This window comes from Candidatus Avelusimicrobium sp. (assembly GCF_056976295.1).
In genome coordinates this window covers 1-115,343 of sequence record NZ_DBMCTG010000001.1, presented here as the reverse complement: position 1 = coordinate 115,343, position 115,343 = coordinate 1, and the positions used below count along the sequence as shown (strand labels likewise).

Below are 115,343 nucleotides of genomic sequence, written 5' to 3'. Positions count from 1 at the left end.
TATGCGGGCGTGGTTCAATGGTAGAACGCGACCTTGCCAAGGTTGAGACGAGAGTTCGATTCTCTTCGCCCGCTCCATTTAAAAGCCCCGGTTTAATCCGGGGCTTTTGGTTTTTATATTCACCTGCCGCAGGGCCTATAAAAAAGATAGGTCCAAAATACCTGAAAAATGGGTCCAAAGACCCTCGTAAATTTCCACTTAAAAATAGATACTTAAATAAGAAGGATGTATAAGGGGATAAAATATGAAAAACTTTCTTTTTATTTTAGCGGCTTGTTTGATGGTTTCGCTGGTTAATGCGGCTCCTGCAGCCCAGCCTCGTCCGCAGTTGAACAAAAAATTGCAGGCTGCCGTGCAAGCGGCTGCCCAAAGGCATCAAGGTTCCGTAGATTTGGACAAAGAAGATGATTTCGGCAATACGCCCGTTTTCGCGGCGGCCCAAAAAGGAGATGCCAAGGCTATTGCTTCCTATATCAAATCCGCCAAGAGCGGCAATTTCTTGCTTAAAACGGGCAAAAACGGCAATAACGTGTTCCACGTTGCCCGCAACAAAGACTCTTTTTTGGCTTTGGCTTATGGTATCCGCCATTTTTATCCGCGTGAATATCAAAAGCATTTACACCTTTTAATGAATCAGCGCAATGCGGCTGGGGAACTCCCGGTACAAACGCAAATTAATTACGGGCGTGCGGATATGTTTTTTGCGGAAATTCCCTATACCGATTTGTACAAGAGCATTATGAATATTAAGAGCAAACTTTCCGCCGGCGGAATTGTGGCGGATGTAGCGCAGACTGAGGCCGCCGAAGTGGTAAAAATGAGCAAGGATAACAGCGGCCGCACGATTGCACAAGCCGCGCGCGATAATGCTTCTGTCCCGGGTATGGATAAAGTGGTTGCTTTCTTTAACGAAAACGCTTCCTACCTGTAAAAACTTTTTATCCCCTGCACCTCCGGTTCCCCCACCGGGGGTGTTCCTTTTTATATCATAAAAAACGCCCGGCGGGAACCGGGCGCTTTTCCTGAAATTTCGCAAATACTTAACTAAAAAACTTAATGGAGTTAGGCAAAATAACGTCCTCCATTACGCTTAATGCAAATGAATCGGTCATTCCGGCAATATAGTCGGCGATAATTGTATCAATTTGCGCGGGGTTTTCTTTATATATGTTTGTCATAGAACGCATATACTTGGCAAAATTCTTAGCGGTGGTTTTGCCTTCTTGTTCGTATGCCTCGTAGTCAAAGCCGTATCGCTTAAAAATCGTGCGGAAATAATCAAACAAATCGCGGATACATTTGTCTATGGTTTCCTTGCGCTGGCGCATTTGCTCGTTGTGGTAAATGCGGGTATAGTTAAATTCGCGCAACTGGGAAATCAGCCCAAATTTATCAGCCGAAAAGCCAATGCAATCTTGGTCCTTGGAGTGGTTAATTAGGTCCAGGGTCAGCGTGTTGATAATTTCCCCGTTAGACGTTCCTATTTCTTCGCGTACATCTTTGGGAATATCGTTGGTGGTGATGAGGTCTGCCTTTACGGCGTCCTCAATATCCCGCCCTAAATAGGCAATTTTATCGGACAGGCGCACAATGCACCCCTCATAAGTAGATGGCATATGGTCGCGCCCGGTGATTTTTTCCAAATCGTTCGGCACCGCAGCGGGGCGGAGTTGGTTATTGGTGAAATCTTCGCCGCAATGGCAGATGATTCCGTCCTTTACGGCAAAGGTTAAATTTAATCCTTCCCCATAATTGGCTAAATGTTCCACCACGCGGTAACTGTTCAGTTCGTGTAAAAAGCGTTTGGGGCGGATGCAAGCGTCTATGGCGCGTTCGCCCTCGTGCCCGAAAGGGGCGTGTCCGATATCGTGGCCCAAGCCGATAGCATAGGCCATATCTTCGCTTAATTGCCAGTTGCCGCTTTTGTTGAGCCCCCGGCAAATAGTAGCGGCTATGGTCGCTACGTGCAGTACGTGTTCTATGCGGGTGCAAATGTGGTCATTGTTTGGGGCAAAGAATACTTGGGTTTTATGTTTCAGGCGGCGAAACGGCAGAGAGTGGATAATTTTTGTCTGGTCGCGGAAATATTCATCCCGCAAATCAGGATGATGCGGATGTGTACGCTGTAAATAAATTTGATCACTAAACGGATTTTTTATCATAAAATTATGATACCATAATATAGAACTTATATAGAAGTGTTAAGGAGCCTTTTATGACTATTGCGGCCGTTTATGCAGGCACATTTGATCCCGTTACGCTGGGGCACGCGGATATTGCGCGCCGTGCGGCACGTGCGTTCGGGGCACTTGTGGTGTTGGTAATTCCCAACGGAAACAAACAACCGTTGTTTAGTCCGGCGGAACGGGTGGCTTTGTTAAAGGAAACTTTTAAGGACGAACCGTTAATCCGCGTGGAACAGGCGGAAGGATTATTGGCGGATTACCTCAAAAAAAACAATTTGCATATTTTGGTGCGCGGGGTACGCGGCGCGGCGGATATGGAACACGAACTGACAAACGCTTATTATAATAAGTTGTTTTGTCCCGGGGCCGAAACGGTTTTCTTTCCGGCCCGTCCCGAATACGCTTTTTTAAGTTCGTCTGCGGTGCGCGAAGCCGCCGGCTATGGGGGGGATATTTCTTCCTTGGTGCCGCCGTGTGTGGCACGTGCATTAAAAGACAAGTTGGACAAATAGACATAATCCAAAAGACTTATATAAAAAATGGGTCTTTTGCTCCGTTGTGCAAGTTGGCAAAGTTTACTAAAATATAGGTGGAGACGGATAAAAGGAGTTTTAGATGTACTGCGCCAAAGACCAACAATTTGTGTGTCAGTGCTCGCCCCTGCAATTTTTAGCAATAAAAGAGGGGGGCGTGTCCGCTTTCCCTAATTCCTTAAAAATTTCCCGTATTCAATCAGCCATACCCCCGGAAATATGCCTGCCCAAGTGGCAGGGCCTATTTTTATATAGGGCTAAAAAACCTAGGACTTCTAGGTCTTTTGGCCCTATTTTTTTTGCGAACTTTTTCCAATAATTAAGGGAGAGGAGAACCTTATTATGAAAACAACCCTGTCGCTTTTACTCAGTTTTTGTATTCTATTTAGCAGCGTTTCCCCATCGCTGGCGCAATCTTTACCTGCTAAGGCCGGTAAAGGACTTGCCAAGCAAAGCCGGACCGTTGGCCAGGTGGTGAAAAGAGTCGCCGTCGTTCCCAACGTAAAATTGCCGTCCAATGTACAGGGGTATTCTGCCGGAGCGCGCGTGGGCCAAATGGTTCCCAATATCCTTCCCGGTGCGGTGGTGGCCCCTAATGCGGGTTCTGTGCAGGTTCCTTCCGATTTAATCCACTCTAAACTTGCGGCGTTAACCTCTCCTCACGCTTTGGCTGGTGGTGAACTGACTGATGGTTTGCCCGGTCCTATTTTTGCTCAAACCTCTCCAAAGGTTCGCGCGGCGGCTCTGCGCTCCCAGTTTGTTACGTTTTACTTGCACGGTAGCGCCAACTTGGTCCAGCAGACCGAAGCCGTTAAATTTTACCGCACGGAATTGGAAGTCTTGTCCGCCGCCTTTGCCAAACTTCCCAAAGGGGACGAACACTCCGTTTTATTGATTGCCTCCAATAAGCAACACGCTAACTATAAGGATGTTTTAAATTGCCACCACGCGTTGTCCGATGCGGCGGCTTTGGGCTTAGTGGGCACAAAAGCCGATGCCCCGGCCTTGATTAATTTTTATAAGCAAGCCGTAAACTCTCCCTTTGAAAAAACCGCGGAAGTAATTGCTGCCCGCGGTTTGTTGCGTCAAGGCGCTTATACCCAGTTACAGGAACTTGCCACCCTTACGGGGGCCAAAGGTCCGTTCTGGCAGAATTTAACCGCTGTGGCGCAAGAAAAAGGTTTGCCCGTTCAAATTACCGCTGTAACCGGTGAAGCCGCTCCTGCGTCCTCCGATATGGCCCGCTTCTTGAAATTGGGCTGCCCGCAAAACGTTTTAAATGCTGATATTTCCCGCCAGGCCACCCGCGATTGGTTGGAATTAGGCACCGTTCCGGCCGCCGAGCCTGTTGCCCCGGCGACGAAAGCGCAGCCTGCTGCTTCTCCCAAAGTGGAAATGCCGAAAGTGCAGTTGCCGGGAGCGGATTTGGCCTTATCTCCCACGGCTGTACCGACCGCCGGCGAAGCAGTAGCCGAGACCGCCGCGGTACCCGCTGAAACGAAGAGCACGGTGGAATTTTTGGGACGCTCCGAAAATGATAATTCTGGTGTAATGTACAGCGGTGTGCCCGTTTTTGCTATTGGAAAACTCTTTAAGAAAGGTGCGGCTTGGCTCAAAAACCGTTTTAGCAAAAAGGCTCCGGAACCCATTTATCACGAGCCGGGCTTGCACGACGCCACGCAAATTAGCGAGGTTTATTCCAATCTCCGCTCGCCCGAAGCCCCGGCCTCTGCTGATGAATTAATGGGAGCCGGCGAAGAAGGCCCGGTCCCGGTGTCGGAAAAAGGCTTTAAATTAACCCGCGTGGACGAAAACGGCATTGAACGCATTTTGCCCGTCAATTTGGAAATCAGCAACCGTTTCCGCGTAAAGGGTTATAACCGCGTGGCTTTTGCCTTAACCCCCAACTTTAAACACGGCTATGTGGCTGAACTGCGCAACCAAACCCAGCCGCCCTTGCGTATGGCGCACTTCTATATGCGCTTACAAGCGGACCAAGTGGGCTCTTTGGTTGATTTGGTGCGTGCCGCCGGGATGACCAAATTTAGTTTGAAACTGGAAAACCGCCCGGATGTGGTGTACAAAGCCGCTACCCAACAGGTAACTGATGCTGCCACAGGTGCTCTTTTGCCCTTGGAAGTAACTCTGCCGGAAAAAAGCGTAGCCCACGGCGAAAAAGTTGTGTTGTTGCCGGAAGGCAACTTGGCTTTGCAAGGCACGGATGGAAAAATTCACCACTTGTCCCGCTTTTATGTGCGCTTACCTAAAAACCAAATCGGCAAGTTTGTGGAAATTTTACGCCACAGCCCGACCAAATTTAATGTGTCTGTACATCCTACCCAAAACCGTGCGGACTTAATCGTGCGTGATGCTTCCTTGACGAACGTCAGTTTGGGTAAAACGATGGGTCCGGTGGTAAACGGTGCGCTTGGTATTGACGTAAGTGCCGCCAACGGTATGATGTTCGGTATCAACTATGTATTGCCCGGGTTGGCCTCTTTGTTGACCCCTGTACTTAAAAAATATGGCGAAAAGAACTTAATGGTTGTTTCTTTGGCTATGTCCACTGCTGCCGGCGCCTTGGCTACGGCGGGCGGATTCTACGGATTTGTAGAGGGTATGGCATTAAGCCCGGTACAGAAAGGTTTGTTCATTACCGCCTTATTCTTAATGAGCGGTTCCAGTATTTTGAAACAGTTGGTTTCCAACTTGCTTATCCGTGCGAACCGTGGGGAAGTAATTTTGAACGCGGCTAAGGATGCTTTAAAAACCGCCGAAACGGAAATGTCCGTTGCGGAAAAACAAGGTTTTGCAAAACTGGGCGAACGCGTAAAGGAATTTTTTACCAAAAAGTCCGAGGTCAGTTTGAAAGATATCGTACTGTACAATTTAAGTTTCGTGTACAAAAATGTAGGTACGCTTGCTTTCTTGGCCTCTCCGTATTTGATTAATCACGGTATCCAACTGGCGACCGGGGTAGATTTGGGTCTGGACTATTCTATCAGTTTCCCGATATATGCCGGTTACAGCGGTTGGGTGGCCTGGAAAGTCTGGCGTGCTAAACTGCGCGATGCGTATTCCGCCAAAAACTTGGAACAGAGCCAAAAAATGTTGCAAGGTACGCTGGATGCGGGGGCCAAAGTATTGGCCGAAGCAAAAGGAGAAGTGCCGTCCTTGGTTATTGACGAAGTGGCACGCGGATTTAAAGATTCGTTAGATGCGTGGGTGTTTGCCAACGTGAAAATGGATTCTTCCAAGAAAGCCAGCGATTTGTATAAAGGTGCTAAGGCGGAATTGTTCGCCGGATTGGAAAAACAATTAGCCGAACAATATAATGTTCCGGCTGACCGCCTGAACGACTTGGTACATAAGGTTAAACACTCTGTGGCGGTGCAGGAAAACACGCTTGGTAATATGGGCAAAATGTTAAAAGCCCCGGGTGTGGCGGCGTTGGCCTCGGCAATGACGTTGGCTACGATTCACGAGTTCGTCATTTCCAGTTCGTTTGCTACTTCTATGAAATCGCTTATCAGCCAAGGCGAATTTGCAAACTTCCTGATTGCCTGCTCGCTCTACTTGCCGTTTATCGTAGGCCGCTTGGGCGGTAACGTAGTAAGCCGCCGTATTAGCCCCGATACAATGTACATCCTTTGCTCTTCCTTGTCTGCCTTGGGTACAGGTATGATGGCTACCGCGGGCGACAGTGTGACGCAAACGATTGCGGGCGCGGCCGTAGCCAGTTTGGGCGTGGGTAACTTCTTTACCCAAATGTACGACTATATTATGAACCGCTACCCCAAACAGAACCGCGAACTGTCCTCTATCTTGGCTTTAACAATGGCAGTAGGCGGTTTGGGGGCTATCCCGGCGGGGTACTTAGCTTCTATGAGCGGTGCCGGTGTTCCGATGGATTTGTTGTATGCGGGTACGATGTTAGGAGCCAGTTTGCTTTTAACACCCGGTATGATGAGTAACTCCTCGTTGGTAAAGGGCGTGAAATACGAAGCCGGCCGCTTGTGGAAGAAGGTAAAAGGCGTATTTAAACGCGATAAAGGGGCCACTCCTACGAATTTGGATAATGCGGCTCCTGCCAACTAATAAGGTAAATTTTAGAACAACGCCCCGGGTATTTTTAGTGCCCGGGGCTTTTAATTTTATATCTATACTAAATTATCACCCTTGTCCTTGTGTTGTTATCCCGGAAGGTTTTTATCCGACTGTTGTCGTTGCCTTTGTGTTAATTTGCAACATTAAAAAGAGTGTTGTCCAATTAATCAACTGGGCGCGGAAAGCCTGCCGCCCGCAAGATGTTGCTCTTTGGGCAAGAAAAGAGCGACCCTGCAAACAGAGTCGCCCGATTATTCAGTAGAGTGCGGAAAATCTGCCGCCCGCAAGATGTTGTGCTTTGGGCAAGAAAAGAGCGACCCTGCAAACAGCGTCGCTCAATTATTCAATAGAGTGCGGAAAATCTGCCGCCCGCAGGGCTATTCCAGGAAATGCTGGCGTCCGCTGACAATAGACTCGGCACGCATTAGGGAAATATCAATATTTTTGCAAATATGGTCTTTGCCTAATCGTTTGATGAACCCGTATTTCTCCAAGGTTTTTAACACAGGTTTTTGGACGTGCGAGAGAATCAGTTGCACGCCATCTTTTTGGCAACTGTTAAAGATGCTTTCTAACGCGTGAAAACCGGTGGCATCCATAGCGGGTACGCTGCGCATACGCAAGATAAGAACCTTGCACTCTTTGTGATTTTCTAAGGAATCTACAAATACATTTGCCGCCCCGAAGAAGAACGGACCGTTGATTTCGTACACGCTTACATTGTGTGTAATAATTTTGGTATCAATATCGTCCTTTTGGTGCACTTCATCAAAAATATCATCATCCATATTCTTGATTTGATATACGTCGCTCATCCGCTTCATAAAGAGTACCGCCGCCAAAACGAGGCCGAACTCAATGGCTACCACCAAATCGGCCGCCACAGTCAAACCGAAGGTAACGAGCAAGATAGCCACATCGCTTGCCGGGGCCTTGAATAAAGCGCGGAAGGCCCGCCAACCGCTCATACGGTAGGCCACCATAAACAAAATGGCGGCTAAGGATGTCATCGGAATCAGGCCAATATATTGCATTAAGCACAGCATCATAATCAGCAGGAAAATAGCGTGTGCCATACCGGCAATAGGCGTACGTCCGCCGTTTTCAATGTTAGTGGCTGTTCGGGCAATCGCACCCGTGGCAGGTAAGCCGCCGAATAAAGCCGCCGCCACATTGGCGGCACCCGTGGCAATCAGTTCCATATTGGAGCGGTGCTTTTTGCCAATCATACCATCCGCCACGACGGCAGAAAGCAAACTTTCAATCCCGGCCAAAAAAGCAATTGTTAAAGAGGCGGGCAGTAATTTTTTAATGGTTGCCAGCGTAATTTCGCCCGGCATATGGGGCCAAACCAAGGTGCTGTCCACCGCGCCGAAAGTGGAGGTAATCGTCGCCACGTCTAAATGTGCAAACTTCACCACCAAAGTAGTAATGATAAGGGCTACCAGAGAGCCGGGCAACGCCTTCCATTTTTTAGGCCAAAAAATGATAATAGCCAAGGTTAAAAGGCCAACAGCCAAGGTTTCCCAATTTACCGCGGATAAATGGTGAAAATACAGATTCCATTTGGCAAAAAAGTCGCTGGGGATATTGGTCAAATTCAGTCCCAAAAAATCATTAATTTGCGTGGAAAAAAGCACCACGGCAATACCGCTGGTAAACCCGGTGGTTACGGGGTAAGGAATAAACTTGATGAACGCACCGAATTTAAAAAGGCCCATTAACATCAAAAAAATGCCCGCCATTAGCGTAGCGGTTAAAAGACCGGAAAGCCCAAACTCTTGGATGATACCATAGACAATAACCACAAAGGCGCCCGTCGGCCCGCCGATTTGCACGCGGGAGCCGCCCAGGAGGGAGATTAAAAACCCGGCTACGATAGCGGTTAAGAGGCCTTTTTCGGGAGTAACGCCGGAGGCGATAGCCAAGGCAATAGACAGAGGCAGGGCCACGCAAGCCACTACCAGCCCGGACGTAATATCTTTGCACATACGTTTGGGGGTAAATTCTTCGGGGTGGTTGCGCCAAAGCGTAACCAATTTAGGGAGTAAGTTCATAATAGTTTAACGGTTAAATAATCTGCGGAGCAGTTTGTCGTAATGCGGTTGCGGAATTTGCATACCGGGGGTGGTAATGCGGCCGGCGCGCGGGCCGTGGTAATCGGATCCGGCAGTAGCCAAAAGGCCGTATTTGCGGGTAATAGCCAGCAGGTCTTGTTTCATTGTAAAGGTGTGGGCCGGATAAAATACCTCTACGCCTTCCAAGCCGGCTTCGGTCCAAGCCGGGAAATTCCAATGCTCAGACACAATACCCGGATGAGCAATCACAGGCATACCTCCTGCGCGCTTGATGTGTTGTATAGCCTCAATGGCAGTTACCCCGGCAGACGGCACATAGCCGGGTTGTCCGGGCACTAAATAGCGGCGGAAGCCCTCTTGTCGGTTGGGAACAATGCCCTTGGCTTTTAGTGCATCGGCCACGTGTGCGCGGGAAACGGTGTTAGGGGCGCGGGAAAAAACTTCTTCTTCCGTAATGTCCACCCCGGCAGTAATTAATTGTTGGATGATTTTGCGGATACGTTCCCGGCGGTTTTGGCGGTTCTGTGCCAAAAAGGCTTGAAATTCCGCATTTTCCAAATCAATATTATATCCGGTAAAGTGTAAGTGGTCGTGTTCCCGGGTGCTGATTTCAACCCCCGGGGTAAAGAAGATGCGGTGTTCTTCGCACACTTTTTGTGCGCGGAGCACTCCGTCGGTTGTGTCGTGGTCGGTCAGCGCATAAACGGAAACCCCGGCTTTTAAAGCAGCGTGAACCACTTCTTCCGGGGTACAAGTTCCGTCCGAAAAATCGGAGTGTGTATGCAAATCTATCTTCGGCATTAAACGCGTTCCACCGCGGTTACTCCGGGGACGATTTCTTTAATTTTGCGTTCCACAACGGCTTGCAGCGTCATTTGGGCGTGCGGGCAACTGCCGCAACGGCCGTGTAAGCCTACGGTAACAATACCGGTTTTTTCATCTACACTAATCAGTTGGATATCGCCTCCGTCGGCTTGCAAAATGGGGCGGATATCGTCAATTACTTGTTGGACTTGTTCTTTCATAATATTCTCCAAAGGTTTATTTATCTTCTTTATTATATCTTTTTTGGAGGCTGCCCCGGTAAGAAAAAACTTGCAAAGTTTCGGGCAGTATTGCTATACTCTTTGTGTAGAGATTTTTTAGTTCGCCCTTTATAGGAGAAAGAAGAAATATGAAAAAAATTATTGCTTTGGCTATGCTCGTGCTTTTTGTGAGCGCTCCTGTTTTCGCCCAAAAGTATGCCAGCATCAATGCTAAAAGAGCCAACATCCGCACCTGCGCGGGTACGAAATGCGCTTTGAAATGGCACGCGTGGAGATACACCCCTGTCATTATGGTAAAAACCAACGAAGATAAAAGTTGGGTTCTTATTAAGGATTTTGAAGGTTACAGCGGTTGGATCAGAGCCGATTTGTTAAGCCCGAAAGGCGGTATGTCCGCTAAGGTGGATTTAAACGTCCGCAAGGACCCCTCCGCCTCGGCCGATATCGTTTGCACGGTAGCCAAAGGTTATCCTTTTAAATACTTGGCTAAAAAAGGCAAATGGATTCAAGTGTCCGATGAACCCGAAAATGCCAAAGACGGCGTTTGCAAAGGTTGGGTATATAATGCTAACCTGTGGGGTTTCTTTAAACAATAAGTTGAATTTGCCTGCACATAAGAAAAGGTCCTTTTGATAAGGGCCTTTTCTTATTCGGCGGGGAAAACACCCCTTGTCAAAAGGCAAAGTAAAGGGTAAAATATAAGTATGAAAAAGATTTTTATTACGGCTGCGGCCGCCAGTTTGGTTGCTTGCGCTTTCTGCCTGGCGCGAACCGTCAGCGAAGGGCGTTTTAATATCTCGGGTACGGTTACCGTGCCGGAGCGCTTGGCGTCTATGGCGCAGGCGGATAACAATTCCTGCGCGATTATCGTTAAGAACGAGGCAGATGTGCCCGTAGCCATTAAACGCGTAGTAAACCCGAAGTTCCCGCTTGCGTTTACTATGGGAGAAGAAGATTTATTAGCCGCTAATTTGGACGGCAATTTAAAGTTGGAAGTCCAAATCAACAACCACGGGCAGTTGGGTGTGGTAAAACAAGGGGATATTTTTGGCTCGGCAGACGGTGCCATTAAGCCCAATGCAAAAAATGTAACGGTTGCGGCAGATAAAACCTTGGGACGCGTCCAGTTGGCCCGCAATGTAAAGGGAAATTTTTTCCGTACGGCAGCCCGCTAACTTTAAAAACTAATATCAACCCGGGGCCAAAACCGTCCCGGGTTTATTTTTTCTTTTTCGGCGGAAAAGGGCTTGACTATGCGCCCTATATATAGCAAAATACAAGTAGTACTGTTTTAGGGGGAAAAATGAGACGCAGTTTATTTCTTTTAGCCACGCTTGCTATGTCGTCTGCGCTGTATGCGCAGCAGGATGCCAACGGCTACAACCGCGAAAAAGTATTGGATATTTTTGCCCAATATAATCCTGTTGTATTGGAAAATGCCAAAAATAATGCAGATTACAATGCCGTGTTGGAAAATCTGGCCGTTTCTTACCAGGCACCCGATACGGAGGAAGCCCGCTTTGAATTGATTTCCGTAGCGCGTAATTTTGATAATTCTATCCGTTTGCATATGCTTTCCGAACAATATGAGGAAACTTTGTTCCTCTCGGCTGTAAACGGGGTAGATTCCGCCGCAACGGATAAATATTTTACCCGCCAAGTGTCGGATGTGTTGGCCCGCGTGTGGGCGGTTACGGTCAACCTGCGCGAGGAACAGGCCAAAGAATATAAGCGTCAGTTGTCCCAAGTAAAAAAGGATAAAACCCTTTCTCCCGCGGACCGCTCGGCTAAAATTGCGGCTTTAAAGGCCAAAATTAAGGCAGTAAAGGCCGAAATCAAATCGCTTAAAAAGGACATCGGCGAACAAATTTCCGCTTCCGCCCAAGCGTATATACAGCAGGCGCAAGTCCGCGTGCAAACAAGGCTGGCCGCACTATCGGTTTCGGCAGAAGAAACCTCTTCTTTACAGACGGAACAAGCCTCCAATCTGCAAGTAAAAACCAACCATAAAAAGCCTGTCGCCAAATAACAGTTTCCGTACCTGCTCCTTTGCGGGATAATGTTGTCTTGCTATACTATTTTTAAAGAAAGGAAACTTGTAATATGATTAGAACTGTAATTGATAAAATTTTTGGAACCAAAAGCGAACGCGACCTTAAAAAAATTCAACACTATGTAGATGATGCTAACAAATTCACTGCTGAATTTGAACATTTAACCGACGAACAATTAAAAGCCAAAACCCAAGAGTTTAAGGACCGCTTGGCCCAGGGCGAAACTTTGGACCAACTGTTGCCCGAGGCTTTTGCCGTGGTGCGCTTGGCTGCGCAAAGAGTAATCGGACTGCGTCCGTATGATGTGCAAATGTTGGGCGGTATTGTATTGCACCAAGGCAAAATTGCCGAAATGGGCACCGGGGAAGGTAAAACCTTGGTAGCCGTGTTGCCCTCTTATTTAAACGCACTTACCGGAAAAGGGGTGCACGTGGTAACGGTAAACGACTATTTGGCCCGCCGCGACCGCCAATGGATGGGGCCTATTCACGAATTTTTGGGTCTTACCGTGGGCTATATCAACCACGATATGGATAATGCCAGCCGCCGCGAAATGTACGCCAAGGACATTACTTATGTAACCAATAACGAATTGGGGTTTGATTATCTGCGTGACAATATGGTAATCAGCCGGGAGGACCGTGTCCTGCGCCCGCTGAACTATTGTATTGTGGACGAGGTGGACTCCATTTTGATTGACGAAGCCCGCACCCCGCTTATCATTTCCGGCCCGTCCGAACAAAGTACCGATAAATATTATATCGTCAACCGCTTAATTCCGTCCTTAAAAATCCGTATGATTACGGAAAAGGACGAAGTTAAAGCCAAGTATGAGGGCATTAACTTGGACGAAGGCGTGGATGCTATTATTGACGAAAAGGCCCACACCGCTACGTTGACCGATACGGGTATCGCCAAAGCAGAAAAATTTTTAAATGTCTCCAACCTGTATAACGATGTGGAGTCTGAGTGGGTTCACCACATTAACCAAGCCCTGCGTGCGCACCACTTGTACGAACGCGACGTAGATTATGTGGTCAAAGACGGCGAGGTTATTATTGTAGATGAATTTACGGGCCGCTTAATGCCGGGCCGCCGGTGGAGCGACGGCTTGCACCAAGCGGTAGAAGCCAAAGAAGGTTTGCAAATTAAAGAAGAAAACCAGACCTTGGCTACCATTACGTTCCAGAATTTCTTTAAACTCTACAAAAAACTTTCCGGTATGACGGGTACCGCAATGACGGAAGCCAACGAGTTCTGGCAGATTTACAAGTTGGACGTGGTGGAAATCCGCCCGAACCGTCCCTCTAAACGCATTGACTACCCCGATTTGGTGTATTTGACGGAGCGCGAAAAGTTTAATGCCATTGTGGACGAGGTGGAAGATTTGTGGAAGAAGGGCGCCCCGGTGCTGGTGGGTACACGCTCTATTGAAAAATCCGAAAAGTTGAGCCATATGCTCCGCGCCAAAGGGATTCCGCACCAAGTATTAAATGCCAAATATCACGAAATGGAAGCCCAAATCATCAGCCAGGCCGGGCGCAAAGGGGCGGTAACGATTGCTACCAATATGGCGGGCCGCGGTACGGATATTGTTTTGGGCGGGAACCCGGCCAGTAAGCAGGAACAAGACGAAGTGGTGGCATTGGGCGGCTTGCACGTTATCGGCAGTGAACGCCACGAATCGCGCCGCATTGATAACCAGTTGCGCGGCCGCTGTGCCCGCCAGGGGGACCCGGGTTGCTCCCGCTTTTATATTTCGCTTGATGACGAATTGATGCGCTTATTCGCCAACACCACCAAAATTGCTTCCGTACTCAGCACAATGGGTATGAAAGAGGGCGAAGCCATTGAATCGCGCCTGATGACGCGTCAAATTGAAGGGGCGCAGCGTATGGTGGAAGGCCGCAACTTTGATATCCGCAAACAACTGTTGGATTACGATAAAGTAATGAACCAACAGCGCACCGCCATTTACGGTTTAAGAAACGCTATTTTAGACGGCGCGGATATGACCGATAAAACAATGCAGATGATGGAAGAAATTGTAGATGAATTGGTTGAACAATATTACAATTATTCCCACCCGCAGCGCTGTGATTTTGAAGCGTTAAACGTCGGTTTGCGCAATTTCTTCCCTGGCGAGTTCCACTTTACTGCGGAAAATGTCGGGCGAAAATCGCACGACCAGTTGGTGGATGAGATTATGGCACAGGTGAAGGATTTGTATCACGCCCGCGTGCTGTACTTTGCCGAACAAGGCGTTAACTTTGCGGAAATTGAACGGATGCTTTTACTGCAAATTATTGATAACGCTTGGAAGCAAAACCTGTACGAATTGGACCAGTTGCAAAACAGCGTTAGTTTGCGCGGATACGCCCAAAAGGACCCGCTGATTGAATATCAAAAGGAATCCTATAAATTGTATTCCGCTATGTTAAACCGCGTGCGCGACTTAATGGTCAGTTATATCTTCCGCTTGCAACTGCCTCCCCGCCGGACCCCGGCCCAACAGGCGCAGGCTTCTGCCGCCGCCAATCAGACGGAGCAAACGCCCAAACATATCGGGCGTAACGACCCGTGCCCGTGCGGAAGTGGTAAAAAATACAAAAAATGCTGTGGAGCCAATTTATGAAATATAAGATAAAAGAATTGCTTTTGCTTTGCTGTGCCGTAGGAGTGCTTGCACTCTTGCCGTTATTATACAGCAAGGACCAACCCATAGAGGTTAATGTCCCGGCGCTTAATTCTAAGGAAATGGATGCTAAGGCCGAGGAACAGCACAAGGAAGCCGCCGCTGCCGCCGTCAAGGCGCAGGTGCGCCGGATGTACCGCTGCCAAACCGACGAGGATTGTATTATTGTAGATAAGGACCCGTGCGGCTGTTTGGTGGGGCCTTCGGGCGTAACGGCTATTAACGCCGAGTACACCTTGGACTTTAATAAAATGCAATCCAATCTGGTGGCTAAGGCCTGTCCGGACAGAGCCCCCTCCACAGAGAGAGAGTGCAGCCCGAATGCACAAGCCGTATGTGTGGAAAATGTGTGTAAGATACGGTTTTAAGGAATATGCGGGAGTTTAGGGAAACTATTTCACAACAAGACGCCCAGGCGGAGAAATCTTCCGCCTGGGTGCGTGTTAAAACGGTGTTCTGTGGCGCGGCTCGGTTCGTGTTTTTGCTCGCCTGTTTGTTGGGTACGGCTTGGCTGATGTACCAAAGTTATCCCAACAAATCTCAGCATTTCCTGGCTTGGTTTGCTTTGGCACCGTTTATTTGGGGAGTGGCTAAAATTAAGGGATTTTGGTCCTCCTTTTTTTATGGTTGGCTGACAGCCCTTTTGTTTAACGCGGGGATTTTGTATTGGATTTATTACACCTGTTTGCACGGGGGCGGACTTTCTCAGGGGTTATCTGTGGCGGCTTGGTTGGGGTTAAGCGGCCTTTTGGCGGTGCAATTTGGTATTTTGGGCGGAGCCTGTTACTTTTTAAAACGCACCGGGGGCTTTTTTCCGGTACTAGTGGCCTGCGGGGTAGTGGCTTTGGAGTGGCTACATCAGACGGTGGCCTTTTACTTTTTAGGTTTTCCGTGGATTATGTTGGGTTATACCCAATGGAACGCGCCGGAAATTCTGCAAATTGCTTCTTTTACGGGCGTATATGGTGTTAGTTTTGTGGTGTCCTTTGCGGGAGCCTCTATCGGGTGGGCGTTTGCCGAGCCTGGCGTAAAAAAGGGTGTACTGCATATGTTGGCGGCGGCCTTGGTGTTTGCCTGTGTGTATGGTTACGGGCATAAGGCGTTGCCCGCTAAACCGCTTGGCGAAATGCGCCAGCCGCTTTTAAGTTTAAATACCGCTCTTATTCAACCCAATATAGACCAGTACAAAAAATGGAGTCCGCAGTACGAGGCTGAAATCACCGATACCCTGGAACAGTTGGGGAAAAACTTGGAAGGCAAAAATTTAATGCTCGCCGTCTGGCCGGAAAGTGCCGTGCCCGGTGCGCTGGCTGAGGAAAAATATACCCGCTTGTTTGAAGATATTGCCGCCCGCTCCGGGGCGTACCAGTTTATCGGCTCTAATATAGAGCACGAAACAAATCAATATGTGGGGGCTTATTTGCTCCCACCCAATGCGGCAGAGTGGCAGAATTACCGCAAAATAAAACTCGTGCCGTTTGGGGAATATATCCCGCTGGAAAACCTTGTCCGTTCGGCTTTTAAAAATGTGGAAGTGTTGGGGGAACTGGGGGCGTTTACGCCTGGCCCGCGCGAACAAAAGCCGTTAGATGTTGCCGGGGTGTCCGTGGGGGAAACGATTTGCTACGAAAGCATTTTCCCGCAGTTGTGGCTTGCCCAAAACCGCCAAGGGGCAAAATTTTTTGTGAACATAACAAATGATGCCTGGTTTTTTAAAACAGCCGCGCCGTATCAGCATTTAGCCGTAAATGTGCTGCGCGCGGTGGAAACAGGCCGCCCGGTGCTCCGCGCCGCCAACACGGGTTTTTCGGCTTATATTGACCCGTTTGGCCGCATTGAAAAACAGTCGGGTTTGTTTACGCAGGAAATTTTAACGGCCTCCGTACCGCTTGCGGTAGGGGACAGCCAAAACTTTTATACGCAGTTTGGCGACTGGTTTGCCTGGCTGTGCGCGGCGCTGTTCTTTACGCTGCTGATTTCAACAATGGTTTTCGCTTATGAATAATATTGAATTTAAAGATGTGGAACAAATATTGGACAATCTTTCCGCCCGGGTGGACAAGATAGAATCCATAGATGATATCCCCGGCAAAAAACAGGAACTGGCCGCCTTGCAGGCGCAGTCGGCGGACCCGGCCTTTTGGAACGATACCAAAAAGGCCAAGGACGTTAGCCGCCAAATTGATTTATTAAAAACCTCTATTGACACCTTTTACGCACTCCATAAAAAAATGGAGGACGGCAAAACCTGGTTTGACCTGTGTAAAGAAATGCAGGACCAAAACGAACTGGCCGCTTTGGCGGTTTCGTTGCAGGAAACTGAAAAACAGGTGGCTAAAAAAGAGGGCGAAATCCGCCTGTCTGACCCAAACGATAAACTAAATGCCATTTTGACAATTCACGCCGGGGCAGGTGGTACGGAATCGTGCGATTGGGCGCAAATGTTGGTGCGTATGTACACGCGCTGGGCCGAACAACACGGCTTTAAATTTTCCGTTTTGGATGCGCAACCCGGCGACGAAGCCGGCATCAAAACACTTTCCGCTATGGTGGAAGGCCCCTTCGCGTACGGTTATTTAAAAGGAGAAAACGGCGTACACCGCTTGGTGCGCGTGTCTCCCTTTGACGCTAATGCTCGCCGTCATACTTCTTTTGCTTCGTGTGATGTCTTGCCGGATATTGACGAGGATATTAATATTGAAATTCCGGAAAAGGATATCCAGTTGGAAACTTCCCGCGCGGGCGGCCACGGCGGACAAAACGTAAACAAGGTGGAGTCTGCGGTGCGCCTTTTGCATATTCCTACCGGCATTGTAGTTTCCTGCCGTATTGAGCGCAGCCAGTTGCAAAACCGCCAAACGGCTATGAAAATGCTCAAAGCCAAACTCTACGAAATGGAAATGGATAAAAAACGCGGCGAAGCCGAAAAACGCTACGGACAAAAAGGCGAAATTGCTTGGGGCCACCAAATCCGTTCGTATGTGTTTATGCCATATCAGTTGGTAAAGGACTTGCGCAGCGGGTATGAAACCTCCCAAATCAACGCAGTAATGGACGGCGATTTGGACCCGTTTATTTTTGCCTTTTTAAACCACGAAGCCGAAAATAAAAAATAATGACGACCGGCCTTTACATACATATCCCGTTCTGCAAACAAAAATGCAATTATTGCGATTTTGCCTCCTTTGCCGGACGGGAAAATTTAGTTTCTGCTTATTTGGAAGCCTTGGATAAATCTGCCTCCGTATCTCCCGCGCGAAAATACACTACGTTGTATGTCGGCGGGGGAACACCCAGTTTGCTCTCTGCCGGCCAGTTGGAAGAGTTGTGCGGTCTGATTGCCCGCCACTTTGGCCCGGTTTCCCATTTTGAAGAAAGCACCATAGAGGCCAACCCGGAAAGTTTAACCGCGGAAAAGTTGTCTGTTTTAAAGCGTGCGGGGTTTAGCCGTATCAGTATGGGGCTTCAAAGTTTTAGCGATATGGAACTGAAAACCTTGGGGCGCGTGCATACAGTACAAACTTTTTTGTCGGCTTATCAGGCCGTGCGCCAGGCCGGATTTGATAATATTAACGTAGATTTGATAGCCGGTGTGCCGGGGCAAAAATTGCAAAGTTTTTTGGACGGGTTAAAAAAATTAACCGCCTTGCGCCCGGAGCATTTATCCGTTTACGGTTTGCAAATAGAAGAGGGCACCCCTTTTTTTGAACGCGGAATCGTGTGCGACCAAATGTTAATGCGCCGTATGCTGGAAGCGACGCACACCTATTTGCAAGAAGCGGGATATCATCATTACGAAATTTCCAACTTTGCCTTGCCCGGTCGGGAAGCCAAGCATAACACCTCTTATTGGCATAACTGCGAATACTTGGGGCTAGGCAGCGGCGCCGCCAGTTATTTGGGCGGGGTGCGCAGCCAAAATACGGACGATATTACCGAATTTATTGCCCGAATAAACGCAGGCCAAAGCCCGGTGGTATATCGTGAAAAATTGGAAGGGAAGGAACACGAAGGCGAAAATTTGATGCTGGGTCTGCGGCTGCTGGACGGGATAGAATTGACACCGTTGCAGGAGCAACTTTTTGGCAAAGAAATTGAAAAACATATTCAAAACGGACTTTTGGAGCGGGCAGAAAAAAAGGTAAAATTAACAATAGAGGGGTTATTTTTAGCCAATGAAGTTTTTTATAGTTTTGTGGCCCCGTTTGACGAATGAAGATTACTCCCGTACAAACCGATATTTTTAAAGAATCTGCAGATTTGCCTGCTTTTATTGTGCATCATATTCCGTCCGTGGCGGACAAAACGGTGCTGACCGTTTCGTCTAAACTCGTTTGTTTGTGGAAGGGCCTTTGTGTGCCGTACGAAAGCCGAGACCAGAAAGAAAAATTAATCCGGCAGGAAAGTGATGCGGCTCTAAAAACGCCGCTTGCGTGGCTGACCTTAAAGAGCGGTATGATTATGACCAATGCCGGGATTGATGAGTCCAACGCAGACGGAAAACTGTTGCTTTTGCCGCGTGATTTGTATGCTTGTGCGGACGAACTGCGCGCAGCATTAAAAAAAGCGTGGAACGTGCAGCATTTGGGCGTGATTATTACAGACAGTATGATTTTGCCCTTGCGGGCGGGGGTTATCGGCGCGGCCGTATCGTACAGCGGGTTTAAGGGTGTAAAAGATTTACGCGGAAAGCCCGATATTTTTGGTAAAAAGTTAGACGTTACACTGGTAAATATGGCTGATTCCTTGGCGGCGGCTTGTGCGCTGACAATGGGCGAGGCCGACGAGCGGCGTCCCTTGTGCGTGGTGGAGCAGGCTCCTGTGGAATTTGTGGACCAAACAGCCCCGCAGGAAATAAAATACCCGATAGAAAACGATTTGTTTACACCGCTTTTTAAAGCGGCGAAACTAATAAAATAAGGAGAAACAATGATTAAGAATATGCTAGGCGAATTTAAAAAATTCGTAATGCGCGGCAACGTGATTGATATGGCTGTCGGTATCATCATTGGCGGTGCGTTTACCAAAATTGTCAACTCTATGGTGGCTGATGTAATGATGCCGCCTTTGGGGCTTTTAATGGGCAAGGTAGATTTTTCCAACTGGTTTATCGTCATTAAAGACGGTTCCCAAGTGCCTGCTCCGTATGCTTCTTTGTCTGCGGCCCAAGCCGCCGGTGCGACCACGCTTAATGTGGGCAACTTTTTAAACGCGGTAATCAGTTTCTTGATTGTGGCCTTTTGTATTTTCCTGCTGATTAAACTGATTAACAAATTGGATAATTTGAAAAAGACGGAAGAACCGGTTGCCGCTCCCACCACTAAAAAGTGTCCGTTCTGCTGCTCGGAAATTCCGCTGGAAGCCACCCGCTGCCCGCATTGTACTTCCGAAATCAAATAGCATTTGTTTGACTCTTTATTTTTACCGCCCCGGTTTTCGCCGGGGCTTTTTGTTGTTATTAAAATGGAGAACAGGCTAAACTGCCGCCCGCAGGGTGCCGCCTGGTTGGCAAGAGCGGAAATTCAGGGTGACGGAAAAAAATGTGGTTTCGCGGTTTACTGTCCAAGGGTTGTGTTTGTTTTTTCTTTTTGTTAAAATTTAGATATTGAAGAACGGATACACTCCGTATGTACCTTCCGTAAAAAAATACATATAAATGGCTATTTTAAGCATTTAAAAGAGGGTTAAAAATGAAAAAAATCACACTTATCTCCGCCTGTATGCTGTTATTTACAGCCGTCAATGCGGAGCAGATGCAGTTTGTAACCACAATGTCCGCCCCGGTGGGTAACTTTGCCCGCTTGGACGCGGCAGATCCTACACACGTTACGCGTGTGGGCAAAGACGGGGATAGTAGCAGTGGGTATCTTAACTTTTGTAATACGCGCTCTGGCGTAGGGGATATTATCATCAAAGGGGCGGGTGCGTATTTAAAAACAAATAGATATCCAAAACGGAACAACGTTGGGTAGCACCAATACACCCGAATACCGTTTAGGAGAAAACCTGAGCATTGAAAACGGCGGGACGGTAACGGCTGGGCGCATTATGGCGAATGATGTTACGTTTAAAGATACGAATTTCCATAAGAGTAACGTAACAAACGCCATTTACGGAAACGACGTAGCCGTAATGGGTGGAAAAGCCGATAATATGGAGATTTCCGGCACCGCCAAGATAAACAAAAGCGCGCAGAACGCGGCAAACTTGGGGCAGGAACTTTGGTGGGATAACCGCTATCAAAACGACTATGATTCGGCGGGCAGTAAAAAGGAAAATGGCAAAACCTATACCTCATTTTTGCTTAAAAGCAAAACGCCCGGGTGTGATAATTCCGGCGAGTCCGCTTGCGTGAATAGCAAAGGTTCTTGGGATAGTTCTTCCTGTGAGTGTACTTGTCCCAGCAAGATGGTTCTCCAAAACGGGGTTTGTTTAGGTACGTTTAAACCCGAAGTAATTAATGTCGGAGTGTTAGTAGATTGCCATTATTGTCCGGGCGATTTCGACGGAAGAAAAAAGTGCGGTACGGCTGGGGCAGACCCAAATCATTGCTATCATGGGTGGGATTTTAATGGCTCGCAAGGATGTGACCGGGCTTGTTCTGGTGTGGCAGTAAATTTTTATACTTTTTATAAAGGGGGATATTTGGAACTGTCGCCTAAAACTGGCACGTCGTCTGCACGGTATTTGTGGTGGAAGGGCGGTACGGTAATTGGTGGGCAAATGTATAGATATTCTGGCGGTTCTATGCCTAATTGTTACAGTTCTGATTATCAATCCCTTTGTGATAAAAATTGTACTCTTGGGTCTGGCTCCTGCTCCTATAAATGTTTGATTTCCAAAACAGATAATGGGTGCGCTAATGGCTATTATACATATAGTGGTGGGTGTGGAAAATCTTCCAATAATGCCTCCGGCACAGGCAAAGTGCTTACTTGCGTAGCCAATAATTAAAAGTTAAGTGTAATTTTTAGCCCCTCCGCTAAAAACGGAGGGGGCTTTTCTATCGCTTGCATAAAATCCCCGTATTTTTTACACTACAAGTATGATTTATTTTGCACATCGCGGCGCGTCACAAGAGCGCGTTCAAAATACTTTATCCGCTTTTTCCCGTGCGCGGGAACTCGGCGCCACCCGCTACGAGTTGGACGTGCATTTGTCAAAAGACGGCGCTTTGCTCGTTCACCACGATTATTCTTTACTTTCCACCGCGGGAGAGGATGCCTTGTTGGGAGCATTGACCGTGGCAGACCTTAAAAAATATCCGCTGATAAACCGGCTAACCAAAGAAAGTGTTTTTGTACCGCAGTTGCAAGAGGTTTTGCCTGTGGTGCGCCCGCAACTCTCGTGCCTAAACATTGAACTTAAAAACGATAATAACCGCTACCCCGGGTTGGAAACCGCTGTACTATCGTGTCTGCACCAAGCGGCCCCGGATATTTTGCCAAAAACGCTGTTTTCCAGTTTTGATTATGACACCCTTGTACGGTTGCGCAAATTGGATAAAAACGCGCGTATCGGCCTGTTGACGCGGTTTTTTGACGTTTCCAAGGCCCTTGCGCTGGGGGCGGAAAGCGTGCATATGAATTATACGCGCTTTACCCCGCAAATTGCCCACGCGTGCCACGAAAACGGCCTGAAAGTTTACTTATATACGGTAAACGACCCGCTGCTTGCCACCCGTTTGGCGGAGGCGGGCGCAGACGGCATTTTTACCGATTGCATTGGGGCGTTTGTAAAGTAACAAGCAAGAGTCCTCTCAATATAAGCAGGCTGTTGGCTTTTTTCTGCCTTAAAAAACCGCTCCGTTTTTTCGGGGCGGTTTTTGCATAAGCCTAATTTTAATAATCGTAGCCGTAGGAGTTGCTCGTGTCCTCGGTGGAGGTTTCCGCCGAGCCTTGCATACCGTAATACTCTTCGGGCGTGTAGCGTTTGGGTTTGTTCCACAAGCGTTTTTCCTTTTTGTAGTCCGCCGCGCTGGGTTGGCCCGGAACCTTGGGCTGTTGGCGGTCGTCAAAGAAATAAATGGTTTTATCTTGCTCCGGCCCGACATTAAAGATATATTCGGACTCAATGTTCGGGGCGGTTTCGCGGCGTTCCTTGCCCGCTTCCTGGGATAAATCTTCCATATAATCTTCTTCCGTCAAATAAATTTTACGGTTGTATTTTTCCTTCTTTTTTTGGTTGGTGTTGCACGCCGCCATAAGGCCCGCACACAAAACAAAAATCAGACAAATAGAAAGTTTTTTCATATAGTCTCCTTAAATTTTCCTTTCCCCAGATAGTACAATGTTTTCCAGTAAAACTGCAAGCGTTACCGGGCCGACCCCGCCGGGAACCGGCGAGTAGGATACCCCGTGTGCTTCCAACTGCGCCGGGCTGGCATCTCCGCACAAGCGGCCGTCTGCCCAGTTGGTTGAAATGTCAATGACCACCGCCCCGGGGCGTAGCCAATCTGCCTGCAACAGGCCGGGTTTGCCCGCGGCGGAGCAGACCAAATCAGCATCTTTTAGGGCGCGCGGTAAATCGGTTTTGGTGTGGCAAATTTTTACGGTTGCATTTTTGCAAGTGAGCAAATGCGCCAGCGGTCTGCCCACCGTACTGGAACGCCCAATGACAGCCGCTTCGGCCCCCGCCAATGGAATTTGATGATATTCCAGCAAGCGGATAACCGCCATAGCCGTACACGGAGCAAAGCCTTTTAAGGCTAAAATTTCCGGCCACGTTTTGCACAGAAACAAATTGCCAGCGTTGATGTTGGACATTCCGTCAATATCTTTTTGCGGGGCCAATAAATCGGCATAGGGGGTGGCGGCCAAATGCGCGGGAAGCGGACGCGGAATTAAAATCGCATCTACATTTTTATCGGCAGATAAATTTTTGACCAAGGCTAAAAATTCTGCTGCCGGGGTTTGGTTATCCACCTCAAAAACTTTTGTATCTACACCCAATTCTTGGGCGGCGGCGACCTCTTTTTTCAGGTACACATACGCTCCATAATCTTCGGTGGAGCCAATCGCGCGCAGACATATCGGACGGCCTAATTTTTGGCGCGCAACTTCGGCCCTTTGGGGTAAGGGCTGGCGGATTTGAGCGGCTAATGTGCGTCCTTCTAAAATCATATGTATTATTTTAGCAAATTAGGCGGCTTTATTCGTGTGAAGTCCTAATAATGGGCAAAAAAACAGGGCAACACTACAAAAAAGGTGTCGCCCAAGTAATCGTAAGAGCGCGGCTAATTGGCGGCCTGCAAGGTGCGGCCCGTAATACTTTTATAAAAAGGAGCAACACCGCAAAAACAGTATTGCTCCACCAATCAAAAGAGCGCGGAAAATCTCCGCGGCCTGGAAGGCCTATTCTTCGTCAATTTTCAGCATAGCCACAAAGGCTTCTTGCGGAATATTCAAACTGCCGATAGACTTCATACGCTTTTTACCTTCCTTCTGTTTTTCCAACAATTTGCGTTTGCGGGAAATATCGCCGCCGTAACACTTGGCGATAACGTCTTTGCGGAAGGCGGGAATCGTCTCGCGGGCAATCACTTTTCCGTTGATAGCGGCCTGTACGGCAACCTCAAACTGTTGGCGGCCGATAAGTTCCTTTAATTTGGCGCATAAGGCACGGCCCATAGTTGCGGCTTTATCTTTGTGTACCACGACGGAGAGCGCATCTACCGCCGTACCGTGGAGCAGAATTTCCATTAATACCACATCGGAACTGCGGAAGCCGGCAACCTCGTAATCAAAGGAGGCGTAGCCCTTGGAAACGGATTTCAACTTATTGTAAAAGTCTATAACCATTTCACCCATCGGCATTTCGTACTTGATGATTACGCGTTGGTTGGACAAATGGTCCATACTCATAAAGGTACCGCGTTTTTCTTTCAGCAGAGTCATCACTCCGTCCATAAATTCCACCGGGGTAACGATAGTAATGTGGATAACGGGTTCTTTGATATCAATGATATCGCCGTATGGTGGAAAGTTGGCCGGGTTATCAATGATTTTATAGCCCGGATCGTCCGGCGCATCCGGCAGGGCGGAAAGTTCCTGCGGGTGCGATTTGCGCGGGGTAAATTTAACGTGATACACCACGTTGGGGCTGGTGGCAATCAGGGATAAATTAAATTCACGTTCCAACCGCTCCTTTACAATTTCAATGTGCAAAATGCCCATAAAGCCCAAGCGGAACCCAAAACCCAAAGCCTTGGAAGTTTCGCTCTGGTAGTGAAAGGACGAGTCGGAAAGATTTAGTTTTTCAAGTGCCTTACGCAGGAGCGGAAAGTCCGTTGTTTCCACTGGGAAGATGCTGGCAAACACCACAGGCTTGGCGTCGGCATAGCCGGGGAGTGCTTTGTCTGCGGGGCGTTCGGCTAATGTAACGGTATCGCCCACTTTTACCTGGTGTATATCTTTAATGCCGGCTACCAAATAGCCTACTTCTCCTGCGGAAAGTTCTTTGTCTTTATGCAGTTGCTTGGGCGTCATATAGCCCAGTTCTTCAATTTTATAGGTAGTGCCGGAGGACATAAATTTGATAATTTGGCCCGGCTTGACGGTCCCGTCCACAATGCGCACATACATAATTACACCGCGGAACGGGTCGTAATACGAGTCAAAAATAAGTGCGCGCAAGGGATCGTTCGGGTCGCCCTGCGGAGCGGGAATATCGGTAATAATACGGTCCAACAGGTGTTCTATCCCCATACCTGTTTTTGCGCTGACGCGCTCGGCTTCAATCGGCTCTTTTAAAATATCCCATAATTGTTCTTCTGAGGTGTCCGCATCCGATTGGGACAAGTCCACCTTGTTCATTACCGGGATAATTTTCAGCCCCAGGCTTTGCGCCAAATGCGCGTGTGCCACGGTTTGCGCTTCCACGCCTTGCGAAGCATCTACCAACAATAAAACTCCCTCACAGGCGCGCAGGGAGCGGGCCACTTCGTAGGAAAAATCTACGTGGCCGGGGGTGTCAATAAGATTTAAAATATAATCTTTGTATAAAATGCGTACCGCTTTTGCTTTAATGGTAATCCCGCGCTCGCGTTCCAAGTCCATACCGTCTAGCAGTTGGGCTTGCATTTTACGCTTCGGCACGGTGCCGGTATCTTCCAAAATGCGGTCGGATAGGGTTGTTTTGCCGTGGTCAATATGGGCCACGATAGAAAAGTTACGAATCTTCATTTTTGTTATTATCAATTAATTGCCGGATTTCAGCCGAACTGCCCATTAACAGGGCGGCTTGGGCCAAATCGGAACAGTTTTCAAAATTTAAATTGCGTATGTTGTTTTTTACGCGCAGATACATACGCGGCGTGACGGAAAGCGCATCTACCCCCAAGCCCAACAATACAGGCAACATCCGGGAATCGGCGGCGATTTCCCCGCAGATGCAAACCCGTTTGTTACGTTTATGGGCGGTTTGGATAATTTGGTTTATCGTACGCGCCACGGCGGGGTGGCAGGGGTCGTACATATGGGCGACTTCCTGGTTCACGCGGTCCACCGCTATTAGATATTGTATCAAGTCATTAGTGCCAATGGAAATAAAATCCAGTTCCCCAATCATTCCATCCAAGGCGATGGCGGCTGCGGGGACCTCAATCATTGCGCCCAAGGCCACGCGGTTTAAAGGTTTTTTGCCTTTGGATTCCAACTCTTTTAATACCTCGTTAAAGGCTTTGCGGACGTGGCGGACCTCCTCTACCGTAGAGACCATTGGAATCATTATTTTTACTTGCGCCGGCACTTCGCAGGCCGTTCGTACAATAGCGCGCAACTGTGTATAAAGCAACTCCGGGTTCTTTAAAAATAAACGGATTCCGCGGCAGCCCATAAAGGGGTTGGCGTCTTTATCAAATTCATCTAACGGAAAATCGGGCATTTTATCCGCGCCTAGGTCCGCCAGCCGGATAGCCGTAGGGCGCATATCAAAGCGTTTTAAAACCGCCAAATACATACGGTATTGGTCGTCCTCGGTAGGCGGCGTAGGTGTATTCATATACAAAAATTCCGTGCGTAACAGGCCTAAACCGTCGGTAATTAAACGCTTGTTTTCTTTGTTATCGGTGCGCGGGTCGTAATTGACGTAGAGTTTTACCCCGCGTCCGTCCTGCGTGATGACAGGCAGGTGGTTAATGGTTTTTAAAAGCGCATCTGTCTTTTTTATTTCGCGTTGGATTTTGCGGTAATTGGCTAGTGTGTAGCGGTCCGGATTGATAACCAAAAGGCCGTTTTCCCCGTCAATAATCAGGGTGTCACCGTTTTTTACATCTTTGGAAGCGGTTGATAGCCCAACCACGGCGGGTAAATTTAAACTTTGTGCCAAGAGCGCGGTATGGCTCGTCTTCCCGCCGACGTCGGTACAAAAGCCGATCACCTGGTTTTCCTGTAAGTTGATGGTGTCTGACGGGTACAAATTGTGCGCCACGAGCAAGGAGGGCTTATTGATAGAGGCCAAAAATTCTCGTTTTCCGCCCTCTAAATTGTTTACTAAACGCTTACCTACGTCAAAGATATCGTTCCGGCGTTCTTTAAAAAACGGATCCTCTATTTTATCAAAGGCGGAGGCTAACTCTTGCAAAGTAAGAAAAAGCGCAGCCTGGGCGGACAGGTGTTCTGTACGGATTTTTTTAGCAACTGAATCTTTTAACGCCGGATCCTGTAAAATCAGTTTGTGGGTGGACATTAAATTAGCATATTCCGCCCCTAAGGTGGAGAGAACTTTCTTTTCACACGAGTCCAACTCGTCCAATGTTTTTTGCATAGCGTGAAGCATTTTTTGCAGTTCTGTTTTTACTTCGGCAGGTTCAATATACTGCCGCGACACCGCAAAATTATCTCCGGGCAATAATACCGCCGGACCAATAGCCACACCCGGGCTGGCGGCAATGCCTTTTAGCACTAGCATACAGTTTTCTCCTTAAAATTCTTCGTTAAATTTATTGTCAAACAAATTTTTGATGGTATCAAAGGCTTCTTTTTCGTCTGAACCATTTGTCGTTAGCGTTACAAAAGAACCAAACTCCGCCGCCAACATCATTAACCCCATAATGCTTTTTGCGTTGACGTTTACCCCGTCTTTGGAGAGTTGGATATCGCACGCAAAATTGGCCGCCGTCTGCGCCAGCAGTGCGGCCGGGCGCGTGTGCAAACCCAACTGGTTAATGATTTTTATGTCCTGTTGTATCACAAATCCCCCATATTACAAATAACAAACAATGTTAAACACGGCTACCGCCGCTAAATACAAATACATATTCGGGATGCGCAGTTTGCGGGTAATAAAACTGACCATAATAAAAAACAGCACAATCACGGCCCGCGTAACAAAATGCACATCCACTTCGGCAAAGTCTTTTAAATAATAATATACGCCGAACAAAATCATCCCCACCGCCAGGACAATGCCGATGCGTTTTGCGTTGTAGATGGTTTTGTTCCAGTCAAACCGCGTCAGACCAAAACAGGAATTTTCCTTGGCAGTATAACTGATTTTTAAACCTTGCCATTTCACAAACAGGGCTACTGCGTTGAAAGTTACAAAGGCCGCCGCGCCGGTCCCAAAAGCGTAAAAAAGCGGGATTTTAATGCCGTTTTCCAACTCAAAAAAGTTCACCCCTAATGCCAGCCAAATAAAAAGAGCGAGAAGCAGTGTAAGCGGCTTTAATGTGCCCCAAAATAAGCGGTCGCCGATAGAAGCCGTGGTAATGGATAAACTGCGGTGGATGCCGTTCCATTCGTTTATTTTGCTTTTAAAGTCGGATAGCGATTGCGCGTGTGCAATCTGTTCTTCTTGCTTGGCAAGCGCTCCCAGGCAAAAAGAAGCCATTACGGGGTGTGTGTTGAAATTTTCCAAATAGCGCTGCAATACCGAGGGCAGGGCATCTTTATCGTTTTTGTATTCGTTTTTTAAAAACGGCAGCATAGTAAAAGTAAGCCCTAAATTTTGGTATTTCATATAGTTCCAGCCCGCTTGCAAAAAGAAGGAGCGCAGAAATAAACTGAGTTGAATGGAAAATTTCATACGTTACCTCGTTTTTAAGCGGAAAGCGGGCACCAAAGTAGCCAGCCCAATCCACGGAACCGCCATATAGGCAAACCGGCACGCAAAATGCGCTTGTGCCGGGATAAACGGCAGGAGCCATACAAACCCTTTGCCGCACAGCCAAGCAAACAGAAAAATCAAAATAAAGGTGCTTAAAAAAGCATTGGCAATAGCGGACAAAATCGCGTGGTTGATTTGTCCGGGCTGTTGCATTACGCGCCGTTCCCAAAAAATCAGCCATTTAAAACGGTTCTTGCGCATAAATTTTTCAGCCATAGAAAACGCAATCGCACCCACTACACCAAAAAAGAACGCAAAATAAAGTTCAATGCCCATTGCGTGCAACGCCAGTGTAACCGCAGAACACACCACCGCGCTGGGGGGTAAAATGCCGCCTAACGGGTTTACGTCCGAAAATAAGAGTTCGGTAAAAACTCCAACCTGTATGCCTGCCATTAAATCGCCCGTCCAAAGGGAGAGCAACGGCCCCGCAATAATTCCGCGCGAAAGGGTCAACTGAAACGCATAAGTAGTATCCAGTTCCAATAATGCGGCACTTACGCAGAGGGCAAAAATTTCCGGGGTCATTTTAAGACCTCACTTACCGATACGGACGCGGACGAGGGTACGGCGCGCGTTTCTATTTGGATACCCAAATCCCGTATCAGTTTTAAAAATTGTTTATCGTTTGCGTCCAAAAACACATTATCGTCTAATTTTTGCGCGCCGTCCTTAAAGTGCATCCCGCCAATGTTAATAGATTTAATTTGCAGGCCGTCTTTAATCAAATCCGTAAACTCCTTTAAAGAGCCCATTAGCAAAAAGATTCTTCTGTCGGACTGGGCGGCATACCGGGCGCAGGAACGCGTATCCAAAATAGTCAGTTCATATTCGTAGGGCAGACTTAAACGCAGAAGCCCGCGGTTGAGAGAAGAATCCTTGCGGCAAGGAATCAAAATCTCATCCACGTTTAACTCCGGCAGCCAGGCCTGTACAATTTGGCCGTGAATCAGGCGGTCGTCCACCCGTGCGAATATAATCGGCATTATAGCCCCTTAATCAAAAGTTCCGTTGCATTGATAACCGCACGCTTGCCGTCGGCCTCAATTTTTTCTGCCAACTCTTTTGCGTTTAATTTTTTGCGGCTGTTTATTGCGGTCAGGAGCATACTTAAATTTAACCCCGTAATGACATAGCATTGGGGCAAATCTTTGCTGGCAGTAAGCGAGATATTGGTCGCGCTGCCGCCAAAAATATCGGTCAAAATAAGGGCGCCGTCCTCGCACGATTTTAACAGTTCGTGCAGTTTGGCGGCTTCCTTTTCCACCGAGGCAGCCGTCGTAACGGCAAAAGTGGCAAATCCGTCATCAGACGGTTTGCCGATAATTTGTCCGGCCGTTTCTAACATCTGTTGGGCCAAGTGCCCGTGCGTTACTAAAACAATTTTTACCATAATTAAAGTCCTATATCCCTATGAAATTCCGAAGCATTTAACCCTGCTTTGGTTAACCGTTGGGCCAGTTCGTGCGCCATAAAAACGCTGCGGTGTTTGCCGCCCGTACAGCCCATGGCAATCGTTAAATAACTTTTTCCCTCTTTAATATACTTAGGTATCAAATATTTAATTAAGTCTGCAAATTTTTCGGCAAATTCCTTGCTTTCCTTAAAGGACATAATGTACTGTTGCACTTCTTTATCCAAGCCTGTTTTTTCGCGCAATTCGGGAATATAGAACGGATTGGGTAAAAAGCGTACGTCCATTACAATATCGCAATCTTTTAAAATGCCGTTTTTAAAGCCGAACGATACCACGGTAATTTGCATATCGCCTTCGCGCGTAAGCCCCAGCAAGGCGGAAAGTTTTTCTTTGAGTTCACCCAGTTTCAGGTCGGAGGTGTCTATCACTTTGTCGGCCATAGTGCGGATGGGGCTCATTACCTTGCGTTCGTGCGCGATGGCGGCGGCCAGTTTTTTGTGAATCGGGTGGCGGTGCTTGGTTTCCGAAAAACGGCGTATCAGGCACTCTTCCGAAGCATCTAAAAAGATGACCTTTACCACAAAATCATCCTTTACCATTGAGTTTAAAATCTTTGGCATTTCGCGCAGGCGGTCCCCCTCGCGCACGTCAATACCCAAGGCTACGTCGCGGCGTTCGCCGCTTTGTTTTAAATAGTCGGTAAAGTTTTTGAATAAGGCGAGAGGCAGATTGTCCACGCAATAAAAACCAAAGTCGCCAAAGATTTTCAGCGCCTGGGATTTGCCGGCTCCGCTCATACCCGTAATGATAAAAATCCGTCTTTGATTACTTGCCATTGGTCCCCTTCTTCATTTTATCCAAGATTTTTTGGCTAAATTCTTTGGCGGAAAAAATGCCTTGGCTTTTAAGTTGCTGGTTGAGCGCGGCCACTTCAATTAGTACGGCCAGGTTTCGCCCCGGCGTAACGGGCAGCCCCAACGAAGGCACTTCTATCCCCAAAATATTAGTCGTTTTCTGCTCCACTCCCAGCCGGTCAATGGGTTGTTTGCTCGGGGACGTGAGTACCACTTCCATATCAATATTGGTTTCGTCTAACGTAGAGCCTACGCCAAACAAAAGCGGTACGTCCAAAATCCCCAGCCCCCGTACTTCCATATAATGTTTGAGCATTGTCGGGCAGGAGCCGACCAGAAAACGGCCAAACCGTTTTTGCACTTCTACTACATCATCAGCCACTAAAATATGTCCGCGCTTAATCAGTTCCAGCGCGCACTCACTTTTGCCGATACCCGCGTCCCCGCGGATAAGTACGCCGATGCCGCTTACATCTACAAGCACGCCGTGCATATGCGTAACGGGTGATAATTTTTCGTCCAAAAAGCGGGAAAATTCCGCAATAAAAGCGGTGGACTCCATATCCGTTTTAAGCACCGGCACGTCCGAACCCAAGCAGGCCTTTCTTATGGCGGGCAAAGGGTCCAGCCCCGCAGTTGTAATCACGCAAGGCACTTGCCCCTCGCTCAACATTTTGGAAATGTTGGCACGCAGGCGGGTTTTGTTTTCCTTTTGGCAGAAGGCGTGTTCGCTGCGCCCGAACACTTGCACGGAATTGGGGCGGAAACTTTCCAAATGACCGCAAAGCGCCAGCCCCGGGCGGTTGACGTGCCCGAGTGTAATTTCGCGGTGGATATACCGTTTCCCGCAGACCAACTCCAAGTGGAGTCTTTCCACTTGGAGCAGTTCTGCTACGGTGATAGATTTGGTAAATTCCAAAGCCGCCCCCGTGTAGGCTATTTCTTCTTAATCGGTTTAATCAACCCGTAGGTGCCGTCCAGGCGCTTGAAGATTAAGTTGATTTGTTTGGAATCTTCGTCCAGGAACATCCAGAAGGAATACCCCAGGCGTTCCATTTCGTAGGCGGCATCTTCCGGATTCATCGGCGAGACTTCCACCTGCTTAATGACGGAGAATTTTACATCCGTCTGCGGCAAAATAAGGTGTTCGGCAAACGGATTGACATCCGCTTCTTTTACCGACTTTTTGGTTACTTTGCGTGCTTTGGCTTTATTTTTAATTTTTTTGGCCTGTGCTTCGGCTTTTACTGCCGCCGCATCAATGGCTTTGTAGAGGTTGTCTTCCACCGCGCTGGCGTTAATGGTGGTTTTAGCCCCGGTGTGCAGCACAATGTCGGCGCGCTGGTTGATTTTCTTTTCCACCGAAATCAGCACTTGGGCGGAAACAATATTGTCAAAAAAGTTTTCAATCTTGCTTACGCGCGTGTTGATAAATTCTTTGATGGCCGGAGTCAATTTAATGTTTTTGGCCGTAATTTTAATATCCATATTCCCTCCGTTATTCTTTTACGAGTGTATCCCCGTAGAGTTATTAAACCATTAATCAGCCCCGCTGTCAATTACGCGTACGGGGAACATACGCAACTGCACAAAATATGTTAGGGCGATTGGACCGCAAACGGCAGCGGCCGGAAATAAAAACATCTGTTGGTTAGGGCGGGTGTATCCGCAAACGGAAGAATTATTTGATGCGCCTCCGGGAACGTCGGTTAATATTAGTAGTGTAGGCATTTTAGACGGAATTTCAAGCCCCGGCTTGCGTTTGCGGATAAATTTGTTAAGATATAAGTAAGCAAGATTCTTTTGCCCGCCGGGCAGTTCCGGCACAATTTGATGCTGTTTTTGGAAGCCTGTGTGGAACAGGTTGAGCCGTTCAGGCGGCGCACATCACTCCAAAAACAGCCGTATTTTAAACGCAATACGAGCGGCCTAATTACCCGCTTGTATTGCGTTGAATGCTCTTTGCCATATTTTTTATATGGCAAGGGCTACGGCTGTTTGCTTCGGGTTAGTGATGTGGCTCTGGCAACCGGCCGTTTTTGTTTCCTCACGGGCTTAAAAGAAGCCCGCTTCCTGCTTACACTTACCTTGATTGCTTCTTTATTATGTTTATAAGGCGTTTATTTGAAACGCGTGGGAAAAACCTCCGCCAAGAGTTTCCCGCGCGCCGCCCCGCGCGTCTTTTTGGCGCGCGGGGAAAGTTACTAAAAGGAGCAATTATGAAACCCCAAATATCAGTGCTGATTCCCGTATTAAACGCGGAGAAATATTTACCTTTGTGCTTGTCTTGTTTAACCAAACAGACCTTTGCAGATTTTGAAATTATCTGTATAGACTCCGCCTCTACCGACGGGGCCTTGGCTGTTTTGGCCCAAGCAGCCAAAGAGGACCCGCGCCTGCATTATGTTACGCAGTCCAATAAAGGTATTGCGGCTGCACGCAACGAGTTAGTAAAAAAAGCGCAAGGCAAATATTTGGCATTTGTAGATGCTGATGATTTTATTTTTCCCGCTTATTTGGAAAAATTGTATCACGCGGCCGAAACGGAGCAGGCTGAAATCAGCAAATGTTTTTTTCACGAAGTGGAGGAAAACGGTTTTCCGCGGTTGCAGGAGCATTGCCACAGCAGTTTTTACCGGTTGTGCGCGGAGGGCGACGGTGCGCGTTTCCGCGGCGGGTACGAAGATTCTGTGTTGTGGGGAAAATTGTTTTTGCGCGAGTGGTTTGTTAATCACCAATTTGAATTTTGGACGGGGCGGGTAGCCGAAGATTTTTGCGTGGTTATTTTGGCGTATCTGTATGCCAGAAAAATAGCGGTGGTGCCGGAAAAATTATACTGCTACCGCAAAGGCCACTCGGCCGCCATTACAGCCAATTCGTATAATATGGCTGTCGGTGCGTTGCTCAATTTGGCAGACTTAAAAACGGATTTAATCCGCCGTCAAAAGTGGAACCGCCAAACGGCGCAGGAGTGGATGCGCGCCACCGTGTGGGGCATTTGCCGTTTCCGCAAATTCTCGTCGGAAAAAAGATTGGAACAGCAAGAATTGTTGTTGCGTGCGTTTAAGTCGGCGCGCGAAAGTGTGGGGCAGTGCGGCGGGATTTCTTATTTGCGGTGGCGTATATTTTTTGTACTGGTAAAAATTTGCGGGAGAAAGAGCGTTTATTTTTGGAGCAAGATTTTCAGATGACAGCGGAATATCCGGTGGATTTTGTTGTCTTATGGGTGGACGGGAACGACCCGGCTTTTGTGCGCGAACGTAACAGATGGGCAGATTCCCCCGTGGTTCCGGCTCGGTTTGTACAGACGGATGAACTCCGTTATGTGCTGCGCAGTGTGGAAGAATATATGCCGTGGGTAACGCGTGTGGTGTTGGTAACTAACGGGCAAGTTCCTAAATGGCTTAACGTGAATCATCCGCGTTTAAAAATTTTGACGCACGCGGAATTTATGCCTGCTTCCGCGTTGCCCACTTTTAATTCGTGTGCAATAGAGATGTCCATAACCAAATGGGCAGGTTTGAGCGAACATTTTTTACTGGCAAATGATGATACTTTTGCGTTCCGCCCGGTATCCAGGGAGTATTTTTTCCCCAGGCAAAACCGCGTGAATAATTACTATGCTTTTTATCCGTATAAAAAATACGAGGATACGGCTTACGGCAGACAACTGTTGATTATCCGGGAACGGCTGAATAACTTTTTCCCGGGATTGCATTTCCCGTTGGAGCCTACGCATAATATTTCGGCTTATTTAAAAAATTCTCTTGCTTTGGGCTGGACATTGTTTGAAAAGGAGTTGTCCTCTACGGTGCATAGCCGTTTCCGGCAAGACAGCAATATGAACTTCTATCTGTTTGCCTGTATGGCTGCGGTGCAAGGTTTGGGTTGTTGGAAGAAACGGCGGTTGTCTCGCTTGGGCTGTTCGGACGGATGTTGCTGGGAGTTATATCAAAACTTTGAGCGGGAAATAAATAAGTACCGCCCGCGGTTGGCCTGTTTAAACGATTCGGAAAATTGTGGCCCGCAGGACCGGGCTAAATTGGCCACATACTTGCAAAAGGCGTTCCCTTTGGCAAGCCGTTTTGAAAAATCATAAAGGGGCACAAAACGCTGGAGCAATGCGTGATGTCGTACAATGCGAGTTGCGCCCCTTCGCGTCTGGCAGAGCCTCGCGCGAAAAAAGTGTATGTGGTGCGCGAGTGCCTTTGTCTGTGAAACACCCCGCAAAACTGCGGGGTGTTTTAAATTAGTTTATTTTGCGTTTACCATTTTTGCTCTGGAAATATCGCCTTTCTTATCTAAGAAATAGAGATATCCTTTTTCTTTTTTGATACCGCATTTTTCAACTTTTTTCGGTTTACCGCCTTTTTTGCCGCCTCTGGCCATTTGCACGCGGGCAATATCGCCGTCTTTGTCAATGTAGTAGAGGAAGCCGTCTTCGCGGTCCATACCGACTTTAAGTACTTTTTCTGCCATAGTGGATAATCCTCCTTTTAAGGAAAACAGTCTTACGAAAAAAGTCTAATAAAAAAATATACACTTTGCAAGGGGTTTTTTTCGTCGGCACTCTCTCGGCCGGCTGAAAAGGCCGTACGCGTAGGGCTGAATTTCCTCCTAAAATGCCTATATTATATAGGGAAATGGTATAATCAAAGTATATCTGCCAATAGGGGACGTTATGTATTTAAAAGCGATTGAAATCCAAGGTTTTAAATCTTTTGCCGACAAATCCCGCCTGGACTTTGAACCAGGCATTACTTGTGTGGTGGGACCAAACGGGTGCGGAAAATCAAACGTGATTGACTCCGTGCGTTGGGCCATCGGCGAGATGAGTTGGAAGTCCCTCCGCTCTGCTTCTATGGTGGATATTATCTTTAACGGTACGGCCAAGCGTGCGCCTTTAAATATGGCCCAAGTCAGTATGGTGTTTGATAACGCTTCGCGTCAGTTGCCGCTTGATTTTAATGAAATTACCGTTACGCGCAAAATTTTCCGCTCCGGCGAAAGTGAATATTATTTAAACAAAGTCCAATGCCGCCTGCGCGATATCCGGGATTTGTTTTTGGATACGGGCATCGGCGGAGAAGGATATGCCATTATTGACCAGGGCGGCGTAGAAAGCGTCCTGTCCGCCTCGGCCGAACAGCGCCGGGAAATGTTTGAAGAGGTCGCGGGTGTTTCTAAATATAAAGCCAAACGCGAGGAGTGCATTAAACGCTTGGAACGCGTAGATTTAGACCTGGCCCGTTTGGCGGATACGGTTGCGCTGATTGATGAACAAATTAAAAAATTGGACAGCGAAGCCAAAAAGGCCCGTTTGTACCAAAAGTATCGCGAGGAATTAAAGGAAAGCGAAATTGCAATTTCCGTCTGTTCTATTAAAGAGTCCGATGGTTTAATTGCCAAGCACTCCGGCGAATTAGCCCCGGTGGTTAAAAAATTGGAAGATTTGGAAGCCCGTATTTCCGCACAGGAAGGGGCCGCGGCCGCGCTTGATTTGAATCTCACGCACAAGCAAAAAGAAGCCGCCGAATTTAACGAAAAAATTTCTGCCAGCAAATACCAAGTCGGTTTGTTGGAAGGCGCTATTAAAAATTGCGACAACCTGACCAACGAATTGACCGCACAGGTGGCCGCTTCGGGCGCGGAAGCCCAACGCGGGCAAAACCGCTTGCAGGAATTAGTCCCTGCGCTTGCCCAACTCAAAGAGCAGTTAGCGGCTGTTTCGGCAGAATTAACACCCTTGCAGACTCATTACAACGAACAAACAGCCCAAGCACAAAAAATGGAAAACGATTTGCGTGCGGCGGAAGCGCAGTTGCAGCGTTCGTCCGGCGAATTAATGTCGCTGGTACAAAAACAAATGGAGGCCGAAAACCGGATTTCTTTGGAAGAGTCCTCTATGCAGCGCGAAAATGAAGATTTAATTTCTGCCGAAAAAACGAGCCAAGCCCAACAGGCCGGCTTGGCGGGAATCCAAAAAAGTTTACAGGAAATTTCGGCCCGCGTACAAACCAAACAAACCGAAGCCAACCAAGCGCGCGAAGCCATTGTAAGCGGAGAGGAAAACGTACGGAAATTGCAGGGACTCCGTTCTGCCTTAAATGAAAAACTTTCTGTCGTAAAATCCGCGCGTGCCGCTCTTTCCGCCAAATTGGAGATGATTCAAACCCAGGGCAAAAATGATCCATATTGGGTAGGGGCCAAAACGGTGGCCGAAAGCGGTCTCCCCGGCGTAAAAGGTACATTGAGAAAAGCTTTAAAATATCCTGCCGAGTTAGGTGTAGCGGTGGAGGAAGCCTTCGGCAAGTATTTAGATGCCGTTCTGTGCGAGAACGTACAAACGGTGGAACAGGCTTTATCCCTTTTAAAACAGCACGGTAAGGCCCGTGCTAAATTTATTGTTTTAAACCAAGTGCCTGCCACCCCCGAAAAACCGGCCGAAAATGCACTTAAAAACCAATTAAAATACCAGCCGGAACTGGAAAATTTAATCAACTTTATTATCGGCGGTTATTCGTACGGGGACGGAACCGTAAAAGGCGGATTTTTTATCGGCGGCGGTGCGGAAGGAATTCGTGCGCCGGAAGCCTATTGGGGCGAAGAAGAAACCGTCCGTGGCGAAATGACGGTTAAGGCCGCGGAAGAAGATGCCGTTTCCAAGGAAATTATTGCCAATTATGAAATGCTGTCCAAGGCGGAAGAAAATTTAAAAAATTTGCGCATCAAATCGCAGGAAGCCGTTTTGGCTTTAAACTCCGTACAGAACGAACGCGCCAACAAAGAGCGCGAACTGCGCGCTACGCAAGATGCGTTAAACCGCGCAGCCCAGCGCAAACAGGAAATTACCTTGCGCGTGGATAACCGCAAACGGAACGTGGAAACCCTTAAACAAAATCTGGCAGATTTGAAACGCCTCCACGCAGAAGCCGTTTCGCGTGGAGAGGAATTAAAAAAATCTCAAATTACGCTGCGCGAAAATGCCGAAAAATTAAAGGGAGAAATTAACGCGTTAAGCGCAAAACTCTACGAAGTAAAAATCAAAAAAAACAATGTGGAATTGGATTTAAAATCCACGGAATATGAATTTAACAGTTTAACTGCTAGTGAGGGTCAACGCAACCAAAAAATCGCGTCGGCCAATTTGCGCCTAAAAAGTTTAGCCGAAGAAAAACTTTCCACACAGGCCAAACTATCCACCGAGCGCGACACCTTGGCCAAGTTGGAAATTGACGAACATAAAATGCGCGCCGATTTGGAAACGCTTAAAAAAGATTACAGCGATAAATTGTCCGCTTTAAATGCGTGCAAAAAAGAATCGTCCGACCTGACAATAAAAAGAAACGATTTGGAAAATGCTCTTTCCAACGCGCGCCGCCAGCGGACCACGGTGGTAAATAACTTGTTTGAAAGTTGGAATATTACTCCCGAGGAAGCACAACTGAATTACGGCGATAAAACGGTGGATTACGAGCGCGTAAAAATGATGAGAAAGCGCATCGAAAATATGGGCGCTGTCAATATGACCGCACCAGAAGAATATGATGCTCTTACGGAAAGAAATACTTTCCTGCGTACACAAATAGCGGACTTGGAAAGCGCAAAAAAAGATTTAAAGTCCGCCATTAATAAAATTAACCAAACCACGCGCGAAAACTTTAAATATACTTTTGAACAAGTGCGTATGCACTTTAAAAATATTTACCAAACGCTTTTTCGCGGCGGTGAGTGCGATTTGGTGCTTACCCAGCCGGACAATCTTTTGGAAACGGGTATTGAAATTTATGCCCAACCTCCGGGTAAAAAATTGCTCAATATAACCTCTATGTCCGGCGGGGAAAAAACCCTTACCGCTATGTCCTTGCTGTTTGCGTTCTTTACGCATAACCCGTCGCCGTTCTGTATTATGGACGAAGCCGACGCCGCCTTGGACGAGGCCAACGTGGAGCGTTATGTAAACTTGATTAAAGAGTTCGCCAAAACCACACAGTTTATCGTGGTAACGCACAACAAACGTACAATGGAATCGGCCCGTATGCTTTATGGTATCACGATGGAAGAAAGCGGGGTGTCAAAGGTAATGTCCGTCAATTTGGCCGAGCGCAACCCCGAAGCCGACCAAAAAAAGGAAGCCATTGAGGCCTTGGCGGAGGCATAATGAAAATAGGGGTGTTTTCGGACGTACACAGTAATTTGGAAGCATTAAATGCCTGTCTGGCCCGCTACGAACAAGAGGGTGTAGATCATTTTATTTACTGCGGGGATATTATCGGTTACGGACCGGATCCCGAGGAGTGCGTAAAGAAAATATCCTCTTTAAATTTACTTGCCTGCGTGTTGGGCAACCACGATGCTGTTTTTGTGCAGCCCGAATTAGAGGTGTTGTTTAACTACGATGCCAAAATTGCGCTGGATGAAAATAAAAAACATTTAAGCGAAAAATCCATCCGCTATTTAACTGCGTTGCCTACCGTGGCCCGCGGGGAAGGTTTTACTGCTGTGCACGGTACGCCCAACGAACCGATAAAGGAATATTTTTCCAGTTGCGCGCAATTCCGCGCCTCCTATGACAAGTGGCAGGGAAAAATCTGCTTTGTGGGGCACTCCCATTTGCCCTTTTATATTCGCGGTACGCAAAACTCGTGCGTTATTTATTTATGTAAGCGCGAAGATGCCACGGTTCATTTGTCTGACAAAATGCGCTATGTGTTAAATCCGGGTTCTGTGGGCAAACCGCGCGACTTAAATCCGCACGCTTCTTTCAGTATTTGGGATACCGAAAAAAACACTTTCCGTTTTATCCGCCAGCCGTATGATTTTTCCCCTACGCAGAAAAAAATGCAGGAAAGAAAATTCCCCGCATTTTTAATAAACAGTTTGGCTCACGGCCTGTAATTACCGCTTTATTTTTGTTTTGGCGTATTGGAACAGCGCATTTGCCGCCGCTCCGGCGGTAATGCACAGTGCAAATTCAAACGACGCGCGGAAGCGTGCATATGCCCCGAAAAAGACCGAGCCGATACCCCAAAAGTACAAGCAATATACGAGCAGGAAAAATGTTTCCGTGCGGCGCGTTTTCCACAGCAGCAAAAATCCGCCCATACTGCACAGTACCAGCAGAAAGACCTCTCCCGCACTGATGGTAAAAAGGAGTTTATTGGCCGTGGTTTTAAGCCAATTCCCGTGCAAGGCTGTTGTGTGATTGAGCATTTGCCCGTCTAATTCTTCTTCGGGAATTGCTCCGCCGGTCAGCAGGCGCGAACAGTGGACGAAATTCGCCCCAAAAAGTGTTTTGACAGCCCATAAAGGCGCGCGGGAAAGTTTATAGAAAAACGATTCTTGTATAAGCGGCTTTGCCATAGCCTTATATAACCGCACTTGTTCGGTTGGGGGGAGAGAATTAAAACCGGGCGGGAGTGCATTTTCCAGTAATTGGTGTGCTTGCGGAACAGACAAATTATATTTGTGAGCCAGATAATCTTCGTTCCACATATACAGATTATACGCGCCCACGGACGTAAAGCCGCCGAAGCCTGTTTGAACCGAATTTCTCACTTGCCACGCGCCGACAAGTATTAATAAGGGGGCAAAGAAAAACGCGGCAATTTTCCACGCAGGAAAGCGTACCAATTTGGCGGCTGAAAAGCATACCAAAATAATAGTGCTTGCAAACATAAAATAGTATGCGGCCGGGCGCACATAAACGGCACTTGATAAAAAAAGTGCGGCTAAAAAAAGTTTATGCCTGGCGGGTTTCAGCAAAAAATTTACCGTAAAATAAACAAACCAAGATAGCAAAAAGGCACATAAAATTTCTGTCAGCACCGCAAACGATAGGGAAAAATACAACACGCTTGCCGCACAAAAAAGGGCCGCCGCCCGGGCCGCGTGTTTGCCGTTTAACTTTTCCGCCGTCATATAAACCGGGATAAGCAGGGCCAGCGACAAAAGGTTTTGCACTAACACCACGGCCCACGTCATATTGTGAAAAAGTGTTTGGACAACAGCCAAAAAGAAGGGGTATCCCGGTGTGCGCAACAGCATCGGTGCGGCGGTTACCGCTTCCCACATTTGCCCGTATTCCAGCCACGTTTGCGCCGGATATACATAAGTCAGCGAATCGGGAAAGGCTAAAATTTTCTCCCCCAGCGGGTGAAAATAAAATACCCCGGCCAATGCCGCCCCTTTTACAAGGGCCAGCGCAGTAAAAACATACCAAAAAACTTTATCTTTATAAAAATGCATATGCTTATTGTATGAAAAAGAAACCTCTCCCGCAAAACTGCGCTTTCTTAAAATGGTAAAATATAAATAACGATACAGTGCGTCCCGCAATCTATGGCCCGCTCCGCGCTGTGTGGGAGGCTATTATGAGTATTTTTGAAGCGTTAATGATGTTAGGTTTCGGCCTTGCGTGGCCGTTTAATATTTCGCGCTCCTTGCGCACGAAAACAGCTGCCGGCAAAAGTTTCCTGTTTATGGGAACGATTGAATTTGCCTATGTGTGCGGGATGATTCATAAAATTTTGCACAATTTTGACTGGGTCTTTTGGCTCTATGTGCTTAACTTTGTAATGGTGCTGGTGGACTTTTGCTTAATGGTGCGTTACACCAAATTGGACGTTTTCCGCAAGCGCCACGCGGATTTGAAGGCCAAACGCCACCGCGAACGGCTGCAAAAAGCCAAACAAAATTAATTTTACTCCCCGCTTTTTGCGGGGAATTTTTTATTTGTGCAAAAGGCGGCGCCTCGGTGCGTTTCTTTCCGGCGGCGGGATGGTTCTATAAACCCCGTTTTTCTAAACGTTTTTTCTGCGGGCGAAAACTCGCCTAAAAAGATATAATAAAAGAAATTCAACCCTCTCCGTAGTAAAGCGAGGTTTTATGATTAGATTTAACTGCGATTACAGTGAAGGCGCCCACCCGCGTATTTTGGAAAAGTTGGCGCAAACCAATTTAGAGCAAGCGCCCGGCTATGGGCAAGATACTTATTGCCGCCAAGCGGCTGATTTAATTAAATCTCTGTGTCAAACGCCACAGGCCGAGGTGCATTTTTTAGCAGGAGGAACGCAAACCAACCTGACGGTTATTGCGGCTTGCCTGCGTCCGTACCAAACGGTTATTTCCGCTGATTCCGGGCATATTAACGTGCACGAAACGGGCGCGATTGAAGCCACGGGCCACCGTATTTTGACGGTGCCGGAGCAGAACGGAAAATTAACGGCGGAGCAAATTGCCCGCTGTTGCAAGGAACATTGGTTGGACGATAATCCGGAATTTGCTCCGCAGCCCAAACTCGTCTATATTTCCTTTCCTACGGAATACGGTACGCTGTATTCCAAAGAGGAACTTTCTGCTATCCGCCGCGTGTGCGACGAGAACAATCTCTTTTTGTTTGCCGACGGCGCGCGTTTGGGCTATGGTTTGGAAGCCCCCGGAAACGACGTTACGCTTGCGGACTTAGCCGCTTGCTGTGATGTGTTTTATATCGGCGGCACGAAAATCGGTGCGTTATTAGGGGAAGCGGTGGTAATTGTAAACCCCAAACTCCAAAAGGATTTCCGCTATTTTATGAAGCAAAAAGGCGCGATGCTTGCCAAAGGGCGTATTTTGGGCATTCAATTTTTAGCCTTATTTGAGGACGGCCTGTATTTTAAACTTTCCAAACACGCTGACGAAATGGCGCAGATTATCCGACAAGCGTGTGCGGAATGCGGATTTGAGTTTTTGTACGACTCTCCCACTAACCAACAATTTCCTATTATGCCAGATGACCTTATCAAGCAGTTAGAGGAGTTGTATGTGTTTTCGCACACCAAGCGTTTAGACCACCGCCGCAGTGCGATACGCATTTGCACCAGTTGGGCTACCCGTCGAGAGGATGTGGAGCAACTGGTAGCCGATATCCACAAATACGCAGGGAAATAATATGTTACACATTGGGTGCCATTTATCTTCTTCCAAGGGTTTTAAGGCAATGGGCGAAACCGCATTGTCTATCGGGGCGGATACGTTTCAATTCTTTACGCGCAACCCGCGCGGAAGCCAGGCCAAGCCGATAGACCCGCAAGATGCCGAAGCCTTATGCAAATTGCTTGCGGAAAAGCATTTTGCACCCATTATAGCGCACGCACCCTATACGCTTAACCCCGCTTCCGCTGACCCCAAAACGCGCGAATTTGCCCGCCAGACCTTGGCAGACGATTTGCAGCGTATGGAATATGTGCCGGGAAACCTGTATAATCTTCACCCGGGCAGCCACGTCGGGCAAGGCGCAGAAAAAGGCATTGAACTGATTGTAGAAACGCTAAATGAAATTTTAACGCCTAATCTGCATACTACGGTACTTTTGGAAACTATGTCCGGCAAGGGGAGCGAAATCGGGCGGACTTTTGACGAGTTAAAACAGATTTTGGACGGCGTAAAACTCAATCATCTGCTGGGGGTCTGTATGGATACCTGCCACATACACGATGCCGGCTATTCTCTGGTGCATTTAGACGATACTTTGGCGGAATTTGATAAGCAAATCGGCCTGCCCTTGTTAAAGGCTGTTCACTTAAACGATAGTTTGAACCCGCAGGGGGCGCATAAGGACCGCCACGCCTGTATCGGCCAAGGCACTATCGGCCTGGATACTTTGGCGGGTGTAATTAACCACCCGGCCTTAAAGCATTTACCGTTTTGTTTGGAAACCCCCAACGATTTGGCGGGCTATGAAAGGGAAATTAAACTTTTGCGCGGGCTATATAAGGAATAACTACTTGGTTTTAACCACCAGCATTAGGCTGTACCCGCCCACCCAAAACGCGGCCCAACTTCTGGGCAGTAAATAGTGTGCCAGCAACCGTATGCACATACCGATACGGCTTTTTAGGCCGGTCAGTTGCGGCGGTCGCTCTACATATTTATTGGTATAGTGATAATGCAAAATCTGCCAACCGCGCTTTTTTAAAAGCCTTTTTAAATACCTTGCTGTAAAAAAATGGATATGTCCCACGGTTTGATATTCTTCTTCTAAAATTTCAGGTTTGATGAGCGTCCGGAACGATAAATCCAACGGAATATGCAAAATAAGCACCGGGGCTTTTTGGGCCAGTTCCTCCAAAAAACGCTCCATATCCGGAATGTGCTCCACTACATCTATGGCTAGGGCCGTATCAAACGAGCCTTTGGCCCACGCTTCGCAAAAGAAATTTACATTGGCAGGCGCGTGTTGTTTGGCAATGCTAATGGCCTGTGGGGAAATATCACACCCGGTAAAGAGCATATCCGGGCGGTGGTGCGCCCAATGATTAATGAGTGCACCCGCTCCACAACCCGCGTCCAGTACCGTGCGGGGGGATAAGCGGGCCTTTTTTACGGCCTGTAAAACGTGCGCCAGTTTCCACTTAGCATCTTGCGTGTGCCAACCGGGGTTTTGCAGGAGATATTTTCCGTCTGTATAGCGGGACATACCCTTATTATACCTTTTACCTATTATATAAGGGTCTTCTTTTACAAAAAAACCTTTCCTTTTGGCCTAAATTCTGTATAATAGGGATATATTGCTTTTTTTATAATACAAATTGGAGGATAAATGAGAAAGTTTCTCGTTGCAGTTTTCTTTGTGTTGTTTGCTCCCCTGTTTGTGCAGGCAGCCCAAAATATTCAAATCAACTGGGACGGACAAGACCACTCTCGTGAAATTGTCGGAGATAACCCGAATAAGCCGTTGGCTATCGTCGGGGCCGGCTCTTTAAATGCGGGAGCAATTAACGGGGCGTCCCTTACCGTAAATGGCGCAAATATTAGTATTAGTGATTCTGCTATCGCCAATGAGATTTACCACTCGGTTACGCATAGTAATAAAAACAACTTTGAAATCCCTGTCTTGTCGGACGACACTCGCAAAGGTGCCTATGTGGCGGGCGGTGCGGCGTACAACAATAATGTTACTAACAACTCTGTGAGTATGACGGGCACGAACCTGACGGGCAGAGACGTAATGGGTGGTGTGGCCTTAATTCGTCAGGCGGGGGACCGCTTTGGCGCTGCGTCTGCCAACAACAACTCCGTTTCTATTAGTGGCGGAGCGGTCAATTCTTATACCTTTACGCCTACCGGAGCAACTTCCACAGTATTGGGTGGAAACGTGTACGGCGGTTATACCAAATTTTCTAAGGGCTCGGCTAATAACAATACGGTTTCTATTACAAACGGCGCGACCGTGCAGGGGGACGTTATCGGCGGGTTTACCGATGAACGTCTGACCGAAGAAGATGTGAAAACGGACAACGTAATTGACACCAAAGCCAACGGCAACTATGTACTCGTAAAAGATGCTACGGTGGGCGGTATGGTGGCTGGTGCCAGAGGAGCGGCTACGGCCGAAAACAATACGGTTGTTATTGATCATTCTACCGTGGATTCCGTAGTCGGGGCAGACAAGGGCCGCGGTGTGGCGGATAGTGCTGCTTCCGTCGTAAATGTGGACAACAATACCGTTATTGTCAGAAATAACAGTACCGTAACCAATATGGCTGCGGCAGTAACCAATTTTTCCGTAAACGCTAAGGGCAATACCTTGACGTTGGATAACTCCACCGTGAATATGGCTTCTATTTATGCGGTAAAAATGGGCTTAGCAACAGATGTTGATAAAAATCCTGTGAGCGCTACTGTTGGTTCAAACACCTTAAACCTGAACAATATGAGAGCCACTTTTACCGAATTGGGCGGTTCTATCAACTTAGCCGGCACCGCCAACGGCAACGTAGTAAACGTAACCAATTCCGCCTTGACGTTAAATAATGCTGGTAAATTCTTTGGCGACACCTTGGATTTAACCAATTTGTCCGCTAACAAATTGTTACCCGAAACTATGCCAAAAGACCAAGGGGCTATTTTCGGCGGTGCGAGTATGACCTATACCCGCAAAGTAAATTCTACGCCCACAGAAGAAGCACCGGAAGAGGAAAAAGTTTCTATCGGTGGGACCAACAGCGACAATAACACCGTTTCTCTTGCGGGTGGCGATTCTGTAAAAGACGTAAAAGCCAATGTGTTTGGTGGTTTCTCGGCTTATATTAATGAAGTAAATTACCAAACGAAAGACGATTCCGGCGTTATTACCACGGTTAAGAAAGAGGGTTTAGTTACTAAGACCACCTCTTCCGACCCGGCTGCCGAAGCACAAGAGCCGGAAGAAGCGGATCAAATTGATGATGTGTATTCCGCATCCAACAACACGGTTGTTTTGGATAACGTCAAATTCAACGGTAAAGTATATGGCGGTTATGTATATGGTGCCGAACTGAAAGACCAAAATATGCTTACCCAGAATAATACCGTTATTTTGCGTAATAAAGTGGAACTGGACCCGACCGCAGTTATCTACGGTGGCAATAACGGTCTTTACGGATTTTCCACCAACCAGTTGGTCTTTGACCGCACGATTGGTACATTTACCAACAAAGACCAGTTCCAAAACTTTAACGACTGGTGGACTATCAACGCGGACTTTAAGACCGATCTGCATTTTGACTTCGGTGTCTATGCCAATATGACGCTTGATAAATCCACGATGAAGGAAGATTCTAAGACGGTTGTAACCACCGTTACCTCTACGGACCTGACTGGAGTTCACGAAGGTGATATCGTGTATGATTTGGTGGACAGCGGTGTTGTGTTAACTCAAAAGAAAGTGGGGGTGTATTCCTATGATTTGACCCCTACCAGAGGCACCGGGAATAAAATTCTCTGGACGCTTACCAGCACGAAGGATAAAGCCAATGCCGAAGTGTACGGACAGTTGCCACTCGTCGGTTTGGCCTTAATCAGCGAAGGCCCGGAAATGCTCACCCAAACCTTAAACGATTTGTGGAAGAGCGATACCGAACAGAATACCTTTATTAACGGCGGTTACCACCACACCCGCTACGAAACGGGCAGCGGTTTTGACTTGGATTCCGGCCTTACCCAAGCGGGCGCCTGGAAGAAATTTACGAACGATTGGGCCTTGGGTATTTTTGCTAAATATGCGGGCGGTTCTTACAAAACTTTCCCCATTAAAGTTACCGGCGATGCCAATGTGTTCGGCGGCGGGCTGATGACCTCCTTGCGTTACAGCGAAACGGGCCGCTTGGAAGCCACGGTGGAAGCCGGCTATGTGGATGCCAAGTTTGAATCCTCCGAACTTTTATCCACCTTTAAGACCAAAGGAATGTATTACGGCGCCAGCGCGGGCTTTGTGGAAAACCCGTTGGAAGATTTGAGCCTGTATGCCAACTTCAACTGGAAGCGCAAAGCCTCCGACGACATTACCGACGACTTGGACCAGAAAATCAAGTTTGATACCTTGCAGAGTATGGCCCTGCGCTTTGGCGGCGATTATGCCTTTAACTTTGTGGATTGGAAGGGTGTAATTCCTTCTATCGGTGCAAGCGCGATTTACGAAATGGACGGCGAATCTACCGTTACGGTGGAAGATGTTAAGAGCAGCGAAGCCTCTATGAAAGGTATGAGCGGCCGCGGCCAGATTTCGTTGGCCTATCACAACCAGGACACTTTCTTGCCCTTGCACTCCGTACTGACTGTTTACGGTCAAGTGGGCAAACGCGAAGGTTTTGGCGGTGAAGTGAACATTTCGTTTGAGTTCTAAACAAAAATCAAACGTAAATTTTGGTAAAGGCCCTTCGGGGCCTTTACTGTTTTAAAAAAAGTTGCACACAAAGATAAAAATTGTTATAATAAATATGTAGTCATTAAGGGCCTGTAGCTCAGCTGGGAGAGCGCCTGCATGGCATGCAGGAGGTCGCAAGTTCGATCCTTGTCAGGTCCACCATTTACCCTTAATAGAACCCGCCTGCCGGCGGGTTTTTTGTTTTATATTCTTATGCCTATCGTTGACGGCAACCGGGTGGAAAATGCCCCCACAGATATAAGCCCAGGGGATTCAAGCGCGTTGGCTTTGCCCCAGGTTTGTTAGGTTGCTTGCCTTGGTGTTTTTTCAGGAAAAGCAATTTTTCTTTTTATTATTTTGCGTTGCCCCGTTAAAGCCACCTAAAATGCATTTATTTTGTTTATTGAGTGCGAGTAGGGGTTCGTATCAGTAAAGCAACGAAAATACTTATGTGTGGGTTTTGAGCGGTTCTTTTATAATGATTATGTGCGCGCGAGGAAAGTTTTGCTCAGGCTTATTTATATTGCTATGCCTTTCGTTTTTCTCAAACTCGCATAAGGCTGCGGCTTTCAATCCCTAACGCGGACAAAGCAGTTTGCCCGCTTATGGGCACAAAAAAACCACCCTTTCGGGTGGTTTCTAAATGGTGCCCAGTATAGGGATTGAACCTATGACCTTTCCCATGTCAAGGGAACGCGCTACCGCTGCGCCAACTGGGCTTAAATTCGTTACGGTTTTACTGCCTTGCCTAGTGGGCGCGTTCCCTTATAGCGGGAACGGTCTTATGGGATTAGCGCTGCGCCAACTGGGCATAAATCTGTTTGACTACTCATTTATTATACAAAATAACCCGCCCTAAATAAAGAAAATCCTTGTGTTTCCGTCGGGAAATTCTTAAATGCCAAATCTAAAATGCCTCTATTAAAAACATCTAGTGCGCGGATTTTAATTTTGATAGAGTTTGATAATTTGGAAGCGTTTTGGGTGGCGTTTGGACACTTTTTGGACAGTGATTTTACCTATACACAGGCCCTGGAATTGCCCCAATGTCAGCCCCGTAAACTAGGTTTTGGGGTAGTAGAGGCAAGTTTGGTTTGTACTTATAAGGTATGTTTAGTAAAATAAATGTGTTAGTTGAATTTTAGGAGTATTAATAATACTAAATAATATAGAACAGAAATAGTTGTAAAAACAATTTGTTAAAGATTATTGTCGGGTGCGTAATGGAAGATTACGCATGGGAGAAACGGAAACGCTTTTCCTATAGAGAGTCCGAGAATAATCGTTTGCTTTGCACCCGCCTCTGTAAGGGGCGGGTGGGCGACGATATTCAAGGTCACTCTCTATGCTTTGAAATCGTCGCTTTTTTATGGGCAAAAAACCATTAATTGCTAATTCTAATAAACAAGGAGGTGAAAATATGGTCCAAGGCAAATGTCCAGACCAAGTAGATATTACGCTGGACAAAAGGTATGCTTCAACAGGTTGTAAAAAGAAAGGCGCTGTGCCTAATGGAAACTATTTCGGAAAAGTTAGCAGAAATATTTGCTGTACTTATCCTAAATGCCCGTATGGGGTGAAACTTTAAATAAAAGGAGAAAAAGAAAATGGACGTAAGAATGTATCGGTGTACTCAGTGTCAACGTACTGTACCTGTGTCTAGAGGTGATAGCACAAAATGTCCATACTGCGGTCAGTATATGATCCCGTTGGACTAAAAAAAGGGGCCCCTGTGGTATGGGCCCCCAAATAGCATTTAAAAATGGGAATTATTATTTTATTGGGGGTTTTGTTTGGCGGGCTAGTGTTTTTGCTGTTTGGTATGGCGGTTCTTGCCAGTTTAGCACAAAAGGCAAAACAGCAAAGGCCGGTGGCGTTCTCCAACCGGTTCAGTAAATTAACCCAAAACGGACACAGCCCTGATGATAGGAAGTTTTCCTCCCCGGCGGATAGTTCTTATATGCCCCAACGGTTAGGGGCGGAATTTAACTGGGAACGGGGCAGTTTTGTAAATGCCGGCTTTAACAAAGATTGTATGGTGGCAGATGTAAAAACGGTTCCTGTGTTGCATTATTATCTTTACACTGTTCGGGGGCGCGAAATTACCTTCTTCCCGCATAAAGGTGTACGCTCCGGCTGGGTGGATGAGTATTAAAGGGAGGATAGTATGATAGCATTCTTTATTGTAGTAGGACTTACAGTTATTTGTTTTGGTGGTTTGTTCTTGATGGCCTGGTTCAGTGGGAAATTTAGCGGGCCAACAATGGGGGGCAGATTTGCCGCTAGAACTTCCAGAGAAATTGAGCAGTTGATTTTTGGATATATCATTGCTGCCCTTATTGGTATTGCTTCGTTCTTTATCTTGCCTTTCTTGGCGGGTATCGGTATGGCTGGTAAATACTAAGGAGTGATATGAGAAAAGTTATTAGAAAAACCTTGAATATTTTGTATGCCCTGGCCGGCTTTGTAAAAATTGGGAGTTGGAAATAGCAGAAATATGACCCCTAACGAACCGGTGGTAGTGTGTTCCCATAGTATGGTTGCGTTGTGCTTCCCGGATGGCTATTTAATTTTAACGGAGAGTATAGATGATGCCCGTACGATGTGTGCTGATTTGGGCCTAAGGCAAGAGCCTTATTGGTGGTCTTTGGTTAAAACATATGAAAGCAAAGCACAGGCTGAAAAATGCGTGGCTGAGGTGCTGCGCTTTTTGGGCCCGTGCGGGTTGCCCTTGGTGCATTTGGCCCAAAATTCAAAAGGACAATGGCAAGTAACGTATGACGGGTTTATCTCGTCTTTGTAAATAAAATATGAACAACAAATTACCTGATTATTATAAGATTTTAGGCGTTGACCGTTTGGCGGATGATAAAGAAATTGAGCGCGCTTTTAGACAAAAAGCGATGCAGTGCCACCCAGATAGATTTTCCGACCCAAAGGAAAAAATACAGAAAACCAAAGAGTTTCAAACAATTAATGAAGCCTATACACTGCTTTCTAAATATTCCGAACGGAAAAAGTACGACGCTGACTTGGAACGCCAAGAAGCGGAAGAACAGGACCGCTGGGAAAGAGAGCGCCAGGAAAAGGAAGCGCGCGAGCGCCGAGAGAGGGGGAATCAAGCCCAAAATCAAGGGCCTTTTTCTGGATTTGACTATAATGGCTTTTGGTTTGAAACAATTAAGTATAGATATAGATATGAGTCGGCTTCTATTGGGGAGATAAAACGGCGAAATGCTTCCACTTCGCCCGAGGATGATGCGCGAATAAAGAGAGTTTTGAAGCCGTTTGGAGAAGGTGGTTCTTTTTTTGATGCCACGAGTCCTATTGGAGAAGCAAGTATGACTATTCGCATGACAGGCAAGGAGTTGAACTGCGAGTTCTTGTTTACAAAAAATGGGGCCTATCACTACTATTGGAAGGGAACATTCCAAATGAGAGGATTTACAGGCTGCGCTGCTCGCTCTATGGAAGAGGATTTCAAATCGGCGACGAATAACGCCTACAATGCCGCTATGGATTGGGCGACCGAAATTGTACAAAACGGACACCCAGCGCCAGCAGAGCCCGAGGATGACGAATGGGACGAGGACGAGCCGGAATCGTATGACGAGGTAGCCCCCGCGGCGAATTCCTATGACTATGCGGGGGATATTGAAAACGAAAAAAAGTACCCCATAGTAGAGGCTTGGGAGGGGGTAGGGGTCATAGGGATTGGCACAGTTCCGCTCTTGTTTTTTTCCGTGGTTAGTTTTGGGGGAGGGCTAACAATGTTAGGGGCGATTTTTTTACTCCTTGCTATCCTTTGGGGAGGATTTGGTTTTTTTGCAGGTCAAATTTGTGGCACTTTTGATTACTTCAAAAAAACAAAGCCAAAACCGACACCCGCTAAGCCAAACCCTACACCCGCCAAACCACAACCGGCCAAGAAATCCCCTGTTGAAGAGGGCCCCGACAGCGAAGGACGGTTGGTATTGGTATTTATCGGATTAGTAATGTTGTTGATGTTCGTGATTTTTATACAAATCATCTAATGTTTCATTTTTTATAAGTTTTTTGTTTGCCAAGGGTATATATTTTTGTGCCCTTGGCTATTTTTTCCCTCATTAATGCTCACATCTGTCAGATGTGGAACTTTCTCCTAAAACAAAAAATACTTATTAAATAGGGGTTTTTAAAAGTTTGGCACAGGATTTTCCAACATACTATATATAGTGTGGCAAAAAAGAATCATTTGCCGCGTGGACTAATAACAATGCGCGCCTTGCCGTAAACATTAACCACAATATGACTATGTTTTGCGCGGGTTTTAAGCCCGTTGGGGCGCTTTTGTCTCTAAAATCACCCACAATATAGGAGAAATTATGAGCCTTACACAACTTGCAGCAGGCAAATATTTAATTGATTGGCGGGATAGCCTTGGTAAACGGCACCGAAAAAAGGTATCCGGCAGTAAAAAATATGCACAAGAAGTAGAACTTATAGTAAAGCAAAAGCGGGAAAATGAAATTCTTTCCCGGAAAATAGTAAAGATAACTTTTAATGAGTTGGCTGATTATTATGGGCGGGCTCATAGCGGGCAAACTAGGGCCGCCCAATGGACGATAAACCTGTTAAAGGCTCATTTTGGCAGTATGCAAATGCACCATATAACGGGGGGCCATTTGCAACACTATTATAATAACTTATTGCAAACGCATAAATCGGCTACTTGCAACCGCTATTTTGCCGTTTTGGGGGCCATTATTAATTATGCCATACGGCAAGACAAATGGAACGGGCGGAACCCTTGTTTGGCTGTTCATAAAAAAACGGAAAAACCAGTCCAACTGGCCACGTGGAGCGAACAAGAACTAAATGCGTTGCTGAAAGGGGCGCAGCCGGGTATTAGGCAGGTAGTGTTATGTGCTTATCATTCTGGGATGAGCCGGAGCGAAATTTTTGCTTTGCATTGGGAAAATGTGGATATGAAAGAAGGGTATATCCATATCCTTACCTCCCCAAGCGGTAAACCCCGCCTTGTTCCAATGAGTAAACGCCTTAAAAAAGTTTTTATTGATATGGGGCCAAAACCCAGCGGCCCTGTTGTTCAAATAACCTTACGGGCGTTTGAATGCGCTTTCAAACGATTAAAAGCAAAAAAGAAGTTATCCCATTTAAAATTCCGTGATTTACGGCATACCTTTGCTACTAATTTCCGTATGCGCAACGGTGATTTGGCGGCTTTACAGGGCCTTTTAGGCCATACCAGCCTGCGGATGACAAACCGTTATGCCCATATTAACCCAGAGGAACTAAAAAAAGCCATTTCGTGTATGGATGATTAACGTTTATTAAGAGAGTGACCTGGGGGTAATATGCCCCGGCAGGCAAAAACACCACCTGCCGGGGCTATAAGGTAAAGTATGGGGGCCTATGCCCGTAAAATTCTTTACTTCTTGTTAGTTGTTCTATCGTGGAAGATATGTGCATCTACCAAGCGTTTGAAAATTTTTCCGCGCTGTTCAAAATCCTTAAATTGGTCAAAACTGGAACACGCGGGCGACAGCAACACCACATCACCCTTTGCCGCGCCGGACATAGCCGTTTCTACCGCCTTTTCCAAGGTGCCGCAGCGCATCAGCGGAAAGGCCCCGTGCAACTCCCGTTCAATTTTATCCATTGCTTCGCCGATTATCAGGACGCGCTTGCAATAATCTTTTAAATATGGGAGTAATACCTCGTAAGAGGCCCCCTTATCTCGCCCGCCTAAAATCAGCCACAGATTTTGTGTTTTTTCAAAACTTTTAAGGGCTGTAATGGTGGAATCCAAATTGGTGGCCTTGGAATCGTTTACATACACCACGCCGCGGTGGTACGCAAATTGTTCAATGCGGTGTTCCATCGCTTCAAACTTATCAAAAACCGCTTGAATTGTTTTTGCGGGCACTCCGGCAGACAAAGCCATTAACGCGGCGGCCATTGCATTTTCCACATTGTGAATCCCTTTTAAATGCGGGGGGCGGATTTGGTGGCCCTCGCTGAAAATCAGTTCGTCTCCGTCAAAAAACACGTCTGTTTTAAGTAAATGTTTGGGATGTGTGGAAAATGCCAACACCTTGGATTTTGCTTTTTCCACCAGTTCCACACAAACGGTATCGGCGCCGTTTACCACCAACACATCGGCGGCGCGTTGGTTTTTAAACACCTTGGCCTTGGCTTTGATGTAATTTTTCATCCCGCCGTGGTGGTCCAAATGGTCTGGTGTTACGTTTAAAATGCAGGCAAAATTCGGGCGGAAATAGGTGCTGTCCTCCAATTGGTAACTGGATACTTCAATTACCACATCATCACCTTTTTTTACTTGTCCCGCGCAGAGCGAAACCGGGCTACCGATATTGCCGCAGACAAAAACTTGGCGTCCTTTATTTTCGCGTTGGGCTTGCAGTTTTAGAATTTCGCCCAGCAGCGCGGTCGTGGTTGTTTTTCCGTTTGTGCCTGTTACCGCAAACACACGCACCCCCTTGGGCATAAAGGCAAGTGCGGTTTCCAGTTCGCTAAATACGGGAATGCCCAGTTTTTTGGCTTCCAACAAAGCGGGGGATTTAGGAAAAATGCCTGGGCTTTTTATCCAAAAATTACATTGAAAGAGGGCTGATGAGTGCCCGCCTGTTTCCACGCGCACCCCTTTGGGAAGCGCAAAAGCCTCCGCGTGGGCCATAGGGGCATCCTCGCTGATGAGTACGTCAAAGCCGTTTTTCGCAAGCAAGGTGGCCACGGCGCGCCCGCTTTTTCCCAAGCCTAAAACACCCGCGCGGTTGCCGGATAATTTTTCTCTCTTAAACATTTCTTTTTCTCCCGTGCAAAAAGGCGCGGACGGTTTCCTGGTCGGAAAAGTGATTTTTTTTCGTGCCGATAATTTGGTAATCCTCGTGCCCTTTCCCTGCAATAATTACGATATCATTTTTTTGTGCAGATGATAATGCCCGGCGGATCGCTTCGGCGCGGTCAGGCACTAATTCGTAATTACCGGCTCCTTTCATTCCTTGCAAAATATCGTTAAAAATTTTTTTCGGTTCTTCACAACGAGGGTTGTCGTTTGTTAAAAAAACATAATCTGCGCGCGTGCAAGCCGTATGCCCCATTAACGGACGCTTGGTGCGGTCCCGCTGGCCGCCACAGCCAAAGACGACAACCGTGCGCCCTTTTTTAAAAGGGGCAACCGTATCCAAAGCGCGGTTTAATGATTCGTCCGTATAGGCAAAGTCCACAAAGGCAAAAAAGTCTTGGCCTTCGTCTATGCGTTCCATACGGCCCGGCACACCGGGCAAGGCGGCAAGTCCTTGTCTAATGGTTTTTTCGTCTATGCCATTGGCGCGGGCCGCCGCATAAGCGGCCAAGGCATTATACACATTGTGCCGCCCTAATAAGCGGATTTGCAGCGGGGACCCATTTACATAAAACGAGGTTCCCTCCAAACTTTCGCAAATGTCTGTGGCCTTCAAGTCGGCTTCTTTTTCCAGCCCAAACGTAATCACATTCACGCGGCCCTTTAATAAATTTATCAAGCGTTTGCCGTATGGGTCATCCGCGTTAATGATAGCGGTGCGGTTGGGTTTTGGATTGGCGGGGTCAGCCAAGTTTTCAAACAGTTTTTGCTTGGCTAAAAAATAATTTTCAAAGGTGTGGTGATAGTCCAAATGGTCGCGTTGTAAATTGGTAAAAACAGCCGTATCGTACCAAATGTGCTTAACACGCTGTTGGTCCAATGCGTGGGAGGAGACCTCCATTACCACATTTTGGCATCCGTCCTCTTTCATTTGCGCGAGCAGGTTAAAAAGGGGAATAGCCGCCGGCGTCGTGTTGGGGGCCGCGCAAAGCACTTTTCCGTCCATGCGGTAGTTAACTGTGCCCAGTACGCCCACTTTTCGCCCGGCACAAGTTAAAATAGATTCCAGCAAATACGCAATAGAAGTCTTGCCCTTGGTCCCTGTAATGCCAATCATTTGCATTGTATTTGACGGCTTGCCGTAAAATTCATAGGCGGCATCCGCCATATCGCGGTCAATATCCGCAGATTGTAAATAAGGGGCAAGGCAATGTTCCGGTCGGGGTTGGGCGGATACTACCATTACGGCACCCCGGCGGACGGCCTCATTAATAAACTGGTTACCGTCTGCATTGGCGCCTTTTAAGGCAAAAAAAATGCTTCCCGGGTGAACCTCTTGCGAGCGGAACGTAAGCCCGGTGATGTGCAAGCCTAATCGGGTGGCTTCTGATAATACAATGCTGGACATATAAGATATGGTATCAAATTGCTAGAATATAGAAAATGAAAAAAACGACCCGCTATTTTGAAACCTTATATACCCGATACAACAAACGCAGTTTGTGTAACCCCGACCCGTTGCAATTTTTGTATGATTATCCCGCCGTGCGCGAGCGGGAAATTGCCGCGTTGGTGGCGGCTTGTTTTGCATACGGGAACGTCAAGCAGATTATTAAAACGGTAAGTTGGGTGTTAAACGCGGCAGGCTCTTCCCCTCGGCAGTTTGCGTTGTCTGCCACTCCCGATAAACTGGCCCGTATTTTTAAGGGCTTTAAATACCGTTTTACTGCGGAACAAGAAATTATTTCCTTTTGGCTGGCTGTTAAAACTATTTTGCAGAAATATGGTTCGCTGGAAGATTGTTTTTTGGCTTATTATACCCCGGCGGACGAAACGGTACTCCCCGCGTTAAAAGGTTTTGCGCGGGAACTGCGCCGCGGGTGTGATTTGCACTCCCTGGTGCCGGACCCGGATAAAAAGAGTGCGCTTAAACGGTTGAATTTATTTTTGCGTTGGATGGTGCGCAAGGATGAGGTGGACCCCGGAGGCTGGGCGAAAATAAGCCCCGCACAACTGCTTGTGCCGCTAGACGTGCATATGCACCGCATCGCCCAAAAACTGGGCCTTACCAAGCGAAATGCGGCGGATATTACCGCCGTGTTGGAAATTTCCGCCGCGCTCAAAAAGTATTGCCCGCACGACCCTATCAAATACGATTTTTGCTTAACGCGCTTTGGCATTCGCGACGATATGAGTTATGACGATTTGTGAGCGGGCTTGCCAAATAATTTTTCCAACTCGGCCGCCATTAAGGCCAAGTGGCTTTTAATTTTCGGCTGTTTGCTTTCTAATAGCGGCAGCAAGGTGGCGCGTACCCAGTTGCGCGTGTAAACATCATCAAAATTCGTTTGGTCCGTAATGTGGGTAAGCCTATTATTTTGCAGATATTCTTCGGTTTCTTGCCGGGTGATGCACATCAGCGGACGGACGATTTCCACCCCTTTGGCAAGCGGGCGTTGTACGGGAATTCCCATTAACCCCTTGGCTTTTGTTCCCCGCAGTAAATTCAGCAAAATGGTTTCGGCCTGGTCATCTAATTGGTGGCCGAGGGCCAGTTTGTTAGCACCCCATTTGCGCGCTATTTTGAGCAAAGCCGTATAGCGGGCTTTGCGCGCGCCGTGCTCCGGACTTAAATTAAATTGTTCTGCGGTTTGCCGTGCATTTACTTGGATGGAGAAAAACTCAATGTCTAACTGCCCGCATAAATTGCGGCAAAAAAGTTCATCGGCTTTTGCCGCCGGCCCGCGCAACCCGTGGTTGACGTGCACGGCCGCCAGAGAAAAATGTTTCTCCTTGGCCAGGTATTGTAAAAAATGAAGCAGACAAACAGAGTCCGCCCCGCCGGAAAGACCTACTAAAACGCTGTCCCCGCGGCTGATTAACCGTGCGGCGAAAGTACGCATTTTAGGGAGGACGGAAGCATTAAAACTCTTTTTTGTCATATAAAAAGTATAATAAATAATAAGGCTAATGGGAAAATACTGATATGAAAAAAAGAATTTTAATTGTAGAAGACGAAGCAAGCATTATAGATTTGCTTACCTTGATTCTTGCGCGCGAAGGCTATGAAATCCACTCTTGCCAGACCGGGCGCGATGCTATTGCCACGATGAAGAAGGTCCACCCGCATTTGGTGATTTTGGACGTGATGCTGCCCGGGTTAGACGGGGCGAGCATTGTTAAAATTATGGGGGAAGACGAAGCCCTGTCCTCTACGCCCGTAATTGTAACTTCGGCGCTTGTGGAATCGGAAAAAATGTTCTTGCCTTATCCGCAGGTAAAAGGTTTCTGCTCTAAGCCCTTCGTGCTGACGGAATTTATTGCCAAAGTGAAGCAGGCCTTGGGCGATTAAGTTTTGTACCCATAAAAAAGCCGTCCGTTAAAAAACGGGCGGCTTTTTTTGTGCACCTAAATTTAGCGGGCAGAGCGGGTCCAGTAAGAATACTCCTTCCAAAAGTTTTCCAAAAGTTCATCTAAAAATAATTCTTTGCTCGTTTCCGTGCAGATGAGTTGCTTTAAACTTACTTCCGTTTTTTTGCGCGAAGCAGGCAACGGATTATTTAAGTGAATACCCGCACCGAGCAGGGCCCAGTCCTCCGTGTCGGTGTGCAAGGCTTGCACCAACACTCCGGCAATTTTTTTCCATTTGTGCGCGTTTTTATCCCACGCCAGTACATCTCCTTCATTTGTGGCTTTGGTTTTGATTTCAAAAATAGCAGTTAAGGTATGTGCGATAACCCCGGCCATTTTTGCACCCAAAGAGGGAAAAGCGTCTTCGGATTTATTGGGGCGAAGCAGGAGCGTAAAATATACGCCTCCTTCGGCGGAGTAAAAGGGTTGTCCGTCGCGGCCGAAGGCTTCGGTTTGTTCGCACGCTAAAACGAGCGTGCCTTCTGGCTCGCCTTTTAGCGCGAGTTCGGCGGCCAAGGCCTGCGTGCTGTCCACGCGTTCCAGGCCGATTACTTTGGTAACGGATTGCAAAGGAAAAATTGTTTCTGCCATAAATATATTTTACCAATTTCCCTGCGCGAAAGAAAAAACAGTCCTTACTTTTTCTTGGAGGGTGCTTTTACACTCATTTGGCGCAATTCATATAATCGGTCGCGCAGTTCGGCGGCCAGTTCAAAGTTAAGCGCCTCGGCGGCTTGCAGCATTTGCTGTTCAATATCTTTTTCCACCGATTTTAAGTTTTTAAGCGTGGGCGTCGGCAAGGTGTCGCTCAAAATACCAAATGCGCTTGATTTGGTTTGCTGTTCAAATTCCTTTAATTCCACTTCTGTTTTTTGGATAGTTTTGGGCGTAATATGATGCTCTTTATTGTACGCCTCTTGTAAGGCACGGCGGCGGTTCATTTCGTTGAGGGCATATTTAATGGAATCTGTTTTGCGGTCTGCATATAAAACCACTTCTCCGTCTGCGTTGCGCGCGGCACGGCCAGAAATTTGAATAAGCGTCGTGGTGTTGCGTAAAAAGCCTTCGTTATCCGCGCCCAAAATCGCGACGAAGCCCACTTGCGGAATATCAATCCCTTCGCGCAACAGGTTAATCCCGACGAGTACGTCAAATTTTCCTTGGCGGAAATCTTTTAAAATTTCCACGCGGTCCAGGGCCTCAATATCGGAGTGTAAGTAGCGCGTTTTGATGTTTTTTTCGGTAAAATACGCGCTTAAATCTTCGGCAGTTTTTTTGGTAAGGGCCAAAACCAGCGTGCGTTCGCCGCGGGCTTTATGCTCATTAATTTTTTCTACCAAGTGGTCAATTTGTCCCGCCGTAGGGTGCATATATACTTTGGGGTCCAAAAGCCCTGTCGGGCGGATGACCTGCTCCACAATGTTATTTCCGCAAACCGTCAGTTCATACGGGCCCGGCGTGGCGGATACAAAAATGGTGGAGGGAAGCAGTTTTTCAAATTCGTCAAATTTTAGCGGGCGGTTATCCAAGGCCGACGGCAAGCGGAAGCCGAAATCCACCAACATTTGTTTGCGTGCCCGGTCGCCGTTGAACATTCCGCGCACTTGCGGCAGGGAAACGTGTGATTCGTCCACCATCATCAAAAAATCGTCATATTTTTTAAAGTAATCCAGCAGACAAGCCGGGCGTTCGCCGGGTTTTCGGCCGTCAATATAGCGGGAATAGTTTTCAATACCGGGGCAGAATCCGGCCTGTTGGAGCATTTCCAAATCGTATTCGGTGCGCTGTTTTAGGCGGTAGGCTTCCAATTCTTTTCCCATTTTTAACAGTTCCGCGTGGCGTAAGTCCAAGTCCCGGCGGATGTTATCAATCGCGCTTTGTGTATCCTCGTCCGTTGCCACAAAGTGCTTGGCCGGGTAAATCCAGGCCTCGTCTAATTCTGCCAAAACATTACCTGTAATGGGGTGAATTTCGTAAATATGCGCGATGGTTTTGCCCGCTATTTCCACGCGCAGGGCATTTTGGCTGTATGGGGTCATAATGTCCGTAAACGGTCCGCGCATACGGAAATTGCCCGAAGTAAATTCCATTTCGTCGCGGTGGTACTGAATTTTAATCAAACGGCCCGATAGTTGGGAGCGGGTCATTTCCGCGCCCTTTTTTACATAAATGCGCATTTCCCTAAAACTATCCGGTGAGCCGATGTTGTAAATACACGAAACAGATGCTACCACAATAACATCTTTGCGGGTTAAAAGCGAGGTGGTAGCCTTTAAGCGCAGTTTATCAATATGTTCGTTGACGGCGGAGTCTTTTTCAATATAAGTATCTGTTTGCGGAATATAGGCTTCGGGTTGGTAATAATCGTAATAAGAAATAAAATATTCTACGGCGTTTTCGGGGAAGAATTGTTTAAACTCGCCGTATAACTGGGCGGCCAGCACTTTATTGGGCGACAAAATAAGCGTCGGGCGGTTTAGCCGCGTAATGACATTGGCCATTGTAAAGGTTTTGCCCGAGCCGGTTACGCCCAGCAGCGTTTGGCGTGTTTTGCCTGCCAAAATGTTGTTTGTCAAGGCATCAATGGCCTTGGGTTGGTCGCCCGCCGGCTTAAATTTAGAAACGAGTTTAAACTTGTCCATACAAGTATTGTACCTATTCTGGCAGACATAAAAAAGGGCGGCTGTTAAGCCGCCCGGAAAAGAGCAGATAATTGATTACGACGCGGAAGAAATGTCTCCTAAAAAGTGTGCATCTAACACACCGGGGAGCAGTTGGCCCACGCCGTCAATCATAAACTGCATAGCAATAGAACACAAAATCATACCCATAAAGCGGATGACAATCTGCGTGCCGTTGTGGCCGATTTTAGTAAACAAGTAACGCGAAGCCACCAACACCGCGCCTACGGCCGCCGCGCAGAGGAATAGCACGACAATCATCATAACAGCCATAGGGAACGAGTTGATTTTTTCGGCATACAACATGACCGTAGCGATAGAGCCGGGCCCGATAAAAAGCGGCATTCCAACGGGAACGACGATGTGGCTTAAACGGTCGCGTGCACGGTCAAAGGTGCTGCCTTGCGCAGGGGCGGCCTCCAAGCCGTTGCGTTCAAATTTAGATTTACCCTGTAACATACGCAAGCCTACGCCCAACAAAATAATAGAACCGGCCAAGCGGAAGGCGGGAATCGTAATACCGAACACGCTCAAAATTTTGCTGCCGAAGATAAAGAAAATCGTCAGCATAATGAAAATGGACAAGGCCATTAACAGTGCAACCGCACGTTGTACCTTCGGTTCGTCATTTTCCACGTGTTCCAGAAAAATCGGCATATTGCCGATGGGGTTCAAAATAGCCAGCGTAGCGATAAGCGCGTTTACCAGCAAACTCCAATCCATAGTGTGTTGTAAGCACTCCTTTTAAATGAAAATTGCCTGCCTAAAAGCAGACATTTTATCCTTAATAATAGTATATAAAATAAAGTGAGCCCTCACAGCAGAAAGTTTATTTTGCGGGGGAAAAAATAAATACTTTTCAAACCGGGCGGGAAATTGTTATAATAAATATACAAGATTTCGGGCAGTTGGCGCAGCGGTAGCGCGTTCGCCTCACACGCGAAAGGTCACAGGTTCAAATCCTGTACTGCCCACCATTTAGAAAATACCCCCGGCAAATGGGGGTATTTTTTTGCTGTTTGAAAATGAAAATTAAAAAGGCGCTCTATGCAGGGCGCCTTTTACCTATCCAAAATAATAGTAAATTACGGAATAACGATTCGGCAATCAAAGCCCGTCATTTTGCCCCAAGTTTCCGCTTGGGCGGGAGCGCCCTCCCAAAGAAACATCCGTTTGTCTCCCGTTTTTGTAAAAGCAGGGTGAGCCGTTTCCCAAATATTGGGAAGCAGGGAAAATGTTTTTTCGGCATCTTTTTCGGCTATCAGTTCTACTACTAATGGCTTTTCATTGGCAAAAAATTTCGGCAAAGAGGTAGGCATTGCCCAAGAAGTATGCGCCATACCCCCATAATAAATAAACAACGCATCGGGGTTTTCTTGGCGGATTTTTTCCATTTGGGTCTGCATCGTCCGGGCGAAGCCTTTGTTCCTTTCCGCCAAACCGTTGACGGTGGAAATAATACCTTGTGCAGATTCCTTTTGCGCTACTACCGCATCTTCAACCGGATAAATTTCCACGCCTGCCTCCGATAAGATAGAAAACATTTCTTTAAATTGCAGGGATTCATCCTCCACTAGCCGGGCGTTTGGGGTTTCCTTTTCGGTAAAATTGATAGGGCTTTCCACTCCCTCGGTCCCACGTCTGTAATACTGGTACGGGAAAACGCTTTCCCCTTCTATTGGCTTTAAATAGGCGGCTTCGGAAAATACGACAATTTTCCGGTTTGGATGAAAGGCTTTAAATTCCTTTATCAGGTTGGCAAACTCAATCCGTGGCGGAAGATTTCCGTGAATCTCCCCGACAAAAGCCACATTGGTTTCGGACAGTTTTTTATAAAATCTAAAACCGATTTCTCTGTCCGTAATTTCCTGCAACAGATTTTTCCCCAAGTTGGGTTGTTGTTGTATCCAAGTAAATTTAAGCGTCAGATTTTTGCGAATCAAGGCTTCCGTATCGGCGCTTAAACCGCGCATATGTGCGTTCATTTTTGGCGGCAAATTAAAATTTGGCACCGGCACCGCAGGAACATTTGTTTTTAAACTGTTTAAAAACTTTTGGTTTAATCTGTAAGTTTGCGCCCAGCCTTGGGAAGCCAACGAATATTTGCTGATATCCGCGCCTTTAATTCTGGGGTGGACTTTGGACGCAGGGGTTTTGATTCTTTTGACGAATTTCGCCCGTTGGGCGCGCACAGGAGTATTTAAAGAAAGGAGTAAGGAAAGGCATAGTAAGATACCTGTTATCTTTTGCATAAATGGCTCCTGTAAGGTATATCTTTCTTATATTATACAGAACTTCCAAAGCCCTGCAAGGGCCAAAAGGCCCAAACAACATTAGGTCTTGGGTGCAGACGGGCGCGCGGTATGCTATACTAAAAAAAGAGGAATTTATGATTAAAGATTCGTTACAGCGTTTTACGCCTATTAATACCGTTTGTCTGATGATTCTTGCCGCTTCGGCGGCCACGTGGGTACTTGTCTATACCCGCGCAATGTTAATGCCGTTTATTATTGCGGTGTTTATTTATATGGTAGCCAGTACCTTGGCCGGGTGGCTCAAACAAAAATGGAACGTTCCCTACGGGCTGGGGCTGGGTATCAGCGGTACAGCCTTTTTGGCGGTTATTACGCTGACGGTACTTTTTATTTCCGGCTCTATTGAAAGTTTTGTAAACGGGGCTGATATATACACCGAGCGCCTAAATGATACGTTAGATTGGCTCCTGGTCCGTTCGCAGAAATACGGTATTAATTTAAATGCGCAGTTTTTGGCCGATACTGTGGCTAAACTGCCTGTGTTTACAATGGTTAAAAGCGTGGGCGGAACTGTCGTGTCCATTTTAACAAACCTAATGTTGATTATCTTGTTTGTTATCTTTTTGTTTATGGGCAAAGCCTCCGAAAACAAACCCGCGTTAGTGGGGTCTATCCAAAAACAAATTTCTTTTTATTTACTGATTAAAATCTTTGTTTCGATCTTGGCGGCGGGGTGCACTTGGATTGTGCTGGCGTCTATTAAAACGGAATTGGCCTCTATGCTTGCCGTGCTTACCTTTATTTTAAATTTTATTCCCAACATTGGGCCTTTTGTTTCTACGGTCTTGCCGTTGCCGGTGCTGTTTTTGCAATACGGGTTTGATTGGCATATTTTGCTGGCGCTTATTTTGCTGACGGCGGTGCATTTTGTAGTAGGGAATATTTTGGAAACCAAGTGGTTGGGAAAAGGTATGGATTTAGATCCCATTGTGGTAATTGCCTGCTTAATTTTTTGGGCGCTCGTGTGGGGGATAATGGGTGCGTTGCTTGCTGTGCCGATAACGGCTATGCTTAAAATGGTATTTGAAGAAAGCCCCGTAACCAAACCGTTAGCCGATATTTTAGGCGGAAAATACTCCTTTAAATAACTATGAAAAAAACTCCTTGGACCTATATCCCCTCGCTCTATTTAGCCGAGGGCTTGCCGTACATTATCATCAACACGGTTTCTACCGTGCTGTATGCCGATTTGGGTTTTTCCAACGACAAAATAGCCTTTTGGACTGGCTGGCTGTATCTGCCTTGGATACTCAAAATGTTTTGGAGCCCCTTGGTAGATGCCAAAAGCACCAAGCGCCGCTGGCTTTTGGGTGCACAAACCGTTTTGGCGGGACTTTTTTTGCTGTTGGCCGGCCTTACCGCGTGGGAGGCTTTCCGTTTTGCACAGGGCAATAGCAGTTTAACTTTTTTTACCTTATCATTATTCGGTTTTTTGGCGGGGGCTTTTGTATCGGCTACGCTAGATATTGCCACCGACGGCTATTATCTGTTGGCTTTAACTCCGCAAGAGCAATCCCGCTTTGTGGGTATCCGTACCATTTTTTACCGTTTGGCAATGATTTTGGGAAGCGGAGCATTAGTTTCCGCTACGGCTTCGTTAGGGAATAAAACACCGGGAACTTCGTGGAATCTGGTGGCTTGGCCGTATAACTGGGCGGTAATGTTCGGCTTTTTAGGAGTTATGTTTTTAGGATTTGCTTTCTACCACGCGTGGGTTTTGCCTAAACCCGGACAAGACAAACCCGTCCAAAAAAACGGCGCAACGGCGTGGGCCGATTCCTTTAAAACGTATTTCACGCAAAAAAATATCGTCTATATTTTGTTGTTTATTTTGCTATACCGTTTAGGAGATGCGCTCTTGGAAAAAATGGTTCCGCTCTTTTTGCTGAAACCCGCGGCGGAAGGTGCGCTGGGTATGAGCGTTCAAAACTATGGCTTAATTAAGGGTACCCTGGGGCTGGGAGCCGTAGTGGCGGGAAATCTGGCGGGCGGGTGGCTGCTTGGCCGGTTTGGCTTTAAAAAATGTATCTGGCCGTTTGCAGTTATCCTGATTTTGCCCAATTTCTTTTATGCTTATATGGCGTGGGCGAAACCGGGGCTTGCGGCGGTGGCAACGCTGATTACGTTGGAACATTTGGGAAATGGTCTGGCGATGATGGCATTTAGCGTATTTATTATGTATGTGTCGCAGGGAGTGTATAAAACTTCGCATTACGCTATTTCCACTGGAATTATGGCACTTGGGATGATGGTGCCTTCTATGCTTTCCGGCTGGCTGCAAATGCGGCTTGGGTACGAAATGTTTTTTATAGTGGCCAGTTTTATCAGTTTGGTTACGGTAGCCGTAGTGCCGCTGACGTTTAAAATTAAATCTATTGAGGAAACGGAAGCCGCGTTCCGCGCGCACAAGCACTCGTTGGAGGATGCCCAATGAAAACAGTGAACTTGAACCAAATAGCAACCGAAACACGCAACCCCAACACATTGGATTTGGATAAACTTTCACCGCGCCAAATTGCTAAAAAAATCAATGATGAAGATTTTAATGCCGCCCGCGCCGTAAAAGCGGCCAATAAAGAAATTGCCGCCATTATGCTTTTGGCCGCCGGGGCTTATGCGCATAAACATAAAATTATTTTCATTGGGGCGGGCACCAGCGGCCGTTTGGGAATTTTGGAAGCGGTGGAGTGCGTGCCTACTTTTGGGACAAAACCCTCGCAAATTATTGGTTTAATTGCGGGAGGGAAAAAGGCCGTTTTCCGCTCGCAAGAGGGCGCAGAGGACGACGAAAAACAAGGCGCAAAGGAAATTTTAAAGGCGGCTAAAAAGGACGACTTGGTTATCGGCCTGACGGCCAGCGGACGCACGCCTTATGTAATGGGGGCCTTACAAGCCGCGCGCAAATTGGGCGCGCGCACGGCTCTTATTTCGTGCAACCCGAACGCTGTCTGCGCGGATGCCGGCGTACACGCCGCTTTGCCCACCGGGCCGGAAGCCTTGTGCGGCTCTACCCGTATGAAAGCGGGCACGGCTACCAAAATGGCTTTAAACGCCATCACCACCGGCGCAATGACCTTGTGCGGGAAAACATACGGCAACCTGATGATTGATGTCCAGCCAACCAACGAAAAACTCGTCGCCCGCGCGGTGCGGCTTATCTGCACGGTGGCGCAGACGGACGAAAGAACGGCTCGCAGATTATTATCGGCTTCGGGCAAAAATGTAAAAACGGCTATTGTAATGCACCGCAAGAAAGTCCAGGCTCCAAAAGCCAAAAAAATGCTCCAAGCCAAGAACGGTTTTTTAACGAAGGTGCTTGATGCGTAAAATTGTCCTGGGCCTAATGAGCGGCACAAGTGCGGACGGGTTGACCGTTTGCGCGGTGCAAATCCGCCCGTTTAAAGTGCTTCATTTTAAAAATTATGCCTATCCCGCCGCCTTACAGCACCGGTTGCTGACGGCTTTTTCACTTCGTGCGGCAGAACTGTCTGCACTTCATTTTGAACTGGGATATTTATATGCTAAAACAGTGTGTAAATTTTTAAAAGATTTTTCTCTCTCCGCCCGGGAAATAGAGGTTGTCGGTTCGCACGGGCAAACCGTTTACCACGGCCCGCACGACAAAACTCCCAACACCCTGCAAATTGGTGAGCCCTCTTTTTTGTCCGCCCAAATCGGGTGCCCGGTGGTGAGTGATTTTCGCCCGATGGATATCGCTCTTGGCGGAGAGGGCGCGCCTTTAATTCCTTTTTTTGACGAATATTTTTGGGGAAAGAAATCCGCTAAAATTTTGCTTAATGTGGGCGGTATTTCAAATTTTTCCGTAGTGGGAAAAAAGGTTAAAACGCTTGGGTTTGATGTTGGCCCGGGCAATACATTGATAGATTTGGCCTGTCAGACATTTTTTAAAAAACCGTTTGATAAAAACGGCACCCTTGCCGCCAAGGGCATACCGGATAAAGAATTGGTTGCCCGTTTGCTTACGCAGCCGTATTTTTCACAAAAGCCTCCAAAGAGTTTGGATAAAAATGCTTTCGGAGAGGTTTACCTAAAAAAATATTTTTTAAATGACTTTAAAAAGCCGCACGATTTATTGGCTACGCTCACTTGGTTTACGGCGGCCGCTGTGGCGAAGGCCATTGCCGATTTTGCGCCGCCTGCACACCAAAAGGAAGTAATTGTTTCTGGCGGCGGATGCTATAACAAGACCTTGCTTGTATATTTGCAGACTCTTTTGCCGCAAATAAAAGTAACGACTTCTTTGTCCTATGGTATTGACCCGCAAGCCAAGGAAAGTGCGGCCTTTGCGCTGTTTGCCTGGTTGGCCTTGCACCGCAAAATTAATCATTGTGCGGCGGCCACAGGCGCAAAGCGCGCGGCTGTTTTAGGGAAAATCACTTTATGCAAATAAACCGTTTAGTCCATCCCGGCTTTTGGTTCGGGAAAACAAAAGTAGAGGACGCTTTAAAATTGGCCCGCTTGGGTGTGGGCGGTTTTTGTTTTTATGGCGGCACACGCAAACAAGTGGCGGAATTAACCCGCGCTTTGCGTGCGCAATCTCCTTTACCAAAAATTTTAATTTCGGCAGATTACGAGGACGGCCTGGGCCGTTGGCTGCCGGATGCGGAACTTTTGCCCTCTAACCTGGCCTTGGGAGCCGCCGACAATACAGATTTGGCCTTTGAAAAGGGGATTTTGACCGCCCGTCAGGCCAAAAGTTTGGGGGTGGATTGGGTTTTTGCTCCCGTTTTAGATTTGGCGGATTGTCCGCAAAACCCGATTGTAAATACGCGCTCTTTTGGGGCAGACCCGCAGTTGGTTACCCGCTTGGCGCGCGCTTTTATAAACGGTCTGGCCAAAGGGGGGGCATTAAACAGTATAAAACACTTCCCCGGCCACGGCAACACGTCCACCGATTCCCATATGGCGATGCCTACGGTATCTTCGTCTACGGAACATTTGCAAATGCACGAACTTTATCCGTTCAAAGAATTGTTGTCGCTGGCAGACAGCGTAATGGTGGGGCATTTATTGGTGCCCGCGTTGGACAAAAACAGCCCGGCCTCTCTTTCCGCAAAAATTATCGGCGGCTTACTGAAAACCCAACTGGGTTATAAAGGCTGTGTGGTAACGGATGCGCTTTCTATGAAGGCCTTGGGTGATGAAAAACAGGCCGCCTTGGCCGCTTTTAAGGCCGGTGCGCATATTTTGCTGGTGCCGGAAAAGCCATTTGAACTGCTTGAATTTTTGCACCAAGTGATGCTTGATAAAACATTGTTGGACGAAGCCGAACAGCAGCAGGAAAGGCTTTGCAGACGTGCCGGTTTCATCTCTGCCCCCACAGCGGAAGATGCTTTTCAAGAGACGGATTTTGCAGAACGTGTCGCAAAACAGGCGCTCGTCTGCCAGGGCCCAAGGGTTACGCTTTGTCCGGGGCAAAAAGTGCAAGTCATAGAAGTCGGCAACGACGAAAACCTATCGTCTGAACCATTTATCCAAACTTTACGGCAGGGCGGTATATCCTTGGCACAACCGGGGGAAAAAGCGGATGTGTTAGTGGTGTTGTGCTGGCGGAGGTATCAAGCCTTTAAAGGTAAAATAGCACTAGACCCAAGCGAAATAAACAAGGTGCAGACTGAACTAAAAAACTATCCGGCTCATATACTTATCACACTTGCAAACCCGTGGGCGGCCCGGCAATTAAACTCGCAAAGTACGCTGTTCACGTTTAGCCCCGCGCCGTCTTTTCAGCGGGCGGCGGCGAAATGCCTGCTAGGCAAATTTGAACCCACCGGGCATTTGCCGATTGCTCTATAAACTAAAAGCCCGTCAGAGTGACGGGCTTTTAGTTTAATATTCAATTTTATCAGTTTTTTTGTTCCATTGTTCAAACGGCTCGGCTTTGTTGGAAAGGTCTATGCAATAAGTTTTTAGCGAGCGTTTGTCCAGCGGTAACACGACTTCCTTGTAAATAAAGGCATCATCAAAGCCGTATTTCGCCGCCGTAAAACGGTTTGCCGCAAAATACAGCGCCTTGGGGCGGGCCCAATAAATAGCGCCCAAGCACATTGGGCACGGCTCGCAAGAGGAATAAATAATGCAATCCGTCAATTCAAAAGAACCTAACTTTTTACAGGCTTTGCGGATAGCATCTACTTCGGCGTGGCGGGTTGGGTCGTTGGTAGAAGTTACCTGGTTGCAGCCGCGGGCGATAATTTTCCCGTCTTTTACAATGACTGCACCGAACGGACCGCCCTTGCCCGAGTTCATACCTTTCCCGGCCATTTTAACGGCTTCCTTCAAAAAACGTTGGTGTTGTTTTAATTCTGCTTGTTCCATAATCGTGTCCTCCACAGCGCTTTTTTATTATATCTAAATTTTAAGCGTAATGGTTTTATTTCTTTGCGCGGGTGTGTGTTTATCCCCACTGTAAGCAAAGCGTGCAAAAGCACCTAAGCAGGCTTTTTTATCTTTATAATAAAAACAGTACGAGGCATCGTCCTTGCCGGAGCCGGAATATCCCTCGTTCGTCCAGCGGCGGCCCTCCCGGGTGTCGTGTTCTCCCCAGTTGATTTGGACGGTTACGGGACCAAAGGAAATTTTGTCTCCGGGCCAGGCGTTTTCAAACGGACGGATAAAGCGCGTGGCCGGGAAGCGGTTGGAAAATTCCGGCGGGATAGGTTTATCTGTAAAAAGCAGGATGGCGTCCGGTTGTTTGACACCTGTTTTAAAAAGAGATGCTTGTAATTTATCGGGGGCCAGTTCGCTTCCCGCTAAAAAGGCCTTGCCGTTTTTGGTACGGATTAAGGCTCCGCTTTTATTCCACTCGTTTAATAAATAAATTTGTATATCCGGCGCAAAAAAATATTCCGTTAGCGGTGCAACTAAAACGAGCCCCAAACACGGCAGACAGATTTTGCGTGCAAATTTTTTAAGCGGTAAATTAAATACCCAAAACAGTCCGGCATAATATGCAATAATGGTGCCCGCACCCCAAGCCGCCACCGGCAGGGCGGACATTTTAAACGAGGCAAAATAAACCACCAAGGTTTTAAACAGCCACAGGGCTCCATACGTTACTCCGTGCAGAAGCCATCCTAAATGCAGCAAACTGCACACATAATACGCAAACGAAAGGCCCATAAGTACCGAGGCCAGCGGTACTAAAAGCATATTGGAAATAAGCCCTGTTACTGATCCTTTATAAAACACATTGGTAAATTCGGGCAAGAGAGCCAGTTGGGTGGAAAGCGTAGCCAAAAAGATTTGCGTGAAAAAGCGCAGGGTTTTTGGCCATTTGCCGGGGATTTTGTAATTATTCAAGCAAATAATAATAGCGAGTGTGGCCAAAAAAGACATTTGAAAACCTGTTTCAAATACGGAAGCAGGCTGAAAAATTAAAATTATAAAGCACGAAACCAGCAACCCTTGGAATACCCCGCTGTTTCGTCCTAAAAAATAACCTGTGCAGGCGCAAATTGTCATAAAATATGCACGCACCAACGGGGCATCTGCCCCGGCAATCAGCGTGTAAACATCCGCCACGCCAAGCGCAAGGAGCAACATCTTTTTCCGGCTTAGCCCGAACCACGAACAAACCGCCAGCGTAAGGAGCGTAACAAACCCTACATTGCCGCCCGAGGCCACGAGCAGGTGTATGGCACCGCTGTCTTGAAATGCGCTGTAAAGCGCTGGGTCCTGTTCCCCGCGTTCCCCTAACAATATGCCCCCGGCAATAGAGGCCAAATCAGCCGGGAAATCATTTTTAAATACGCGCAAAATATCCGCGCGCAAACTTCTTATTAGTTTCCACGGCCAGGGTGCCGGGCGCACGACGGATACAGAAGTTCCTTTGATTTCGGTAAAAATATTTTTAGAAGATAAATAACGGCGCCAATCAAAATTCCCCAATAAATCAAGACCGTAGGGCTGTTGCAGACGGCCTGAAATTTCTAAAACATCTTTCCATTTGGGAGTGAAATTCGGCAGGCGGGCATAAATTTGGCCTTCCGCTTTTTGTCCGTTTACGCAGAACACCTTGATAACGGCATTTTGGGAGTTTTTCTTTGGTACAGCAAAACTCTCCACCCGCCCGATGAGTGTAACTTCTTTTTGTGGCAGAAATCGGAAAACATCCTGCCCGGAAGGGGCAGGATGGTAAAAGAACGCTAGTCCGGCAATTAAAGCCGCCAAACACCACAAAAGCGGCCTTTTGTAGATATCCGGGTGCATTAGAGTTTGGTGCGGGCTTTTAAAGAGTATCCAAGCGTCATTTCGTCAATGTAGTCAATATCTCCGCCCAACGGAACCCCATAGCCGATACGTGTTACTTGCCCGACAAGGCCGCGAAGTAAATCTGCTAAATACAGGGCCGTGGTTTCGCCCTCGCTGTCCGGGTCCGTAGCAATGATTACCTCGCGCACCGGGGTTTCGGTGTGCTGTACGCGCTCTAATAATTCGCGTACTTTTACTTGGTCCGCGCCGCGCCCTTCCATTGGCGAAATGGCTCCGTGCAAAACGTGGTAAACCCCTTTAAAAGCACCTGTTTTTTCAATGGATTCAATATCCTGCGGGTCCTCTACCACGCAAATCACCCCGTGGTCGCGATCTTGGTCGCGGCAAATGGGACAAAGGCCGTCCTCGCTGTATGCAAAGCATGCCGGGCAGAGTTTAACATCTTGCTTAACCGACAAAAGGGCATTGATAAATTCTTCCGTTTCGCCTTGCGAAGCACGCAAAAAATAAGCCGAAAAGCGTTCCGCTTGCCGCGGTCCTACCCCCGGCAAACGGCGTAATGCACGGATAAAACGGTCTAAACTTTTCATAACTTATGCCAACAACTCTCCGGGGATGATTTCCAAAATATCCTTTAATTCCTCCGGAGCATCTGCCGGAGCCGTACCCGCAGTGGCTGCTATATCAGCCGAGAAATCTCTTTTTACAAAAGGTTCTTCATCGGAAATAGAGGCCGATTTATTTTCGTCGGCCGCAGGCATTTGTTTGGTTTGGGCGGCAGAGGAGGGTTTGTCTTCCTGTGGCGTGCCGGACGAAATTTTAAATTTAATGGTGCGTCCGCTTATTTTTTTAGCGGCAGTTTCCAAATCACCCAATTTATTTTGGGCGGGAATTTGGTAAAACTCTTTGCCGGGCGGAAAGCACAGCGTCCACTCGTCTTTGCCAAACTGTACCATACTGTTTAACATTACATCATATACAAACGGACTCTTTTTAAACTGCAAGAGCATTTTATCCCAAATTTGGCGGTCTGTTAACGCGCCGGAAGATACCGGAGCGGCTTCTTCCGCCACCTCGTCATCGGCGATAATATCATCCACCACGGGGCGCGGAGAAGGTTTTATAACCGGGGCGGGCCGTGGAGCCGGATGGACAACATCAGCGGGCGATACGCGCGGAGCGACGGCGGGTTTGGGCATTGGCCGGGTTGCCGGAAGCGGGGCGCGGTGCGCCGGTGCAGCCGTCTGCGTGGGCATAGTGCCCGCCGGGAGACCCTTTTCCAAGGCTTCCAAACGGCGGATAAAATTATCCAAATCTAAACAACTGTCCATTACTGTAAACAAGCCGACTTCTGCGCTGATTAAAGTATTATCGGAAAATTTTACTTCTTCGGTGATTTTGTTTACCTTGCGGGAAAGTTGCGCCAAAAAACCGGGGGAAACCTGTTCGGTAATTTGTTTGGCTCCGTCAAAGGGTTCTCCTCCTTGGCCCAAGGTAAAATAGAACAAATCCCCCAAGGCGTTTTTTAAATCTTTTAGAAAAGAATTTGCATCAAACCCTTCGTTTTTTAAAGTTTCAAAGGCTTGGTGCAGGGCCGCATTATCCTTTTGCACGAGCGCGGTAACGGTTTTTTTGATTAATTCATCCGGAGTGAGACCTAACATCTCGCCGACTAATTTTTCGTCAATGCGGTTGCCAGAGTAGGCAATCGCGCGGTCCATTAAGGTAAGTGCGTCGCGCATTGCGCCGCCTGCATTTTTGGCGATAATTTTGGCCGCACCCGGGGTTAAATCTATACTTTCCGCTTCGGCCAGGTCCAACAGGTGCGTGCTGATTTCGTCCACCGTTATCGGGCGGAAGCGAAATGTTTGGCAACGGCTGACAATGGTGGCGGGCACCTTGTGTTTTTCCGTTGTCGCCAAGATAAAGACAACGTGGGCCGGGGGTTCCTCAATCGTTTTTAAAAGAGCATTAAAGGAACTGGCTGAAAGCATATGGACTTCATCCAAGATAAAAACTTTATAGCGGTCGCGAGACGAAGCCAACGCAACGGTATCAATAATGGCTTCGCGCACCTTTTCCACCTGCGTATTGCTGGCGGCGTCTAATTCCAGAACGTCTAAATCGGCGCTTTGGGCAATTTCACGGCATTGGGGGCATTCTCCGCACGGTTCGGCGGTTGGTTTATCCTCGGCGTGTCCGGTGCAGTTTAGGGCCTTTGCCAAAATACGCGCGGTGGTGGTTTTTCCGCACCCGCGCGGTCCGTAAAACAAATAGGCGTGGCCGATACGTCCCAATTTTAAAGCATTTTGAAGCGTTTTGGAAATGCTTTCCTGCCCGACCATATCTTCAAACTTTTGGGGGCGGTATTTATTAGCCAAACTTATATATTGATGATTTTCGTCAAACATTTCCATAATTAACCTCTAAATTTTTTATTGGCGCGGCGTACCGCGTGGGAATAATCTAAACTGATTTTTCCGGGACCTAAGAGTGCGCTGGGCAGTAATGCGGCTGCCAGCAAAATAAGTAACGCCACATACAGTTTATTAAAATCGGATGCAAAAAATACGGCTGCTAATCCCGCTGTGGACAATACGGCCAGCCCCGCTGCCGGGCGCGTAAACCACCCTAACATTAAAAGCAAACTCAAAAACAGTTCGGCTACCACCAAGGCCAGCCCCGCCGGAACAGGCAGAGGAAGGCCCATTGCGGTAGCGTTATACAAAAATTCGCGGTAGAATAGTAAGCACCCTATGGTAATATACAAGAGTGTCAACCCGGACAAAAGCCGGGTTAAAAAAAGTGTCAGCGAAAACATTTTTTCGTCTATATTACAATGTAAATCAAGTTTAGGCACGGCTACCTCCGGCTAGAATTTTATTTCGGCAGACATTGAAAAGTATGTCTTGCGATTGGCTTCCCGTCTCGGTTCAAACACTTCCACCCCGCCGGAAACCGACATTCCCCACAGGACAATATGCACCCCGGCACTGACGGCGGCTGCACTATCGCTGAGTTCTGCGTAGCGGTAGCGCACCAAAGCCGCATACGGCGTAATAAAATTAGTCCGGTAGCGTACCGATATGCCTGCGGCCTCTTTGACAAACCCTTGTACCACAGCCGTCATAAACGGGATATCCGCCCAACTAAACGTAACATTGGTTGGTTGGGAACTACTATATTTTATCACTTTATGCCAGGCGGCTTGCAGTTTCCAGTTGCCTACGTCGGCAGATGTTAAAGCGTGTACGCCCGTTTCTATCTGCGAAAATGCCCCGCCGGCTAAATCGTTACCCATTTTATCCACATAAGTACGGTAACGTGCCTGATAAAAACGCGCCGAAAGGCGCGGATTCGTAAGTTGTTCCCAGCGGTAGAACGGAAACCACGTTCCGCCCAAGCCATAGCCGGCGGCCTGATAGCCCACCGCTTGCGGCTGCCAAAAACCGTCTGCTGTCAGTCGCCAAGTATCGTTTAGTTCGTAGGACACCCCCAAGGCGTAGCGGGAAGTGGAGCCTGCTTCGTCAATTTCTTTGTCGGACATACGGTAATATCCGTATTCGGGTGATAGGATAAATCCGTTGTCCAGGTTCCAATCATAAGTGCCGCGCATGGCGGCATAACCACGCTCTCCGTTTACGCTGGAAAAATTTATCTGCCCGTAGCATAACGCACACGGGCAGATAAGTAAACATAAACAAATAAACGCGGTTTTTACGCGCATTGGCTTATTTGGATTTCTTCGCTTTGGCCTTCGCAACTTTGGCGTCTTCGTCCTGTAAGAACTTGACATAGTTGGAGGCTTTGCGTTTCTTCCAAGCGCCTTTGTGGTAACCGTAACCGATGATGAGCGGAATCAAGGTCGTGCATTCACCGTACACCATCTGTTCCAAGGCGGTGGAAACTTTACCCCAAGAGGAAGCCTCTTTTAAGGTAGAGCCGGAAAGAGCCCCGTCGCGCACATCAGCCACCGTGATTTGTACGGCATATTTGTGCATCGGAGAATCCGCACCCAAAATTTCAGCAGCCACTACGGTGTCCTGCGCAAAGTTTTTCGGTACACCGCCGGACCACATCATAAGGCCCGTTTCTTTGGCTTTGATTTTGATTTTGGTCAGTTCCAAAAAGTCTTTGGCACTGTCAATAGAAACGTGGGCTTCGGGGTGTTGGGTCTGGTGCGCTACAAAGCCGAAACCGGCAGAGCAGTCCGAGAAAGCAGGCACAAACACCGGCACGCCGTATTTGTAAGCGTTATAGACGATAGAATCTTTCCCTTTGCCTTTGCTTTCCAGCCATTTACCCATTTCCCAAATAAATTCGCGGGAAGAGTAAGGGCGGGGTTCCAAAGTGTTGCAAATTTTGTGGATGGTTTCGTCGCATTCTTTCAACTGGTCTTCATCAATGTATGTGTCGTAGATGCGGTCAATATGCAAATCGCGCAGCAAATTGTCGTCTTGATTATAGGGAGTACCAATGTAGTGTTTGTAGCCCAAGGCTTCAAAAAAGTCCTGGTCCACGATGTTTGCGCCGTTGGAAACAATCGCGTCAACCATATTGTTTTGAATCATATCCACCACAACTTTCTTCATACCCGCGGAAACAAGCGACCCCGCAATGCACAAAATGACGGAGCATTTTTTGTCGGAGAGCATCATATTGTAGATTTTGCTCGCTCTGGCCACTTCGCGAGAAGCGTAGGCCATATTTCCAAAGGCTTCCATCAAGGGAACCACATTGTATTTTTTGAGGTCAATGTGTTTGATGGTGTCTTTGAGAAAGTCTTTCTTGGTTAGTTTTGCCATTTCTTTTTACACCTCTGCTGGATTTATTTACTTCTATTTAGTAAATTATAGTAAATATATTTAAATTTTCATAGGAAAATCGTATAAAAAATACAGGGCCGGTAAAAGAGGCCCGAGGAGCGTAAAAATGTATCCCGATTTAAAACAAACAGACCCCGCCGTTTATGATGCGGTAACCCACGAATTAAACCGCCAGCGCGAAAAGTTGGAACTGATTGCTTCCGAAAATTTTACGTCGTTGGCTGTAATGCAGGCGCAAGGCTCTGTTCTTACTAACAAATATGCCGAGGGCTATCCTGCCAAACGCTATTACGGCGGATGTGAATTTGTGGATGTGGTGGAGCAACTGGCGATTGACCGCGCCAAGCAACTTTTCGGCGCCGAACACGCCAACGTCCAGCCGCACTCCGGCGCGCAGGCCAATATGGCTGTATATTTTGCATTATTAAAACCCGGCGATACCGTGTTAGGTTTAAACCTTTCCCACGGCGGACATTTAACGCACGGGCATCCGCTTAACTTTTCGGGCAAGTTATATAACATTATTGCAATGAACGTGCGTAAAGATACCGAAGAAATTGATTATGATGAAGCCGCCCGCTTGGCTTTGGAACACAAGCCTAAACTCATTATGGCGGGAGCCTCCAACTATTCCCGCGTGTTTGATTGGAAACGCTTGCGCGAAATTGCCGATTCCTGCGGGGCATATTTGGCGTGCGACGTGGCCCATTATGCGGGCCTGATTGCCGCCGGAGAATACCCGAATCCTGTGCCATATGCCGACGTAGTAACTACCACCACACACAAAACGTTGCGCGGTCCGCGCGGCGGGATGATTTTATGTAAAGCCGCTTTGGCCAAAGCCATTAACTCCGCTGTGTTCCCCGGGGTGCAAGGCGGGCCGTTAATGCACGTTATTGCGGGCAAGGCCGTTTGTTTTGGGGAAGCCTTAAAACCTGAATTTAAAGCCTACCAACATCAAGTAAAATTAAATGCTGCTGAACTCGCCAGACAATTAATGGCGCGTGGCTACCGTTTGGTGGCCGGGGGAACGGACAGCCACGTTATGTGTATTGATTTGCGCTCTAAGGGATTAACGGGGAAAGCCGCCGAAGCCGCCCTGGATAAAGCGGGCATTACGGCGAACAAAAATACGATTCCCTTTGACCCCGAAAAGCCGTTTGTTACCAGCGGGCTTCGCTTAGGAACTCCCGCTATCACAACGCGCGGTATGAAGGAAGCGGATATGGCGCAGGTGGCCGACTTTATTGACGGGGCTATTTCGCACCACGAGGACGACTCTTATTTGGCGGAAGTGGCCGGACAAGTAAAAAAATTCTTGGAGAAATTTCCGCTTTATCCGTCGCTTGCGTAACTTTACTTAGTGCCCCGGCCGGTTATCCGTCCGGGGTATTTTTTAGGGCCCAGAAAAAATTGGGCCTTATCGTATCTTTTTTCTAGGTCTAATGGCCCTGTTTATTTGGCGGACAAACGGGTAAATTAATACTATAAGGTGTTTTCTTTTGTAAGGAGTGTTTATGAAAAAACGATTTTTATTTCTTTCCTGTTTGGTCGTTTTATTTGCACAGCCGTCTTTTGCCCAATCGGCCTTGGTAAAGGGGGGCGCCAAAGCCACCGGGAAAGGCTTTCTTCAAAAGACCGTTTCGCGTCTTTATCCCCGTATCCGTGTGCCTAAGGTCCCCACGGTGGCTCCGCAAATTACATTGCCTACGGCCACTCCGCAAGTAGCGGTGCAGATATCCAAGCAGATTGTGGCCGCTTCCAAAATTCAGTCCTCTTTTTTAAAGGCACCCGCTCTGCAACCCTTTGAGCAAAACACGCCGCATTTTTTATTTACCGTATCGGCCGCAAGTAAAGGAAACGGCTTTCAAGCGGGTGGATTTGTCTTTGCCGAGGAAAACAACGGCAAAACCGTTTTGTGGGGTGTGGCTCCGTTGGAATATGTGCAACATATGGGCCAAAATGTAGAAGTATCCTTTTATGTGGCGGGTAAGAAATTTACCTATCCGGCCGAAGTTGTTTTAACGGGCCGCACGGAAGGCATTAATGCCGCGCTTATCCGCTTGCCCGACCAAGTTTTGGAAGTGGCACGCCCTGTCATTTGGGCCAAAGAATACCCGCAAAAAGGGGCTAATCTTTTTACTTACGGATACAATAACGGCCGCTACCAAAAGGCCCAGCGCCGCGTTATTACCGCCCATACGGAGCGCATTGTAGAGTCCTTGCCGCCCGCCGAAGCGGAAGGAACCTTAACCAATGCCGGCGGACTGGTGGTAAACGAAAAGGGGGAAGCCGTGGGATTATCGCTTGGCACCTCGCATCCTTTGGCTGATCGGGCCGAGTGGTACTGGAACCGCCGCTCCAATAAAGATTTACCAAAAACGCAGGACCTGTCCGCTATCGGCGAAATTTTACCTTTTGCCCGCGTGCAAGATTTATTGCGCGAATACCGCAATCCCGGTTCCGCACAACGCGTCGTCTTATTTGGGGGCATTTGGGTAGGCAAACTGCCCATTACCGAAACGGTTAAAAGTGTAACTGCGTATTACGAGAACGGCTTTGAACAAACCATTGATAAAAACCCGTTTTTAAAGATAGGGTCTATGGATGTTCCGTTTGAATATGAGGGGTTAAAAAAGGGTAAAATAGTTATCAGCCGGAAGGACGGCTCCACCTACGCCTATTGGGTGGATGTGGAAAAGCGTATCGTTACCCGGGAAGAAACGATTCGCTGATGAGTTGGTAATAGGGGAAAAATAATGTCCAATAAGGGGTTGGCCTTAGCGTTTCTTTGTGCTTTTTTTGTGGCGGCACCCGCTTCGGCGCAAAGTAAATTACCGGGCTTTTTTAAAGATTTAAAAATCACGCAGGCCTTGCGTGCCCGTTGGTTTAACAAAGTAAAATTTCAATTAAATAACCGCTTGATTACCGTGGCGGCGCGTTCGCACTCGTCCAATATACTGGCGGCCAGATTAACGGCCCCGCTGATACAAAATACTCCGGTTCTGCCCGCCAAACCGCGCCCGTTATCACCGGCACCCCATTTTGTCCGTCAGGCCGTTTTTACCTTGCAGCATTCCCCCCAAACGCACGGAAAGGGCTCCGCCTTTGCTATAAGAATAAACGGGCAAGTGTGGGGGGTTACCGCCAAGCATATTTTAAATGATATCGGGCGGGAGCCGTATGTTGAATTGTTTGACGAAAACGGAAAACCCTTTTATACGCAAATTTTCACGGTGCGGGAAGGCCATTTGCGCGGGGCAGATATTGCTATTTTTAAAATTCCGCCGCAACTTAACAACTATATTGTGCCGTTGGAGGCGGACGAAAAATTGCCGTCGCCCGCGCATGCGGTACAATCGGCGGGGTTTTCACGCGGCAATTTTGCCTGGTTTAATAAGGTGGATGTTTTGTTTTCCAGTCCGCACCGTATTTTGGCGCGCTATCAGGATTTTCCTGTTTTAAACGGTTATTGCGGCTCGCCTTTGCTTGTCAACGGGAAAGCCGTCGGTGTGTTTGTGGGTATTGTGGGCAACACCAATACGCAAAGCGCCGAGTGGCGCAAGTTGTTGGACAACAAGCCCATTAACGATTTTAACCAAATTGTGCCTATACAATGGGTACGCCGCTTGGTGGAGCAGGTTAATCATCCGCAGCAAGCCACGGGCACTTTAATCCGCATATTGGGTCGCCCGATTACACACCTAACACCCGATGACGCTGTGATAAAAATTCAGCAATTTAGAAAGGGCCGCCTTTACAAACAGATTTCCGCTTATCCGTTTATGGATTACCTGCATTTGGAACGGTTTTTTGATGTTGAGGCACACGACAAAATCCGTGTGATTATCCACAAGGGGAGCAACGCCGGGGCGCGCCCTGCGGAGCGTTGGTACGATTTGGACCTTTCCACAGGCACCCTGACGGGTCCTGCGGACGGCAACTCCCTGCGCTGACTAACGATTAATGGAGCAACACTATTTTTGCAATACTGCGGACAAACGAAACGGCAACAATAAAAAATACATTGTTTAGTCGTCATCCCCGAGGAATTGGCGGCCCGCAGGGTTCGGGGATCTGTTGTTATTAAATGCGGGAGGACGGCAAAAATTTAGCCCCCGGTTTTGCCGGGGACTGGTTAATTACTACTGGTTTAAAAGTTCTCGCGCGGATAAATTTCCGCCTGCCGAGGCTTTTCCCAGCCAGAGGCGTCCTTCCTTTTTATCCTTCGCCACGCCTAGCCCTTTCCAATAAATTTGCCCCAACACATATTGCGCGGCAGTATCATTTTGATTGGCGGCTTTCTTAAAAAATTCAATCGCCAAGGATACAGAACGCTCGGTTCCTTGCCCTTGCATCAGCATAAAACCCGTCATATATTGCGCTTGGGCTAATCCACCCTCTGCGGCATTGGAAAACCAAGCAAAGGCATCTTGGTAATTGGGCGGATTTGCCTTGTAGGCACGCTCTCCCAAGGCATACTGGGCGGCCGGAAATTTGGCTTGTGCCGCTGCGCCCAGCAGTTCTAATGCTTTATTTTCGTCCGGGGAGGTTCCCTCTCCCTTTTGGTACATTTCTGCCAGTTCAAGGGCTGCCGCAGGCAACTGCCCCTCTTGCCAAGCCAAGGTTAAATATTTCAAGGCTTCTTCGTCATTTTTAGTAACGGGATAACCCATATGATACCCTTCCCCGGCGGAGAGTTGCGCTTGGCTGTCGCCTTGTGCGGCTAACAATAAGGTGGCGGAAAAACGGTTCACTACATCATAAAAATCCGGGTCTGCTTCCCGCAAGGAGCGTAAGGCTTGCTGGGCCGGCTGGCTTCCCATAGCAGAGGCTTTTAAATTCCACAAAATAGCATCTCCTTTGTTGGCGGAAAGGCCTCCTAATCCCTCGTTATAAAAGCGCGCCAGTTCCGTTTGGGCGGACACATTACCCGCTTGCGCGGCCAGTTGCAAATAGGGCAGGGCTTCCTCGTAATCTTGCTTTACCAAAGTACCTTGGATATATAACTGGGCGAGTTTCCAATCGGCCGAAGCATCGCCTTGCGCGGCGGCTTTTCTGTACCACTCGGCGGCTTGTGCGCCGCTAGGCTCTACCCCAAGGCCTTGCGCATAAAAATCTCCTATTTTCACAGCCGCAGACACATCACCGGCTTGGGCTTGGGTTAAGGTTTTGGCAAAATTGCGTTGTTGCGGTGTTTTGTAAAACGCGTACGCATACACACCCGCGATGACCGCGAGCACCAGCATAATTTTTAAAAATGTCTTCATAAAACTCCCGGGAAATGCTTTTTATATCTCTTTTTATTATACCTGTTTTGAGGTTTGTCCTAACGTGCAAACTTATATGCGTTCATATTTACAAGGCCGTCCTGAATTTAATAGTCCGAAGAGTGCAGTTATCCTGGAAAGTCGGCCGGCGCGGAGTGTTCCAGCATCTGTTGTTATAAAAAAAGGAAAACAACGGATACTGGACAGAAACCTTCCAGTATGACCTTTTTTTATAAACGACCAACGACCCCAGTAGTAGGTCCTGAAACCTATCAATAGACCCCGTACAGAAACACTACGGGGTGGCGCCTAGCGGTAAGGGCGGCAGTTCAGAATGACCCCAATTTTTATGACGGCCTTTGTTTTATTTATGGGTGTTGTTTTGTTGCTTGCAACATTGCCAAAACAGTGTGGCTACACCAGTCAAAAGAGGGGGGAAAGGTAAGCCGTCCGCAGGACTTATTTTAAAGGGGTTGTTCCGTTTTTTTTTTTTGTTAAAATTTTGATAATTCGCTGTGGATATACCCGGATGTATCTGCCGTATAAAAATGTGTATAAAAGGCTGTTTTGCTCAAATATAAAGGCCTTAATAAGGAGAGAAAATGAAAGGGTTTAACAGAATTTGGCGTTTGTTGTCGTCATCCCCGAAGGTTTCTGTCGGGGATCCGTTGTTATTAAAAAAGGAAAACGACAGATTCCCGAACCCTGCGGGCCGCCAGTTCCTCGGGAATGACGACTTTATGAAAAAAGAAGGTCATCCTGAACTTGTTTCAGGATCTACATCTTGGGTTGTGAACCGTGGATTTACCTTAATTGAACTTCTGGTTGTTGTCCTCATTATCGGTATTTTGGCGGGGGTAGCATTGCCGCAATACCAAAAGGCCGTGGCAAAGGCGCGCTATACGCAAATGATTACGGCGGGGAAATCACTCAAAGACGCAATGGAATTATATTATATGGCAAACGGGGATTACCCCGTATTTTGGAGTGATTTAGATATTACTTACCCCGGATGTAGTGAGGGTACGGGGCGGTATATGCTTTGGTGTGATAAATTTGCGGTGGATATGTTTGCGGGAAGCGATAAGAACCTTCTTTTTTGGGATACTTATGGAATTGAAAATGGGGGCAGAGAACAATCTACGGCTGAAATTTTTTCTAAAAGCCAAGCCACTTATACCGTTTGGTTAGACCAATCAGCCAATCCCGGCAAAACCTCTTGCAATAGCAGAATTACGGGCCTTTGCCAAAGTATGGGTTTTTGATTGAATCTATATAAAAAGCACCCCGGGTTGTAAAAGCCCGGGGTGTTTTTTAAAAGCGTTTATTATTTCGCTTCTTCTTTTTGATCGTCCAAAGCGCAGGGCACTTTGGGGCTGGCGGCGACTAAGTCTTTAATCGGCTTAATGACTTGGGCTTGTTTTTTCATTGTGCAGGGGCCGCCAATACATCCCCCTTTGCAACTCATTACTTCCAACAGTTGGAAATCGCCCGCGCCTTTGGCAAATGCGTTAAGCATTAACATTGCCTTTTTGTCCAAGCCGTTAATGGCCATTTTCTTAAAGGGACGTTTGCCCGCAATCGCGTTTTCTACTGCTTGGGCCACGCCACCGGTTACGCCATAGTAACGGGCCTCGCCGGAGATAGACGGGTCAAGCGGCATTTCTTCACACTCGGCCGGGTTAATACCTTTGGCTTCCAGCATAGCGCCCAATTCTTCGTATGTCATTACATAATCAATATTGGGGTCGTCCATCCCTTCCACACGTTTGGATACGCACGGACCGACAAAAACGGTAATAAAACCGTTTTTCTTTTCAATATCGGCGGTGTAAGAAGCCGGGGTCTTGGTGTGGGAAACAAAATCTTTCAAAGCCGGCAAATGCTTTTTGACGGCTTGTACCCACGCCGCACAACAGGAGGTGGTCATAAAGCGCGCACCGTTTTCCAAGCGTTCTACGAGTTCGCGCGCCTCGTTGGCGGTGGTAATGTCCGCGCCCAGGGCCACTTCGGTTACTTTGTCAAAGCCCGCCTTTTTGATAGCGGTCATCAACTGCGGTAAGGTACAGTCAAACTGGCCGACAATAGACGGCGCAATCATAGCGCATACTTTGTGGGTGCTCTTTAATTGGCTCAAAATATCAATTAATTGGCTGCGCTCCATAATGGCGCCAAAGGGACACGCATCCATACAGTGCCCGCAGGAAATGCACTTGTCAAAATCAATTTCGGCAAAACCGTTTTCGCCTTTGTGGATGGCGTTTACCGGGCAGGATTGTTCGCACGGAACAGGTACATAGGTAATAGCGTTGTAGGGGCAGACGGCCTTGCATTGTCCGCAATTTTTGCATTTATCCGGATCAATATGGGAGCGTCCGTCGGCAAACGAAATAGCGCCGAACTTGCAAGCCTGTTGGCACGGGCGCGCCAAGCAGCCTTGGCAGGCTTCGGTTACCAGGTGGCGTGCTTTTACGCAACCTTTACAGGCAATATCCATTACGGTCAGCGGTGTTTCCGGCACGGCCTTGCGCAAGAGGGCTTCTTTGGCATATTCGTTAAGCGACGTGGCTTCGTCGTCTTGTTCTACGCTTCCGCCCAACGCGGCTAACGTGCGGGCGCGAAAGACGGCCCGTTCTTTGTAAATGCAGCAGCGCACCGTAGATTTGGAATCTTTCGGCAGCACTTCAAAGGGAATAGCATACGCTTTGGTTTCAAGCGTACCTTTATCAAACGCGGCAACCACTTTTTTAAGGGCTTCGCGTTTAAAATACACGGCTTTATTGTCAGAGATATTCATAATTCTTATATTTTACCATATTTGTATTGGGCTTTTAGGCTTCTAGGCGGGCGAACAGTATATTATGGTCCGACCCGCGTGTAACGCGTACGCCGGCGGCTTTTACACGCAAGCCCCGCACGAACAGATAATCTACCGGACGGCCCAAACAATGGGTGCGGGTGTCCGGCTCAAATGGTACTTCGGTGAGTCCTGCCGCGCGGGCCATTTGGTGCAAAAGTCTGCGGCGTTTGAGACTCCACGCATTGAAATCTCCGCCCAAAAGTACGGGGCCGCTATAATTTAGCAATAGTTCGGCGGCACGTTTTAAATTGGTGTCAAAAGATTTTAAACCCCTGAAATTAATGGCGTGGATGTTGATAACAAGCAAGGTTCGTTCCCCGTCCAAAGGAATAAGGGTGGCCAGCATCATTTTAGGCACGCGCAAAAAAGGTTCTCTCTCTCCTGCTTTAAAAGAAATTTTAAGCGGGCGCGCCACGCATCCCGTCGCCACTCCTGTGGGGCTGTTGTGGCGGGATAAGAAACTGACGGCCCCGCTCCAATGATAGGGCGTTTGCTCCATTATTTCAAGCACTTGGGGGGAACGGCGCACCTCTTGCGCTAAAAATAAATCCGCGGCGGCTGCTGCTTTTTTAAATTCTTCACTCCACGGTTTTTGCTTGCTCTTTTGCCAGTTCCAAATGCACACGGTAAAGCATTTGGGGAGTGTGCTTGCGGTGGGGCGGCCGTGTTGCAGCAGAATTTTATCGGCTTGGGGTTGTTTGTAGAACATATTAATAATAGGGGGTTAATAATTTAAACGCATTGTTGCGCAAGGTGCGCCAAAAGGGCGGTTTTTCTTTTTCCCATTTTTCAAGAAATGCTCCCTCTTTTTTGCGGGCGATTATTTGGGCCAACTGTCCGGCCAGTTGCTTATCGGTGCATTCCATATTGCACTCAAAATTTAATTTAAAACTGCGTACGTCCCAGTTAGCCGAACCGACAAAAATCCAGGCTTTGTCCACCAGTACAATTTTGCTATGGTCAAACGGCGGGCGGGTGCGGTAGATTTTTACACCCTTTTTAAGTAATTTGGCAAAGTTTGCGCGCATAGCGTAATCCATACCGAAAATATTGCTTTTGGAAGGCAAAATAATTTCTACGCGGACACCCCGCATAGCAGTTACTTCCAAGGCGGACAAAATATTGCTCTCCGGCAGGAAATAAGGGGTAACAATGCTTACGCTGTGCTGTGCGCAAGACAGCGCGCCCAAAATCAGTTGTTCCAGTTTGCCATAATCGCTGTCCGGCCCGTCAGGAATAATGCGTGCGGGCATATGTCCGGGCAGCCTTTTGGAGTAGTTAAAGGAAATGGGTGTAAAATGGTCCTTGCCCGCAAAGAGCCAGTCCTCTTCAAACACGCGCGACATTTGGTCCACCACCGGGCCGGAAACTTTAAAGGTAATGTCCTGTATAGGTTCCTTGGGGTTTGTTTTAACGAGGTTCCCTGCGGCAATATTCATCCCGCCGAAAACGGCAGTCTCTCCGTCCACGATTAAAATTTTACGGTGATTGCGTAAATTAACAAAAGGCAAATTAATGGGGCTTTTAGACGGTAAAAAAACGGCAAAATCAAGCCCCTTTATTTTGCGCAGGGCGGCATCAATCGTAGGCTTGGAATAGTTCAGCCCCACTCCGTCCACCAATACTTTTACTTTGGCGCCGTTTTTAACGGCTTGTTTTAAAGCGGGGATAAAAAGTTGTCCGGCGCGGTCGTTATCAAAGATATAACTTTGCAGTAATACTTCTTGTTTGGCCCCTGCAATCAGGCGGCACATTTCCGGATAGGCTTCATCCCCGTTTACCAAGGCTTCTGCCCGGTTACCGAAAGAAAAAAGTTGCGGGTGAACTTTGTACCCTAACCGCAAAAGTTGCAAAAAGGGGAGCGGAATTTCTTTGCGGATTTCTTGCTCGGTTTTCCCTGTTATGGCCATTAGGTTTGGGCCTTTGTTGCGCAGAGACAAAGCCTTGCGGCGGATGCGGTTAATGCCAAACAGGACATACATAATGCTACCCAACAGCGGAGCCAACCACACCAAGCCAATCCAACCGATAGAACTTTTTACGTCGTCCTTGTAGCGCAAAATATGCCCCGTTACAAAAATTTGCAAGAGGATATATAAGGCACCGGCAATACTAAAAGATGAAAGAGATACTGTATCCATATTTCTATTATAGGAAATCTGTTCACACACGCAACAAAAAGCCCGCCACGGGGCGGGCCTTAAAAGGGTTAGTTAAGCGGCGTTCCTGCCGGAATCTTGCTCGGTGTAAGCGCGGGCAGCGGCGTTGCGTTTACGGCGCGGGGCATATAGGCTTGGTCGGTTACCGTTCCGCCGGAGACAAGGGCTTTGCGTGTGGGGCGCTGTTGCTTTTGGCGGGTTTGTTGCCCGGCCTGTTCCCGTGCGGTTTGGGCCTCTTTTTCTTGTTTGGCAAGGGCTTTATTGGCTTGGGAGAGTTTAGTAGTGTACTCCGTAAAGGCTTTTTCGCCGGATAAAGTATCTTTTAAAGAATTTCCTTCAAACACAAAATAAGTAGGCACCGGCGTTGGGTGGTTTATATCTGTATATTCTAAGCGATAAACGGAATAGGTTTTATTAGTCGCTTTGTCCAGCAAATTGGTAAGTGTCGCCCGGGATTCGTATGTGCGCAAAAAGTCGCTCCGGCTGACCCCTAAATTAACACCGTATTTTAGATTGACGGCCAACACGTCGGCTATGTCGGCCGCACACGCGACAAAGGTTTGTGGATCTTGGGCTTGAAACAGAAATTTGCGGTAGTCGCCGTCGTCGCTTCCGTAACGGACATAAGCATACCTTTTTCCGTTTTGGGCGCGGATAATTCTATCGGCGGACGACACGTTTTCTACTTGGTAGAGTACATAAGTTTTATCTTTCCCGCGGAAAAGGCGCGTGAGTTGCCGGGCATTTTTGTTCCAAACGGAAATACCTTGGCGCGGCGAGGAACTCTCCCCGTGCATTTCAATCACAATTTCCGGTTCGGGTGCGGCTTGCGCGGTTGCCCCTAGTGCTAGGAAACTTAAAAAGCCTGCAATTACCCCTCTGCTCATAATATCTCCTAATCAAAAAGTCCGGTGGTTAAATACCGTTCTCCCCCGTCTGGCAACAAGACAACAATATTTTTGTCCTTGTTTTCGGGCCGTTTGGCAAGTTCCAAGGCGGCCCATAACGCGGCCCCGCCGGATATACCGGGCAAAATGCCTTCTTTTTTGCCCAATTCGCGTGCGGTTTGACGGGCATCAGCCGTTTTGACAGGGAGGATTTCATCCAGTACACTCCTGTCCAAATTTCCCGGCACAAAGTTAGCCCCAATGCCCTGTATGCCGTGCGGCCCGGCTTTACCCGCAGACAAGAGGGGGGAGTCGGCGGGTTCCACGGCTACGATTTGGATGTGCGGGTTTTGTTTTTTTAAATAACGGCCTACCCCGCTAATCGTTCCGCCGGTGCCCACTCCGGCTACAAAAATATCTGCTTTTCCGTTTAAGGCGTGCCAAATTTCCGGTCCGGTGGTTTCCTCGTGTGCGCGGGGGTTATTGGGATTGTCAAACTGACCGGGCATAAAGGCCCCGGGCGTTTCTTGTACTATTTTTACAGCGGCTTCTACGGCCCCCTTCATTCCATCTGCCTTTGGGGTAAGAACAATTTGCGCCCCTAACGCTTTTACCAGTTTCACGCGCTCTGCGCTCATACTTTCGGGCATAGTTAAAATCATTTTGTAACCGCGTGCGGCGGCCAAAAACGCAAGTGCAATCCCCGTATTCCCGCTGGTGGGTTCTACTACGGTGCCGCCGGGGAGCAGTTTCCCTTCGTTCTCGGCTGCATTTAACATATATAAGGCGGCGCGGTCCTTTACGCTGTACGGGTTAAACATTTCCAGTTTGGCCCAAATGTGCGCGGGTGCGGTGTTAATTCTTTTCAGTTCCAGTAATGGCGTATGCCCAATGGTTTGTTCCAACTGTGTAAAATTTTTTTCGTTCATATATTTTCCCAGGGTACTTCCTTATTATAAGTGTTTGTGTAAAAATTGCCAGTACCCTCTTTTAACTAATTATATAAAAGCGTTGCCACAGGAAAAATTTTTATATAATCTTTAGAAAGACATTAACCTTATTAGATTGGGAGAAACCTTGTGAAGAAAACATACTTTTTGCCCGCGGCCGTAATGGCTTTGGGCTTGGCAACAGTTTTTGTTTCCGGTTGCAAAAAATCTACCGCCGGCGGTGCGGCCGCACCGACTATGGTTAATGCGGTAGAGGTGGTACAACAGGATTTGCCTTGGGACATTGAATACCCGGCCCAAGTGGCGGGTTCGTTGGAAATTCAAATCCGTGCGCAAGTGGGCGGTATTTTGGAAGCCCGCTTATATAACGAAGGCGAATATGTAGAAGAAGGCAAACAACTTTTTCAAATTGATGACAAACAATATAAGGTAGCGTTGGAAAAGGCCCAGGGCGCTTTGGCCCAAGCCCAGGCCGAGGAGCGCCGTACCCAGCGCACTTATGCGCGTATGAAAAAACTCCGCGCCGACAATGCCGTCAGCCAACAGGATTACGATAATGCCCTTTCCGCTTATGACACCGCCAAAGCCAATGTGCAGGTGGCGCAGGCGGGGGTAAACGATGCCCAAATTAATTTAGGTTACACCAAGGTTACGGCGCCGATTTCCGGTATTGCCGGGAAAGAAACGAAATCCGTCGGCAGTTTGATTTCCGCCGCGGGCGAATCGGGCCTTTTAACGACGATGGTGCAAATTGACCCCTTGTATGTAAACTTTTCTATGCCCAGCCGCCAGTTTGAAAAATTGGCCGCCGGTTTTATGTCCGGGCAAATTGTATTAGGCAGTGATGATAAACAACTGTTAAAGCCAGAGGAATACCGCAAATTGACTGCTTCCCAGGCCCCGGTGTATGTAGAGGCTGTTTTGCCCAACGGCAGTTTGTATTCCGAAAGGGGTAAAATTGTCTTTTTTGACAGTTCGGAAAATACCCAAACGTCCAGTTTGGCTATCAAGGCGGAGTTTGCCAATCCCAAAAAGAGCCGTGCTTTAATGCCGGGGCAATTTGTCCGCGTTCACTTAGTGGGTGCTATTTATAAAAACGCTATTTTAATTCCGTCTTCTGCCGTTCTTAACAGCGCGCAGGGCAAAATTGCCTATGTGATTGATGCCAATAATATGGTTGCGGCCCGCCCGATTCAAGCCGAATTGCAGGACGATATGTATATCGTCAGCGACGGTTTAAAGGCCGGCGAAAAAGTGGTATCGGACGGACTTATCCGCTTGCGCCCGGGTATGCAGGTTACGGCGCAAATGCAAAAATTTATGCCTGTTCAGCCTGCGCCTGCCGCCTCCCAACCGACGACGGAGGGAGATGTAGCCAAATTGGAAGCGGCAATTGAATCTGCCGAAGCACCGGACGAGCAAGCCTTACCGCAGGATGCCGCCCAAGCCAAAGAAGTACAGTCCGCCGATAACGCGCAGACGGGGAAATAATTATGTTCTCTAAATTCTTTATTAACCGTCCTATTTTTTCTACGGTTATTTCGCTGTTGATTTCCTTGGCGGGTATCGTGTCTATTACGATGCTGCCTATTGAACAATACCCCGACTTAACTCCGCCCACCGTGCAGGTGTCGGCCAGTTATCCGGGGGCCAGCCCGGAAGTAATTGCCAACACGGTGGCGGCTCCGCTGGAACAGCAGGTGAACGGGGTGGAGGATATGCTGTATATGAACTCCACTTCTTCCTCTAACGGGGATATGAAACTGACTGTTTCTTTTAAAGTCGGTACCGACCCGGACCAGGCAATGATTAACGTCAACAACCGCGTGCAGGGAGCCACGGCTACCTTGCCGGAGGACGTTCGCCGCTATGGTATTCAGGTCAATAAAAAATCTTCCGCTATTTTGCAGTTGATTGCGCTTTATTCCCCGAGCGGACGTTCTGATACTACAACGGTGGGAAACTATGCGCTTCTTAACATTGTAGATGATTTAAAACGTATTGAAGGCGTGGGCGACGCGCAGGTAATGTCCGCCAACGACTATTCTATCCGCATTTGGATTAAGCCGGATGTCCTTTCCCAGCGCGGCTTGTCTGTGAGCGATATCGCCTCTGCCGTGCAGGCGCAGAACGTACAGCGCGCGGCGGGCAAAATCGGCCAGCCTCCGCTGCCGGTAGCGGTGGACCGCTCTTATTCCATTATTGCGCCCGGCCGTTTGACCGACCCTAAACAATTTGAAGATATTATTTTGCGCGCGAATAAAGACGGTACTTCCTTGCGCTTAAAAGACGTTGCTACGGTGGAACTCGGCAGCCAGACATATGAATTTAGCGGTAACTACAACGGTAAACCGGCAGTGCCGATTGGGGTGTATCTCTCCCCGGGAGCCAACGCCGTAGCCACCGCGCAAGCCGTTGAAAAACGTATGCAGGAATTGGCCGCCAACTTCCCGCCCGATTTGGATATGGAATACAAAGTTGCTTACGATACCACCTTGTTCGTAAAAGCATCTATTAAAGAAGTAATCCATACCTTAATTGAAGCGATGATTTTGGTGTTTTTGGTGGTTTATTTGTTCTTAAAGGACTGGCGCGCCACATTGATTCCGTGTTTGGCGGTGCCGGTGTCCATTATCGGCGCGTTTGCCGGGATGAAACTTTTTGGTTTCTCCATTAATACGCTTACGCTTTTCGGCCTTGTGCTTGCTATCGGTATGGTGGTGGACGATGCTATCGTGGTAATTGAAAACGTGGAACGTATTATGGACGAGGACGACCTGCCTGTTAAGGAGGCCACCATTAAGGCTATGGACGAAGTATCCGGCCCGGTGGTGGCGATTGTACTCGTGCTGTGCTCCGTGTTTGTGCCGGTAGCATTTATGGGTGGCTTGACGGGTGTGATGTACCAGCAGTTTGCTATTACGATTGCTGTGTCCGTCGTTATTTCCGGCTTGGTCGCGCTGACCCTGACGCCTGCTTTATGTGCCCTTTTGCTTAAAAAGCAAGAAAAGCCTACGAGCGGATTTTTCTATAAGTTTGACCAATTCTTTGGCAAATTAACCAAAAAATACGGCACTTGGGTTGCCTATTTCATCCGCCGTTTATCGGTCTCTGCGGTGGTGGTTGCACTCTTCTTCTTGGCCGCGTGGGGGATGTTTAAAATCGTTCCCAGCAGTTTGTTGCCCGACGAAGACCAAGGTATGATTATGGTTTCTACGCAGTTGGACCCGGCCTCCTCGTTGGCCAGCAGCGATAAGGTCGCCGGCGAATTGGAAAAATTAATTTTGGCCCAACCCAGCGTATCTGACGAACTGACCTTTGCGGGTTTTGATATGTTAAGCAGTACAATGAAAAGCAGCGGTATTGCTTCGTTTATCAAATTAAAACCGTGGGAAGAACGCAAAACCAAGGCGTTGTCCTCTGCGGGGCTTGTAGGGGCACTTTATATGCAGGCCAAAAATACCATTCCGGGTGCGATAGTGATGCCGTTCAACCCGCCGCCCATTATGGGTATGAGCACCACGGGCGGTTTGGAAGGGTATATCCAAAACCGTGGCTCCGGCGACAGCCGGGACCTGGAAGCCCAAACCCAAAAGTTTATTGCCGCCGCACAAAAACGGCCTGAACTTTCCAGTGTCAGCACCACTTTCTCCGCAGCCGTGCCTCAGTATTCTATGACGGTGGACGAAATCAAAGCGCAGGCAATGGGTGTACCGCTTTCGTCCTTGTACGCCACTTTACAGGGCACGTTCGGTACAACGTATGTAAATGATTTTACCTATTCGGGCCGCAGTTTTAAGGTAATGATGCAGGCCGAAGGTTCATACCGCGCCCGCCCCGAACAAATTGCGGAAGTGTATGTGCGTTCCAACTCGGGTGCGATGGTGCCGCTTTCGGCGCTTATCACGCTTACTCCTTCGTTGGGTGCCGATATGGTGGAACGCTTTAACGTGTTCCCGGCGGCAAAAGTAATGGCGAATCCGGCTGCGGGTTATAGTTCCGGTGATGCTATTCGTGCTATGGAAGAAACCGCCAAAGAGGTGTTAGATTCCAACTTTACGCTCGCCTGGACGGGTACTACTTACCAGGAAACCATTTCGGGCAGTTCCTCTGCCACGGCCTTGATGCTGGGTATGTTGGTAGTGTTCCTGATTTTGGCTGCCCAATACGAAAAATGGAGTCTGCCCGTGGCTGTGTTGTTGGCGGTGCCGTTTGCTATTTTTGGTGCCTTGGCGGGCACTTGGGCGCGTGGCCTTGCCAACGATATTTACTTCCAAATTGCGTTGGTGGCCCTGGTCGGCTTGGCGGCTAAAAACGCTATTTTGATTGTGGAATTTGCCGTAATGTTAAAAGAGCAAGGGGTAGAAACCGCCAAAGCCGCGGTGCAAGCCGCCGAACTGCGTTTCCGCCCGATTGTAATGACGTCTTTGGCTTTCATTTTAGGGTGCGTGCCGTTGGCTATCAGCACAGGCGCGGGGGCGGCCAGCCGCCACTCTATCGGTACGGCTGTGGTCTTTGGTATGTTGGCCGCTACTGTTATTGCACCGTTGTTTATTCCGCTGTTCTTCTGTCTGTTTTCAGGGTGGAAGAAGGAGCCGGAACAAATCGGTGTGGTGGTGGACCACGTGGAAGAAACGAAAAAGGAGAATTTATGAACTATAAACACATAGGGGCAGTATTGGCCTCGGCCTTGCTATTGGCCGGGTGTTTAATGGGGCCTAACTACAAACAGCCGGATTTAGATTTGCCCACGGGCGAAGCGGCGGATAATTTCAGCATTTTCACCAATGCCAAATGGTGGGAAGTGTTTGAAGATTCCACTTTAAACGAGTTGGAAAACACCGCCTTGACCTACAACAAGGACTTGCAAGCGGCAGTTGCCCGCGTGGACGAAGCCCGCGCGGCGGTGGGTATTGCTACGGCGGACCAGTTGCCCAGTTTGTCTGCGGCCGGACAGTCGGGCCGCGCCGGAAATAATTTAGGCTCCGGCGAGAGCCAAAGCACGGCTAATGTGTCGGTGTCGTTTGAACTTGATTTGTGGGGCAAATACCGCCGTTTGAGCGAGGCGGCCCGCGCCCAACTGTTGGCAAGCGAAGCGGCCCGCGATACGGTCCGCTTGACCCTGACCGCCGACGTAGCCAAAAACTACTTTGCCTTGCGCACCTTGGACGAACAATTACTAATTGCCCAACGCACTTTAAAGGCGCGGCAGGAGAACGTCCGCATTTACACCAGCCGTTATAATAACGGATATAGCACCGAGGTAGATTTAAAGCGTGTGGAAGCCAATATGGCTAATGTGCAGGCCCAGGAACAGCAACTGCGCTTAAAAATAGCGCAGACGGAAACGGCCTTGTCTGTGCTTTTGGGTAAATCCCCGCGGGAAATGGTGGAAAATAATACCCCCCGCGGCAAAAGTTTGGCGGAAATTACGTTAGTTCCCAATGTGCCGGAAGGGTTACCCTCTGACCTGTTGGCCCGCCGCCCGGATGTGCGTTCAGCCGAAGGGAAATTAATTGCCGCTAATGCCAATATCGGTGCGGCTCGTGCGTCGTATTTCCCCAGTATTCCGCTGACGGCCTCCGCCGGGTACGCAAGCGGTGCGCTTAATAATTTGTTTACGGGTTCCGCCGGCATTTGGGCGATTGGCGGGCAGGTGCTTGCGCCTATTTTTGAGGGCGGCAAAATCCGCGCCCAAAACAAACAGGCCGAAGCCGCTTACCGCGAAATGTTGGCTACTTACGAAAAAACGGTACAAGGCGCGTTTAAAGAAGCATTGGATGCCTTGTCCGCCAACCGCATTAACCGCGATATTTTTGACTCGTACAAACAGCAAACCGAGGCTATGCGCCGCAGTTATGATTTGACGAAAAAGCAGGAAGATGCCGGCCTTATCGGCGTAACTGATTTGCTCAATGTAGAGGAAAATTTGCTGTCGGCTGAAATGAATTTGGCCTCTGCCCGCAACGATGAATTGGCTGCGGTGGTTAATTTGTCCAAAGCCTTGGGCGGCGGATGGAACGTAAAGGACGGTTTTGGTCCGTATGAAAATCTGGTAAAAAAACAGCAGGCCGAACTTGATAAGCAAGCAAAAGCCGAAAAATAAAATCTGTGAAGTTTTATTAAAAACTCCCCGGCGGGTATATCTGCCGGGGAGTTTTTTGCCCGAATTAACTCAAAAAATACGCAGTAAACTTTCCAAAAAGACAGGGCAAATTTGATAAACTATATATATGAAGACTCCGGCGTTGTGCCCGTTAGACGGCCGCTATGGCGGCAGATTGGGTGCGCTCAGAAGTGTAATGAGCGAAGCCGCCTTTACTGCATCCCGTGTACGCGCGGAACTGGCCTGGTTTGAGGTTTTATCCCATTTAAAATTACCGCGTTTTGCGGTCTTATCCGCCCAAGAAACAAGTTTATTAAATAATTTGTTGCCCCTGTCGGAGCAAGATTTGGAAATCATCCGCGCCTTAGAGTTTGACGGCTATGAGGATATCCCAGCCACCAAACACGATGTGAAGGCGGTGGAATACTTTTTAAAATTACGCTTAAAAAACACTCCGTTGCAGAACCGCTTGGAGTGGTTCCATTTTGCGCTTACGAGCGAAGATATCAACAGCGCGGCCTATGCTGTTTTGCTGGCAGACGGAGTGGAAAAGGCTCTTTGTCCCGCGTTGGAAAATTTACAAAAAGATTTAGCCAAATTAGCCCGTAAGGAATCGCGTTCTGTTTTACTGGCGCGCACACACGGGCAGGCCGCTGTGCCGACAACTTTCGGCAAAGAAATCCGCGTGTTTGAAGCGCGTTTAAACCGACAATTAAAGGAACTAAAAAAGCGCGAAATTTCGTTGAAATTCGGCGGGGCTGTGGGAAATTACAACGCGCATTTGGCCGCATTTCCCAAGGTGAATTGGCTTGCCGCCGCGCAACGTTTTGTAGCGGCCTTAAATAAAGGCCGTAAAATCAAGATTGTTTTAAGTCCTGTTTCTACCCAAGTGGATAACCGCGACACTTACGCGGAACTGTTTGATAATATCCGCCGGATAAATACCATTTTGCTGGGATTGTGCCAAGATATGTGGCGTTATATTTCCGCCGGGCTGGTGCGCCAAAAAACAGCGGCGGGAGAGGTTGGCTCGTCCACAATGCCGCAAAAAGTCAACCCGATTGATTTTGAAAATGCCGAAGGAAATTTACAAGTAGCAGATGCGCTGTTGGAACTTTTTTCACGCAAATTGCCTGTTTCCCGCCTGCAAAGAGATTTATCCGATTCTACCGTATTGCGCAATATGGCAGTTGCGTTTGGGTACGCGCTGACGGCTTATTTGTCTTTGTTAAAGGGGTTTTCTAAAATTTCATTTGACCGCACAGCGGCACAGGCTGAACTCGCCGCCCACCCCGAAGTTTTGGCGGAGGGTGTGCAAACTATTTTACGCGCGGCGGGCTATCCAAACCCGTACGAAACATTGCGCGATTTTACGCGCGGGCGCAAAATGACTCCCGCGTTATGGCAAGAATTTATAGAAGGGTTGGCCGTTAATGGGCCGACCAAACAGCAGTTGCGGGCGTTATCCTTAAAAAATTATCTGGGGAGCGCTGTGCAACTGGCGGAGGGAAAATATGATTGATATTGTTTGCGGCGGACAAGCCGGCGACGAAGGAAAGGGCAAAATTTCGGCTTATTTGTCTTATAAAGGAAATTACGATTACTGCGTGCGCGTAGGCGGCCCCAATGCCGGGCATACGGTCGTCAAAGACGGAAAATCTTACACGCTTAAAAATATTCCGTCCGGCTTTTTGAACCCCAAAACCAAATTGGTGTTGGGGGCCGGGGCTTACACCAAAACCGAGTGGCTCTTGGACGAAGTAAACTTTACCGGTACGAAGGACCGTTTGATTATTGACCCGTATGCCGTGTTGATTACGGATGAACAGACTGCCGCAGAAAAAAATGCAGAACACTTTATGAAACATATCGGCAGCGTGGGTACAGGATTAGGGCAGGCCGTACGCGACCGCATTGAACGCCGCAATATTAAATTTGCCAAAGATGAGCCGTTGCTAAAAGATTTTATCCAAGATGTGCCTGAACTGTTAAACGGCTGTTTGGACAAAGGCGGCGAAGTATTGTTGGAAGGAACGCAAGGGATAAAACTTTCTTTGCTCCACGGAGAATATCCGTTTGTTACGTCGCGCGATACTACGGCCAGCACCTTTTTGGGTGAAGCCGGCCTTGGCCCCAAGAGCGTAAGAGATGTATATGTGGTGTTTAAACCGTACATTACCCGCGTCGGCCCAGGCCCGTTGGACCACGAAATGACAGATGAAAAAGAGTTGGAGGTATATCATACCAAAGGGCACGAAATCGGCAGCGTCAGCAAACGCTTGCGCCGCATTGGCGCGTTTGAAAAACGCTCCGCTTCCCGCGCCATTATGATTAACAACTGTACCAAAATCGCCATTACGCATATTGATATGTTCCCCGGTAACGACCGCGTGAAAAAGTACGAGGATTTTACCACCGAAGCCAAGGCTTTTTTGGAAAGTTTAAAACAACTCTCTGCCGAAGTTTATCCGCACCCGGAAATTGCACTCATTTCCACCGGGCCGGATATGGAAGATACCTTAGTCTTGTAGTTGTTTAAAATCTCTTTGCCCCGCTTTGGCTTACTGCCTAGCGGGGTTTTTGTTTATAGGTATTTACAGGGTGTTTTGTGCAAGTTATAATAAAGCAAGGGGGGAGAAATGAAAGATATCATTTTTGATTTAGGCGGGGTGTTAATTGACTGGAATCCTCGCTACCTGTATAAAAAAATTTTTGCTTCCGCGGAAGAAATGGAGTGGTTTTTGACCTCCGTTTGCTCACCTGTCTGGAACGCCAAACAAGATGCGGGCCGTCCGTTTGCCGAAGGGATTGCTCAGGCCAAGGCGCAATATCCTAAGTATGCACCGCAAATAGATGCTTATTTCTTGCGCTGGGAGGAAATGTTAGGCGGGCCAATTAAAGGAACCGTGCAACTTTTGCGTGAATTAAAATATAAAAATTACCGGATATTTGCGCTTTCCAACTGGTCGGCGGAGACGTTTCCTATTGCCCAAAAAAAGTTTGATTTTTTAGGCCTTTTTGACGGCATTGTTTTATCAGGCGAGGAAAAAATGAACAAGCCGGAGCCGGAAATTTACAAGCGGTTACTATTCCGCTACCAGTTGCAGGCGGATAACTGTATATTTACGGACGATAACCAAGATAATGTTTCTGTCGCCCAGGCTTTGGGAATTGATGCAATTCTTTTTACCAATCCGGAACAACTGCACGTTGAACTTATTAAACGGGGAATTTTATAAAAACACCCCGGGAAAAACCGGGGCGTTAGATAGTGTTTATTCGGCCTTGCTTACAATGGCTTCCATTAGTTTATGGCGGCGGAATTTGCGCGTTTCTAATATAATGCCGTTGGCCTTTATCTTTTCGTTTTTGGTGGGTTGGCGGTCGAGTTTGATTCCAATCCATTTTTCCATCGTCATATTGTCTGGCACATCGGCCGGGATAGATAAATCCAGCCGCTCAAATACTTCTGCCATTTTGGCACTGGCGCTGACAATCCACGCTTTGCCAAACGGTTTTATATAAGCGGGAAAGAAATCGTATTCGTCCTCAATTTCGCCTACCATTTCTTCAAAAATATCCTCTAAGGTCAAAATTCCCGTGATTTTTTCGTCCTCGGTTACCAAACACAAGTGCTGTTTGCTCTTCATCATTTTTTCAAGCGCGGTTGAAATAATGGTATCGGCTTCCAAGCGCAGTACGGGGCGGACAATGGAACGCGCGCTTGTCGGCGCACCGCCCGACATTTTAGTTGATAAAAAAATATCCTTAAAGTTTAAGTAGCCGATAATGCTCTGCGGGTCCTCGGGGTGTTCCTTTACCGGGAAACGGGTATGCATATCCAAATGCGCTTTTACAAAGGTATCCGCAATAGAATCGTCGGCATCCAGCATATATACTTGATTTAAAGGAACTTGAATTTCACGAATTTTGCGGATGCAAAACATCGCGCTGGACAGCACAATTTTTTCCTCCGTCTTGCCGAACAAGCGCGAAGACGAAGCAATGGCCGCCGCAGTGCGTAAATCGGCCATAGCGGCTTTTTGGGCTTCCTTAGGGTCAAGCGTTTTGGTAAAGGTCTTTTGGGTAAAAAAGCGGACGATGGCTTCCATTATGTGCACAATGGGCGATAACAGCGTGTAAAGCACGCGCATTACTGGGGAACATTTGAGCACTACAAATTCTTTGTTTTTAATGGCAAAAGTTTTGGGCGTCAGTTCGCCGAAAATAATGGTAACAAAACTTAACGGTACCACTACAAACGCAACCGCTAACGCATCGGCAAGCCGCTTAGGCAAATCAAACCAATTCTGCAAAATGGGGGAAAACATTTCGTCTGCTCCGGCTCCACCCGTAGCGGCGGCTACCGCACCTACTAGCGTAATACCAATCTGCACTACCGCCAAACTGCCTTCCATATGGTCTTTCATAAATAGGGCTTGTTCCGCACCGGAACGCTTTTCTTGTGCCAAAATGGACAATTTCGTGCGGGAAACAGATGCCAGGGCCATTTCGTAAGCGGCCAGCAAGGCATTCAAAATAAGCATCAAAATAATAATAAGTATCGTCATATTTCATATATAGTGTAGCAAAAAGCAGGCGGATAAAGGCAAATTCCATCTTCTTTTCTCCTTGACAATTTGCCTTGTAGGGTTTATTCTTATTAGCAGGGGGTTTTTAGATATGCAAAGGAAATTTCTTGTTTCGGGAATGACTTGTTCCGCTTGCCAGGCGCATGTGGAAAAAGCCGTGTCGCGCATACCCGGGGTGCACTCGGCGGTTGTCAATTTATTACAAAATATCTTGTATGTAGATTATGATGGGGATAAATTAGTTCCGGCAGACATTGTGTCCGCCGTACGCCGGGCGGGATATGATGTGCCCTCAGAAAAACAAAATACGGCGCCGCAAGCCTTAGCGCAAGCGCAGGCTGAAACATTAAAGATGCGTTTTTGGTTTTCTCTCGGGTTTTTATTGCCTTTAATGTATGTGAATATGGGGCATATGGCGGGCGGATTAGTGCCTGCTGGCATAATGCACAATCCGGGCATCTTTGTTTTGGTGCAATTTTTGCTGGTACTTCCGGTGCTTTTTTTAAACCGCCAATTTTTTACGCGCGGGCTAAAACAACTTTTTTTAGGCGCGCCCAATATGGATAGTTTGGTGGCTTTGGGTTCAGGGGCGGCGGTTATCAGCGGGGTGTGGACGCTCTTTAAAGTGTTGTATTTAATGCAACCCGAAAATTGGAGCGCCGCATTTGAAACGGCGGGTAACTTGTATTTTGAATCAGCCGCAATGATTTTAACATTAGTTACCTTGGGTAAATGGCTGGAAGCGCGGGCCAAGGTCAAAACGTCCGCTGCTATTTCCGCCTTGGTGCGGCTGTTACCTGCCCAAGCCACGGTCATACGAAGCGGCCAGGAAGTGCAAATTCCCGTAGAAGGGGTCGTCCCGGGGGATATATTGGCGGTGCGCTCCGGGGAACGGATTGCCGCGGACGGCGAAATTACGCAAGGGAGCGGCTGGACGGATGAGTCCGCCTTGACGGGAGAGAGCGTGCCGCAGGATAAAACCGCAGGGGCCAAGGTGGCGGCGGGAACGCTCTTGACAAACGGCTATTTGCAGGTGCGTGTGCTCCGCACAGGCAAGGATACCACGCTTTCGCAAATTATTAGTTTGGTGGAAGCCGCTTCGGGCAGTAAAGCCCCTATCGCAAGACTAGCCGACCGCGTGAGCGCGGTGTTTGTGCCGGCAGTATTGGGGATAGCCTTACTTACGGTGGTTGTATGGCTGTTTGCCGGGCAAGATTTTTCATTTGCCTTGTCGGCGGCGATTTCGGTATTGGTTATTTCCTGTCCGTGTGCGTTGGGGCTTGCCACGCCCACGGCTATTATGGTAGGCACGGGCACAGCGGCCCGCAACGGGATTTTAGTCAAAAGTGCAGCCGTATTGGAACGGGCCAATCGGATTACTACGGTAGTGCTGGATAAAACAGGTACCGTTACCACGGGGAAAATGCAAGTGTCTGCCGTATTGCCCGCCAAGGGGATAACGGAGGAGGAGTTAATCAGCCAAGCGGCCGGGTTGGAACAATTTTCCCAACATCCGTTTGCGCGGGCCTTGGTGCAATACTCAAAAAGTAAAAATATATCCTTGCCCCCAGGGGAAAATTTTGCATTGGAACCTGGTTGCGGGGTTATAGCCCAGGTGGGAGGGGAAACCTTGCGCGGCGGAAATTTAAAATGGCTGAGTGCTTGCGGTATAGAAATTCCCCAAGGGGATACCTTGTCTGCCGGGGCCGCACAGGGCGGTAAAATTCCTATCTTTTTTGCGCGTGGAAAAAAATATTTGGGTGCGGTGCTGTATGCGGACACCATAAAGCCTACGGCGGCGGAAACGGTGGCGCAACTCAAACAAAAGGGGCTTAAAACTGTGCTTTTAACGGGCGATAACGAACTAACCGCGCGTGAAGTGGCCCGCCAAACGGGGATTGAAACTGTTATTGCGGGTGTGTTGCCGCAGGACAAGGAGGCTGTTATCAGCCGTTTGCAAGCATCAGGCGAAGTGGTGGCTATGGCCGGAGACGGTGTGAATGATGCGCCGGCTTTGGTGCGGGCCGATGTGGGTATTTCGTTCGGCAACGGTACGGATGTAGCGGCGGAATCGGCCGATATGGTACTATTAAAGAACGATTTGACGGGCGTGTTAGTTGCCTTGGAATTAAGCCGCGCGGTGCTAAATAACATAAAGGAAAATTTATTTTGGGCATTCTTTTATAACATACTGGCAATACCTTTGGCGGCGGGTGTGTTATACGGGCCGCTAGGGTGGAAACTGAACCCAATGGTGGCGGCTGCGGCAATGAGTTTCAGTTCGGTGTGTGTAGTTACTAATGCGCTCCGGCTGCGTTTTTTTAAACCGGCAGAGGTGAAAAATAAACAGACAAAAGGGGAAAAGCATATGCGTAAAACATTAATTATTGAAGGAATGGTCTGCGGACATTGTGCCGCCCGCGTGGAACGCGCCTTAAATGCGCTTCCGGGTGTGGAAGCCCGCGTTAATCTGGGCAAAAAAATGGCGGTGGTGGAATCGGCGACTGCACTAGATGAGGAAGTCCTCAAAAAAACAGTGCAAGATGCCGGGTATGAGGTAGTTTCTATCCAATAGATTCTTACCCGTTTATAAAACAGGCCGGGCGGCACAAGCACCCGGCCTTTATAATTGATAAAATAAAATTAGATATCCCACAAGGAGACTTATACCCTATGAGCCATTTTGGTTTTGTAAAAGTAGCGGCAGGCGTGCCGCTTGTAAAAGTAGCCGATACGGCTTTCAATGCCGCCCAACTGGAACATTTAATTAGCCAAGCCGCCCAGCAAGGAGTGCGCGTAGTGGCATTTCCCGAATTATGTTTGACGGGATACACTTGTGGGGATTTGTTTTTAAAATCGCTTTTGGCCCAAGCCGCAGAGCGGGTGTTGGGGGCTCTTTTGCGCCGTACGGAAGGATTGGATATTATTTTTATAGTGGGGCTTCCGGTCCTGGCGGACAATGTCTTATTAAATGCGGCGGCGGTATGTTACCGCGGCGAAATTTTGGGAGTAGTGCCGAAAACCTATTTGCCCAATTATAAAGAGTTTTATGAACAGCGTTGGTTTACCTCTGCTTTAGAGTGGGGCGGCAACGAAGTAACCTTGTGCGGTATGCCTGTTTCCGCCGGGACAGATTTGCTGTTTGAAGCGGGCGGGATGAAATTTGGCATAGAAATTTGCGAAGATTTGTGGGCGGTTATTCCGCCGTCCTCCCGGTTGGCCTTGCAGGGGGCGGACGTGATTTTTAATTTGTCTGCCAGTAACGCTTTGACGGGCAAACACGCCTATGTGCGCGAACTTGTCGCCCAACAATCGGCCCGCTGTTTGTGCGGTTATGTGTATGCTTCGTGCGGGTTTGGGGAGTCCACTACTGACGTGGTATTTGCCTCTAACGCGCTTATTTACGAAAACGGTACACCGCTTGCGTTTGCGGAGCGTTTTTCCGCCGAAGCGCAACTTGTATCAGCCGAAATTGACGTGGAACGTCTGCGTGCGGAACGCTTGATAAATACCACTTTCCGCGCGGACAGCGCGTATGAAACGGCGGATCCGTACGAATTGATAGAATCCGGACAACCTGTCTTGCCAATTACGCATTTAGAGCGGTTTGTGTCGCCCACTCCTTTTGTACCGCGCGGGAGCCGGTTGGACGAAAATTGCCAAGAAATTTTTAATATCCAGGTAATGGGGTTAGCGACACGCATTAAAAACGCGCACGCCCAAACGGCGGTTATCGGCATTTCCGGCGGGTTAGATTCCACGTTGGCTTTACTTGTTTGCGCAAAGACCTTTGATAAACTCGGCTTGCCGCGTACGGGCATTGTCGGCGTAACGATGCCGGGCTTCGGCACAACGGACAGGACCTACCAAAATGCTCTTGCGTTAATGAAAAATTTGGGTATTACCTGGCGGGAAGTAAGCATAAAAAAAGCGTGCCAACAGCACTTTGCCGATATTGGACACGACGAAAAAGTGAAGGACGTTACTTACGAAAACACCCAAGCACGCGAACGCACCCAAATTTTAATGGATATTGCCAATCAAACCGGCGGTATGGTAATCGGTACGGGAGATTTGTCCGAATTAGCCCTCGGGTGGGCCACCTATAATGGCGACCATATGTCTATGTACGGAGTCAATGCGGGGGTGCCCAAAACCTTGGTGCGCTCGCTGGTGCTGTGGGCCGCCCAACACGAAACGGACAAGCAAACACAGGCTGTTTTGCAAGATATCGCGGCCACACCGATTAGTCCCGAACTGTTGCCTGCCGACGCACAGGGCCAAATTGCGCAAAAAACAGAGGATTTAGTCGGCCCGTACGAATTGCACGATTTCTTTTTGTTCTATTTCCTGCGTTATGGCTTTTCCCCTGCCAAAATTTATTTTTTGGCACATCAAGCCTTTTCCAAGAAATTTGATTCGGCAACTATTAAGAAATGGCTCAAAGTGTTTTTCCGCCGATTCTTTGCCCAGCAGTTTAAACGCTCCTGTTTGCCAGACGGCCCGAAAGTAGGTGCGGTGGCTTTATCTCCGCGCGGGGATTGGCGTATGCCCAGCGATGCAAGCGCGGACGTATGGTTAGCCGAAGCGGAAAATCTGCGCTAATGCGTTTTGATACACAAAAAAACAGCCCCGGGAATTTATTACCCGGGGCTGTTTGCGTTAGTCGTTTAGAAAACTCTTGCCAAATTTAAGGGACGGCAATTTAAAATAGTCCGCTATCGTTTGGCCAATGTCGGCGTAAGTATCCCGCCCGCCGAGAAAAGCCGGCTTTATATTGGGGCCGAACATAATCACCGGGACGTGCTCGCGTGTATGGTCAGTACCTTTGTAGGTGGGGTCGCAACCGTGGTCGGCGGTAATAAAAGCGATGTCGCCTTCTTTCATTTGCGCGGCCAATTCCGGTAATCGTTTATCAAAATATTCCAATCCGCCCGCATATCCGGCCACGTCGCGGCGGTGGCCCCAAGTCATATCAAAATCCACAAAGTTGGTGAACGTCAGGCTGAAATCGGGCGCGTTTTTGGCTTCTTGCAAGGTTATGTTCCAAAGTTCTTCCAAGCCGGAGGCTTTAACCGCCCGGGTAATACCCTGTTTGGCGAAAATATCCGAAATTTTACCAACGGAAATAACCTCACCGCCCGCGTTTTTAATTTCATCTAAAACCGTAGGCATCGGCGGTTTTACGGAATAATCGTGGCGGTTTTTGGTGCGTTTAAATTCTCCCCGTTTTTCACCCTCAAACGGGCGGGCAATCACACGCGCAATATTGTACGGCGCGACGTGCTTGAAAGCAATTTCACACAGTTTATACAAGCGGTCCAAGCCGAAATGTTTTTCGCTCGCGGCAATCTGAAACACGCTGTCGGCTGATGTGTAGCAAATGGGTTTCCCAGTTTTAATATGTTCTTCGCCCAATTCGTCAATAATCACCGTACCGCTGGCCGCCGTATTGCCTAAAATGCCGGGCAGTTCCGCTTCGTCGCAAATCTTTTTGATAAGTTCAGCCGGGAACGAAGGGTAATCCGGCTTGAAATAGCCCCACTCAAACTGTACGGGCGAACCGGCCATTTCCCAATGCCCGGAGGAGGTGTCTTTGCCATGGCTGATTTCCCGCATAAAACCATATTTAGACGGCAAATCAATCTTTGCCCCTTCCTGCGTGCCTGCTTGCGGGGTACGGCCGGTGGAGGCTTCGGCTGCTTTTAACAAGCCAAGTTTTGCCAAATTGGGTACTTTTAGACCGCCCTGTGCGGCGGCAATGTGGCCTAATGTATCGGCACCGCTGTCTCCAAATTTAGCGGCATCTTCTGCTCCGCCAATGCCGAAAGAGTCCATCATCAAAATAACTGCACGTCCTTTTTGAGCCATAAAATATACCTCCAAGACTTTTCTTTTATTATACCCAAAAAAGGCCGGGCCGTCTAACCCGGTTTTGAACACGCGCCACAGCGCAAAATGATATAGTATATAGGAAACAAGGGGGAATACTTATGAAACAAGCCTATATGAATATGCGGAATTTTTGGCTGGATGTAAAAAATTTGGAAAACCGTAAAGGTGTGATTGAGATCGGCCCGGATGAGATTTCTGTTGCGGGAATTGAAATGGCCTTTTTGGACGGCGCGGAAACAAAACATTTGTTTTTAGCGACTAATTCGCTGGGCGACAGCAGTTTATATTTTGAAAATAATAGCAAAAGCGGTTTGGGCGGTGTAATCGGCGGGCACGGACACGAAGCCTTGCAAGAAGCCGCCGCGCGTATGTTGGCCCACGCCAGCAAATTAACAGGCAAAATGACACCTTTGCCGCTGGGAAGCGAAATGCCCGCGCCTACTTCGCCGGCTATGGTACGCTTATTTGCAGTATCTAAAAAGAAACTGTTTCATATTGAAATTGCGGAAACGGAACTGCGCAAACCGGAAAATGATTTCTATCCGTTTTTTGCCTACTCCCAACAAACCTTGGGATTTTTCCGCCAACAGGAAACGGCCGCTTCCGCCAAAGAAGCGCACTCGTAAACGGATTTATTTCCAAAAAAGCAGCCTTGTTACGGGGCGGCTTTTTACGTTATTGGCAATTTATTTTTTCATCTATAATATACAACGGGCGTTGTTTTACTTCCATAAAAGTCCGGCCTAAATATTCGCCGATAACACCCAAGGAAATAAGTTGTACTCCGCTGAAAAACAAAATCGCCACCATTAAAGACGAGTACCCGCTCACCTGGTTGCCAAAGATAATTTTTTTAGCCGCCACCCACAGCGCATACAAAAACGCAAAGAGCGAAACTGAAAAGCCGAAATAGGTCCATAAACGCAACGGTATGGTAGTAGAAGCGGTTATGCCTTCCAGCGCAAAGTTCCACAGCCGCCAATAGTTCCACTTGGTTTTGCCTGCTTGGCGGGCCTGGCGCACAAAGAGTATAGAAACAGACTTGAAACCTACCCAGTTAAAAAGCCCCTTCATAAAGCGTTCCCTTTCCGGAAGTTGCAAAAGGGCCTGCACCACGCGCTGGCTGATTAGGCGACAATCCCCGGCGTTTTCGGGCATTGGGCGGGTGGAAATAAAGTTGTAGAACTTATAAAAAGCATTTGCGCTAATGCGTTTTAGCCCAGAGTCCGTTTGGCGGTTTTGGCGGGTGCCGTAAACCACGTCATAGCCTTCTTTAAATTTTTCCAAAAAAGCGGGGATGAGTTCCGGCGGGTCCTGCAAGTCCGCATCCATTACAATAGCCGCATCGGCTTGGACTGCCTCATTTAGTCCGGCGGTCAGCGCGGCTTCCTTACCAAAATTGCGGGATAACGAGATTACCTTTACATATTTGTTACGGGCGGACAAGTCTTTTAAGTAAGAGCGAGTTCCGTCTGTGCTCCCGTCATTTACAAAAATGTACTCAAAGCGGAAACCGTTTTCTTTTTGCAAAACAGGTTCTACTGCCTGCCAAAATACAGGCAGGGCTTCTTCTTCATTATAGGCAGGCACAATTAAGGCTATTTTCATACAGAGATTATAGCATAAAAGCCGGGCAGATTTATTCCGGTAAAAGCCCGTATAATTGATATAATAAATTGTACAAACCCGGCCTAGCGGGAGGATGGTATTAAAAAGATTTCGTTTCGGTTTTTTATTTTGCTTTTTTTGGCTGCCGCAGGAGTAATAGCGGCGGGCGTGGTGTTTTATTGGCAACAAGTGAGCGAAATTTTGGCTGCCGACGTAAAATTAAATGTGGCCGCCGCCGGTAAAGAAGCCGCCAGCGACTTTGACCGCCTGCTTGAAACGGATGAACAGGTGCTTGCCTCCTTAGCCTTAACGGTGCAGGATTCGTACCCGTGGGCGGATTCCGCGCAGTTGACCGATTTTCTGCGAAGGCAAACGAATCACAACTATTTTAAATTATTGGGCGTTATTACGGCGGACAAGAAGTTGTATTTGTCTTCCCATCGTAATTTTACGTCGGCTTTTGTGGCCGATATTTCAGCCCGCACCTTGGAACAGGGAAAATACCTTTCCGTCCGTCAGGCCGACCCGTTAGACGGAGCCGATGTGTTGGTGCAGTCCGTTGCGCTTTATAAAGATGGCCGCCCCTTGGGTACGCTTTTTGCGTTGCAATTGCCCGACCGATATCAGCCGCTACTTACCCTGTCGGCTATGGGGGATAAAGGTTCTTCCTTAATTATAGAGCGAAGCGGAAACTTGGTGCTGTCTCCGCGCAAAGTGGGGTTTAAAAATATTTTTAGCCAGTTGGATAAAACCTTGCCCGGCAGTAAAGAGTTGGCAAAATTGCGGCAAACGGTTTCAAACGGAAAAACGGCTTTGATAAGCGCACCGTTAGACGGAAGAACACGCTTTTTGTATTTTATTCCGCTGGGGCGGAACGGGTGGTATATGGTGTCGTCCTTGCCCACGCAATTTGTGGAAGAACGCGCCCAGCATTTGGCGGTTTTATCGCTTATTTTATTTGCGTCTGTATTTGCTATTTTCTTTTCGCTCATTTTTTATATTTTGCATATGCGGGCATACAGCAACCGCCAATTGTTTGCCACGGCATTTGTGGATAATTTGACTGGCGCCGACAACTTTAACCGGATGTGTGAAATGTTCCCGCAAAAACTGGCGGAACTGCACGGACGTGCGGCCTTGGTGATTTTTGATATTAATAAATTTAAGGTTATTAATGATTTGCACGGTTACGAACGCGGCAACCAGGTGTTGCAGCGTATTGCGCAGGTCTTGCGTGAGCACGTTTTCCCCGATGAGTGCTTTTGCCGTTTGTCTGCCGACAATTTTATCCTGTTGTTAAAATATTCGGACCGCCGTTCTCTTTTGGCTCGTTTGCATACACTCAACACGCAACTGCGCCGAGATTGCACGGTGGAAGATTCCTGCCTGATGATAGACATCGCTTTTGGCGTGTATGAAATCAAAGAAGAAATTCCCTTTTATATTATGCTGGACCGTGCTCACTTGGCATTGGAAAAAGCCAAAAAGATGTCTGTTGACAAATGCGAATTTTACGACGAAGCCGACCGCAAGCGGATTGTAGCGGAAAAACAAATTGAAAACACAATGGAAGATGCTTTGCGCCACGGAGATTTTGCCGTTTATTTACAGCCTAAATGTGATTTTGCCACGGGAGAAATGCGCGGAGCCGAAGCCTTGGTGCGGTGGCAGAGTGCGGGCGGAAAAATTGTACGGCCGGACGATTTTATCCCGATTTTTGAAAAAAACGGTTTCATTTTGCGCCTGGATATGTTTATTTTGGAAGAAGTTTCCCGGCTTTTGGCTGCGTGGAAAATTAAAGGCCTTAAACAAGTGCCGATAGCCGTTAATTTTTCCCGGCTCCACTTAAACGATTCCCGCTATATTCCCCAAATGTTGCGTTTGGTAAATAAGTACGGCGTACCGCACGAACTGATTGAAGTGGAACTGACTGAAAGTGTCATTTTTAACAACTTGGATCACGCGCAGAATATCATCCGCCAACTGCACGGGAACGGCTTTTCTGTGGCGATGGATGATTTCGGCTCCGGCTATTCTTCCTTAAATGTACTGAAAGACTTGCAGTTTGACAGCATCAAACTGGATAAAGAGTTTTTGCGCGGTTTTGAACATAATCCGCACGCCCAAAAAGTAATTAAGGGGGCCGTGGCGATGATTAAAACATTAGGCATTAAAATTGTGGCCGAAGGGGTGGAAACCCGCGAACAAGCGGACTTTTTGCAGGGAATCGGCTGTAATTTGGCACAAGGCTATTTATTCGCCAAACCCCTCACGATTACCGACTTTGAACACCGGCTGAACAGCGGCATTTAGCCGGACTTTGTTTTAGCAACTATCCGAATACGCGCAGGCAGAACCCCTTAAATCTGTTATCGGCCGTATCGGTTACGAATATCAATTAAAATCAAATTACAAAAAATTAAGTTTTTACTATTAAATTGGGGGAAATAGGCATTAAAAAATCCCGCCAAAAGTTCAGCGGGATCTAATATGGGGTGGTGTCCACTTGCGGCTACCCAGTTGCTATTGCTTCCCCCGTCTAAAAGATAGTTCTTCTGGGCCTGCAAACGGGGAATATCTTTATGTTGCGGAGCGCCTTTTGTATCTATTTTCTATCCAGATATTAAGATGGGCGAAATAATACTCTTAAAGTAGTGACAAATTCCCTGATATGCAGGGAAAATACAGGGAATTTTTGTGTTTTCCCCTTATTACATAAGGAAAGGGCGCAACTCTGTATAGTGCTGAACTTGGTGATATCGCCCAAATTCCCTAAAATCATAACAGGGAATTAATTAACCAGAACAGAAGATTTTTCTAAAAAATTTTTTATAACGGCACGGATTTGTTTACATTCTTTGTTGTTCTCAATATCAATTTTTTTAATAAACATTTGTTTTATTCTTCTGATATCATCTGCTCTATTATCAAGTAGTAAATGTTTCGTCAGTAACGAAAAACATTCTTTTGTATCATTAGTAGAAATCTTATTCTTCTCTTGTGCAGGAATTGTTTTCCATATAATATCTTCGGGAATATTACAAGGAAGGTATTCTACATGTTTTCTATAATAAGCTAAAAATTTTAGTTGTAAAGGTCTTTTCTTGTTGACATCGGATGTGCCATTATGTCCATCACAGGGTATGCAAATCTCACATCCCGTACATTCTTTGATTTTATTGTCCAGTTGAGAATAATCGGAAGGGGCAATGTCATCGGGATTGATATGTTCTTTTCTTTTGTCTCCATCAAGATAATATAAAAAGTTTTTTTCATCCAACATTGCATTCTGAGCAATTAGTTTTGTTTTAATTGTTTCGGCACCACCAGGAAATATTTTGATATCAAAATTCTCACTTAGACCTTCTGAGTCTAAAATATATTGCAGTAAATCTTGGGATGTAGTATCCTCAACTACAATCGTCTTTTTGTTTGGATTCCAACCAATTTTAGTAAATGCTTGATCGCGATGAATATCTGACAGAACTCGGGTTTCCCCTTGTGCATCTTGATACAAAACATGAATTGCTTCTTTGGGAAGTAGAGTCAACATTGATGGTGAATGTGTTGAAAAGATAATTTGATGTTTATGTTTTTTCGCTTCTTCTAATAAAAACTCAACTAATTTCTCTTGAGCTCCTGGATGTATTGACACCTCGGGTTCGTCTAATAGGATTAAGGATTTTTCTTTGGCTTTAGATACTTGGTTTACCAATGATATTACAGCAAATTCTCCACTGCCTGCGAAAGCCTCTGTATAATCTACAGATAAATCTTGTGTTTGTAATAAAATAGTATCAGCGGGTTCATTGGTAAAAAAGGTATGTTTGATGATAATAATTTTTGAATATTTTTTATCAAGGATATGAGAGATTCGCTCAACCAAAGAATCGGTCAAAATAGTTTTTGACACTATTCTATTTTTTTTGTGAAAGACAAAAGAGTCACCTCCCTGCAAGAGAAATTTACTAAGCAACTTGGAGCGTTTTCTGATAAAATCTTGTTTAGTGAAAATAGTTTTAGTTTTATTGAATTTGCCATAATAGAAAAATTTATCATATGCACTAATTGCATCATGTCTAAAATCAAGATATTCTACAGGTTTTACAATAGTATTCCAGCGAGTTTTGGAGCAGCCTTTCATCCCTTCGTGATACTCGAAGAGTGCCATTCCAAATTTTTTTCTGGGTTTTGTTGGTTCCCAATAATCTGGCATGAAACGTCCCTCTATTGTTTTACTTACACGATTTTTAGCGACTTCTACTTGTTGCTCAGCTTCTTGGTTAAAATATCCATATACAAAAGCATGATCTCTTGGAATAGTATCTAAATCAGTTGAGAACCAAAACTCACTAAGACTCATATTGCGGGGAGCGCTATAAATTGCTCTTAATACGGAAGATTTGTTTGAGCCATTTTGACCTACTAGTGCTGTTATCGGAAATTTAAAATCAATTCTGCTGTCAGGAGAAAACTTTTTGTATGCTGGGAAACGAATATAATCTAAACAAGGGGCAAATTGTCCTTGTTCATACATTTTTTGTAATGATTCAATAATGGTATCATCTTTAGACATTTTTGTTTCCTGTTACTAATGCTGAAATCAATTCTTTGGCCATTTTTGGAGGAACAGCATTTCCTATTTGTTTAGCTATAGATTGCATGCTTCCGTGAAATTGATAGTTTTTGGGAAAGGTTTGTAACAAAGCCCCCTCTCTTAAAGATATTGCTCTATTTTGAGTAGGATGGATGTAGCGGCCGGTAGTAATAGAGAAAAAGCGAGTAGTTAAAGTTGGAGCAGGTTTATCAGGATCCATTCTCCCATAGGCATCGTGATGCCCTGTTGTATGTTTGTGACATGCCAAAACTAATTCTTCAGGTAATTCCGATCTGTTCTTTTTTATAATTTTTACTCTTCTTAGGTTTAGTGGAGAAAGACCTGCGCTGCGATGGAGTTCATCTTTGGCGTTCTGTTCTCCTGCTTTTAATACAGGAAGTTTGGCTATTGTTGGATACACAGTACAAAATCCTGTTTTTTCAGTAAAGATTGGGGTAGGAATCGATACAGAGTGGGTCTTTGCAGCGAGCAAGACGAAACGTTTGCGATTTTGAGGAACCCCATACCACTTCGCATCTATGACGCCATATTGAATATATTTAAAGCCTTCTTTTTTTAATGTATTACAAAAAGTTGTGAAAATTCGAGGAGCCAACTTAGGAAGCCCAGGGACATTCTCCATAAAGACCAAATCAGGAGTAAGAGAAGAAACCAATTTTGCAAATTCTTCAAGTAGTGTTTTGCGGGAATCGGTCTTTGTATCTTTATTATTTTTTCTTGAAAAAGGCTGACAAGGCGCGCATCCTGCAAGAAGAAATTTTTTATAACGTCTTGATGGAAGAAGCTTTTTTAAAGTTGCTGGAGAAATTGTTGTAATATCTTGTTGTATATATTGACAAGATTTTCCATTTTGCCGAATATTATTCGTTTCATATGCAAATTTTGCATCCGTATCTATGTCTATGCCAGCAACAACATCAATCCCCGCATCTAACATGCCTCGAGTTAAACCGCCAGCTCCACAAAATAAATCTAATGCAAAAATTTTATTTTTCATATCATCTTGATATCAGAAAATATCTCTTTATTTCTATTAAAGTATATTTGGCCCAGATTATCAATGTCCTAAATCTTCTGCATATTTAATGATTGCCTCTTTTAATTCCAACGGTTGAATACATTTTTGAGGAATTGCTTCAAAACCCAAATATGCCCCTAGAATTTGTCCGGTTACGCTGCCGGTAGAGTCACTGTCGCCAGAGTGATTAACGGCGGTTAAAACGCCTTTTTCAAAGTCGTTGCTGTATTTGAGAGCGCAATAAACGGCGATTGCCAGCGTTTCCTCTGCCACCCAACCTTGTCCCAACAATTTAAATGCTTTATCAGCGGGGACGTTTAGGTGAGCAAGTGTTTGCGCTCGTGCAATCAACATCAGCAATCTGTTTAGATTTTCTGACATTGGAAACAGCGAAATTAGGAAAGGGCTTATGTGTTTAACTGACTCTTCAAGTGAAACTCCGTTTAATAATTCTGCTATCAAGAAAGTTAATGCCGCTGCCGGAATATAGCCTAGTTCGTGTCCGTGTGTAATGGCCGCCGCTTTGGCCCCTAATAAGGCGGCTTGAGCGAAGGAGACATTCTGTCCGTATAGAGCCAATGCTAAGGGAGCCACACGCATAACTCCGCCGCATCCTTTACTGTCATTTAGCGGTTTTGTAATGGTTCCCATTTGCCTGCCACGCAGGGCTTCCATACAAGTGGTTCCCGGCGCGCGCCGCGCAAATAGTTCAGGAATATGAACGAGATTAGAATATGTCGAGGTGCTATCGGGCAGTGGATAGTCTTCTGTTTGGGTAAGCAGCCAGTCCTGATAGCAGTGAAAAATATAGGGGATTAGCACGCCTTCATTTAGCCATTGTTGGGGAAATTTGTTTTTAGCGCAGATAATCGCATCCGCGGTAAATAAAGTCATTTGGGTATCGTCTGATATTTGGGCGATATTGTTTGTGAGTACATAATCCGTTAGGCCATCAGAACCGTACTTATAAAAAATGCTTTCCTGCGACATAAATTCTATCGGATAACCTAAAGCGTCTCCGATTGCCCCGCCGATTAGGCAGCCTTTGCACCTAGTTAAATGATTCATAAAATATCCTTTGTAAGTATGATTCTGTTAGCTTCTGATGTAAATCTAGTGTAAGCAATGTAATAGAACAATCGTTATCTTCTAGCACAGATAAGAGATGATAATTTTTCTGATATGTCGGATAACATAAAATAATGTTTTTAACTCCATAAAATTTGGAATACGCAAGCATTTGATAAATGTCGGCTTCGGAAGGTTTGTGATTCGGTAAATCAATAATTTTATATTTCGTATCTATAATCGTATTCCCATTTACAATAATATCGGGGCGGATGGTGTAATCTGTGTTCGGTATATTGTTAATGCTCGAAATTATCAATTTAGTATTTTGGGCTTTTATATTCCATTTTGGATAGGTTCGTTTAAGTGCCACATATACAAACTCTTCAAACAGTTTATTCATATCAAACAAAATCGCCAGATTGGTAAAAGTATGATTATGCAAACTGATTGTGCTGTTCTGCAAGAACATCTGCGCTAATTCTAACGGTTCCTTAAACATCGTGTGATTGCGGTTCAGAATAATTTTTTGAGTTTCTGCATAAGCAACTGGGCGTAAAGTTACATCCTCATACACGGCATTGATTTTGAGGAATTTCTGGCGTGTTTGCGATACGCTTGTCAGCTTTTGCAAAGCATGGGAAACGAATTTAAGTGTTTGATTAAGTAAATTGTCCGGGGTAAATTCATCAAACTGACAATATGTGCGCGCCAAATTAGCGGCGTTTACCAGATGATTTTTTGCAAATAGAATTTGCCCTTTAACGGTGGGAAGATTATCTTCCTGGGTTTCGTATTGGTGTGGAATATGTCGTTGTAAAGCGTTTAACAGTATATTGGCGTAGTGTGCAATTAAAACCTCTAAAAAGGGCTGTTTCGTTTGGCTGATTTCAGCGCTGTCCATAGAATGGATTTCCAGTTTTCGTGTGTAACGAAGCATAAACATTAGATTTTCTAAACACAAGGAATCTTCCTCCCCAATAATTTTGGGCAGGATGTTTAACTGGAAGTCGGCAAATCGGATAATACCCACATGGGCGCAGGTGGTTATGCCCTCTAGGCCAAAATCTAAAGCATGCGCTAACTGTTTTTCCTCTAAAAACTTTTGGAATTTTTTTGCATGCTCTTGGTTAAGGCCTAGCGTTTGGTAGCTGACTTTATCCCATTCTTTTGTCGTTATTTGATTAAACATTCTAAAGCGGTTTTAAAAGTCTCTCCCTCTAATTTCTCTTCCGATGTAAATCCCGGGATAATTTCTTGTAGTTTTTCGGGGTTTCCGTAGAAGTATTCTTTTAACAAGGGGAGTATGCATTGGTAAAATGCCCGTTGCAAATCGGCGATGGTTTCTACACCGATGAAATAACTATGGCCGATTTGATGATCGCGGTCTAACTCTGCCGTTATTTTTTGGTTTAATTTGGTAAACCAGTTGGGCAAATCAAATCCTTCTACTTTGTTTAGTAATGCCGCATTAGGCATCATTTCTTCAAATACAAAACGACGGCGTAAGGCGATATCCACCAGGGCGATAGATTTATCTGCGGTGTTCATTGTGCCGATGAGATATAAGTTATTAGGAACAGAAAATTCATTTTCTTCATCTTTATGGTACAACAGCGGCGTTGATAATTCGTGTTTGTTGCCAGCGCGTTTATCAGTTTCAATGAGCGTAATTAATTCCCCGAAGATTTTTGAAATATTGCCGCGGTTGATTTCGTCAATGATGAGGACATATTTCTTGTCCTTGTTTTCAATTTTCCGAGCTTCGTCGGCTATTTTTTTAAATGGCCCCTCATATAACTTATAGGAAATCTGCCCATTTTGCAGGTCAGGGCGGATTCCCACCATAAAGTCTTCGTAAGAGTAATTTTGGTGGAAAGTCAGAAATTGAATTTGTCCCTGTTTTTTTAGTCTATTGAATTCTGGGAGAAGTTCGTTGTCGTATTTCTCTTTTGTTGTCTCTTGTTCTGTAAATGGCCTATTATTAATAATTTCCAAAGCCTTAATTACCGTATGATAAGTTTTTCCAGTGCCTGGCGGGCCGTAAAGAATTTGGTTCAGCGGAAAGGCTCTTTCTTTTTCTTGAACAGATTCCTTTATGGGGAGATTAAATGCCTGGTGAAAATCATTAATGACATGGTCTGTCGCTTTAATAATAGCAGAAAGTCTGTTATGTATTTCTTCTTCTGTGTCGGGAATTATAAAGTTCTTAAAAACAAACGAAGACTGATATC

The 115,343-nt window shown here is 47.3% G+C and carries 99 protein-coding genes and 4 tRNA genes; 54 read left to right on the top strand and 49 right to left on the bottom strand.

The window, feature by feature from the left end:
- The first annotated feature begins 3 nt into the window (after positions 1 to 3).
- Together ACZOTW_RS00515 and ACZOTW_RS00510 are read left to right on the top strand one after the other, a co-directional pair.
- A tRNA-Gly gene (locus ACZOTW_RS00515) sits at positions 4 to 77 on the top strand.
- A 167-nt stretch (positions 78 to 244) separates the two neighbouring features.
- Positions 245 to 931 carry a hypothetical protein gene (locus tag ACZOTW_RS00510; protein ID WP_483997194.1) on the top strand — a complete coding sequence of 229 codons (687 nt, stop codon included), beginning with the start codon at positions 245 to 247 and terminating at the stop codon, positions 929 to 931.
- A gap of 109 nt (positions 932 to 1,040) precedes the next feature.
- On the opposite strand, the gene ACZOTW_RS00505 is transcribed toward ACZOTW_RS00510, so the two are convergent.
- The gene (locus tag ACZOTW_RS00505) at positions 1,041 to 2,162 is read right to left on the bottom strand and encodes a deoxyguanosinetriphosphate triphosphohydrolase family protein (RefSeq protein ID WP_428037942.1); all 1,122 of its coding nucleotides are present in this window, start codon (positions 2,160 to 2,162) and stop codon (positions 1,041 to 1,043) included.
- A gap of 53 nt (positions 2,163 to 2,215) precedes the next feature.
- Between ACZOTW_RS00505 and coaD the strand changes: the two genes are divergently transcribed.
- Both coaD and ACZOTW_RS00495 read left to right on the top strand, forming a co-directional pair.
- Positions 2,216 to 2,698, top strand: coding sequence for a pantetheine-phosphate adenylyltransferase (gene coaD, locus ACZOTW_RS00500; RefSeq protein WP_428046220.1), 483 nt, complete (start codon positions 2,216 to 2,218; stop codon positions 2,696 to 2,698).
- A gap of 363 nt (positions 2,699 to 3,061) precedes the next feature.
- A complete protein-coding gene (locus ACZOTW_RS00495) occupies positions 3,062 to 6,817 on the top strand; it encodes an MFS transporter (protein WP_483997193.1) in 3,756 nt (1,251 codons plus the stop codon).
- Between the two features lie 386 nt (positions 6,818 to 7,203).
- Here ACZOTW_RS00495 and ACZOTW_RS00490 read toward each other — a convergent pair whose 3' ends face one another.
- Genes ACZOTW_RS00490 through ACZOTW_RS00480 form a run of 3 tightly spaced genes read right to left on the bottom strand, consistent with a single transcriptional unit; the run spans position 7,204 to position 9,929 of the window.
- Positions 7,204 to 8,883, bottom strand: a complete 1,680-nt coding sequence (locus ACZOTW_RS00490) for a SulP family inorganic anion transporter (RefSeq protein ID WP_483997192.1) — start codon at positions 8,881 to 8,883, stop codon at positions 7,204 to 7,206.
- A 6-nt stretch (positions 8,884 to 8,889) separates the two neighbouring features.
- Positions 8,890 to 9,705 carry a PHP domain-containing protein gene (locus ACZOTW_RS00485; protein ID WP_483997191.1) on the bottom strand — a complete coding sequence of 272 codons (816 nt, stop codon included), beginning with the start codon at positions 9,703 to 9,705 and terminating at the stop codon, positions 8,890 to 8,892.
- A complete protein-coding gene (locus ACZOTW_RS00480) occupies positions 9,705 to 9,929 on the bottom strand; it encodes a NifU family protein (protein WP_177746496.1) in 225 nt (74 codons plus the stop codon). The genes ACZOTW_RS00485 and ACZOTW_RS00480 overlap by 1 nt, the downstream gene beginning before the upstream one ends.
- 149 nt (positions 9,930 to 10,078) lie before the next feature.
- Here ACZOTW_RS00480 and ACZOTW_RS00475 point away from each other — a divergent pair, with 149 nt between their 5' ends.
- From ACZOTW_RS00475 to ACZOTW_RS00415, 13 genes are all read left to right on the top strand, one after another.
- Positions 10,079 to 10,546, top strand: a complete 468-nt coding sequence (locus tag ACZOTW_RS00475) for an SH3 domain-containing protein (protein WP_428046224.1) — start codon at positions 10,079 to 10,081, stop codon at positions 10,544 to 10,546.
- Positions 10,547 to 10,654: 108 nt separating this feature from the next.
- On the top strand, positions 10,655 to 11,125 hold the full coding sequence (locus ACZOTW_RS00470; RefSeq protein WP_177746492.1) for a hypothetical protein: 471 nt from the start codon (positions 10,655 to 10,657) through the stop codon (positions 11,123 to 11,125).
- A 128-nt stretch (positions 11,126 to 11,253) separates the two neighbouring features.
- On the top strand, positions 11,254 to 11,979 hold the full coding sequence (locus tag ACZOTW_RS00465; protein ID WP_483997190.1) for a hypothetical protein: 726 nt from the start codon (positions 11,254 to 11,256) through the stop codon (positions 11,977 to 11,979).
- Between the two features lie 74 nt (positions 11,980 to 12,053).
- Positions 12,054 to 14,639 (top strand): preprotein translocase subunit SecA, encoded by a 2,586-nt coding sequence (gene secA, locus ACZOTW_RS00460; RefSeq protein ID WP_483997189.1) that lies wholly within the window; start codon positions 12,054 to 12,056, stop codon positions 14,637 to 14,639.
- Positions 14,636 to 15,067, top strand: a complete 432-nt coding sequence (locus tag ACZOTW_RS00455) for a hypothetical protein (RefSeq protein WP_483997188.1) — start codon at positions 14,636 to 14,638, stop codon at positions 15,065 to 15,067. Before secA ends, ACZOTW_RS00455 begins: the two co-directional genes overlap by 4 nt.
- A gap of 5 nt (positions 15,068 to 15,072) precedes the next feature.
- Complete coding sequence (gene lnt, locus ACZOTW_RS00450) at positions 15,073 to 16,704, top strand: apolipoprotein N-acyltransferase (protein WP_483997187.1); 1,632 nt, start codon at positions 15,073 to 15,075, stop codon at positions 16,702 to 16,704.
- Positions 16,697 to 17,815 (top strand): peptide chain release factor 2, encoded by a 1,119-nt coding sequence (gene prfB / locus ACZOTW_RS00445; RefSeq protein WP_177746482.1) that lies wholly within the window; start codon positions 16,697 to 16,699, stop codon positions 17,813 to 17,815. The genes lnt and prfB overlap by 8 nt, the downstream gene beginning before the upstream one ends.
- Positions 17,815 to 18,915: a radical SAM family heme chaperone HemW gene (hemW, locus tag ACZOTW_RS00440; protein ID WP_483997186.1), complete on the top strand. Its 1,101-nt coding sequence runs from the start codon at positions 17,815 to 17,817 to the stop codon at positions 18,913 to 18,915. Before prfB ends, hemW begins: the two co-directional genes overlap by 1 nt.
- Entirely contained in the window at positions 18,912 to 19,619 is a 708-nt protein-coding gene (locus tag ACZOTW_RS00435) for a coenzyme F420-0:L-glutamate ligase (RefSeq protein WP_483997185.1), read from the top strand. The genes hemW and ACZOTW_RS00435 overlap by 4 nt, the downstream gene beginning before the upstream one ends.
- Positions 19,620 to 19,640: 21 nt before the next feature.
- Positions 19,641 to 20,099, top strand: coding sequence for a large conductance mechanosensitive channel protein MscL (mscL, locus tag ACZOTW_RS00430; RefSeq protein WP_428057395.1), 459 nt, complete (start codon positions 19,641 to 19,643; stop codon positions 20,097 to 20,099).
- 290 nt (positions 20,100 to 20,389) lie between these two features.
- Positions 20,390 to 20,671 carry a hypothetical protein gene (locus ACZOTW_RS00425; protein ID WP_483997184.1) on the top strand — a complete coding sequence of 94 codons (282 nt, stop codon included), beginning with the start codon at positions 20,390 to 20,392 and terminating at the stop codon, positions 20,669 to 20,671.
- The gene (locus ACZOTW_RS00420) at positions 20,664 to 21,653 is read left to right on the top strand and encodes a hypothetical protein (RefSeq protein ID WP_483997183.1); all 990 of its coding nucleotides are present in this window, start codon (positions 20,664 to 20,666) and stop codon (positions 21,651 to 21,653) included. The genes ACZOTW_RS00425 and ACZOTW_RS00420 overlap by 8 nt, the downstream gene beginning before the upstream one ends.
- Positions 21,654 to 21,744: 91 nt before the next feature.
- Positions 21,745 to 22,443: a glycerophosphodiester phosphodiesterase gene (locus ACZOTW_RS00415; protein ID WP_483997182.1), complete on the top strand. Its 699-nt coding sequence runs from the start codon at positions 21,745 to 21,747 to the stop codon at positions 22,441 to 22,443.
- A 97-nt stretch (positions 22,444 to 22,540) separates the two neighbouring features.
- Here the strand turns inward: ACZOTW_RS00415 and ACZOTW_RS00410 are convergent, their stop codons facing one another.
- The 13 genes from ACZOTW_RS00410 to ACZOTW_RS00350 form a co-directional block, all read right to left on the bottom strand.
- Positions 22,541 to 22,951 carry a hypothetical protein gene (locus ACZOTW_RS00410; RefSeq protein WP_428040701.1) on the bottom strand — a complete coding sequence of 137 codons (411 nt, stop codon included), beginning with the start codon at positions 22,949 to 22,951 and terminating at the stop codon, positions 22,541 to 22,543.
- A 9-nt stretch (positions 22,952 to 22,960) separates the two neighbouring features.
- Positions 22,961 to 23,821, bottom strand: a complete 861-nt coding sequence (locus ACZOTW_RS00405) for a bifunctional 5,10-methylenetetrahydrofolate dehydrogenase/5,10-methenyltetrahydrofolate cyclohydrolase (protein WP_483997181.1) — start codon at positions 23,819 to 23,821, stop codon at positions 22,961 to 22,963.
- A gap of 231 nt (positions 23,822 to 24,052) precedes the next feature.
- The gene (gene lepA, locus ACZOTW_RS00400) at positions 24,053 to 25,882 is read right to left on the bottom strand and encodes a translation elongation factor 4 (protein ID WP_428037990.1); all 1,830 of its coding nucleotides are present in this window, start codon (positions 25,880 to 25,882) and stop codon (positions 24,053 to 24,055) included.
- Positions 25,869 to 27,608 carry a phosphoenolpyruvate--protein phosphotransferase gene (gene ptsP, locus ACZOTW_RS00395; RefSeq protein WP_177747318.1) on the bottom strand — a complete coding sequence of 580 codons (1,740 nt, stop codon included), beginning with the start codon at positions 27,606 to 27,608 and terminating at the stop codon, positions 25,869 to 25,871. Before ptsP ends, lepA begins: the two co-directional genes overlap by 14 nt.
- Positions 27,609 to 27,620: 12 nt before the next feature.
- On the bottom strand, positions 27,621 to 27,890 hold the full coding sequence (locus tag ACZOTW_RS00390) for an HPr family phosphocarrier protein (RefSeq protein WP_428037991.1): 270 nt from the start codon (positions 27,888 to 27,890) through the stop codon (positions 27,621 to 27,623).
- A gap of 12 nt (positions 27,891 to 27,902) precedes the next feature.
- Positions 27,903 to 28,724: a PTS system mannose/fructose/sorbose family transporter subunit IID gene (locus ACZOTW_RS00385; protein WP_483997180.1), complete on the bottom strand. Its 822-nt coding sequence runs from the start codon at positions 28,722 to 28,724 to the stop codon at positions 27,903 to 27,905.
- A gap of 3 nt (positions 28,725 to 28,727) precedes the next feature.
- On the bottom strand, positions 28,728 to 29,333 hold the full coding sequence (locus ACZOTW_RS00380) for a PTS sugar transporter subunit IIC (RefSeq protein ID WP_428037993.1): 606 nt from the start codon (positions 29,331 to 29,333) through the stop codon (positions 28,728 to 28,730).
- Complete coding sequence (locus ACZOTW_RS00375) at positions 29,330 to 29,791, bottom strand: PTS sugar transporter subunit IIB (RefSeq protein ID WP_483997179.1); 462 nt, start codon at positions 29,789 to 29,791, stop codon at positions 29,330 to 29,332. Before ACZOTW_RS00375 ends, ACZOTW_RS00380 begins: the two co-directional genes overlap by 4 nt.
- Positions 29,791 to 30,198: a PTS sugar transporter subunit IIA gene (locus ACZOTW_RS00370; RefSeq protein ID WP_428037994.1), complete on the bottom strand. Its 408-nt coding sequence runs from the start codon at positions 30,196 to 30,198 to the stop codon at positions 29,791 to 29,793. Before ACZOTW_RS00370 ends, ACZOTW_RS00375 begins: the two co-directional genes overlap by 1 nt.
- 2 nt (positions 30,199 to 30,200) lie before the next feature.
- Complete coding sequence (gene rapZ / locus ACZOTW_RS00365) at positions 30,201 to 31,058, bottom strand: RNase adapter RapZ (protein ID WP_177747338.1); 858 nt, start codon at positions 31,056 to 31,058, stop codon at positions 30,201 to 30,203.
- On the bottom strand, positions 31,048 to 31,995 hold the full coding sequence (hprK, locus tag ACZOTW_RS00360; protein WP_177747341.1) for an HPr(Ser) kinase/phosphatase: 948 nt from the start codon (positions 31,993 to 31,995) through the stop codon (positions 31,048 to 31,050). The genes rapZ and hprK overlap by 11 nt, the downstream gene beginning before the upstream one ends.
- Before the next feature lie 17 nt (positions 31,996 to 32,012).
- The gene (gene hpf / locus ACZOTW_RS00355; RefSeq protein WP_177747344.1) at positions 32,013 to 32,564 is read right to left on the bottom strand and encodes a ribosome hibernation-promoting factor, HPF/YfiA family; all 552 of its coding nucleotides are present in this window, start codon (positions 32,562 to 32,564) and stop codon (positions 32,013 to 32,015) included.
- A 51-nt stretch (positions 32,565 to 32,615) separates the two neighbouring features.
- Entirely contained in the window at positions 32,616 to 32,903 is a 288-nt protein-coding gene (locus tag ACZOTW_RS00350) for a hypothetical protein (RefSeq protein WP_483997178.1), read from the bottom strand.
- Between the two features lie 3 nt (positions 32,904 to 32,906).
- Between ACZOTW_RS00350 and ACZOTW_RS00345 the strand changes: the two genes are divergently transcribed.
- From ACZOTW_RS00345 to ACZOTW_RS00335, 3 genes are all read left to right on the top strand, one after another.
- Positions 32,907 to 33,191 (top strand): hypothetical protein, encoded by a 285-nt coding sequence (locus ACZOTW_RS00345; RefSeq protein ID WP_428049967.1) that lies wholly within the window; start codon positions 32,907 to 32,909, stop codon positions 33,189 to 33,191.
- Positions 33,192 to 33,295: 104 nt separating this feature from the next.
- Positions 33,296 to 34,267: a glycosyltransferase family 2 protein gene (locus ACZOTW_RS00340; protein WP_483997177.1), complete on the top strand. Its 972-nt coding sequence runs from the start codon at positions 33,296 to 33,298 to the stop codon at positions 34,265 to 34,267.
- Positions 34,264 to 35,175 carry a stealth family protein gene (locus ACZOTW_RS00335; protein ID WP_483997176.1) on the top strand — a complete coding sequence of 304 codons (912 nt, stop codon included), beginning with the start codon at positions 34,264 to 34,266 and terminating at the stop codon, positions 35,173 to 35,175. Before ACZOTW_RS00340 ends, ACZOTW_RS00335 begins: the two co-directional genes overlap by 4 nt.
- 155 nt (positions 35,176 to 35,330) lie before the next feature.
- Here ACZOTW_RS00335 and ACZOTW_RS00330 read toward each other — a convergent pair whose 3' ends face one another.
- Entirely contained in the window at positions 35,331 to 35,555 is a 225-nt protein-coding gene (locus ACZOTW_RS00330) for a hypothetical protein (RefSeq protein WP_087287124.1), read from the bottom strand.
- A 202-nt stretch (positions 35,556 to 35,757) separates the two neighbouring features.
- On the opposite strand from ACZOTW_RS00330, the gene smc reads away from it, so the two are divergent.
- Positions 35,758 to 39,237, top strand: a complete 3,480-nt coding sequence (smc, locus tag ACZOTW_RS00325; RefSeq protein ID WP_483997175.1) for a chromosome segregation protein SMC — start codon at positions 35,758 to 35,760, stop codon at positions 39,235 to 39,237.
- Positions 39,237 to 39,974 (top strand): metallophosphoesterase family protein, encoded by a 738-nt coding sequence (locus tag ACZOTW_RS00320; protein WP_483997174.1) that lies wholly within the window; start codon positions 39,237 to 39,239, stop codon positions 39,972 to 39,974. Before smc ends, ACZOTW_RS00320 begins: the two co-directional genes overlap by 1 nt.
- On the opposite strand, the gene ACZOTW_RS00315 is transcribed toward ACZOTW_RS00320, so the two are convergent.
- A complete protein-coding gene (locus ACZOTW_RS00315) occupies positions 39,975 to 41,324 on the bottom strand; it encodes an ArnT family glycosyltransferase (protein ID WP_483997173.1) in 1,350 nt (449 codons plus the stop codon). It abuts the gene before it with no gap.
- 125 nt (positions 41,325 to 41,449) lie between these two features.
- On the opposite strand from ACZOTW_RS00315, the gene ACZOTW_RS00310 reads away from it, so the two are divergent.
- From ACZOTW_RS00310 to ACZOTW_RS00300, 3 genes are all read left to right on the top strand, one after another.
- Positions 41,450 to 41,776 (top strand): hypothetical protein, encoded by a 327-nt coding sequence (locus ACZOTW_RS00310; RefSeq protein ID WP_177747365.1) that lies wholly within the window; start codon positions 41,450 to 41,452, stop codon positions 41,774 to 41,776.
- A 187-nt stretch (positions 41,777 to 41,963) separates the two neighbouring features.
- Entirely contained in the window at positions 41,964 to 43,007 is a 1,044-nt protein-coding gene (locus tag ACZOTW_RS00305) for a threonine aldolase family protein (protein WP_428054947.1), read from the top strand.
- A 1-nt stretch (position 43,008) separates the two neighbouring features.
- On the top strand, positions 43,009 to 43,839 hold the full coding sequence (locus ACZOTW_RS00300; protein WP_483997172.1) for a deoxyribonuclease IV: 831 nt from the start codon (positions 43,009 to 43,011) through the stop codon (positions 43,837 to 43,839).
- Here ACZOTW_RS00300 and ACZOTW_RS00295 read toward each other — a convergent pair whose 3' ends face one another.
- A complete protein-coding gene (locus ACZOTW_RS00295) occupies positions 43,840 to 44,535 on the bottom strand; it encodes a class I SAM-dependent methyltransferase (protein WP_483997171.1) in 696 nt (231 codons plus the stop codon).
- 123 nt (positions 44,536 to 44,658) lie between these two features.
- Between ACZOTW_RS00295 and ACZOTW_RS00290 the strand changes: the two genes are divergently transcribed.
- Positions 44,659 to 47,721: a hypothetical protein gene (locus ACZOTW_RS00290; protein ID WP_483997170.1), complete on the top strand. Its 3,063-nt coding sequence runs from the start codon at positions 44,659 to 44,661 to the stop codon at positions 47,719 to 47,721.
- Positions 47,722 to 47,828: 107 nt separating this feature from the next.
- Positions 47,829 to 47,904: transfer RNA gene (locus tag ACZOTW_RS00285), tRNA-Ala, on the top strand.
- A 482-nt stretch (positions 47,905 to 48,386) separates the two neighbouring features.
- Here ACZOTW_RS00285 and ACZOTW_RS00280 read toward each other — a convergent pair.
- Positions 48,387 to 48,461: transfer RNA gene (locus tag ACZOTW_RS00280), tRNA-Val, on the bottom strand.
- A 1,043-nt stretch (positions 48,462 to 49,504) separates the two neighbouring features.
- Between ACZOTW_RS00280 and ACZOTW_RS00275 the strand changes: the two genes are divergently transcribed.
- From ACZOTW_RS00275 to ACZOTW_RS00255, 5 genes are all read left to right on the top strand, one after another.
- The gene (locus ACZOTW_RS00275) at positions 49,505 to 49,897 is read left to right on the top strand and encodes a hypothetical protein (RefSeq protein ID WP_483997169.1); all 393 of its coding nucleotides are present in this window, start codon (positions 49,505 to 49,507) and stop codon (positions 49,895 to 49,897) included.
- Positions 49,898 to 49,909: 12 nt separating this feature from the next.
- Entirely contained in the window at positions 49,910 to 50,146 is a 237-nt protein-coding gene (locus ACZOTW_RS00270; protein WP_483997168.1) for a hypothetical protein, read from the top strand.
- 93 nt (positions 50,147 to 50,239) lie between these two features.
- Positions 50,240 to 50,545: a hypothetical protein gene (locus tag ACZOTW_RS00265; RefSeq protein WP_483997167.1), complete on the top strand. Its 306-nt coding sequence runs from the start codon at positions 50,240 to 50,242 to the stop codon at positions 50,543 to 50,545.
- 7 nt (positions 50,546 to 50,552) lie between these two features.
- Positions 50,553 to 51,776, top strand: coding sequence for a J domain-containing protein (locus ACZOTW_RS00260; protein ID WP_483997166.1), 1,224 nt, complete (start codon positions 50,553 to 50,555; stop codon positions 51,774 to 51,776).
- Positions 51,777 to 52,106: 330 nt separating this feature from the next.
- A complete protein-coding gene (locus tag ACZOTW_RS00255) occupies positions 52,107 to 53,069 on the top strand; it encodes a tyrosine-type recombinase/integrase (RefSeq protein WP_483997165.1) in 963 nt (320 codons plus the stop codon).
- Positions 53,070 to 53,173: 104 nt separating this feature from the next.
- Here the strand turns inward: ACZOTW_RS00255 and murD are convergent, their stop codons facing one another.
- Both murD and ACZOTW_RS00245 read right to left on the bottom strand, forming a co-directional pair.
- Positions 53,174 to 54,568 (bottom strand): UDP-N-acetylmuramoyl-L-alanine--D-glutamate ligase, encoded by a 1,395-nt coding sequence (murD, locus tag ACZOTW_RS00250; protein WP_483997164.1) that lies wholly within the window; start codon positions 54,566 to 54,568, stop codon positions 53,174 to 53,176.
- Positions 54,561 to 56,018 carry a UDP-N-acetylmuramoyl-L-alanyl-D-glutamate--2,6-diaminopimelate ligase gene (locus ACZOTW_RS00245; RefSeq protein WP_483997163.1) on the bottom strand — a complete coding sequence of 486 codons (1,458 nt, stop codon included), beginning with the start codon at positions 56,016 to 56,018 and terminating at the stop codon, positions 54,561 to 54,563. The genes murD and ACZOTW_RS00245 overlap by 8 nt, the downstream gene beginning before the upstream one ends.
- A gap of 35 nt (positions 56,019 to 56,053) precedes the next feature.
- On the opposite strand from ACZOTW_RS00245, the gene ACZOTW_RS00240 reads away from it, so the two are divergent.
- Positions 56,054 to 56,821, top strand: a complete 768-nt coding sequence (locus tag ACZOTW_RS00240; protein ID WP_483997162.1) for a TIGR02757 family protein — start codon at positions 56,054 to 56,056, stop codon at positions 56,819 to 56,821.
- Here the strand turns inward: ACZOTW_RS00240 and tilS are convergent.
- On the bottom strand, positions 56,806 to 57,552 hold the full coding sequence (gene tilS, locus ACZOTW_RS00235; RefSeq protein WP_483997161.1) for a tRNA lysidine(34) synthetase TilS: 747 nt from the start codon (positions 57,550 to 57,552) through the stop codon (positions 56,806 to 56,808). The genes ACZOTW_RS00240 and tilS overlap by 16 nt on opposite strands.
- Positions 57,553 to 57,596: 44 nt before the next feature.
- Between tilS and ACZOTW_RS00230 the strand changes: the two genes are divergently transcribed.
- Positions 57,597 to 57,962 (top strand): response regulator transcription factor, encoded by a 366-nt coding sequence (locus tag ACZOTW_RS00230; protein ID WP_428040660.1) that lies wholly within the window; start codon positions 57,597 to 57,599, stop codon positions 57,960 to 57,962.
- 62 nt (positions 57,963 to 58,024) lie between these two features.
- Here the strand turns inward: ACZOTW_RS00230 and ACZOTW_RS00225 are convergent, their stop codons facing one another.
- The 3 genes from ACZOTW_RS00225 to ACZOTW_RS00215 form a co-directional block, all read right to left on the bottom strand.
- Positions 58,025 to 58,612 carry a biotin--[acetyl-CoA-carboxylase] ligase gene (locus ACZOTW_RS00225; protein WP_483997160.1) on the bottom strand — a complete coding sequence of 196 codons (588 nt, stop codon included), beginning with the start codon at positions 58,610 to 58,612 and terminating at the stop codon, positions 58,025 to 58,027.
- Between the two features lie 44 nt (positions 58,613 to 58,656).
- Complete coding sequence (gene uvrB / locus ACZOTW_RS00220; protein WP_428038010.1) at positions 58,657 to 60,663, bottom strand: excinuclease ABC subunit UvrB; 2,007 nt, start codon at positions 60,661 to 60,663, stop codon at positions 58,657 to 58,659.
- 75 nt (positions 60,664 to 60,738) lie between these two features.
- On the bottom strand, positions 60,739 to 61,425 hold the full coding sequence (locus ACZOTW_RS00215; RefSeq protein ID WP_177747402.1) for a MarC family protein: 687 nt from the start codon (positions 61,423 to 61,425) through the stop codon (positions 60,739 to 60,741).
- A gap of 179 nt (positions 61,426 to 61,604) precedes the next feature.
- Here ACZOTW_RS00215 and ACZOTW_RS00210 point away from each other — a divergent pair.
- Positions 61,605 to 61,679 (top strand) — tRNA-Val (locus ACZOTW_RS00210).
- 108 nt (positions 61,680 to 61,787) lie between these two features.
- Here ACZOTW_RS00210 and ACZOTW_RS00205 read toward each other — a convergent pair.
- Complete coding sequence (locus tag ACZOTW_RS00205; RefSeq protein WP_483997159.1) at positions 61,788 to 62,954, bottom strand: hypothetical protein; 1,167 nt, start codon at positions 62,952 to 62,954, stop codon at positions 61,788 to 61,790.
- A 137-nt stretch (positions 62,955 to 63,091) separates the two neighbouring features.
- Here ACZOTW_RS00205 and ACZOTW_RS00200 point away from each other — a divergent pair, with 137 nt between their 5' ends.
- Genes ACZOTW_RS00200 through ACZOTW_RS00180 form a run of 5 tightly spaced genes read left to right on the top strand, consistent with a single transcriptional unit; the run spans position 63,092 to position 68,834 of the window.
- Positions 63,092 to 64,105, top strand: coding sequence for an AI-2E family transporter (locus ACZOTW_RS00200; protein WP_428038012.1), 1,014 nt, complete (start codon positions 63,092 to 63,094; stop codon positions 64,103 to 64,105).
- Between the two features lie 2 nt (positions 64,106 to 64,107).
- Positions 64,108 to 65,451, top strand: a complete 1,344-nt coding sequence (locus tag ACZOTW_RS00195; protein ID WP_177747413.1) for an MFS transporter — start codon at positions 64,108 to 64,110, stop codon at positions 65,449 to 65,451.
- Positions 65,448 to 66,344, top strand: coding sequence for an N-acetylmuramic acid 6-phosphate etherase (murQ, locus tag ACZOTW_RS00190; protein WP_483997158.1), 897 nt, complete (start codon positions 65,448 to 65,450; stop codon positions 66,342 to 66,344). The genes ACZOTW_RS00195 and murQ overlap by 4 nt, the downstream gene beginning before the upstream one ends.
- A complete protein-coding gene (locus ACZOTW_RS00185; protein ID WP_483997157.1) occupies positions 66,337 to 67,428 on the top strand; it encodes an anhydro-N-acetylmuramic acid kinase in 1,092 nt (363 codons plus the stop codon). The genes murQ and ACZOTW_RS00185 overlap by 8 nt, the downstream gene beginning before the upstream one ends.
- Entirely contained in the window at positions 67,419 to 68,834 is a 1,416-nt protein-coding gene (locus ACZOTW_RS00180) for a glycoside hydrolase family 3 N-terminal domain-containing protein (RefSeq protein ID WP_483997156.1), read from the top strand. The genes ACZOTW_RS00185 and ACZOTW_RS00180 overlap by 10 nt, the downstream gene beginning before the upstream one ends.
- A gap of 33 nt (positions 68,835 to 68,867) precedes the next feature.
- Here ACZOTW_RS00180 and ACZOTW_RS00175 read toward each other — a convergent pair whose 3' ends face one another.
- Genes ACZOTW_RS00175 through ACZOTW_RS00145 form a run of 7 tightly spaced genes read right to left on the bottom strand, consistent with a single transcriptional unit; the run spans position 68,868 to position 76,057 of the window.
- A complete protein-coding gene (locus tag ACZOTW_RS00175; RefSeq protein WP_177747423.1) occupies positions 68,868 to 69,356 on the bottom strand; it encodes a nucleoside deaminase in 489 nt (162 codons plus the stop codon).
- A gap of 33 nt (positions 69,357 to 69,389) precedes the next feature.
- Positions 69,390 to 71,249, bottom strand: a complete 1,860-nt coding sequence (locus ACZOTW_RS00170; RefSeq protein WP_483997155.1) for a ComEC/Rec2 family competence protein — start codon at positions 71,247 to 71,249, stop codon at positions 69,390 to 69,392.
- Positions 71,249 to 71,842: a recombination mediator RecR gene (gene recR, locus ACZOTW_RS00165; RefSeq protein ID WP_428041454.1), complete on the bottom strand. Its 594-nt coding sequence runs from the start codon at positions 71,840 to 71,842 to the stop codon at positions 71,249 to 71,251. The genes ACZOTW_RS00170 and recR overlap by 1 nt, the downstream gene beginning before the upstream one ends.
- A gap of 3 nt (positions 71,843 to 71,845) precedes the next feature.
- Positions 71,846 to 73,669 carry a DNA polymerase III subunit gamma/tau gene (gene dnaX / locus ACZOTW_RS00160; protein ID WP_483997154.1) on the bottom strand — a complete coding sequence of 608 codons (1,824 nt, stop codon included), beginning with the start codon at positions 73,667 to 73,669 and terminating at the stop codon, positions 71,846 to 71,848.
- Positions 73,670 to 73,671: 2 nt separating this feature from the next.
- On the bottom strand, positions 73,672 to 74,112 hold the full coding sequence (locus tag ACZOTW_RS00155; RefSeq protein WP_483997153.1) for a DoxX family membrane protein: 441 nt from the start codon (positions 74,110 to 74,112) through the stop codon (positions 73,672 to 73,674).
- Between the two features lie 12 nt (positions 74,113 to 74,124).
- Positions 74,125 to 74,979: a hypothetical protein gene (locus ACZOTW_RS00150; protein WP_483997152.1), complete on the bottom strand. Its 855-nt coding sequence runs from the start codon at positions 74,977 to 74,979 to the stop codon at positions 74,125 to 74,127.
- Between the two features lie 4 nt (positions 74,980 to 74,983).
- The gene (locus ACZOTW_RS00145) at positions 74,984 to 76,057 is read right to left on the bottom strand and encodes a 1,9-bis(guanidino)-5-aza-nonane synthase (protein WP_483997151.1); all 1,074 of its coding nucleotides are present in this window, start codon (positions 76,055 to 76,057) and stop codon (positions 74,984 to 74,986) included.
- Between the two features lie 127 nt (positions 76,058 to 76,184).
- Here ACZOTW_RS00145 and ACZOTW_RS00140 point away from each other — a divergent pair, with 127 nt between their 5' ends.
- The 3 genes from ACZOTW_RS00140 (at position 76,185) to ACZOTW_RS00130 (ending at position 80,034) form a co-directional block, all read left to right on the top strand.
- Complete coding sequence (locus ACZOTW_RS00140; RefSeq protein ID WP_483997150.1) at positions 76,185 to 77,432, top strand: serine hydroxymethyltransferase; 1,248 nt, start codon at positions 76,185 to 76,187, stop codon at positions 77,430 to 77,432.
- A 163-nt stretch (positions 77,433 to 77,595) separates the two neighbouring features.
- The gene (locus ACZOTW_RS00135; RefSeq protein ID WP_483997149.1) at positions 77,596 to 78,813 is read left to right on the top strand and encodes a hypothetical protein; all 1,218 of its coding nucleotides are present in this window, start codon (positions 77,596 to 77,598) and stop codon (positions 78,811 to 78,813) included.
- 24 nt (positions 78,814 to 78,837) lie between these two features.
- Positions 78,838 to 80,034 carry a S1 family serine peptidase gene (locus ACZOTW_RS00130; protein ID WP_483997148.1) on the top strand — a complete coding sequence of 399 codons (1,197 nt, stop codon included), beginning with the start codon at positions 78,838 to 78,840 and terminating at the stop codon, positions 80,032 to 80,034.
- Positions 80,035 to 80,223: 189 nt separating this feature from the next.
- On the opposite strand, the gene ACZOTW_RS00125 is transcribed toward ACZOTW_RS00130, so the two are convergent.
- Positions 80,224 to 81,348 (bottom strand): SEL1-like repeat protein, encoded by a 1,125-nt coding sequence (locus ACZOTW_RS00125; RefSeq protein ID WP_483997147.1) that lies wholly within the window; start codon positions 81,346 to 81,348, stop codon positions 80,224 to 80,226.
- Positions 81,349 to 81,950: 602 nt separating this feature from the next.
- Here ACZOTW_RS00125 and ACZOTW_RS00120 point away from each other — a divergent pair.
- On the top strand, positions 81,951 to 82,613 hold the full coding sequence (locus ACZOTW_RS00120) for a type IV pilin protein (RefSeq protein ID WP_483997146.1): 663 nt from the start codon (positions 81,951 to 81,953) through the stop codon (positions 82,611 to 82,613).
- A 62-nt stretch (positions 82,614 to 82,675) separates the two neighbouring features.
- Here the strand turns inward: ACZOTW_RS00120 and ACZOTW_RS00115 are convergent, their stop codons facing one another.
- From ACZOTW_RS00115 to cysK, 5 genes are all read right to left on the bottom strand, one after another.
- Positions 82,676 to 84,145 carry a monomeric [FeFe] hydrogenase gene (locus tag ACZOTW_RS00115; protein WP_428046262.1) on the bottom strand — a complete coding sequence of 490 codons (1,470 nt, stop codon included), beginning with the start codon at positions 84,143 to 84,145 and terminating at the stop codon, positions 82,676 to 82,678.
- Positions 84,146 to 84,179: 34 nt separating this feature from the next.
- Complete coding sequence (locus tag ACZOTW_RS00110) at positions 84,180 to 84,917, bottom strand: endonuclease/exonuclease/phosphatase family protein (protein WP_483997145.1); 738 nt, start codon at positions 84,915 to 84,917, stop codon at positions 84,180 to 84,182.
- Position 84,918: 1 nt separating this feature from the next.
- Positions 84,919 to 86,349: a phospholipase D-like domain-containing protein gene (locus ACZOTW_RS00105; RefSeq protein WP_483997144.1), complete on the bottom strand. Its 1,431-nt coding sequence runs from the start codon at positions 86,347 to 86,349 to the stop codon at positions 84,919 to 84,921.
- Between the two features lie 68 nt (positions 86,350 to 86,417).
- Positions 86,418 to 87,254: a hypothetical protein gene (locus ACZOTW_RS00100; RefSeq protein WP_483997143.1), complete on the bottom strand. Its 837-nt coding sequence runs from the start codon at positions 87,252 to 87,254 to the stop codon at positions 86,418 to 86,420.
- 8 nt (positions 87,255 to 87,262) lie between these two features.
- Positions 87,263 to 88,183, bottom strand: coding sequence for a cysteine synthase A (cysK, locus tag ACZOTW_RS00095; RefSeq protein WP_483997142.1), 921 nt, complete (start codon positions 88,181 to 88,183; stop codon positions 87,263 to 87,265).
- Positions 88,184 to 88,333: 150 nt separating this feature from the next.
- Here cysK and ACZOTW_RS00090 point away from each other — a divergent pair, with 150 nt between their 5' ends.
- The 6 genes from ACZOTW_RS00090 to ACZOTW_RS00065 all read left to right on the top strand — a co-directional run bounded on the left by ACZOTW_RS00090 (position 88,334) and on the right by ACZOTW_RS00065 (position 97,549).
- On the top strand, positions 88,334 to 89,695 hold the full coding sequence (locus ACZOTW_RS00090) for an efflux RND transporter periplasmic adaptor subunit (RefSeq protein ID WP_428064110.1): 1,362 nt from the start codon (positions 88,334 to 88,336) through the stop codon (positions 89,693 to 89,695).
- Between the two features lie 2 nt (positions 89,696 to 89,697).
- A complete protein-coding gene (locus tag ACZOTW_RS00085; RefSeq protein WP_428037504.1) occupies positions 89,698 to 92,859 on the top strand; it encodes an efflux RND transporter permease subunit in 3,162 nt (1,053 codons plus the stop codon).
- Positions 92,856 to 94,310 carry an efflux transporter outer membrane subunit gene (locus tag ACZOTW_RS00080; protein WP_428064107.1) on the top strand — a complete coding sequence of 485 codons (1,455 nt, stop codon included), beginning with the start codon at positions 92,856 to 92,858 and terminating at the stop codon, positions 94,308 to 94,310. The genes ACZOTW_RS00085 and ACZOTW_RS00080 overlap by 4 nt, the downstream gene beginning before the upstream one ends.
- Before the next feature lie 127 nt (positions 94,311 to 94,437).
- A complete protein-coding gene (gene purB / locus ACZOTW_RS00075) occupies positions 94,438 to 95,832 on the top strand; it encodes an adenylosuccinate lyase (RefSeq protein ID WP_483997141.1) in 1,395 nt (464 codons plus the stop codon).
- On the top strand, positions 95,825 to 96,841 hold the full coding sequence (locus ACZOTW_RS00070; protein WP_177747482.1) for an adenylosuccinate synthetase: 1,017 nt from the start codon (positions 95,825 to 95,827) through the stop codon (positions 96,839 to 96,841). Before purB ends, ACZOTW_RS00070 begins: the two co-directional genes overlap by 8 nt.
- Positions 96,842 to 96,949: 108 nt before the next feature.
- Entirely contained in the window at positions 96,950 to 97,549 is a 600-nt protein-coding gene (locus ACZOTW_RS00065; protein WP_428042331.1) for an HAD family hydrolase, read from the top strand.
- Between the two features lie 36 nt (positions 97,550 to 97,585).
- Here ACZOTW_RS00065 and ACZOTW_RS00060 read toward each other — a convergent pair whose 3' ends face one another.
- Positions 97,586 to 98,881, bottom strand: a complete 1,296-nt coding sequence (locus tag ACZOTW_RS00060; protein ID WP_483997140.1) for a hemolysin family protein — start codon at positions 98,879 to 98,881, stop codon at positions 97,586 to 97,588.
- A gap of 112 nt (positions 98,882 to 98,993) precedes the next feature.
- On the opposite strand from ACZOTW_RS00060, the gene ACZOTW_RS00055 reads away from it, so the two are divergent.
- Both ACZOTW_RS00055 and ACZOTW_RS00050 read left to right on the top strand, forming a co-directional pair.
- A complete protein-coding gene (locus ACZOTW_RS00055; RefSeq protein WP_483997139.1) occupies positions 98,994 to 101,477 on the top strand; it encodes a heavy metal translocating P-type ATPase in 2,484 nt (827 codons plus the stop codon).
- A 98-nt stretch (positions 101,478 to 101,575) separates the two neighbouring features.
- Entirely contained in the window at positions 101,576 to 103,507 is a 1,932-nt protein-coding gene (locus ACZOTW_RS00050; RefSeq protein WP_483997138.1) for an NAD(+) synthase, read from the top strand.
- A gap of 57 nt (positions 103,508 to 103,564) precedes the next feature.
- Here ACZOTW_RS00050 and ACZOTW_RS00045 read toward each other — a convergent pair whose 3' ends face one another.
- Complete coding sequence (locus tag ACZOTW_RS00045) at positions 103,565 to 104,773, bottom strand: phosphopentomutase (protein WP_483997137.1); 1,209 nt, start codon at positions 104,771 to 104,773, stop codon at positions 103,565 to 103,567.
- Positions 104,774 to 104,895: 122 nt separating this feature from the next.
- Between ACZOTW_RS00045 and ACZOTW_RS00040 the strand changes: the two genes are divergently transcribed.
- Complete coding sequence (locus ACZOTW_RS00040; protein ID WP_428040067.1) at positions 104,896 to 105,423, top strand: hypothetical protein; 528 nt, start codon at positions 104,896 to 104,898, stop codon at positions 105,421 to 105,423.
- A gap of 49 nt (positions 105,424 to 105,472) precedes the next feature.
- Here ACZOTW_RS00040 and ACZOTW_RS00035 read toward each other — a convergent pair whose 3' ends face one another.
- Positions 105,473 to 106,405 carry a glycosyltransferase family 2 protein gene (locus ACZOTW_RS00035; RefSeq protein WP_483997136.1) on the bottom strand — a complete coding sequence of 311 codons (933 nt, stop codon included), beginning with the start codon at positions 106,403 to 106,405 and terminating at the stop codon, positions 105,473 to 105,475.
- Between the two features lie 138 nt (positions 106,406 to 106,543).
- Between ACZOTW_RS00035 and ACZOTW_RS00030 the strand changes: the two genes are divergently transcribed.
- Positions 106,544 to 108,718, top strand: a complete 2,175-nt coding sequence (locus ACZOTW_RS00030; RefSeq protein ID WP_483997135.1) for a bifunctional diguanylate cyclase/phosphodiesterase — start codon at positions 106,544 to 106,546, stop codon at positions 108,716 to 108,718.
- Positions 108,719 to 109,196: 478 nt separating this feature from the next.
- Here ACZOTW_RS00030 and ACZOTW_RS00025 read toward each other — a convergent pair whose 3' ends face one another.
- The 5 genes from ACZOTW_RS00025 to ACZOTW_RS00005 form a co-directional block, all read right to left on the bottom strand.
- Complete coding sequence (locus ACZOTW_RS00025) at positions 109,197 to 110,981, bottom strand: ATP-dependent nuclease (RefSeq protein ID WP_483997134.1); 1,785 nt, start codon at positions 110,979 to 110,981, stop codon at positions 109,197 to 109,199.
- On the bottom strand, positions 110,974 to 112,020 hold the full coding sequence (locus ACZOTW_RS00020) for a DNA cytosine methyltransferase (protein ID WP_483997133.1): 1,047 nt from the start codon (positions 112,018 to 112,020) through the stop codon (positions 110,974 to 110,976). Before ACZOTW_RS00020 ends, ACZOTW_RS00025 begins: the two co-directional genes overlap by 8 nt.
- A 60-nt stretch (positions 112,021 to 112,080) precedes the next feature.
- A complete protein-coding gene (locus ACZOTW_RS00015; RefSeq protein WP_483997132.1) occupies positions 112,081 to 113,109 on the bottom strand; it encodes an ADP-ribosylglycohydrolase family protein in 1,029 nt (342 codons plus the stop codon).
- Complete coding sequence (locus tag ACZOTW_RS00010) at positions 113,093 to 114,301, bottom strand: McrC family protein (RefSeq protein ID WP_483997131.1); 1,209 nt, start codon at positions 114,299 to 114,301, stop codon at positions 113,093 to 113,095. The genes ACZOTW_RS00015 and ACZOTW_RS00010 overlap by 17 nt, the downstream gene beginning before the upstream one ends.
- Positions 114,286 to 115,343, bottom strand: a 1,058-nt coding sequence (locus ACZOTW_RS00005; RefSeq protein WP_483997130.1) for an McrB family protein, incomplete at its 5' end; no start/stop codon positions are given. The genes ACZOTW_RS00010 and ACZOTW_RS00005, both read right to left, overlap by 16 nt.

What these genes read in the sequence shown, in the direction of transcription:
- ACZOTW_RS00510 (WP_483997194.1), top strand. Translation starts at nt 245, where the DNA reads ATGAAAAACTTTCTTTTTATTTTAGCGGCTTGTTTGATGGTTTCGCTG.
- ACZOTW_RS00505 (WP_428037942.1), bottom strand. Translation starts at nt 2,162, where the DNA reads ATGATAAAAAATCCGTTTAGTGATCAAATTTATTTACAGCGTACACAT.
- coaD (WP_428046220.1), top strand. Translation starts at nt 2,216, where the DNA reads ATGACTATTGCGGCCGTTTATGCAGGCACATTTGATCCCGTTACGCTG.
- ACZOTW_RS00495 (WP_483997193.1), top strand. Translation starts at nt 3,062, where the DNA reads ATGAAAACAACCCTGTCGCTTTTACTCAGTTTTTGTATTCTATTTAGC.
- ACZOTW_RS00490 (WP_483997192.1), bottom strand. Translation starts at nt 8,883, where the DNA reads ATGAACTTACTCCCTAAATTGGTTACGCTTTGGCGCAACCACCCCGAA.
- ACZOTW_RS00485 (WP_483997191.1), bottom strand. Translation starts at nt 9,705, where the DNA reads ATGCCGAAGATAGATTTGCATACACACTCCGATTTTTCGGACGGAACT.
- ACZOTW_RS00480 (WP_177746496.1), bottom strand. Translation starts at nt 9,929, where the DNA reads ATGAAAGAACAAGTCCAACAAGTAATTGACGATATCCGCCCCATTTTG.
- ACZOTW_RS00475 (WP_428046224.1), top strand. Translation starts at nt 10,079, where the DNA reads ATGAAAAAAATTATTGCTTTGGCTATGCTCGTGCTTTTTGTGAGCGCT.
- ACZOTW_RS00470 (WP_177746492.1), top strand. Translation starts at nt 10,655, where the DNA reads ATGAAAAAGATTTTTATTACGGCTGCGGCCGCCAGTTTGGTTGCTTGC.
- ACZOTW_RS00465 (WP_483997190.1), top strand. Translation starts at nt 11,254, where the DNA reads ATGAGACGCAGTTTATTTCTTTTAGCCACGCTTGCTATGTCGTCTGCG.
- secA (WP_483997189.1), top strand. Translation starts at nt 12,054, where the DNA reads ATGATTAGAACTGTAATTGATAAAATTTTTGGAACCAAAAGCGAACGC.
- ACZOTW_RS00455 (WP_483997188.1), top strand. Translation starts at nt 14,636, where the DNA reads ATGAAATATAAGATAAAAGAATTGCTTTTGCTTTGCTGTGCCGTAGGA.
- lnt (WP_483997187.1), top strand. Translation starts at nt 15,073, where the DNA reads ATGCGGGAGTTTAGGGAAACTATTTCACAACAAGACGCCCAGGCGGAG.
- prfB (WP_177746482.1), top strand. Translation starts at nt 16,697, where the DNA reads ATGAATAATATTGAATTTAAAGATGTGGAACAAATATTGGACAATCTT.
- hemW (WP_483997186.1), top strand. Translation starts at nt 17,815, where the DNA reads ATGACGACCGGCCTTTACATACATATCCCGTTCTGCAAACAAAAATGC.
- ACZOTW_RS00435 (WP_483997185.1), top strand. Translation starts at nt 18,912, where the DNA reads ATGAAGATTACTCCCGTACAAACCGATATTTTTAAAGAATCTGCAGAT.
- mscL (WP_428057395.1), top strand. Translation starts at nt 19,641, where the DNA reads ATGCTAGGCGAATTTAAAAAATTCGTAATGCGCGGCAACGTGATTGAT.
- ACZOTW_RS00425 (WP_483997184.1), top strand. Translation starts at nt 20,390, where the DNA reads ATGAAAAAAATCACACTTATCTCCGCCTGTATGCTGTTATTTACAGCC.
- ACZOTW_RS00415 (WP_483997182.1), top strand. Translation starts at nt 21,745, where the DNA reads ATGATTTATTTTGCACATCGCGGCGCGTCACAAGAGCGCGTTCAAAAT.
- ACZOTW_RS00410 (WP_428040701.1), bottom strand. Translation starts at nt 22,951, where the DNA reads ATGAAAAAACTTTCTATTTGTCTGATTTTTGTTTTGTGTGCGGGCCTT.
- ACZOTW_RS00405 (WP_483997181.1), bottom strand. Translation starts at nt 23,821, where the DNA reads ATGATTTTAGAAGGACGCACATTAGCCGCTCAAATCCGCCAGCCCTTA.
- lepA (WP_428037990.1), bottom strand. Translation starts at nt 25,882, where the DNA reads ATGAAGATTCGTAACTTTTCTATCGTGGCCCATATTGACCACGGCAAA.
- ptsP (WP_177747318.1), bottom strand. Translation starts at nt 27,608, where the DNA reads ATGCTAGTGCTAAAAGGCATTGCCGCCAGCCCGGGTGTGGCTATTGGT.
- ACZOTW_RS00385 (WP_483997180.1), bottom strand. Translation starts at nt 28,724, where the DNA reads ATGAAATTTTCCATTCAACTCAGTTTATTTCTGCGCTCCTTCTTTTTG.
- ACZOTW_RS00380 (WP_428037993.1), bottom strand. Translation starts at nt 29,333, where the DNA reads ATGACCCCGGAAATTTTTGCCCTCTGCGTAAGTGCCGCATTATTGGAA.
- ACZOTW_RS00375 (WP_483997179.1), bottom strand. Translation starts at nt 29,791, where the DNA reads ATGCCGATTATATTCGCACGGGTGGACGACCGCCTGATTCACGGCCAA.
- ACZOTW_RS00370 (WP_428037994.1), bottom strand. Translation starts at nt 30,198, where the DNA reads ATGGTAAAAATTGTTTTAGTAACGCACGGGCACTTGGCCCAACAGATG.
- rapZ (WP_177747338.1), bottom strand. Translation starts at nt 31,058, where the DNA reads ATGGCAAGTAATCAAAGACGGATTTTTATCATTACGGGTATGAGCGGA.
- hpf (WP_177747344.1), bottom strand. Translation starts at nt 32,564, where the DNA reads ATGGATATTAAAATTACGGCCAAAAACATTAAATTGACTCCGGCCATC.
- ACZOTW_RS00340 (WP_483997177.1), top strand. Translation starts at nt 33,296, where the DNA reads ATGAAACCCCAAATATCAGTGCTGATTCCCGTATTAAACGCGGAGAAA.
- ACZOTW_RS00335 (WP_483997176.1), top strand. Translation starts at nt 34,264, where the DNA reads ATGACAGCGGAATATCCGGTGGATTTTGTTGTCTTATGGGTGGACGGG.
- ACZOTW_RS00330 (WP_087287124.1), bottom strand. Translation starts at nt 35,555, where the DNA reads ATGGCAGAAAAAGTACTTAAAGTCGGTATGGACCGCGAAGACGGCTTC.
- smc (WP_483997175.1), top strand. Translation starts at nt 35,758, where the DNA reads ATGTATTTAAAAGCGATTGAAATCCAAGGTTTTAAATCTTTTGCCGAC.
- ACZOTW_RS00320 (WP_483997174.1), top strand. Translation starts at nt 39,237, where the DNA reads ATGAAAATAGGGGTGTTTTCGGACGTACACAGTAATTTGGAAGCATTA.
- ACZOTW_RS00315 (WP_483997173.1), bottom strand. Translation starts at nt 41,324, where the DNA reads ATGCATTTTTATAAAGATAAAGTTTTTTGGTATGTTTTTACTGCGCTG.
- ACZOTW_RS00310 (WP_177747365.1), top strand. Translation starts at nt 41,450, where the DNA reads ATGAGTATTTTTGAAGCGTTAATGATGTTAGGTTTCGGCCTTGCGTGG.
- ACZOTW_RS00305 (WP_428054947.1), top strand. Translation starts at nt 41,964, where the DNA reads ATGATTAGATTTAACTGCGATTACAGTGAAGGCGCCCACCCGCGTATT.
- ACZOTW_RS00300 (WP_483997172.1), top strand. Translation starts at nt 43,009, where the DNA reads ATGTTACACATTGGGTGCCATTTATCTTCTTCCAAGGGTTTTAAGGCA.
- ACZOTW_RS00295 (WP_483997171.1), bottom strand. Translation starts at nt 44,535, where the DNA reads ATGTCCCGCTATACAGACGGAAAATATCTCCTGCAAAACCCCGGTTGG.
- ACZOTW_RS00290 (WP_483997170.1), top strand. Translation starts at nt 44,659, where the DNA reads ATGAGAAAGTTTCTCGTTGCAGTTTTCTTTGTGTTGTTTGCTCCCCTG.
- ACZOTW_RS00275 (WP_483997169.1), top strand. Translation starts at nt 49,505, where the DNA reads ATGGGAATTATTATTTTATTGGGGGTTTTGTTTGGCGGGCTAGTGTTT.
- ACZOTW_RS00270 (WP_483997168.1), top strand. Translation starts at nt 49,910, where the DNA reads ATGATAGCATTCTTTATTGTAGTAGGACTTACAGTTATTTGTTTTGGT.
- ACZOTW_RS00265 (WP_483997167.1), top strand. Translation starts at nt 50,240, where the DNA reads ATGACCCCTAACGAACCGGTGGTAGTGTGTTCCCATAGTATGGTTGCG.
- ACZOTW_RS00260 (WP_483997166.1), top strand. Translation starts at nt 50,553, where the DNA reads ATGAACAACAAATTACCTGATTATTATAAGATTTTAGGCGTTGACCGT.
- ACZOTW_RS00255 (WP_483997165.1), top strand. Translation starts at nt 52,107, where the DNA reads ATGAGCCTTACACAACTTGCAGCAGGCAAATATTTAATTGATTGGCGG.
- murD (WP_483997164.1), bottom strand. Translation starts at nt 54,568, where the DNA reads ATGTTTAAGAGAGAAAAATTATCCGGCAACCGCGCGGGTGTTTTAGGC.
- ACZOTW_RS00245 (WP_483997163.1), bottom strand. Translation starts at nt 56,018, where the DNA reads ATGTCCAGCATTGTATTATCAGAAGCCACCCGATTAGGCTTGCACATC.
- ACZOTW_RS00240 (WP_483997162.1), top strand. Translation starts at nt 56,054, where the DNA reads ATGAAAAAAACGACCCGCTATTTTGAAACCTTATATACCCGATACAAC.
- tilS (WP_483997161.1), bottom strand. Translation starts at nt 57,552, where the DNA reads ATGACAAAAAAGAGTTTTAATGCTTCCGTCCTCCCTAAAATGCGTACT.
- ACZOTW_RS00230 (WP_428040660.1), top strand. Translation starts at nt 57,597, where the DNA reads ATGAAAAAAAGAATTTTAATTGTAGAAGACGAAGCAAGCATTATAGAT.
- ACZOTW_RS00225 (WP_483997160.1), bottom strand. Translation starts at nt 58,612, where the DNA reads ATGGCAGAAACAATTTTTCCTTTGCAATCCGTTACCAAAGTAATCGGC.
- uvrB (WP_428038010.1), bottom strand. Translation starts at nt 60,663, where the DNA reads ATGGACAAGTTTAAACTCGTTTCTAAATTTAAGCCGGCGGGCGACCAA.
- ACZOTW_RS00215 (WP_177747402.1), bottom strand. Translation starts at nt 61,425, where the DNA reads ATGGATTGGAGTTTGCTGGTAAACGCGCTTATCGCTACGCTGGCTATT.
- ACZOTW_RS00205 (WP_483997159.1), bottom strand. Translation starts at nt 62,954, where the DNA reads ATGCAAAAGATAACAGGTATCTTACTATGCCTTTCCTTACTCCTTTCT.
- ACZOTW_RS00200 (WP_428038012.1), top strand. Translation starts at nt 63,092, where the DNA reads ATGATTAAAGATTCGTTACAGCGTTTTACGCCTATTAATACCGTTTGT.
- ACZOTW_RS00195 (WP_177747413.1), top strand. Translation starts at nt 64,108, where the DNA reads ATGAAAAAAACTCCTTGGACCTATATCCCCTCGCTCTATTTAGCCGAG.
- murQ (WP_483997158.1), top strand. Translation starts at nt 65,448, where the DNA reads ATGAAAACAGTGAACTTGAACCAAATAGCAACCGAAACACGCAACCCC.
- ACZOTW_RS00185 (WP_483997157.1), top strand. Translation starts at nt 66,337, where the DNA reads ATGCGTAAAATTGTCCTGGGCCTAATGAGCGGCACAAGTGCGGACGGG.
- ACZOTW_RS00180 (WP_483997156.1), top strand. Translation starts at nt 67,419, where the DNA reads ATGCAAATAAACCGTTTAGTCCATCCCGGCTTTTGGTTCGGGAAAACA.
- ACZOTW_RS00175 (WP_177747423.1), bottom strand. Translation starts at nt 69,356, where the DNA reads ATGGAACAAGCAGAATTAAAACAACACCAACGTTTTTTGAAGGAAGCC.
- ACZOTW_RS00170 (WP_483997155.1), bottom strand. Translation starts at nt 71,249, where the DNA reads ATGCACCCGGATATCTACAAAAGGCCGCTTTTGTGGTGTTTGGCGGCT.
- recR (WP_428041454.1), bottom strand. Translation starts at nt 71,842, where the DNA reads ATGAAAAGTTTAGACCGTTTTATCCGTGCATTACGCCGTTTGCCGGGG.
- dnaX (WP_483997154.1), bottom strand. Translation starts at nt 73,669, where the DNA reads ATGGAAATGTTTGACGAAAATCATCAATATATAAGTTTGGCTAATAAA.
- ACZOTW_RS00150 (WP_483997152.1), bottom strand. Translation starts at nt 74,979, where the DNA reads ATGCGCGTAAAAACCGCGTTTATTTGTTTATGTTTACTTATCTGCCCG.
- ACZOTW_RS00145 (WP_483997151.1), bottom strand. Translation starts at nt 76,057, where the DNA reads ATGGCAAAACTAACCAAGAAAGACTTTCTCAAAGACACCATCAAACAC.
- ACZOTW_RS00140 (WP_483997150.1), top strand. Translation starts at nt 76,185, where the DNA reads ATGTATCCCGATTTAAAACAAACAGACCCCGCCGTTTATGATGCGGTA.
- ACZOTW_RS00135 (WP_483997149.1), top strand. Translation starts at nt 77,596, where the DNA reads ATGAAAAAACGATTTTTATTTCTTTCCTGTTTGGTCGTTTTATTTGCA.
- ACZOTW_RS00130 (WP_483997148.1), top strand. Translation starts at nt 78,838, where the DNA reads ATGTCCAATAAGGGGTTGGCCTTAGCGTTTCTTTGTGCTTTTTTTGTG.
- ACZOTW_RS00125 (WP_483997147.1), bottom strand. Translation starts at nt 81,348, where the DNA reads ATGAAGACATTTTTAAAAATTATGCTGGTGCTCGCGGTCATCGCGGGT.
- ACZOTW_RS00120 (WP_483997146.1), top strand. Translation starts at nt 81,951, where the DNA reads ATGAAAGGGTTTAACAGAATTTGGCGTTTGTTGTCGTCATCCCCGAAG.
- ACZOTW_RS00115 (WP_428046262.1), bottom strand. Translation starts at nt 84,145, where the DNA reads ATGAATATCTCTGACAATAAAGCCGTGTATTTTAAACGCGAAGCCCTT.
- ACZOTW_RS00110 (WP_483997145.1), bottom strand. Translation starts at nt 84,917, where the DNA reads ATGTTCTACAAACAACCCCAAGCCGATAAAATTCTGCTGCAACACGGC.
- ACZOTW_RS00105 (WP_483997144.1), bottom strand. Translation starts at nt 86,349, where the DNA reads ATGGATACAGTATCTCTTTCATCTTTTAGTATTGCCGGTGCCTTATAT.
- ACZOTW_RS00100 (WP_483997143.1), bottom strand. Translation starts at nt 87,254, where the DNA reads ATGAGCAGAGGGGTAATTGCAGGCTTTTTAAGTTTCCTAGCACTAGGG.
- cysK (WP_483997142.1), bottom strand. Translation starts at nt 88,183, where the DNA reads ATGAACGAAAAAAATTTTACACAGTTGGAACAAACCATTGGGCATACG.
- ACZOTW_RS00085 (WP_428037504.1), top strand. Translation starts at nt 89,698, where the DNA reads ATGTTCTCTAAATTCTTTATTAACCGTCCTATTTTTTCTACGGTTATT.
- ACZOTW_RS00080 (WP_428064107.1), top strand. Translation starts at nt 92,856, where the DNA reads ATGAACTATAAACACATAGGGGCAGTATTGGCCTCGGCCTTGCTATTG.
- purB (WP_483997141.1), top strand. Translation starts at nt 94,438, where the DNA reads ATGAAGACTCCGGCGTTGTGCCCGTTAGACGGCCGCTATGGCGGCAGA.
- ACZOTW_RS00070 (WP_177747482.1), top strand. Translation starts at nt 95,825, where the DNA reads ATGATTGATATTGTTTGCGGCGGACAAGCCGGCGACGAAGGAAAGGGC.
- ACZOTW_RS00065 (WP_428042331.1), top strand. Translation starts at nt 96,950, where the DNA reads ATGAAAGATATCATTTTTGATTTAGGCGGGGTGTTAATTGACTGGAAT.
- ACZOTW_RS00060 (WP_483997140.1), bottom strand. Translation starts at nt 98,881, where the DNA reads ATGACGATACTTATTATTATTTTGATGCTTATTTTGAATGCCTTGCTG.
- ACZOTW_RS00055 (WP_483997139.1), top strand. Translation starts at nt 98,994, where the DNA reads ATGCAAAGGAAATTTCTTGTTTCGGGAATGACTTGTTCCGCTTGCCAG.
- ACZOTW_RS00050 (WP_483997138.1), top strand. Translation starts at nt 101,576, where the DNA reads ATGAGCCATTTTGGTTTTGTAAAAGTAGCGGCAGGCGTGCCGCTTGTA.
- ACZOTW_RS00045 (WP_483997137.1), bottom strand. Translation starts at nt 104,773, where the DNA reads ATGGCTCAAAAAGGACGTGCAGTTATTTTGATGATGGACTCTTTCGGC.
- ACZOTW_RS00040 (WP_428040067.1), top strand. Translation starts at nt 104,896, where the DNA reads ATGAAACAAGCCTATATGAATATGCGGAATTTTTGGCTGGATGTAAAA.
- ACZOTW_RS00035 (WP_483997136.1), bottom strand. Translation starts at nt 106,405, where the DNA reads ATGAAAATAGCCTTAATTGTGCCTGCCTATAATGAAGAAGAAGCCCTG.
- ACZOTW_RS00025 (WP_483997134.1), bottom strand. Translation starts at nt 110,981, where the DNA reads ATGTCTAAAGATGATACCATTATTGAATCATTACAAAAAATGTATGAA.
- ACZOTW_RS00020 (WP_483997133.1), bottom strand. Translation starts at nt 112,020, where the DNA reads ATGAAAAATAAAATTTTTGCATTAGATTTATTTTGTGGAGCTGGCGGT.
- ACZOTW_RS00015 (WP_483997132.1), bottom strand. Translation starts at nt 113,109, where the DNA reads ATGAATCATTTAACTAGGTGCAAAGGCTGCCTAATCGGCGGGGCAATC.
- ACZOTW_RS00010 (WP_483997131.1), bottom strand. Translation starts at nt 114,301, where the DNA reads ATGTTTAATCAAATAACGACAAAAGAATGGGATAAAGTCAGCTACCAA.